The sequence below is a fragment of the Microbacterium sp. WHRI 7836 genome, from assembly GCF_040223885.2.
Taxonomy (GTDB): Bacteria; Actinomycetota; Actinomycetes; order Actinomycetales; family Microbacteriaceae; genus Microbacterium; species Microbacterium oxydans.
This window is the reverse complement of sequence record NZ_CP168171.1, coordinates 561609-676951: the sequence shown is the minus strand read 5'-3', so window position 1 is coordinate 676951 and position 115343 is coordinate 561609. Positions and strand designations below refer to the sequence as shown.

Below are 115343 nucleotides of genomic sequence, written 5' to 3'. Positions count from 1 at the left end.
GTGGTGTTCTGGATCGTCTGCGTGCTGCCGTTGTAGGTGCCGAACACCAGACGCCCGTTGTTCGTCATGTAGAGATGACGGTCGTAGCTCGTGGAGTCGCCCGAGGCCGCCGACCCGTAGCCGAGCAGCTTGCCACCGGTGGTGGTGTTGGTCTTGAACCACAGCTCCGTGGAGAACTCCGTCGATGCGGCGATCTTGTCGGTCGAAGAGGCTCGCCCCGACGAGGTTCCGCTGAACGTCGATGCGCCGGTCGCGGTGTTCTCCACGCCCGAAGCCGACGACGTCACGCCGGAGCCGAACACGGGAGGGTTCGCGCCCGCCCAGTCCTGCGCCGCGGTGCCCAGCGGGTAGTAGAGCTGCGGGTTGTCGGCCGAGATCGCGTTCGTGTAGCTCGAGACCGTTCCCGATGCGACCGTGACGCTCATGGCCTGGCTGCTGACGGTGTTTCCCGCGCTGTCCTTGGCGCTGACCGTGTACTCCTGCTGCGATCCCGGTGTCGCCGTCTTGTCCTCGAGGGTGACGGACGGCCGGTTCCACCACGTGCCGTTGGCTGTGGTCGTGGCGACCGGCGTGGCCGTGCCGGTGCGACGGAGCTCGTACGTGAGCGTCAGATCGTCGCGGTCCCAGTTGGCCGGGATCGACACCCGGACGCGACCGGGGATGAACGACTGCGCCGTGCCGGTCCAGTTCGCCGCCGCGAGACGGGGACCGTCCTTGGCTCCGCCAGGGGGGTTCGTCGAGAAGCGCACGAGTCCCTCGAAGCGGCCGTTGTTCACGGACCGGAACTCACCGCCGATCGAGATCATGTTGCCTGCGCCCGTGATCGACAGACCGGCCTGTCCCATGCCCGTCGTCACACCGACGGCCCAGTCGGGCGTCCAGGCGTAGGGCGACGGTGCAGGAGTGCCCGCCCAGTTCTTGTAGGTGCCGCCGGCTGCGGGCTGGTTGCCCAGCGAGCCGCGAGCATCCGCCGTGTACGCCTCCGAGTAGCGGTGCGTGCGCGGGTTCTGCTCCGGGTGCAGGCTCATCGTGCCGCACGCGTGCGTGTGGCTGGTCGTGTAGACGACCTTGCCGGTGGAGTACACGCCGTAGTGGTCCCCGAGGCAGTCGGCGATCCAGCGGACCTGGCCCGTCCCTGCTTCCGCCGCGAAGGTCCCCTCCAGGTTTCCCGTGGCGGCGTCGGCGTAGACCCAGCCGGTGCCGTACACGGCCTTGTCGTCGGCGGCGAGACCGAAGATGCCGGCCTTGCCGGAGTTCGAGCCCGTGTTCGAGCCGTTCTTGACCGTCTGCGGGAGTGCCCAGGACGTGTCGACCGCGCCGGTCGCCTTGTCCAGTGCCACGGTTCCGCGCATCGTCAGGTCGCCGTTGACCTGCGAGAAGCGCCCGGCGGCGATGACGTTCTGCCCCGCGGGGTCCATGACCATCGCGTCGACCTGGAGGTCGGTCTGCGGCGCCCAGCTCAACAGGGCTCCGTTGGCGGCGTTGAAGCCGGCGAGGTTCTTACGGGCGGTGCCGTTGCCCTGCGTGAACAGCCCGCCCACGTAGACGCTGGTGCCGGAGGTTGCGAGGGCGTAGACACCGCTGCCGCCGATCGACGGGTTGAAGCCGGCCACGAGCTGGCCGGTCACGGCATCGAGGGCCGCGAAGTTCCAGCGGGCCTGACCGTTGACGGAGTTGAACGATCCGCCGATGTAGATGCGGCTGCCGTCCGGCGACGCGGCGACGGCCTTGATCACACCGTTCACCTGCGGCGCGAACGAGAGCAGCTGACCCGTGTTGATGTCGTAGGCGAGCACGTTGGAGCGGGCCGTCAGGCTCGTTCCCGGCGTGGCGAGCGGGGCCCTGGCGTTGTCGAACTTGCCGACCGCATAGACGGTCGACCCGATCATCGTCTGCGCCCAGACGTAGCCGTTGTCGATCTGCACCGTCGGAATCGGATCCGAGGTGACGACGTTGTCGTCACGCTGCAGCAGAGGCGGTGGGGTCGAGGGGACGTCTGCTGACGCCGCCTGCGCTCCCAGTGTCGTCATGCCTGCGACGAGCAACGCCGCCGTCACGACAGACGCGAGTGCGCTCAGCGCTCGCCTCGTGGTCGATGTGTTCCCCATAGTGACTCCCCAGCCGCCAGTTTTCTTCTTCGAAAATGAGTTAGTGCAAATGAAAAACGAAAGTGATGCGAGTGATTACGTGCGCGTCAGGACAGCTGGCCGGCGAAGGTGGCCACCGGCTCGCCTGCGGCGTAGTTGACGCTGATCTTCACCGAGCGCCCCTGCGTCGGATCGAGCATGAAGACGTAGGTGCCGGTGGTCTTCGCGCCCGCGGCGACCTCACCCTGCAGGGGTTCGTTCGGGCCGGCAGTCGTGGAGACCCCGATGTCGCCGTCGTCCGTGACGAGACTGACGACCGCGGAGTCGACGCTCTGCGCACGCTTCGAGTCGTTGGCCACGGTCAGCGTGACGACCACGGCGGGTCCGGCGTACTCGCCGGGCGTCTCGGGCTTGATCGTCGTGGTCGAGATCTTGTCGATCGTGACGACCATGTCGGTGGAGAGGGAGATGGGCGCGTCGAGCGCTCCGTTCTCCTCTGTGAGCGCCGGGCCTTCCGTGGGCCCCTGGGCCTCGGTGTCGGCGGGCGGCGTCCAGTCGGTGGTGCTGGTGCCTGCCGGCGCCGGCGATTCCGAAGCGCTCGGCGCGGCAGCGGTGCAACCGGCCGTCACGAGTGCCAGCGCCACCAGAGGCGCGACGAAGATCGCGCGTCGTGAGCGCGAAGTGCCGTCCCCAGAACGGCATGATGAAACGTTGAACACTGCAGCTCCCCAGAACCCAGATTCCTCAATCCCGAAGCCCCCTCGGCTTCAGGTCCCCTTCAACCGCGCGGAACGCGGCGTCGGCTAATCCTAGTGTGAGGTCTGGAAAACCACAAGTGCCCGGTCAGGACGCGTGTCGACGATGGCCCGTGAGCTGTGCGAGGACCGTCGCGATGGCGGCATCGACCTCGTGGATCGTCTCCAGGTGACCGCGACTCCCGTGCCGATCGGCGATGCTCGTCGGATCGACGGTCCCCCGGGCCTGGAACAGCTGACGCAGGCGTGCCCCGGGGCCCCCAGGCGGTGTCAGCGGGACGGCGCGGGAACGTGCACGGTCGAGGTGCGCCACGTACTCCACCACGCGGTCGGAGGCGGAGGACGAGAAGCCCTCCCCCAGATGGGCGGCTTCCTTGATCGTGAACATCCAGTCACGCGAACGCGGTGCCATCCTCACCAGTTCGCCACGGATGTCGCGCGATGCGGTCAGCACGATGCTCGCCTGCTCGACCTGCTCGATCGTCACCGGCTGCGCCCGATGCTCCTGCGCCCAGGCCTGCCATTCCTCGTCCTCATGGACCGAGGCCACCGCCGCGCAGATCGGGTCGCCGGCGTTCGCCCGCACACCGGCACTGCTCACGGTGATGGGGGAATCCGCGCCGAGCCCGCGACGAAGAGCCAGCTCGGCCAACGGCGACCGGCACACGTTAGCCGCGCACACGACCAGGATCTTCTCGTGCGTCATGCGGAGGCACCGAGCCTTCCGATCTCGCGGAACCACTTCACCGCGGCGAGCGCGAGGAACAGGACAGCGGCCAGGCACAGAGCGCCGTAGCCGACGAGGAATGCCGGCGTCCACCCCCACAGCACGAACACGAGGCACACCAGCCCGAAGTCCGTCGGCAGCAGGATGAGCGAGCGCAGCAGGGTCCCGCCTCCTCGCTCGTGGGTCGACGCCACCGCGTGCTTGCCCTTGAGTAGATCGTTCAGGAGCATTCCCGAGAACGTGGTCGTGGCGACGATGCTGAACACGATCGGGATCAGCAGGAGAAGAGGCGTGTCGGGAAGCACCCGATAGAGCCCGATCAGCACGGCGAGGTGTAGGGAGGCGATCTTGAGCGTGTCGATGAAGTGATCGAGCCACTCGCCCTGGGGGCTTCCCCCGCCGCGCAGACGCGCCACCTGACCGTCGGCCGAGTCCCAGGCGTAGCCGAGCACCAGCAGCAGAGCGATCAGGAGGCCCATGGGCACGTTCACGGGGCCGAACGCGATGAGGCCGATCGCGATGAAGGAGTGCACCGCGCTGATGATCGACACCTGGTTCGGGGTGAGACCGATCCGATACGCGACGGCGGCGAGCACCCGACCGATGCGCCGATTGACGTACACCGAGTAGGCGGGCGCCCCACGAGCGTGCCCCTTCTGCGCGCGTGCGAGACGGTGATAGGCGTCTACGACCATTTCCTGCCCTTCTGGCCCGAGGTGTGCGTCCGCGCGATCCGTCGGGCTTCGCGCACACCGCGAAGATAGGCCCGGATCGGAGCGGGCGACTGGATCAGCTGTCGTCGGCCACCGCGGAGGATGACCTCCCTGGCGGTGCGCGGGATGGACCGGCGCCAGCGCTGCACGGCCTCGTCATCGAGATGGCGCACGGCGTAGAGCATCCGATTGCGGATGTTGTAGTAGTAGTAGCCCTCGGACTTGGCGCGTGAGGTCTCGGGCTCCGCGCGCTGCGTGCCTCCCTCGTCGTGCACGGCCCTGGCGTCCTCGACGAGGGCCAGCGATCCGCCGGCCGACACGACACGACGCGAGAAGTCGACGTCCTCCCAGTAGAGGAAGTATTCGTCGTCGAACCCGCCGGCGAGATCCCAGACCTCGCGCGTGATCCACAGGCAGGCCCCGCTCAACCATGGTTCGAACGGCTGGGTGTCCCCGGCGTCGCGCTTGCGGCGTGCGCGCATGGTGCCGTCGGCGAGCAGGAGATCGATCCCGGCGAACCAGGTCTTGCCGTCCGAGTCCGTGATGACCGGTGAGGCGAGAGTCGTGCGCTCGGCGTCGGTGGCTGCGGCCAGTCGGCGCAGCGACGCGCGATCGATGTGCGCGTCCGGATTGATCACGAGGACGTCGGTGGCACCCTCGGCGAGCGCGCGCGTCACCCCGATGTTGACCCCGCCGCCGAAGCCCGAGTTGGATCGCGGTTCGATCAGGAGCCAGCCCTGCGCGTCGGCGATCGTCGCGGCAGCGCGCCGTTCTTCGGCGTTCGACCAGTTGTCGACGACGATGACGAGCGCATGCTGATCGATCGCGCGCGCCTCGCGCTCCACCATCACCAGGTTGCGCTCGAGCAACCCCGCCGAGGCGTAGTTGACCACGACCACGGCAAGCCGTCCGTGCTCGATTGACACGCGATCCTCCCCCCGGATCCGGATCACGGATCGCCTCGGGTCGCCGGTCGAATTCCCCAGAGTCGCGACCGACGTCGACTCCCAGGTGAACGACTATACGCGAGAGCTTCCTCGACGAGCGGCTTCAGGGGTTCACGATACGATGAGCCGGCGTCGGAGTCGAGGCGCGATACTGCCATGGGGATGGGGCGGATGACCAGGGGACCGGAATCGAACGACATGATCAGAGTGACGATCGGCGTACCCACGTACCGGAGGCCGGAGCTGCTCCGAGCGCTGCTGCGCACGCTTCCCGAGCGGATCGCCGAGTGCGCAGACCTCGGGGTCACGGTGGACGTGCTGGTGGTGGACAACGATCCCTCCGGCTCCGCCAGGGAGGTGGCCGCCGGTGCGAGCGTCCCGGTCCGCTACGTCGTCGAACCCGAGCCGGGGATCGTCGCCGCTCGCAACCGCCTCCTGGACGAGTGCGCCGACCGCGACCTGCTGGCCTTCATCGACGACGACGAGGTCCCGCGAGAGCGGTGGCTCTCCGCGCTCATCGAGGTGTGGCGCGAACACGGCGCCGATGCCGTGATGGGGCGCGTGATCTCCGTCTTCGACGAGGACGTCGACCCGTGGCTCCTCGCATCCGGCACCTTCCGACGGCCGCCAAGGGAGACGGGCACCGTGCTCCAGGTGGCAGCGGCGGGCAACCTGCTGCTGGACCTCCGCTCCATCCGGCGGCTCGGTCTGCGGTTCGACCCTTCGCTCGGTCTCGGCGGCGGCGAGGACACACTCTTCTCCCGGCAGCTCGCCCGCCGAGGCGGCTTGATCGTGTGGTGCAACGAGTCCGAGACGGAAGACCTCGTCGTCGCCGCGCGCCTGAGCCGCGCCTGGGCGGCACAGCGTGCCTTCAGCTCGGCGAACGCGGGCACCCGCATCCAGCTCCAGCTCACCGACGGGAAGTTCCGCCGCGGGGTGCTGCGACTGCGGGCTCTGGTCGGAGGCGTGGCCCGTATCGTCGTCGGCGCCCTGCGGAGAGCCTTCGGCGCCCTGACCTCGAACATCACCCATCACGCCAGGGGAACCCGGCTCATGCACCGCGGACGGGGCACGATCGCCGCCGCCCTCGGTCGACGCTACGACGAGTACCGACGCCCATCGGAGGATGACGCCACCATGACCGTTCCCGGATCGACCATCCGCGTGATGCAGTCGTTGGGCGCTCCCCGTCCGACGACGAACCCGTACAACAAGATGCTCGACGAAGCACTGGGCTCGACCGAGGGCCTCACGCGTCTGCGGTTCTCGTGGGGCACTGCGCTGTTCGGGCGCTACGACGCCTTCCACTGGCACTGGCCGGAGGCGAAGCTGCACGGATCCACCTGGTGGAAGTCCACGGGCAAGTATCTGCTCACCGCCGCGCTCGTCTTCCGTCACCGCCTGTCGCGTCGGATCGCCGTGGTGCGCACGGTGCACAACATCGAGCTGCCGGACGACAACGCGCCGCGCCTGTGGCTGCTGCGTTTCATCGACCGCCACACCGACTACCGGATCGTCATCAACGAGACCACCCCGCTCGCGCCCGGCACGCCGCACAGCTTGATCCTGCACGGCGACTACCGCGGCTGGTACGCGAAGTTCCCCGCTGCGGAGAAGGTTCGGGGCCAGCTCGGCTCCTTCGGCGGGATCCGCCGCTATAAGGGCCTCGAGGGGTTCATCGACGCCTATGCGGAGGCTGTCGCGGTGGAACCGGCTTTGAGCCTGCGGATCGGCGGACGCCCGTCCACCCCCGAGCTCGGCGATGACCTCCGTGCACGGACGGCAGACCTCCCCGGAGTGAGCCTGCACCTCGACTTCCTGAGCGATGCCGAGCTCGTGCAGCTCGCGACGTCTTCCGACCTCATCGTGCTGGCCTACCGGTTCATGCACAACTCGGGCAGCGTGCTCGCCGCCCTGTCGATGGACCGACCCGTGCTCGTGCCCCGCAACGAGGCGAACGAAGCGCTCGGACGCGAAGTCGGTCAGGAGTGGGTGCTCATGTACGACGGAGACCTCGATGCTCCGACCGTGGTGGAGGCGTGGCGGGCGGCGACCACGCTGACGGGTTCGCCCGACCTCTCCCGACGGGACTGGGCCGATGCAGGCCGTGCCCACGCCGACGCGTTCCGCGCGGCCGTGCGAGTGAAGCGACGCGGCGCGAAGCGCTAGACGACGGTGGGCCGCGACGCGGTCACCTCGGGGTCAGCAGCCCCCGCACCAGGGCGGCGACCATCACTTGCGTGGTGAACTGCCGCTCGACCTCGATGCGCCCGTTCCGCCCGAGCTCGGCGGCGCGCTCGGGGTGATCGAGAAGACGGAGCAGCGCGAGGGCGAGCTCGGCGGGATCCTCAGCGGGAACGAGGTGACCGGTGCGCCCCTCACCGACGTACTGGCGCATCCCCGGGGTATCGGAGACCACGACCGGACGGGCCGTCGCGAGGGCTTCGAGCGCGACAGTCATCCCGGATGCGTGGAGGTTCTCCCTGGTCGGAACGACCACGACGCTCGCCGTGGCATAGAGGTCACGCAGCTCGGCGTGCGGCAGATGGCGGACGACCCGCACCCCCTCCGGCGGGTCGAGGTCCGAACGGGTCTGCACGACCACGTCCGTCTCCGGACGGATGGCGAGCACACGCGCGAGCGCCGCGAAGAGAGTCGCCGGGTCGCGGTCTCTGTCGTTGCCGGCGCTGACGATGCACGGCCGCGCCGGGTAGGGCCTCGCGACGAAGAAGGAGCTGTCGATGCCGAAGGGCACCGCGAACACCCGCGTCTGCGTTCCCCCCAGCATCGTGCGCAGCGGCTCGACCTGCGCCTCGCTGAGCACCCAGGCGGCCTCCGCCCTGCGCAGCATCGCCAGCATCCGCTCCGGTGCTCCGTCTGTCTCGGCCATGTCGGTGAGCCAGATCACGCCGGTGGCGAAGCGATCCCGCGGGTGCGTGGTCTGCATCCGATAGGCCGTGTTCTCATCCCAGGTGAGCGCAAGACCGCGGGCGGGACGCGGCCCCAGGGAGAGTCGCGAGCGAGCCCGTGCGATTCTGCTCGGCGGGGCGAGGTCGACCACCTCCACGGCCGCGTGGTCGCGTAGCGCATCGAAGCCGTACGGCCAGACACTGGGCACCTCTCCCCTGGCGTGGCTCTGCTCCCAGGCGCGCGCCGACTGTTCGGCTCGATGCGCCCAGGTGAGAGTCAGGGAGGGACTGCCCTCGGATTCCACGAGCCAACTATGGACCTCGCCACGGATCCTGGCAAGAGAGAAGTTCCGGAGACCGCTTCGCTCTGCCTTCGAGCCCCGCCTTCGCGCTCCGGCGCTAGAGCTCGCCGGGCTTCATCACCTCGGCGTCGATCGCCCTGATCACGCGTTGCGCCGCGGTGTCGGTGGGCGGCTCGACGCCGACCGCATGGTCCTTGCTCCGACGCTTCGGCGCGTACACGACGAGCGAGTGGAACAGGAACCGGGCGAAGAACGCCACGATGAGCGAGAGGCCTGTCGCGACGACGCTCGAGATGTGCCACGACTCGACCATCAGCGCCATCACCGGGATGCGCAGAGCCGCCTCGACGTTGTTGAAGGCGAAGGAGCTGGCGAAGCGGATGCCGAGACCACGGGCATCCGTGCGCATGTCGGCGAACACGAACCGCTCCTGCAGCAGGAAGTTGCCGATGATCGTGACCTCGGCTCCGATGATCGCCGCCCAGATGTACGGCACGCCCGCGGCCGTCAGCACCCACATGATGCCGAGGTTCGCTGCTGCTCCGATCACGCCGATCAGTGCGAACAGCGACATCTTGCCGAAGCGCAGTCGCGCGAGGTGCTCGAGGAACATCGCCCCCTGACGCAGGCTCGCCTTCGAGGTGCCATGGCGACGCTCGGCGAACTCCATCGGCACCTCGGTGATGCGCATGTCGTTGCGGGCCAGGACCTCCAGGAGGATCTTGAAACCGCGAGGCTGGAGCGTGGAGAGGTCGAGGCGCGCGCGGTCGACGAGGAAGAAACCGGTCATCGGGTCGGTGCTGTGGGCCAGGCGGATCGGGAACATGGCCCTGGTGAGCCAGGTCGCCACGCGGGAGACGCCGAAGCGCACCGCCGTGCCGAGACCGCTCGTATCCCCTCCGCCGACGTAGCGCGACGCGGCGACGACATCGGCGTCCCCCTGCGCATACCGGGCGAGGAGGGCGGGGAGGAGCTCGGGCGGATGCTGGAGATCGCCGTCCATCACGATGCAGACGTCGGCCGCGGCAGCCCCGAGCCCGACGACGACCGCGCCGCCCAGACCCCCGGTGTTCTCGGAGCGGTGGAGCACGCGCACGGGGATCGGCGCGTCCGCCGCGACCCTGGCGATCTCGACTGCCGTATCGTCCGTGCTGTCGTCGACGAACAGGATCTCCGCGTCCCACCCGTCGAGCGCTGCGGCCGTGCGCGCCACGAGCTCGGCGACGTTGTCGCGCTCGTTGAACGTCGGCACGATGACCGTGACCCGTGCCCCCACGTCCGCCCCCTGTCCCTCACGCGCATCGCGTGCGGCCTCCATCGTTCCACGGGTTCCTATGCGGAAGGAAACCCGAACCTGCTAGACTCTCGAACCGCGGCTGTGGGAGTCGCGGAGCGGATGGGGATCCGCTTACTGGGGAATTACTGATCTGGGGAGATCATGGGGACGCGTATCGGCTATGCCGTTGGTGCTTTCGACCTGTTTCACGTCGGGCATCTGAATCTACTTCGTCACGCCAAGCAGCACTGCGACATTCTGATCGCCGGTGTCGTCAGCGACGAGATGCTGCGTCAGGTGAAGGGCATCGAGCCCGTCATCCCGACCGCGGAGCGTGCGGAGATCGTGAAGCACATCTCGTTCGTCGACGACGTCTACGTCGAGACGACGCCTTCGAAGATGGACTCGTGGCGCGACGTGCAGTTCACGCACTTCTTCAAGGGCGACGACTGGCGCGGCACCGACAAGGGCCTGCGCTTGGAGCGCGAGTTCGCCGAGGTCGGGGTCGAGGTCGTGTACTTCCCGTACACGGCGCACACGTCGAGTTCGTCGCTGCGCCGCGCCCTCGACGCGATCACCGCCGGGGCGAACGCTCCCGCCGTCGCCTCGGTGCGCTGAGCGCCTGAGCGGTCACCGGGGTCACCCGGTCGATCCGCCCGGTCTGCCTTCGCGCAGCTCAATTGGCCCTCGCGCAGCTCAATTGGCGACGCCGAGGAGGCTCCGCGCCATGCGGGCCACGTGCGGTGGCGTGTGCGGCCCGAGCCAGACCGTCCACTGCGAAGGCGGCTCGCTGCAGGCCCATTCGACACACCAGGCATGCACCGCGTTCGCAAGCCTCTCTCCTCGCGTGTGGGCCCTGGTACCGTCTCCGCGAACCAGCCACCGCACCGACACCCCGTCGGGGACGTCGATGTGTCGGAACTGGATACGCGCCGCCGCCTCGAGGATGACGACCCCCTGGGCGTCCCACGGCAGCCGCGCGGCGATGCGTGCGATGAACCCGGCATCGGCCGCATCGCCGGCGATGAGCACGGCACCCTCGATGTCGTCCCAGTCGGGGTCTTCCAGGTGTTCGCATGCGCCCATGCCCCCAGTGTAAGTAAGGGCACCCTTACTTACAAGAGATGGATCCGATGCGGCGCTCCGTCTCGGCGCTAACGCGCTCTCCCTCACCTCGTCAACCACCTGTGCCGTGGCGCTCAGCGGGAGCATCCTGCTGGCGTGAACAGACCATCGTCACGCCGCGAACGCTTCCAGCCGCGGGCGGCCTCGATCCTCGGCGCCCTGCTCCTGGCGACCTCGCTCAGCGGCTGCGGCGTCACCGTGCCCGCCGACCCGGACGGAACGCTGAGCACCGTGTCGGGCGGCGAACTGCGCGTCGGAACCGCGCCGGACGGCGACCTCGTCCATGTCGACGGTGGTGCGCCGAGCGGGAGCATCGTCGACCTGGTGGATGAGTTCGCCTCGAGCATCGACGCAGAGACCGACTGGACGGTCGCCTCGGAGGAGACGCTGGTGTCGATGCTCGAGGACGGCGAGCTCGACCTCATCGCCGGAGGTATCACCTCAGACACCCCGTGGGTGGACAAGGCCGGCGTGAGCCGTGGATACACGCAGATCCAGGGGGCGAACGGTCGCGAGATCGTCATGCTCGTCCCGCTCGGCGAGAACGCGTTCCTGACGAAGCTCGAGACCTTCCTCGACGAGGAGGTCGGCGGATGACCGAGACCGGGCAGTTCGGGCGCACCACCCTGCCGCCGAAGCAGCAGCGCGCGATCCGCAGCGCGGTGAAGTGGGAGATCTTCACGATCGTCTACACGTCGATCACGATCGCCGTCATCGCTCTCGTGGTCGGGGGGTCGCAGGCGATGCGGACCGCGTGGATCGAGGACATGCTGTCGCTGATCCCGCAGATCGCGTTCCTCACGGCTCTGCTCCTCGTGCGGCGTCGACCGACAGGGAAACACCCGTACGGCCTGCATCGCGCCATGGGCGTCGGCCACCTCGTCGCGGGTGTCGCGCTCCTGGCCGTCGGTCTGAACCTCGCCGTCGAGGCCATCACCGGACTGGTCGCCGCCGAGCACCCGACGATCGGCACGGTGCAGTTGTTCGGGCAGACCGTCTGGCTGGGTTGGCTCATGGTCGCCGTGATGGTCGTCGTCATCATCGGCCCCGTGTTCATGTACGGCCCGGCCAAGTCGAAGCTCGCCCCCGTGCTGCACAACAAACTCCTCTTCGCCGACGCCGACATGGCGAAGGCCGACTGGCAGACCACGGTGGCATCGATCGTCGGGGTGCTCGGCGTGGGTGTCGGGCTCTGGTGGCTGGACGGCGTGGCGGCGCTCTTCATCTCGCTTGGGATCGTCTGGGACGGCTTCCGCAACACGAGGACGGCCGTGGTCGATCTGATGGATCAGCGCGCGCGCACCTACGACAGCAAGCACCCGCATCCCCTCGCCGCCGACATCGTGTCGTATCTGCGCAGTCGCCCGTGGATCGCCGAGGCAGGGGTGCGCATGCGCGATCAGGGTCAGGTCTTCCACATCGAGGCCTTCGTCGTGCCGCACCGACGCAAGGTCGCGCTGCATGATCTGACCGCGGTCGCCGAGGGGATCACCGACATCGACTGGAAGATGCAGGACGTCGTGGTGGTGCCGGTGGAGAGACTGCCCGACGAAGCGGACACCGGTCGATGAACGCCCAGCCGCCACTCAGCGCCAGCCCCTCCGGGCGGCCGTAGGCTGGGTGCATGACTTCTCCTGCCTCCGACACCATCACGATGTTCGGCGCCGACTGGTGCCGCGACTGCATCCGCACCAAGAAGCAGCTCGACGCGCTCGGGGTGGAGTACACGTATGTCGACCTCGTCGCCGAGCCCGCGGCCGCAGACGTCGCGAAGGAGATCTCGGGCCGTACCAACATCCCCGTCGTCGTGTACCCCGATGCCTCGCACCACGTGGAGCCGTCGAACGCCGACGTCGAGTCGAAGCTGCGCGAGCTCTCGCTGATCTGATCCGGCCGCATCGCGCCGCTACACTGGCGCGATGAGCACCGAGGCTCGGCCCGAACGAGCATCAGTCCGCCTGTCTCCCCGCACGATCGTGCTGTACGCGATCGGCTCGCTCGGCACCGGCGGCTATGCCACGTTGCCCGGGCTGGTGCTGACCTACTTCCTCACGGACAACCTCGGCGTCGCCGCGCTCGCTGCGGGGATGATCGTGACGGCCGCGAAGATCTGGGATGTGCTGATCGATCCGCTGATCGGTGCCGCATCCGATCGTCAGCTCGCCCGCACCGGATCGCGTCGCGGTTTCATGGTCACCGGCGCGCTCGCACTCCCCGTCTTCTTCGCCCTCACGTTCGCGGTACCGCCGTCGTGGGGTCCGACCGCCGGAGCAATCAGCGTACTGCTGGCCTTCCTCGCGACCGCGACGGCCTTCAGCCTCTTCCAGGTGCCGTACGTCGCTCTGCCGGCTGAACTGACCGGCGATTACGACGAGCGCACACGTCTGCTCGGGTGGCGCGTGGTCGTGCTCACGGCGGCCATCCTGCTGTTCGGCGCCGGCGGCCCGGCGTTGCGCAACGCCGGTGACGACCCCGTCATGGGCTACCTCCTGATGGGCATCGCCTCCGGGCTCGTGATCGGCATCGGGATGCTCATCGCCTCCCGCACAGCCGGCGTCGCCGCCGACCGCGGCACGGTCGCACCCGGCGCGGCCGTCGCCGCATCCACGTGGCGTGATCAGTACATGTCGGGCTTCCGGGCACTCGGACGCAGCCAGCCCTTCCGTGCGCTGCTGGGCACCTTCGTCCTGCAGGCCCTCGCGACCGGGACGATGCTCGCCGGCGCGCAGTACGTCGCCACGTGGGTGCTGCGCTCGGAGGATGCGGTGACGTTCGTGTTCGTCGCGCTCGTGGGCCCGGCGCTGCTCGCGACCCCGGGGTGGACGGTCATCGCCCGACGCGTGGGCAAGGAGCGGGCCTTCGCGATGGCCAGCGCGCTGTTCACGGCTGCTGCCGCATCGCTCGTCGTGGCCGTGTGGTCGCCCGGCCTCTGGATCTACGCCTCGGTCGCCGTCGCCGGCATCGCGTACGCGGGGCTGCAGTCGCTGCCGATGGCGATGCTTCCCGATGTGATCTCGCACGACGAGCGTACGAGCGGGGCAGGGCAGGCCGGCACGTTCACCGGCATCTGGACCGCCGGGGAGACGGTGGGGTTCGCCCTGGGCGCGACGGCGGTGTCCCTGACCCTTGCAGCGACCGGCTACGTCTCGACCGTCGCCGGCACCACCGTCGAGCAACCGGCGGCCGCGGTGACGGGCATCGTCCTCAGCTTCAGCATCCTGCCCGCCGTGTTGATGGCCGGCAGCCTGGTGACGCTCCGCCGCTACCGACTGCGCCGCGCGGACATCGATGCCCTCGAGACCTCCGACGCCTAAGCTGGGATCCCGTCCGAAGGAGACGTCGATGACTTCTGCGAGCACAACCGCCACCTCCCCAGCGGCCGCCGCTGCCACGTCGAAGGGTGCGCCGAAGGGTGCGCCGAAGAACGAAGCGCCGGGGCTGGGCGAAGGCGAACGGGAGCGGCTCGACACCGCTGTCGACGCCCTCCAGGTCGGAGCGCGCACGTGGTCGGCGCTCACGGTCGCCCAGCGGGTGACGCTGCTGCGGGCGGTTCGGACGAGCGTGGCCTCGACGGCGGAGGACTGGGCGAACACGGCCGCGTCCTCGAAGGGCCTGGACGCGCGCCATCCCCTCCGCGGCGAGGAGTGGCTGAGCGGTCCCTACAGTGTGCTCGGCGCTCTCGACGCCTACATCGAGACGCTCTCCCGCCTCGCGAACGGCGCCAACCCCCTCGACGGGATCTCCATCGATCGCGCACCGGGCGGACGCACCCGCGTACACGCCTTCCCCCTCACCGGCATCGACAGGTTCCTACTGTCCGGATTCACGGGCGAGGTCTGGCTGGAACCGGGGATCACCCCGGGAGCGGCACGCGCATCAGCCGGTCTCGCGCAGCGCACGCCCACCGAGTCGGGCGGCGTCGGCCTCGTGCTCGGCGCGGGGAACGTGACCTCGATCCCGGTGCTCGATGTGCTCTACGAACTGCTCGCCCACAACCGCACGGCACTGCTCAAGGTGAACCCCACGCAGGACGCGCTGGTGCCCGTGTACAAGCGCGCGCTCGCGCCCCTCATCGAGCCCGGCTTCCTGCGCATCGTCCGCGGCGGGCCCGCCACCGGCTCGTATCTCACCGGTCATCCAGGCCTCGTGCACGTGCACATCACCGGCTCGGCGGCGACGTTCGACACCATCGTCTGGGGCCCGTCGAAGGGTGACGGCGCATCCGCGACGAAGCGACGTCGACGCGAGAACCGTCCACTGCTGAAGAAGCCGATCACGGCAGAGCTGGGCGGCGTCTCGCCGATCATCGTGGTGCCTGGCGCGTGGACCGACGCCGACCTCACCTACCAGGCCGAGCACATCGTGACGATGCGCCTGCAGAACTGCGGTCACAACTGCATCGCGGGCCAGGTCGTGATCATGTCGTCCGACTGGGACCGGGCCGACGCCTTCCGCGCAGCCCTGCGACGTGCGTATGCGAACGCCCCCGAGCGCCCGATCTGGTACCCGGGATCACCCTCGCGGATGGAGCTCGCGACCGACGCCTACCCCGATGCCCTCGTGCTCGGCGACAGACTGCTCGTCGAGATCGATGCCGACGACGATCCGACCGCCCTGGAGAACACCGAGTACTTCGCACCGGTGCTGGGCGTCGTCACCGTGCCCGGCACGGGCCAGGAGTTCCTCGACGCCGCTGTCGCCCACGCGAACGACAGACTGCAGGGGACCCTCGGCGCGAACCTGCTGATCGACCCCGCGACCGAGAAGTCGCTCGGCACCGGCTTCGAACGGGCCATCGCCGCGCTCCACTACGGCTCCATCGCGATCAACGGCTGGACCGCATTCGGGTTCATCACCCCTACCCTCACCTGGGGCGCGTTCCCCGGCGGCACGATCGACGACGTCGGGAGCGGCATCGGCGTCGTGCACAACGCCCTCCTGCTCGACGGGGTCGAGCGCTCCGTGCTGCGTGGCCCCTTCCGCCCGTTCCCGCGGTCGCTCCCGATCGCGAACGGGGGCGGACGCCTCACCATCCTGCCGAAGCCGCCGTGGTTCGTCTCCTCGCGGACCGGCGCCGCAGTGAGCGAAGGGCTGACCCGCTATCGGGTGGACGGCCGCATCAGCGGACTCGTGAAGACCCTGACGAAGGCGCTGCGGGCCTGACGGTCAGCGCTCCGCGCGGGCGAATCGGTCCGTCGCCGCCCGGAGCGCCTTCTGCGTGCCGGGTTCCGTGGCCGCGTGGCCGGCGTCGTCGACCACGCGGAACTCCGCCTCCGGCCAGGCACGGTGCAGATCCCACGCGGTCATCATCGGCGTCGCGACATCGTGGCGCCCCTGCACGATCACCGTCGGGATGTGCCGGATGGCGTCGACTCCGGCGATCAACTGGCCCTCTTCCCACCAGCCCCGGTGGACGAAGAAGTGGTTCTCGATGCGGGCGAATGCCGTGGCCTTGTCGGGATCGGCCATCGCCTCGATCTGCGCCTCGTTCGGCGTCAGGGTGACGGTCGCCGCTTCCCAGGTGGACCAGGCGATCGCTGCCGGGACGTGCACAGCGGGGTCGGGATCGAACAGCCGGCGGTGATAGGCCTCGATCATGTGCGAGCGCTCCAGCACCGGGATGGGCTCGATGAACTGCTCCCAGAGATCGGGGAAGAGCGCCGCTGCTCCGCCCTCGTAGAACCACTCGAGCTCGACGCGACGCAGCGTGAAGATGCCCCGGAGCACCAGCTCGGTCACGGCTTCGGGGTGCGCCTGCGCGTAGGCGAGGGCCAGCGCACTTCCCCACGATCCTCCGAACACCTGCCACCTCTCGATGCCGAGGTTCTTACGCAGCAGCTCGATGTCGGCGATCAGGTGGGCCGTCGTGATGTAGCGGAGGTCGGCGTCGGGAGCACTCGCATGCGGGGTGCTGCGTCCGCAGCCGCGCTGGTCGAACAGCACGATCCGGTAGCGCTTCGGGTCGAAGAACCGCCGCTGCCAGGGGGACGTCCCGCTGCCGGGGCCGCCGTGGAGGAAGACCACGGGCCTGCCGTCAGGATTGCCGCTGACCTCCCAGTAGACGCGGTGGCCGTCGCCGACGAGCAGCTCCCCGGTCTCGTACGGCTCTATCGGTGGATACAGTGCATCCGTCTTCTTCATCATCGGTCCCCCGGCCGGTCGTGCTGACTACATCGTCAACGGTAGCGGACGTTCTCGCACCTGTCCGGTATCACGGATCCAGCTGATCGGCGGGCAGGGTCAGCACCTGCGCGCACACACCCAGACCGTTCTGGTAGCCCTCGGCGAACCATCGCTTCCTCTGTTCGCTGGAGCCGTGCGTCCAAGTCTCCGGATTCGAGAAGCCGGACTGCTCCTGGATGTGGTCGTCGCCCACGGCCTCTGCCGCGTTCAGCGCGTCCTCGATCTGCTGCTCCGTCGGCTTCTCCAGGTACGGATTGCCTTCGGCGTCCTCCTGCTCCGTCATCCGCCCGAGCCACCCGCCTGCGTAGCAGTCGGCCTGCAGCTCGATGCGCACTCCGTTGCTGCCGGGGCCCGTTCCGTTGTTCGGGTAACGGTCCATGTCGCCCGTGATGTTCTGGATGTGGTGCCCCCACTCGTGGCCCACGATGTATAGCTGGGCGAGATCACCGGCCGAGGCTCCGAACTGCTGCTGCATGAGCTGGAAGAACGTGGGGTCGACGTACACCTTCTCCTCCGGTGGGCAGTAGAACGGTCCGACGGCGTTGGAGGCGGTGCCGCACTGCGTCGAGGTCGCCCCGTCGACGACGATCATCTCCGGCGCGCGGTAGCCCTCGACGTTGTCGCTCCAGAAGGCATCGAGGGCGACCTGCGCACCCGCCATGCGGCAGTCGACGTTCGCGTTGGCATCGGCCCCCGTGTCGCAGTTCTCGATGGCCGATCCGCCGGCCGGCTCGGTGCCTCCGCTCGGAGCGCCGCCGCCGACCAACCCGCTGAGGTCGATGCCGAGCAGAGGACCGGCGATGAGCGCGATGAGCGCGAGCACTCCCACGCCGGAACCGCCGGCGATGGCCGCTGTGCGGCCGCGTCGACGCGTGGTGTTGCCCGAGATGTCGGCATCGGGATTGAAGGTCATGCGTCGAGATTACTCCGAGCAGAAGCATGTCGAACGGACGTAGGCTCGGGGCATGACGACCACGATCACCATCACCGGCGCGGGCGGACAGATCGGCTACGCACTCCTCTTCCGCATCGCGGCCGGAGACCTGCTCGGGCCGGACGAGAAGGTGCGGCTGCGACTGCTGGAGATCCCGCAGGGACTCGGTGCGGCGGAGGGCGCAGCACTGGAGTTGCAGGACGGTGCGTTCGGGTTGCTCGAGCACGTCGAGGTGACGGATGACGCGGCCGTGGGCTTCGATGGCGCCGACCTCGCGCTGCTCGTCGGCGCACGTCCGCGCGGGCCCGGCATGGAGCGCGCTGATCTGCTCGCGGCCAATGGCGGCATCTTCGGCCCCCAGGGTGCAGCCATCGCCGCGAACGCGGCCTCCGGTGTCCGGGTCACGGTCGTCGGCAACCCCGCCAACACCAACGCGCTGATCGCCGCAGCCTCCGCCGACGGCGTGCCCACCGAGCGGTTCACGGCTCTGACGCGCCTCGACGAGAACCGCGCGCGGGCCCAGCTCGCGCTGACCCTCGGCGTGCCGGTGCACACGGTTCGGCGGGTTCCCATCTGGGGCAACCACTCCGCGACGCAGTTCCCCGACATCTCGCATGCGACTGTCGGTGGCCGCCCCGTGCTCGAGCCACTCGAGCAGATCGTGGGCGACGTGACCACCTGGCTCGACGAGACGTTCATCCCTCGCGTCGCCAAGCGTGGAGCCGAGATCATCCAGGTGCGGGGGTCCTCGTCCGTGGCGTCTGCTGCCAGCGCGACGATCGACCACGTGCGCGACTGGGTACACGGCACCGACGACTGGACCTCGGCCGGCGTCGTCTCCCACGGTGAGTACGGGGTTCCCGAAGGCCTGATCTCGTCGTTCCCGGTGCGTTCGGTCGACGGCGAGTGGCAGATCGTCGAAGGGCTGGAACCGACGGACTGGGCACGTACCAGGATCGATGCCTCCGTCGCGGAGCTGGTCGAGGAGCGTGAGGCCGTTCAGGCGCTCGGTCTCTTGTGAATCCGGTCACCGCGACGCACGACGACAGGGCAGAATGGATGCCGGAGGTGCGCGATGAGCGAGACGATTGATCCCACGAAGACCACGGCATCGGTCGATGCGGCTCTCACGAGCCCCCTGCACCTGCCGCATGATGCCGCAGCGTGCCCGAAGTGCTTCACCGAGCTGCAGCAGAACCGCAACTTCTGGACGGCACGGCCCGACGGTTCGCGCCTGGTAGGCCTCGTCGTGTCGCGAGAGGGCATGCCGTCGGTCGTCCAGCAGCGCGAGGACCTCACTCGCTTCGGCGTGCCGATCGAGGGTTTCCGCCACCCGGCACCCGACATCCTGGAGAGCTGGAACGACCGCCTCGCCCGCCTCATCTCGACGCTGCGCACGGGCGACGTCGTCGTGGTCGTGAACATCAAGGCGCTCGGCCTCGACGCCGACGAGGGCGCACGCACCGTCGCCGAGCTGCGCAAGCACGGCATCATCGTCAAAGTGCTGAACCACGACGCCCGGCACCTGGCCGACGCGGCCGCCGCCCACTGACGGGCGACGATTCCTACGGCGTGGGCTTGGGCGTCGGGCCGAAGGCCGGCTCGCCGGGTGTCACACCGAAGAACAGCGGATCGCTCGGCGACTCCTCGCGCGGCAGGTACCCCTCGGAAAGGTTCGCATCACCGAAGAGCAGGTCCCCGAGCTCGTAACGGTCGCCGGGCCAGCACTTGGTCGTCGCCGTCACGAGCACGTTGCCGTTCGTGATGAACGTCACCGTCAACAACGAGAAGTCACCCTGCTCGCGCACGATCACATCACTCGACTGAGTCTCGCCCGACCCCAGATCCATGCCGTCGAGCTCGTAGCCCGCATCCGTGAGGTACTTCTGCACAGCGACGGATCGCTCGGCATGCTGCTCCGGGTCCACCTCCGTCGATCGGGCGAGAGAGAACTTGTAAGAACCGTCCGGGCATCCCGCCCCCGAAGGCTCCATGCCGAATGAGCCCCCTGGAGCCTCCCACGGGCCGTCGAAGATCAGCGCCTGGACGCCGTTCGTGACCTCCCGATAGTCGAGGTAGTGCTGCTTCGCCTGGGCGACGAGCTCGTCGCCGGTCGGGGTCGCCATGCCGTCTCCTTCATTCGTGCACCCGGTGAGGGCGAGCGCGAGCACCGCCACCGCCGCGGTGATCCGCCAGCGCTTCCCCATCCGCCCGCCCCTTGCTGCCGTTGCCACCACGGCTCAGTTCCACGCCTGGCCGTTAGCCACGATGTAGGCAATGTTACGGAAGGATTCCGAATCGCGAGCGAGGTACCCGTTGTCTTCTTCCCACCAGCCCCAGATACTGTTGCCGCCGTCGTGCGCCGCGTGGCCCGGGGTTCCGAGGCCGTCCTCGGTGCCGCCGCCCACTTTCGGCACGGTGCCGCCGTCGCTTTCGAAGCTGATCGCTCCCGGCAGCTCTTCGGGGTTGGTGCCGTGTCCGAAGGAGCTGTGCTCACCGTAGCGGGCGACCAGATCGCCGGGAGCCCGCGACGCGTAGATCTGCGTGCCGGAATAGTCCATCGGATCATCTCCGGTCCACGTCTGGTGGTAGCCGTCCGGCACTCCCGCCGAGCCGACCGCGATCAGATTGTCGACACCGAGGTTGTCTGGGGATCCACCAACCGCCAGGAAAGCGGTCGTGCTGCCGTACGAGTGCCCGATGACGGAGGTGGTGACGCTCGACGACACCTCGTTGTCGAGCCCTCGCAGCGTGGTGCTCAGAGTCGCGGCCCCCTCTGTGGCGCTGCCCATCGTGTGCTCGGTGAGAAGGTTGGGCGAGTCGTATCCGTACCAGGCGATCGTCGCCGACCTGGTCCCGTCGTTGTACCCGTCGGCGAAGAAGTTCAGGTCGCGTGCGCTCTGCCCCCATGCCTCGAGGTCTCCGAGGCCCGAGAACATCCCGCCGACGAGCACGTTCACGTTGGTGACACCTTTGAGCGGGTCGACGGGGTTCCCGTTCTCATCCTGAATGGTCACGCCGTACATGACGGCAGCGGTGGCTTGCGGCTGCTCGAACGGGTTGAACATCAGCAGCTGCCCCTGGAACCGGTTGATCTCGATACCGAGGTCCTTGAACTGCGTGTCCAACGGCTCGCCGTAGGGTCCGGCGTCGATCACTCGTTCATACGCCGTCCTGTTGGCGAGCATGCGGTCGAGGTAGGGCACGCCTTCGAGGTTTCCGATGAAGCCCGGATACGTGAGACGGAGCGCATCGCGCTGTGCATCGGTGAGACCGTCCCAGATCTCCGTGACCTCGGCAGGGGTGTCGGCGTTCGCCAGCGCGTCGATCGCCGAGAGGGTCGAGTCGCTGAGGGTCGAGCCATCCGAACGGACGAGTCCGGCGATCGCTGCACCATACGCCTCGTCCCAGAGCGCGTATGCGGCTTCCCAGCTCTCCCAGAGGCCTTCGAGGGCGCTACGGGTCGTGGCGAGCGAGCTCTGCGCGTCGGTGACGTCCTGTTCCGCGGTCGAGCGCGTGCTGGCGTCGTCGTCGGGGGTGCACATCTGCTGCTGGGACTGTGCGCTCTCGAGATCGGCGACCGCCGCCGCGTGCGCCGCATGCGCGGTCTCGATGTCGTCGATCAGGTCGTTCGCGGTTCTGGCGTGCGTCGCGACAGCCTCACCGTAGGCCCGCACGACGTCGGCGATGCGGCCGAGTGAGGCGATGGTGGGGTTCATCCGATTGGCGAGCAGCCCCGATTCACGCTGCACCAGAGTGATGCTCTGACCTCGCCCCTCGAGGCCGCCGTCGATGTTGCGCAGCACGATCTGCGCGTTCCCTCCGGCGTCCGTGAGCTTTCCGAGGTCGGCATGGATCCCTTCGAGCTGCCCGCTGTCATACTCGATCTCCTCGAGCGTCCACCCGCGGTTAGGAGAGGTCAGCGACATAGTCGGCATCCCATCCGCTGCCCAGCGAGACGTCGAGCTCTTCGAACGACTCGTTGATGCTCGTCAGCCGATCGGTGACGCCGATCCCCGCGAGATGCTGCGCCCGCGCCTCGAGCATCGCCTGCCCCAGCGCGTTCTCGAGCATGACCCGCAGGCCTGTGCGCCCCGCGGGATTGCCGACGCCCGTGTCGCGCGCGGCGATGTCATTGGCGTACATGACGTAGTCACCGATCGAGAAGCTGATCTGCAGGACGGCGCCTTCGAGTGCGCGCTTGTCGATCTCGACGTCTGACATGGCTTCCCCCCGGTTCCGCCGCGATCCACCATAGCCGGACGCTCGCCCTGCGCCGATGGGGAGAACTGCCCATCGGCCCGTGATCTCCGGACCACAAGGCGCGAAGAAGGGGCCGACGGCGAACCGTCGACCCCTTCCCGAAAGCGCGTGTCAGCTGCCGGCGAGCTGCTGATCCAGATCCTGGATCGCCCGCATCATCCCCAGCAGCGACTCCGACATGTCGTTGATGCCATCGACCGCCGTCTTCAGACCCGTCGTCAGCTCCGTGTACCCCTCACCGAACTTCCCCGACGCATGCTGCGTCTTGAAGTCATCACCCAGAAGAGTGTCGACCTGACCCTTCAGCGTGTCCAACTGCCCCTGAATGTCATCACGAGCCTGCGACAGCGAACCCGCCACCTGCTCCATCTCCGCATAAGACGCACCGAAATCGGCCATCGTCCACACCTCCGCAAATCGAGAGAACCGGACCCCTCCGGCCCGAATACCCCCACCCTACGCGGCACCCACGAACACCGTCGATGGGGACAACTCCCCATCCACCCAGCGCGTACGGGATCAGCGGCGGACGAACACGGATCGGATCCGCACCCACAACGGATCCGCCTCCGACAAACCGGAGACGAGATGCATGACTCCCCCGACCTGCCCGAGGCCCGCCGCCAGAGCGATCACTCCGACGGCAGCCGAGGCCGCCGTCATCGAGGTGACTCCGGCTCCCAGATCACGGACGAACAGGGCGATGCCGCCGACGGCAACCAGCAGGGCGAGTGTTGCGGAGACGAGTCGCACGAAGAGGCGCGGTTCGAAGTTCGCGGTGCGCGCCCGGAGCCAACCACCCGCGCGGCGCTGCCGCCCGCCTGTCGTGTACGGCAGACGAAGCCACCAGGAGGCAGCCGACAGGATCCGCCGACCGCTCCACCACAGCGCGACCAGGACGGCGAGTCCGGCCAGTGCGACGATCACCGCGGTCACGATCACCGCCAGGTCGACCGGGGCGAGCGACCCGCCCAGCATCCGCACGGCTTCGATCATCCCTGCCGTGACGAACGCGCCGCCGATCGCGAGCGCGAAACCCAGGAGGCCCAGACCCCAGCGCGACCAGCGCTCGAAGTCCGTCCGCAGCACGGCGGCTGCACGATCCGCATCCACCGGACGAGCGTCCTGCGTGCGCGCCGCATCGATGAGGGGTCGCGACTCGGGTCGGATCAGCGCAAAAGCCATCGGCCCAGGTTATTCGCCGTCCAGCGGCGCCTCGAACCGTGCCCCCTTCGGGGGGGCTGACGAGCTCGATCAGCCGCGGTCTGCCTGCTCCTCAGCGGTCGCCGGCACCGCGGGCTCCTCGGCCAGCTGCTCCCAGGCGAAGGTCGAGATCATGGCGTCGCTGAGCAGCTCGATGCCGTCGAGCACCTCTGCGGGGATCACATCGCCGTCGGGGATCACGATGGTCGACGTGAAGACGAGCGCCTTGCGACGCAGCGTTCCCGGCACCGGGATGATGTAGGTCAGGGTGCGTCCGCTCACGCCGTCGATCGCCTGTGCGCCGGCCGGACGCTTCGTCTCCGCCGACCACCTGACGATGTGCTTGAGGTTCTCGTCGAGGAACACCGCCCCGCGCGCGCGGAACGCCTCCGTCACCCAGGCGTCGAGGTTCTCGCCGTCGGGCGCGTCGAGAGCGGATGCCGTGATCGACAGCGGCAGCAGCTCCTCCATCGGCACGTCCTCCTGCCGATAGATGGCGAACACCTTGGTGCGCCGCATGCCCTGATTGGCCTGGGCCATCATCGTGCGGAACTCCGCATCCAGGTCGGGGCGTCCCGCCTGCATGAAGATCGCGCTCGCCTTGCGCACGTCCTCCTGCTGTCCCGCGTTCGTCGGGAGGTGCGCCTTCCACCCCGGGGGCAGCACGAGCCGGAAAGCCGGGATGCCGAAGCGGAACTCCACGCCGAGGTCATTCATCTCGTTCATCGGGTGGTACTCCTCGTGTCGATCGTGAGGTCGGCAGTCACGCAGGCCGGCCGCTCGGCAGGGTGATGCCGGCGATGATCTTCGGGATCTGCTCCTCCATGAGGGCGAAGGGCTCGAGCGTCGACCCCATCGCCTCGATCATGATCGCAGACTCGCCGTCGCTGAGCATCACCGTCCAGTTCGCGATGGGGCGCGCCTCCCCGTCGTCGAGGAGCACGGCGGACGTGCGTCGCAGAAGGAAGCCCTTGCCATGGGAGTCAGTCTCCAGTGCCGTGAGTTCGGATGCCGTCGAGTCAGGGAGGGTGGCGATCTCGGTCAGGATGGCAGGGATGTCCAGGTCGGCGGCGGCGGAGACCGTGATCTCGATCAGGACGTCGCTGTACGCCCCGCGGGGGACGAACCACAGTTGCACGGCGGCGTTGCCGGCGAGGCCCAATATGCCCTCTGCCGTGAAGGCGAGCGCCTCGCGGTCACCATCGGTGAGCGGGGAACGTTCGGCGTAATGCTCGACCGCGGCCGACACCCATTGCTCCCCGATGCCCGGCTCACGCCGCAGCAGATCGGCTGCAGGCAGCGGGATGTACCACTCCGCGTCGTAGGCGAAGTCCCATCGCGACGCGCCGTCGGAGACCGGCACCGAGGTCATCGGGTGAGACCGTTGAGCATGCTGGCCGGCGACAGGCCACCGGAAGGACTGCCGCCCGCGAGAGCCACACCCTTGTCCGCCCACTTGTACACGTTGTAAGCCTGCTCGAACAGGTCTGGCGCCGGAGCCTTCGCGAGGCTGGAGAGTGCATCCGGCAGCTGGTTGATCAACCGATTCCCGTATCCGGTGCCCGCCGCGACCGCCTCCTGGAACGAGACGGTGAACGACCGGTTGGCTCCGCCGAGGAAACGCTGACCGAGCCCCGCGAGGGTGAACGGGCCCGTCATGCGCGTCCGAGAGGCGTTCTGCACGAAGTTCGCGAAGTTCGCCTTGCTCATCACGCCCCAACTTCCCTTGGGAGCCGCGGTGATCCCACGAATGTTGCGGATCTGGCCGAGCGGCCCGGTGAGCTGCTTCGGAATCGCCTTGAAGAACTTCCCGAGCCCCTGCCCAAGCTTGCCGATCGGAAGCACCCCGATGATCGACATCGCGAGATCACCCCAGCCCTTCCGTCCGTCGAACATCAGGGCGACGGTCAGAGCGAGCGCGATGACGCCGACCACGAGTGCCGCGATCGCGAAGAAGGGCCCGCCGATGATGAGTCCGAGCACGGCGATCGCGAGCCCGATCCAACTCACCCATTCGGCCACGACCGCGAGGACACCCGCGATGTTCTCCCACGTGGAGTCCTCGCCGATCTTGTTGGCATCGGTGAGGCCCGACACAGCGGTCTCATAAGCGGTGTGCCAGGTGTCGTACTCGCCGTCGAACGCATCGAGGTTGTCGTTGTGCGTGGTCTCCGCGGTGCTCAGGGTCGATGCCGCACCGGAGGCGGCGTTCGCGAGATTCGTGCCGGCTGTCGTGTTCGCCGCCGCGTCCTCTTCCGCCGGCGGGTTCAGCCGCGTCGACGTGTTGTGCGCCTGAAGCGCGTCGGCGGCGTCGGCGGCGTTCGACTGCGCGGTCTGCAGCTCGGTGAGGCTGGTCTGGCAGTCGGCCACGATGGTGCGCATGCGGCTCTGCGCGGTCTCGAGCGCCGTGGCGTAGTTGCTCAGCGTCGTGCCTGCGGGCTTGTAGCGGCGACCCGCCTCGTCGAGATCCTTGTGGACGTCGTCGACGACGTCCTTGATCTTGTCCATCGCGTAGCCCTCGCCGTCGATGGAGCCGTCCTTGATCCCCTTGAGCGTCGCGGCGGCACTGACCATGCTGTCGCCCAGTTCGACGATCTTCGTTCCCCGGTCGGCGATCGCCACGGCATCCCCTGCCACGACCTCGACGTCACGCCCCTTGTTCGTCTGCATCTGCTTCTCTCCCCTAGACCGCTGCCGGCTGACGTCCGGCGCCCGGCGCGCTACCCGAACCCGACTGCTCCATCGACGTCGCCATCTCGGTGTCGAGGCTCATGACCTCGTCAACCGTTCCCTTGACGCGATCGGCGACCTCTTTGAGCTTGGTGAGCAGCTTGTCGCGACTGTCGTTCCAGCTGCCCTCGAAGTCGTGGCAGCGATCCTTGAGCCGTCCGTCGCCGTAGGGCCTGCCGACGGCGTTCTCGACGTCGTCCTGCTTCGCCGCGGCGGACTCCAGCTCGGCCACGATCGCCGTGAGCTTCTCGCTGGTCGTCTGCAGATCACTGATCGGCACGAGCATGCGTTCGCCTGCCATGGTCCCCCTCCTTCTTTCCCGGACGCTACGACGTTACTGGGAAGGGCGGCACGACGCGATGGGGAGTACTCCCCATCTGCCCGCGCCTCACACCCTCCAGCTGCTGTTCTTGCGCTTCTCCAGGATGCGCTCGGCGATCTTGATCGTGTCGGCGATCGACAGGAGGGAGAGTTCCGTGAGCGCCGCTGCACCGAGACCGCGCCTCTGCGCCTTGGCGGCGGTGGTCCGGACCGCAGGGCGCGCCTCCCGCGAAAGCATCTCGGCGAAGCTCGACCAACGGCGGAGGTCGAGCGTCGCCAGCTCGACGCGGTGGGCGCGGCGGAGACGCGCGAGTCGACGTCCGCCAGCTCTGCGCGTCGCGCTCGCCTCGTCGGCCGTGTAGTCGCCACGGCTCTGGGCCACTTTGGCCTGCTTCTGCGCAGTCGCCTCGATTACCTGCGTGACCTCCTCCGCGTACTCGGGCATCGACCGCAGCAGTCGCCGCTCCTCGGCCACCCAGCGCCGCAGGAGCACATCCCCGCACTCCGGACACAGCTTCTCCGGCATGACACCGTCGACCGCATAGCCGCATGCGCAGTCGATACCGCCGCGCTGCTGCGCCCGATGCGGACGTCCGCCAAGCCTCGCCCGCAGGAGTGAGGCTCCCACCGCGCTGCGCCCGAGCTCATCCGCCAGGAACCCCTCGCCGCTTCTGCGCTGCATGTCGGCGACCAGCAGCTCCCAGCGCTCCTGGTCAGCCGGCCGGATCAGCGGGCGGGCGGAGTTCGCGTACTCGTCCAGCACCGCGGTGATCTCCGCTTCCTGCGCGGCCCGCTTCAACGCGGTCGCGGAGGTGGCTCCCGGCCAGGACGGGAACGCGATGTGGGCCGCGAGTTCCCGCATCCGCGCATCACCCGAGACTCCCGCTGCCTCATGCAGCGCGGCCAGGGGCGCATTCGCCTCCAGCACACCACGTTCGAACTCCTCGACAGCCTCAGACGCACTCATGCTCCCAGGGTAGACGCCCCCATGCGACGAAGAGGGCCGACCGTTATGGTCGACCCTCTTCGTGAAACGCCTCTGTGCCAGCGGGTGGCGCTGTGTGTCAGCTGCCGGCGAGCTGCTGGTCCAGATCCTGGATCGCCCGCATCATCCCCAGCAGCGACTCCGACATGTCGTTGATGCCATCGACCGCCGTCTTCAGACCCGTCGTCAGCTCCGTGTACCCCTCACCGAACTTCCCCGACGCATGCTGCGTCTTGAAGTCATCACCCAGAAGAGTGTCCACCTGACCCTTCAGCGTGTCCAACTGACCCTGAATGTCATCACGAGCCTGCGACAGCGAACCCGCCACCTGCTCCATCTCCGCATAAGACGCACCGAAATCGGCCATCGTCCACACCTCCGCAAATCGAGAGAACCGGACCCCTCCGGCCCGAATACCCCCACCCTACGCGGCACCCACGAACACCGTCGATGGGGACAACTCCCCATCCACGATTGCGGCCGTCGTCTACCCCTCGACGAGCGGCAGCTGCACCGTGACCTGGCGTCCGGCCTGCACGAAGATGCCTCGCCCCTCGGGGAAGTCGGTGCGCTTGACCTTCGGGAACGGCACCTTGAACACCGCGTCGCCGTCGAAGGAATCGGGCTTGAGGATGATGCCCTTGCGCCCGGCCTTGAAGTCGCCGATGAACCCGAAGCCGCTCGTGACCTGCGTGACGTCGGCATCGCCGATGAGCAGGTGGTCGCTGCGGTTGATCGCCTGGAAGAGGGCCTTCATCTCGCGCTCGGCCGGGCTGTCGGCGAACTGGGGCACGTCTTCGACCACGATGAGCACTCTCGTCGGGAGCGAGTCGTCGGCGATCAGCTCGGTGATCTCCTTGGCGAGCTCCTTCGCGTCCTCCGGCGTCACGGCGCTGCGCGTCCAGCTCGTGTAGTCCTTGAGCTGGGCACGACGGCCTCCGAAGTGGAACAGCACGGTCGCCGGGTCGAGTCGCCGCATCGAGGTGATGAGCGACTTGAGGGCGTTGGTCTTGCCCGACGACGGCGGACCGGCCACGACGAACGTGCCGACCGGGTCGAAGTCGCGCGCCGCCAGGGTGTCCTCCGCGACACCGAGCACCGGGAACTCGCCCAGGCGATCGGGCAGGTCGCGCACCGACAGGCGGGTGGGCAGCGCACCGATCTCGGGCACCTCCCTCGCTCCCGCCGCACGCAGCCTCTCGGCGACGCCCTCGAGCAGCTTGGTCTGCTCCGCCACGTTCGGGGTCCCGCCCAGCGTCGCGATCTGCGTCTCGCGGCCGTCGACGATGGCGCGACCGGGTGCGGAACGCTCGTCCAGCACATCCTTGGGCGCGTTGAGCATCGCATACCCGGACTCATCCGAGAGGCGCAGCACCACGCGCCGCGAGACGTTCGCGCTGACCGCTGTGGGCACGGAGCCGGAACGGTCAGCGCTCGCGATCACGTGCACGCCCAGCGGGCGACCCTCGCCGAGGATGCGCATGAAAGTCTGGTAGAACGGCATCCGCGCGGTGGTCGACTCCCACTCGCTGCGGAACTGCGGGAAGCCGTCGATCAGCAGCAGGATGCGCGCCTCGTCCCGCCCGGTGAGCTCGCGGTACTCGGTGAGGCTCGAGGCGTTGGCGGCGCTGAAGCGCTTGCCGCGGTCATCCAGCACCGCGGCCAACGAGCGCAGCACGCGCTGCACGCGCTCGGAGTCGTCGCCCGAGATGATCGAGCCGACGTGCGGGAGCATCTCCAGGCTCTTGAGCGAGCCGGAACCGAAGTCGAGTCCGTACACCTCGACGTTCGAATGCGCGGGATCGAAGCCCGCCGCGATCGCGATGGTGCGCAGCACGGTCGATTTGCCCGACCCGCTCGTGCCGTAGACGAGGAGCGAGCCGTCCTTGTCGGGGTGGAAGTACGCCGGCTCCTGCAGCTGCCGCTCCGGCACGTCCATCTTGCCGAGCAGCACCTGTCCGTCGCCGAGCACCGGGAGGTCGCGCATGTCGACGGCCCCCTCGAGGTCGTCCAGCCACGGACGTCGAGGCGCGGGGATACGGGCCTCTCGTGCCGCGTTCACGAGCGTCGCCACGATGCGCTTCTGGTCGTTGGGTCCGAGATCCTCGTCGTGGGACTCGGACTCCGGAGCCTGCTCGGCCTCCCAGGTCTGGATGGAGCCGAACCGGAGTTCCGCCACCTTCACCTCGGCGACCTGCGCCTCGTCCGTCGTCCATCCGCCGGCGTAGGCCGACTGGAACGGCACGAGGCGTCCCGGACCGGTCTTCGCGATGCCGCGCCCCGGCAGCGAGGGCGGGAACGTCGCCGCCACCGGATCGTCGACGACATCCTTCGAATCGGATTCGTCCGCCATGCGCAGCGCGACGCGCAGGTTCGTGTTCGCCCGCAGATTGTCCTTGATGACACCGGCCGGTCGCTGCGTCGCCATGATCAGGTGGATGCCGAGGGAGCGACCGCGCTGGGCGATGTCGACGACGCCGTCGACGAACTCCGGCACCTCTCCGGCGAGCGCGGCGAACTCGTCGATCACGAGCACGAGCGCTGGCGGAGTCTCCGGGTCACGCCGCTTCTCGAGTTCGAGCAGGTCCTTGGCCTTCTTGCGGTTGAAGAGGTGCTCGCGGTGGTGCAGCTCGGCGCGCAGGCTGGTGAGGGCGCGACGCACCAGGTGCGGGCTCAGGTCGGTGACCAGGCCCACCGTGTGCGGCAGGTCGACGCAGTCCGCGAACGCGGAGCCGCCCTTGTAGTCGACGAAGAGGAAGGTGACGCGATCCGGGCTGTGGGCGGCTGCCATGCCGAGCACCCAGGCCTGCAGGAACTCGCTCTTACCGGCACCGGTCGTCCCGCCGACGAGGGCGTGCGGACCCTGGGTGCGCAGGTCGAGGGTCATCGCGTCGGTCTGCGACTGCCCGATGATGGCGCGCAGGTTCCCCGCCTTCTTCAGCCGGGCCTGCGGGGCGCCGGAGCGGTCGATGATCGTGTTGTTCTGGCGCCAGCGGTCGATCACCGCGTTCGCGTCCTCCGCGACCTCGGTGCCCACCAGGGAGAGGAAGCTGACCGAGTTCGGGATGTCGGAGGAGTCCTCGATCACGGTGCTGGAGTCGACGACGGGGGCCAGCCGCTTGGCGAACATGGTCATGTAGGCATGCGAGACGCCCTCGACCTGCACTCCGCGATAGTCCACGCCGCTGCGGACCGTGCCGACCACCGCATCGCCGAGCCCTGCGCTCACGTCGACGAACGTGCGGCACGCGGCGGGCAGCGCCTCGACCACGGGAGCGACGAACAGGGCGTACACGCCGACGTCGGCACCGCGTTCCAGGATCTGGGTCAGCCGGGCGCGATCGACAGGAGCATCGTTCGTGATGATCACGAGGATCGCCGTCTGGCCGGGGAATGTCGCGTCCTCGGCGGCGCGCTTGACGTCGGTGCCGTAGCGCATCGGGTCCCAGTCGGCGCCGTACGGGGGCCGGGCGGACTTCGACTCCCGCGAGCGACGCAGGACGATCTCCTCCAGGCCGCTGAGCAGTGCCGTGCCGGTCGAGGCGGAGTCTGCCAGAGGCATCTCCTTGAACGGGTTGCGCTCACTGGAGGTGTGGGGCAACCACTTGAGCCAGTCGAGCTCGTTGGCCCAGCCCGGCTCGGTCAGCGCGACCGTCACCAGCTCGTTCGGCGAATGCGTGCCGAACAGCTGCACGGCGATGCCGCGGAGCGCGTCGCTCGCCAGCGATGTGGGACCGGCGACACCGATCGACCCGACGCTCTGGAGCGACTCCAGGATCGGCACGTCGTCGATCATCCGGTACCGCTCCTCGAGGCGGTCGACGCGCTCGACGTACTCGACGAGCGCGTCAGGGCTCTCGGTGCGCTTGATGCGCGTGCGCGCCTCGCTCTCGCAGACGCCCAGGCGCATCGCGAGGAAGTTCCAGTGCTCGGGGCGTCGCGTCCACAGCAGGGGTCCGAGCCGCATCGCCTCGTCGAACACGACGGCGACGGCCGGTACCTCGTTCTGCCGCACCTCCCGCTCCCGCGGGTGGGAGTGGTAGAGCGTCTCCTCCAGGCGTTCGAACTGCTCCTCGAACGACTCCGCCTCCTTGCGCAGACGCTGACCGAGGTTGGTCTTCTGCGAGATGAAGTTCCCGAACATCATCATCGGCGACGCGGCCGCGATCAGGAGGGATGCCGGACGCTGCGTGATGCTGAACATCGTGACGGCCAGCAGGATCGGAGCGACGAGCATGGGCCAGGGGAACAGCCGGGACGGCTGGTCGCGGGGGTAGCGCGGTTCGTCCAGTTCCTGCCCGGTGAAGCGCTCCTCGACGCGCGGGCTGCGGTTGAACATCAGAGCGCCTCCGCGCTCGAGCACCGGGTCGCCGCTGGCGGAGCCGTCGAAATCGCTCACCATGTGCACGACGAACTCGCAGTCGCCCAGCACGAAGCTCTGTCCCGGGATGACCCGGAGCCGCTGCACGAGTCCGCCGTCGACGAGGATGCCGTTCGCGGAGTTCAGATCGACCAGTTCGACGAAGGTCGCCGCGACCTCGATGCGGGCGTGCCGCTTCGAGACCAGCGGGTCGGCGATGGTCACATCGTTCGCGGCGTCGCGTCCGATCAGGAAGTGACCGATCGGCAACGGGAACTCCTGGCCGGCGGCAGGACCGGCGACGACCGTGAGGACGGCGGCCGGGTGCGTGCCCGCCCCGCCCACCGACGCCCGATGGGATCCGACGTTGATCACCTCGGCGAGGAACCCGGAGCCGATCGGGGCATCGCCCACGAGCAGGTCGGGGTTGAGCATCGTGAGCTGCTCGCTGGTCGGCGGGGCGACAGACAGCGTGAGCACATCGCTGGGCGCCGCCATGATGCTGCGCGCGGGGTCTGTCGTGGCGATCTGCCGCGCCACGTCGGCGATCGTCGCCGTCGAGTCGGCCATCACGACCACGTCGGTCAGGGGTGCCGCGGGTCGACGCAGGGTCAGCTTGACTCTCATCGCTCGTCCTCACCGCGCCGAGGGCGCATCTCACTGCTCAGGGTCATACCCACTCCACCAGGAGGGACCGGTCGCCGAAGCGCACCGTGTCGCCGATCTGCAATTCCGCGGGGTGTCCCGCCGGCAGCGCTGTCTCAGAACCGCCTCGGACGATCGCGCTGCCATTCGTGGAGGCCCGGTCGACGACGAAGACGCCCCGTCGGGCCGGCATCACCGCGATGTGGGTCTTGGACACCGAGCGCGTGTCGTCGACGACCGGCACCAGGAGCGCCTCGCCCTCGCCAGCGGCGGCACTCGGGGACCGCCCGAACAGCGTCGTCCCCCGCACTTCGATGCGCTGCCCGGTGTCGAGCACCAGGAGCGCTCGTACTCCCATCGGCGCGGGGGAAGCGGCGGGTGCGGACGCGGGAGATGCGGCAGGTGCCGGTGCGTCCGGGGCTGCCGGCATTTCCACAGCGGGGGCCGCTGCGGCGGCGGCAGAGGCGGCGACAGGAGCGGATGTCGGGGGCCGAACGGGCGCCGGTTCCGGGACAGAAGAATCCGGAGCCGGTGCGGGAGCCGAAGCCGGAGCGGGAGCCGGAGCCGGAGCCGGAGCCGGAGCCGGAGCCGGAGAGAATGCTGCCGGGCCGGGAGCACCCGTCGCCAGGGACGGGGGCACGGCCGACACCATGGATCCGACGCCCGGGGCCTCCTGCGGCTCCGGCGCGGTGCCCCCGGCGGATCGATGCGCGCCGATCACGCCGCCGGAGAACCGTGCACTCGGAACATACTCCGCCGGGGCATCGCGATGTACCGGCGTGGCCAGGGACGGGAGCGGCGCCTTCTCCTCGTGCTCCGGCGTCTTCACCCGCTTGCGCGCGATGCGCATGCGCTTCTGGTCGTAGGGGTTCAAGCCGCCCCGCACGTCCACGAACCAGGTCGCGGCGGCCAGGTCGAGCCATCCACGGCCGCGCTTCTCGATGTCGAAGAGCGGCGAGAGCATGATCACCAGCACGGGGCCGACGATCGGCACGATGAACGAGGCGTACGCGACGAGGTACCGGACCACGGCACCGCGCCAGAATCCCGGGCGCTCGAGAGTGCGGACGTTCACCGAGCGGATGCCGCAGATCGCCTTGCCGAGAGTCACTCCCTTGCGTCCGTGCAGCACGAGCTGGACCACCACATACGCGATCATCAGCCCCTGCGAGACCGCGGCGGCGACGATGAGCCACACCAGGTCGCCCCGGGCGAAGAACGTCTCCGCGTCGAACTCCCCCGACACCGCCTGAGCGAGCACGGGAGTCAGCGCGATGATGGCCGGAAGCGCGATGAGCACGGCCACCGTCCACTCGATGAGAGCGGCGAGAACACGCGCTCCCCGTCCCGCCGGTCGCAGCCCCAGCGACGCCGCGTACGCGGGGTCGGGGCGTCCGTGCGCGTCGAGCCCTTCGACCTCGGGAGCGTGGTCGTCGATCTCCCAGATCACTCCTGCTCTCCCTCGGCCTCGTCGACGGCGTGCGCGGTGTCGAGCAGAGGCAGGTCGCACTTGCCGACCAGGCGCGAGGCGATCACGTGTTCGACCAGCCGCGCGCGACGGTTGGTCGCGAAGCTGCGCTGCCCACCGCGCATGCCGGGCACACCGATCCGGTCGAACTTGTCGCACACGTTGTCGAGTTTGCGGTTGAAGCGGGTGACCGTCCACCCGAGTCGCTCCGCGGCCTTCGCCGAGGTGGGGATCTCGCTCATGCCCGTGCCGTCCCTGCGCAGCTGCGGCTCGGCCAGCGCGAGGATGAGGAGCTTCTGGCTGAGGGTCAGCGGTACGTCTCCGATCGTCGATGCACCGCCGTCGTCGTGCTCGCGTCTGGTCGCACGGAACGTCGGCTCGGCCGCGTGCAGGGTGAGCTCGTACGTCGTCGGTCCTGCGCTGAACACGACCGTGGTGGTCTCGAAGACCAGCGGAAGACGCGCGCCGGGCGCGAGCCATGCCTGCACTCCGCCGGCCGAGTCGGTCACGGTCGCCGTGAGGCGCGTGCCGACGTTCGACAGCCACCACAGCCCGTCGGCGTCGGTGATCTCCAGGAAGTGCCGGTGCAGGAACAGATTGTCGTCGAGTTCGAGGTCGCCCTCGCGTCCGACGATGAACCGCCCGCCTCGACGGACCGGGAAGTACTCCCCCGCGAACTCGACGGTCACACCGCCTTCACCACTCACTCCACGCACCCCCGCACGGTCTCGGACGCGCGCCCGTCGTCGCGTCGCAGCATCACGTCGATGCACACGGTTCCCGCTGTGGCAGGAAGGGTAGCGGTCGGATCCGGCGTCTGCTGCGGATCGACCTCTCCCGACACGGCCACCGGGGTCCAGATGTACGAGTCGCCGTCGAGCGGGCTCGGGTTCGTCCAGGTGAAGACGACCTGTTCGCCCTGCCGCGTCCCGGCGAGCTCGGTCACCTTCGGCACCACATCCGTGCCGACATCCTTCGGGTCGACGGCCTCGGCCGTCTCCTGCGGTTCGGGTGTGATCCCGGCGACCAGCAGGTTCAGACCGACGATCCCGCCGATCACGATCACGACGCCGGCGGCGGCGAGCCCGATCCAGAGGCCCTTGCGGCTGCGCGGCGCTTCGGGTGCGGCCGGAGCTGCGAGGGGCGTGCCGGGCACCATCGCCGGCGGCACGGCAGCGTCGGGGGCGACCACCTGCGGGGCTCGGGCGATCGTCCGGTCATCGGCGCTCGGGGGCAGCGGCTGCGGCGGAGCAGGAGTCGGAGTCGGAGCACGCAGCTGCGTCTGCTCGACGGACGGCACGGACGATGTCTCGGCGAGTGGCGCGTCGAAGCGCGGGATGCCGGGCAGCGCGGCCGGAGGCTCTTTGCGCTGCGTCGTCGCCGACGGGCGGGTGAACGATGCCACGTCGGGGTCGATGCTGACGATCTCGCGCACCCGCGTGAGGCCGTCGCCGTCGTCGTCCAGATCCTCCGCCGGCGGGTGGTCGTCGACGATGTCGATCGGCGTCACCGAATGCGAGAGCTCGATCTGCACCTTCTGCAGTGCCCGCGCGAACGCCACGGCGCTCGGGAAACGATCGTCGGGGTTCTTCGCCATCGCGCGCTCGAGGAGGCGCTGCAGGCTCTCGGGCGAGTCCGGCCGCTTCAGCGAGGGGAGAGCTGCACGCTCGATGCGCTCGATGAGGTCGGCGCTCGAGTTGCGCTCCCCCGGACGCTCGAACGGCGAACGGCCGGCCAGAAGGGTGTACAGCGTCGCTCCGAGGGCCCACACATCCGTTCGGGGTCCGCTCTGCGGCGGCTCGGCGAACGATTCGGGGGGCGACCACGGGATCGACATCCCCGACGCCTCTCCCGTGGCTCCGGTGGTGGACGCGATGCCGAAGTCGGTGAGCGCCGGCCTGTTGTACTCGGTGACCAGGATGTTGGCGGGCTTGATGTCGCGGTGCAGCACACCGGCGCGGTGCGCTGTCTCGACGGCACCGGCCACCTGCACACCGACCCGCAGCGCCTCGGCCACCGAGAACGGGTCCTTCCGCGCGCGCAGCTGGAGGTTGGGCCGCGGGCAGTACTCCATCACCAGGTACGGGCGTCCGTCTCCGGCGACCCCTGCCTGGTAGATCGTCACGATCGCGGGGTGCGTGGAGAGCATCGCCATGACGTTCGCCTCATCCGCGAACTCCTGGGCGGCGCCGCTGGAGATGCGATCGGCGAGCAGCACCTTCACCGCGACCCGGCGGCGGGGCATCTCCTGCTCGTAGAGGAAGACGTCGGCGAAGCCGCCGGTGCCCAGCGGCTCGACGTAGGTGAAGCCGGGAAGGTCCGGCGGCGGGGAGGGGCGACGCGTCACGGCAGATCCTCGAAGGCGACCGTGACACCGTCGCCGAGGTCGACGACGTCGCCGGAGAGCACCAGCGTCTGCTCGCCGGGGTGCAGCCGCACGGGGTCGGCTCCCGGCCGCAGCAGGGTGGACCCGTTGGTGGTGTGCAGATCGATGACCACCACGGTGTCGCCCTCCGGCCGTACTTCGAGGTGGCTGCGCGAGATGTCCTGCTGAGGGCTCTCGACGGCGATGAGATGCGGAAGATTCGCGCCGCTCGCCCGCGTCGACCGCGGGCGGCGCCCGATGATCACGGTGCGATCCAGAGCCGTCTCCTGCCCTGTGGACAGGCGGATGCGGCCGACGGAGGCCGCGGCCGGTGCCGGGGCGACATCGAGCACCTCCGTCGGGGCGTCACTGGAGACCGGCGGCTGCTGGCGGAGCGCGCGGAGGTCTGCGGCCGAGATCGTCGCGCCGTCGTGGTCGCCCTCGATGGCGATCGGCGCGGCCGGTGTCGCCGCCCCGCCGACGGAGTGCACCGTGGCGCCCCACAGCTGGTCGAAGTCGTCGTCGACCGGCGGAGCGAGTGTCACCTCGGTGGGCGGCAGGAAGGCATCGTCGATGACGGGGAGCGGTTCCTCGGGCTCCGGCGCGGGCTCCGGCTCCGGCTCGGGAGCTGCCACCGGCTCCGTCGCAGGCTCGGGCTGCGGCGCGGGCTCGGGCTGCGGCGCGGGCTCTGCCACCGGCTCCGGCGCGGGTTCAGGAGCCGCGACCGGCTCCGGCGCCGCGACGTTCGCGGCCGGCGCGGACTCCCCGACGACCGGGGCAGGGCCGAGGATGGAGGGGAGCGGATCGGCATCGCTCGGTTCGAGCTCGGCGCTCACAGCCGCCGCCCGGACGATTCCGCTCTGCACGGGCAGACCGTCGGCGTCGGCATCGGCGCTCTCGACCGTGATCTCGACCTTCGTCGCACCGCCGAGGTAGCGCTCGTTCCAGGTGGTGACATCGGCGCCGGAGAGCTCGAACGACTCCGAGCCGGTCTCCACACTCGCGGTGACCGCCCCCCGCAGGGCGATCCGCATGTCCGACCCTTCGGCGACGGCCGCGACGAACGAGGGCAGCGAAGTGAACGAGACCCCCGACTGCGCGGTGAGCACATCGACAACGGTCGCGAGCGTCTTCTCCTCCGGCAGGCGCTCCCACAGCCGCGCGACGACATCGCCTGGCACCTCGGGCGGGAGGGCGACGAGCGCTCCCGGGATGACGATCAGGTACCACTGTCCCGGTCGGTAGCTGGTCTGCATCAGCGAACCCCTCCTGCTGCGGCTTCTCGTGGACGTGTGTCCTGGTCGATGTCCGTATCGGTGGCCATCAGCGTCCCCGGTCTCGAGGCGACGGAGACGGCATCGATGACGAGCACCGTGATGTTGTCCCTACCCCCGGCGCTGACAGCCTCGTCGATGAGCACGTCTGCCGCACGCTGCGGGTCCTTCTCGGCGATCAGGATCTCGCGGATGCGGGCGTCGGCGACCTCGGAGGTGAGGCCGTCCGAGCACACCAGCATCCGGTCGCCGAGCTCGGCGGGGAACATCCAGTAGTCCGCGTCGCCCGTGCTGCTCGCGCCGATCGCCCGCGTGATGATGTTGCGGCGGCGGTCGGAGACGGCATCCTCGACCGTGAGCTCACCCGATTCGATCAGCTCCTGCACCACGGAATGGTCCACCGTGATCTGCTCCAGCTCGCCGTCTGCGAAGCGATAGGTGCGCGAGTCGCCGATGTTGAGCGCGAGCCAGTAGCCCATGCCGTCGACCGAGGCGACGAACACACCGCTGAGTGTCGTACCTGCGCGGCCGTTGCCCGAGGTGGACAGCTCCTCGACACTCTCCCTCGCCAGGGAGAGTGCCAGACGCACGTCGTCGAGTTCGAGCGCGGACCGACCGATGTAGCGCGCGAACTCCGCGATCACGGCGGCGCTCGCGCGCTCCCCCGCTTCGTGCCCACCCATTCCGTCGGCGACCAGGAAGATCGGCGCCGATGCCAGATGCGCGTCCTCGTTCAGCGCACGCCGGAGTCCCGGATGCGTGGCCGACCCGGTCGAGACGACCAGTCCCGGCCTCATGCGTATCCGCCGATCGTGACGATGCGGTCGCCGATCTCGATGGCGTCGCCCAGTCGCACCGGGACGCGCTGCCCCGCGGGACAGGCGATCCGCTGGCCTGCGCGGACGATCGTCATGCCGTTCGTGGAGTGTCGGTCCATCACCCAGCCACCCGAGGTCTCGGCCGCCGCCTCGAAGTGCGTCTTCGAGAGCGAGAGCGTCTCGTCGCGCACGGGCACGAGCGTCGCTCCCTCTTCCGGTGCGGGGTTGCGCCCGAACACCGTGCGGCGGGAGACGGAGACACGCGTCCCGTCGTCCCACGTGAAGACGAGCCGGTGTCCCGGAACACTGATCCTGGTGTCCTCGAGGTCGTCCTCCTCGGTGGTGCGCGACGCGGCAGGCGCCGCGGGGGCGGCAGGCGCGGCGGGCGGACTCACCGGAGCCGCAGGCTGCTGCTGGATCGTCTCGTCGAGTGCAGGTGAGGGTGCGGTCTCGGGCTCGGGCGCTGGGCGTGCGGGAGCATCCTGCGTGATGCCGGGGACGAAGGCGATGAGGGATCCCGCGTCGGCGACCGGTGCCGCGGGAGCGGCCGGTCGCGGAGGGATCGAAGCGGAGGGCGGCGTGGCGGGAGCCGTCGCCGGAGCCGGAACAGGAAACGGCGCGGGACCCGGAATCGGGGCCGGAGCCGAGGCAGGAGCCGGCTGCGGGAGTCCGGGGATCGCCGGTGCGGGCGCCGGGGCCGCGGCCCCGGATCCGGTCGAGGCGGGGACCGCGGTCGTCGCGGTGGCGGGTGTCGCGGTGGCGGGTGCAGGCACGCGCGCGTCCACCATGAGGGAGCCGGCCACCTTGTCGTGCCACCCCTGGTACCGACCGGAGCCGTCGAACAGCGGCGTGAAGTAGCCCACGACGATGGCGGCGGCGAGGCCGAAGATGACGTTGCGCAGCAGCGTCCGTCCGAAGCCGAGGCCGCTCCCGTCCGTCGCCGAGACCAGCCGAAGGCCCTGGGCGCGCATGCCGATCGAGCCGGTGCCCGCCTGCATCACGGTGTAGACGACGAACCAGCCGAGAAGGATCAGGCTCACGACCGGACCCCCGATCAGCAGGACTCCGACACTGCCCTCGAGGCTGCCGGTGAGCGAGGCGCCGACCAGGAGTCCACCGCCGAGCACGATCGCGAGGCCCCCGGCGATCAGGGCGTCGATGAGGTAGGCGACGGCGCGACGGGAGACCGGCGCGATCTGGTCGGTCGCGGGCTGCGTCATGAGGTCTCGCTCTCGGAGGACGGGGGCGTCGTGCTGTTCTTGATGGTGCCAGGTTCACGGCGGACGCGCACGGCCGCCGCTTCCTTCAGATTCTGGAATCCGTTCGAGATGGCCGTGCCGCCGACCAGGGAGCGGATGCTCAGTCGCGCCTGAAGACGCTTCCAGAAGCCGGCTTCCTTGCCGAGGCCGCCCACGATGTCATCGACCTCGTGCCAGAAGGAATCGACGTCCTCCTGGCTCGGCTCGGCGGGACCGAACACATCGGCATCGGCCCGCTCGGCGAGGGCGGTGACCTGCGGAACCGTCAACGAAGACGCCACGACCACCGCCTCCTCGATCCGCGTGCCGCCGGGAGGGATGCGCGCGCCGTAGTCCACGGCACGGTCGGTGAGCTCGTCCCATCCCCCGCTGATGCGGTCGGCGTTGCGTGCGGCCGCGCGTCGGGAACGACGCTTCGCCGCCTTCCACGCACCGATCACGATGAACGGCGATGCCAGGAGTGCGATCACTCCGAGGGAGATGCCACCGATCACGAGGATCGCACCGATGATGCCCGCGATGTTGAGACTCTCGTCCTCGCCCTCGCGGTCGTCGGGCAGCGTGGGCGGCAGGTCGACGGGCTCCTGCGGCGGAGGCGGGGGCTGCAGCACCTGCGGCTTCGGGTCGACGCGCGGCTTGGTGTTCTGATCGTTCGGCACCTGGTCTTCGGGAGGGGTGGGGTTGAAGGCGATCCACCCGAGCCCCTCGAAGTTGACCTCGACCCAGGCATGCACGTCGTCGCCGGTGGCAGCGAACGTGGCTTCTCCCGCATTCTCCTCGTCGGGGTAGTAGCCCATGACCACACGAGCGGGGATGTCGACCTGTCCGGCGAGCAGGGCCATCGCCACGGCGTACTGCTCGTCGTCGCCGATCATCTGCTCGCCGCCGACGAGGGTCGAGATGCGCTCGGCGGTGTGTCCAGCCCGGGAGATGACCTCCCCCTCGAGCCCGTGGCTGAAGAAGCCCTCCTTCGCCAGGAAGTTCTCGAGGGCGCGCACCCGCTCGATGGGCGTCTCCGCGCCGACCACCGTCTCGGCGGCGAGGGCTGTGAGCTCCTCCGGCACGTTGCTCGGCTTGGGCATCGAGACCTTGCCGAACGGCACCTCGGCGAGCTGCTCGTCGTCGGGAATGTTCGGCATCACGGCGTCCACCGTGTACTCGTCGCCCTTCGTCAGCTTCGTGGTGGAGACGGCAGTGCCCGTCTCGGTGTTCACGTAGGTGCCGCGGCGCAGCTGCTCGGCGTCATCGCCGGAGAACCTGATCTCGGACAGCTCGCCCGCGGTCGGCATCCACACACCGCGATAGGCACCGATCTCGACGTTGAGCGTCACCGGGACGCCCTCGGCATCCGGTGACATGTTCGAGCGCAGCGGGCTGAAGGCGCTCGACGAGGTGGGTCCGCCGTCGGTGACGTTGTAGACCATGCCGTCGAACTGATCCATGACGGCCGTGCGGATCCGCGCGCCCTTGGGCAGTCCCTGCACCGTGAAGAGCGTCTCGTCCGCCTCATCGCGCACGTTCTTGCGGAACGCCTGCAGGGGGCTCGGGTAGTCCCGGATGTCGAACGGCGGGATGATCACGTCGCGGAACACGTGCCGCGGCTGCGCCGGGTTCGCGACCGCGCTCGTGGCCACCCCCGCACCACCGGCGATCGCCAGCACGGCCACGCCGGCGAGCAGACGACGGGTGCGCATGTGCGAGGCCCTGGAGGGGTCGACCTCGCTGACGGAGATCGCCGTGTTCTGCGGCGCCCACAGCTGGCGAAGCGCGAGCCAGGAAATGCTCACGACCGCGAACACGAGTCCCTGCACCAGCGGGAACGCGGGTTCAGGGGTGCCGAGGGCGATCACGAGCATGAGCAGCACGCCGGCCGGGATCAGCGCCCAGGCCACCTGCGACAGGCGCAGCGCGAGCGACGCGGTCACCGTCGTGAACACCAGCGCCAGGAGGAAGGGGACCACGAGGTGACCGTCCGCCGCGGCCACGGGCGCCACCGTGGTGAGCATCTGCTTCCACGCGGTGACCGTCCCGAGCGCGAGCTTCTGCAGCGTCTCCAGCGTCGGGATGAAGCCGAGGATCGAGGTCTGCGGCAGGGCGAACGCGCCGCCGAACACGAAGTAGGCGGCGACCGTGAGGCCCGCGATGATCAGGATGCCCCAACGGCGCCAGGTCGTGACCGCCGCGATCGCGAGGCCGAGCACGACGCCGCCGACCACGGCGGGGAGGAAGGACGGACCGGCGAACGTCGGCCAGAAGCCGACCAGCGCGGTGACCACCAGGAGAGCGGAGGCACCGAGATCGAGGATCCAGCGACGCACGGGAAGACCGGCGAACGCGGCGGAGGATGCGGTCATGCGAGCACCTTCTGCAGGGCGAGGGGGATCTGCTCCAGCGCACCGACCGTCACGACGTCGGCATCGCCGATGCGGCGCAGGGCCGGAGCGGAGGCGGTGGTGTCGGCGACGACCACGAGCACGCGGGCGCCGAATGGAAGACGCGCACAGGCGAGACGGAGGTCGTCGGGCTTGACCCGCGCCCCGCACACGAGCACCACGACGCTCGCGAGCGGCATCGTCGCCGACACCACTCCGGCGAGCTCGGCGATGCCGCCCTCCTTGGGCTTGCTGTTCTCGACGGCCGAGAGGGAATCGAGCAGCTGCTTGCCCGTGCCTGCCGGCAGCTCGCGCCCCTGCACCCGCATGTCGACGCGCTGCGAGTCGCGGAGAGCACGCAGGCCGATCGACCCTGCGGCCGAGACTCCCAGCTCGAAGTCGTCGGGGGTGGCGTAGTCGGCGAGGGAGCGCGACAGACCGATCACGAAGTGCGAGCGCCGGGTCTCCTCGTACTGCCGGACCATCATGGTGCCGGTGCGGGCCGTCGAGCGCCAGTGCACGTGGCGGAGGTCGTCGCCCGGCTGGTACTCGAGCAGGGCGTGGAACGACACGTCGTCGCGGGACAGGTCGGCGGCGGGAAGACCCTCGAGGTCACGCAGGTAGCCGAGGGACTGGCCGTCGAACAGCACCGTGCGCGGGTGCACGAAGAGGTCGACGGGGTCGTCGCGACGGTGCGCCCGCTCGAACAGGCCGAGGGGGTCGCCGCGCACGACGCTCACAGGGCCCACCTTGACCACACCGCGCTTCTGGGTCGGGATCGCGAAGAGCTCCTCCGCCTCCTCCCCCGGCGCGAGCCGCTGGATGCCGAACTCGCCGCGCCCCGAACCGACGGGGAGCACCACGCGCGACGGCAGGATGGCCCTGCTGCCGCGGTTCGCGAGGGTCAGGGCGCCGACCGCGCGCTCTCCCACGACGACGCGGGTGCGGGCGAGGTCGAGGGCGACGTCGTAGGCGGTGCGTCCGATCAGGAACAGCGCGCACAGGGCGACGGCGATCGCGATGACGACCGCGGCGATCGTGAACTCCGACCACCCGGCGATCTGCCCGAGCACCCAGAAGCCGACGGCGAGCGCCATCAGCACCCAGGCCAGCGGACGGATGGCGGAGGTTATCTTGCGGAGGCGCGTCAGGGCGCGCGCACCGAGGACGGCCGCGATGTCACGCCATCCGGCGTCGCGCTCCGTCTGCGGCGTCGACGCCGGAAGGGCCTCCGCGGTCATCAGGCCGCCGCTCGGGCCTGGGGGGCCGCAACGGCGTCGAGCACGCGGGCGATGACCGTGTCGCTGCTGGTGCCCGCGAACTCGGCCTCGGCGTCGAGCAGCAGACGGTGCTGCCACACCGGGCGGGCGAGCACCTTGATGTCGTCCGGGAGCACGAAGTGGCGCCCCTGAGCCGCGGCCCAGACCTTGGCGATGCGGATCATCGCGATCGCACCGCGCACCGAGACGCCGAGGCGGATGGCGCCGTCTTCGCGAGTCGCCTCGGCGAGCTCTGCCACGTAGCGGAGCACGGCGGGCTCGACGTGCACGGTGGCCGCGAGGTCGGCCATGTCGGCGACGGCGCTGGTCGTGATGATCGCGGACAGACCTGCAGACGGGTTGCGGTCGGAGGCGCCGGCGAGGATGCTCTCGGTCACCGCGAGGTCGGGGTATCCGATCGAGGTCTTGATCAGGAAGCGGTCGAGCTGCGCCTCGGGCAGCTTGTAGGTTCCCGCCTGCTCGATGGGGTTCTGCGTGGCGATCACGAGGAACGGGCGTCCGGTCTCGTGGGTGACGCCGTCGACCGTGACGCGCGACTCCTCCATGACCTCGAGCAGCGCCGACTGGGTCTTCGGCGACGCGCGGTTGATCTCGTCGGCGAGCACGATCGACGCGAAGATCGGGCCCTTGTGGAACTCGAAGCGGTGCGACTGCTGGTCGTAGATCGTCACACCCGTCACGTCGGACGGCAGCAGGTCGGGGGTGAACTGGATGCGCGTGCTGGTGCCCTGCACGGTCGCGGCCAGCGCCTTGGCGAGGCTGGTCTTGCCCGTGCCCGGTGCGTCTTCGAGGAGCACATGACCCTCGGCGAGCATCGAGGCCAGCACGAGACCGACGATCTCCTGCTTGCCCTGCACGGCCTTGTCGATGTTCTCGACGAGGCGCTGGAAGGTGCCCTGGAACCAGGCGGCCTGCTCGGGGGTCATTGTCATGAGTGTGTCGTTCCTTGTTGTTGTTCAGAACCGGTGTTCACAGCGCGGATGGGGAGACGGGTCATTGCCAGAGGCGGTGCTCGAAAGCGGTGCCGTTGACCATCACCCAGGCCTCGATCACGCCACGGCGGTTGCCGAGGTAGCAGCTGAGCCGGCCGCCGTAGCTGCCGTTGCCGTCCATGGTGATCGAGTACGGTCCGCCCCATACGCCGCCGTACGTCGCGTCGTTGTTGTTGCACCGCACGGAGATGGTCTGCCCCGGATCGAAGTCCTGAGCGTTCAGGTAGAAGTACGCGCAGGTGCCGTCGTTGCAGTTCGGCTGGCCGTTCGCGTTGCCGGTCGAGGTGACCCAGGCGCGCGGATTGGGCTTCGGACCCGACGTGCCGGCTTCGCTCCGCGTGATCTTCTGCCCCGCGTCGTCCGTCACCTCGACGTCGATCGTGTGGCGCTGGCTGTAGCCGTCGCCCACGGTGGTGCTTCCGTTCGCACCGACGTGCGTCCACCCGCCGCCGTCGATCCGGATGCGCACGACCTTGATCCCACGTCCGTTGGCCGAGACGTTCGCGTTCCATCCGAACGTCACGCTCTTCGGGTTCGAGTTCACCGTCACCGAGGGCTGCCTCAGCGGTCCATAGGGGTTGCCTGACATCTGGTTCGAGGCGTCGCTCGAGTAGGTCTGGCCGTCGACCGTCGAGACGGCCCGCACCCGCACGTTGTAGTTCGTGCCGTTCGAGAGTCCCGTGATGACGTTGTTTCCCGGCATCGCCGCCCAGTTGCCCCCGAGGGAGTACTGGTACTGCACCTCGTTCGACCTCGCACCGTTGAGCGCGCCGGGAGACCAGGTGAGCGTGAGCGACCGATCGCCTTCGGCGACGTTCGACAGCGAGGGCGCACCCGGCTTGTTCACACCGCGACGCGGTGCCGACATCGGGCTCCATTCACCCCAGTCCGCCTTGTTGTGCGCGCGGATGCGGTACGTATACGGCGTCTCCGAGGTCGGGACCTTCACCGCCTGCGACCTGGCGTCGGCTCCCGGCGTGATGGTGTTCCGCAGCGTGCCGCCCTCCCACACCTGCAGCTGGAACGAGTCGATCGGGTCGCCGTTGGCGTTCCCCGGCACCCAGTTCACCTGCATCTGCGCCTCGGTGCCCACGCCCTGCAGCTGTGTGACGGTGGGCGCGGCGGCGGGCATCGGCGGCCCCGCGGGCACCTCGGAGGCCGACCAGCCGCTCCAACTCGACGGCTCGGGCGCGCGGTTGTGGGCCTGTACGCGCACCTGGTAGATGCCGCCGTTCTCGAGACCCTCCCAGGTCATCGAGTTCCCGGTGGCCTGCTTCTGCGAGACCCCGGACGGCGGAGCCGGCGAGATCTCCAGCGTGTAGCTCTCCACCGGAGAGCCGGGAGTGGTCGGGGTGGCCCACGCGACCTTGAGCGACTTGTCGCCGAAGGTCAGCGTCGGCGGGGTCGGGGTGTCGGGACGAGCGTCCGGACGGGCGACCGCCGACGTGCCGGACGGCTTCGACTCGCCGACCCGGTTGGTCGCGGTCACCTGGAAGGTGTACTCCACGTTGTTGGTGAGGCCGTCGAGCGTGCACGTCGTCGAGCGGCATTCCTTCGAGTACGGGCTGCCGCCGACCGACTTCACCGTGTACTTCGTGATCTCGGCGCCGTTGTTCGACGGCGCACCGTAGGAGACCACGACGGTGCGGTCCTGCACGCTCGACACCAGCGGGGTGCCCGGTGCCTCCGGCACGCCCTGGACGGTCACGACGATCTGGCCGTTGGCCTCGCGGTCGGGGTCCTTCGTCGCATCCTGGATGCGGTAGCGCACGACCATGGTCCCGACGAAGCTGGGGTCGGGAGTGACGACGACCTGATCGCCCTTCACGGCCGCGCCGCCGGAGCCCGACTCCGTGGCAGCCGTCATCAGCTTGAGCGGCGTCTCCGGGAACGGGTTGTAGTCGTTCGCGAGCACGGGCACCGTGATGCTCTTGCCCTGATCCGCTTCCGAGATCGTGTCGGTGTTGGCTGCCGGCAGCGGGCGGGTCGAGGCGCCGACGCGCACGGTCACGGTGCCTTCGACGGCCTCCGTCGTCCCGTCGGTGATCTCCAGCTTCAGGGAGGACACCGTGCCCTTCTCGACGTCGGACGAGGCCTCGACGAGCAGCTTCGAGCCGTCGATCTTGGCGGTGATGCCCTTGCCCGCACCGCTGACGTACTTGTACCTGTGCTTGCCCTCGTCCTCCGGATCGGGGTCGGCCGTGAGGGCGGCCAGGTCGAGCGTCGATGCCTTCTCGCCCGGAGCGACGATGACCTCTGCGCCCGTGAACACCGGCTGCTGGTTCTCCGGCGGCAGCACGTTGATCGGGATGCTCAGCGTCGCCGTACGGCCCTCGGGGTCGTCCGGCCCCGTGCCGTCTGTGACCTCGAACGTGAGCGAGTCCTGTCCGAAGTAGCCCTCGGCCGAGGTGTACACCAGGGTGGTCTCGTCCTTCACGAGGTCGTCGCCGTTGGCGTACACGGCGTTCACCTTGGCATGCTCGGTGATCCGCGCGGTCCCCCCGCCTGCGACGGTGACGAACTTCGAGAGCGGGATCTCCCTGGTCTCGCCGCTCATGACCTCGAGCGGCTTGGTCGAATCCAGGATCGGCCGCAGGTCGGACTCGGCCGGCACGAAGATGAACGCGGATGCGGCCAGATCGTCCTGATCGGTGATCGTGTAGCGGATGAGCTGCAGCTGCTCGGTGACGGTGACCCGCACCTTGCCGTTCTCCAGCTGGGTCGCGCCTTCTCCGAGCACGAGCTTCAGGCGATCGGTGGTGCCGTCCGGGTCCTCGTCGTTCTTGAGAATGTCGAGGTCGGCACTCATCGTGCCGTCGGTGAGGTCGGTCGGCCGCACACGGTCGTCACGCGCGACGGGCGCCTGCAGCGGGACGTCCTCGTCGACGGTGATCTGCAGCGCCGCGGTCGCCTCGGCGCCCCTCGCGTCGCGGATCGTGTACTGCAGCGACGTCTCGAGCTCGCGGTTCGGCGCCTGCACCAGCACCCGATCACCCGAGACGCGGGCCGTGATGCCCGTCTCGGTCGGAACTTCGAGGCCGTCCTTCACGAGGATGATCTTGTCGCCCTCGGGGTCGGAGTCGTTCAGCATCACCGGCACCGAGATCTCGCGACCCGGCCGCACGACCACGGCGTCCTTCACCGCGAACGGTCTCTGATTGATCTGCTCGCCCGGTGCGATGCCCACCCGGATCGTGGCGATGCCCTCCTTGCCGAGGCGGTCGCGCACGCGATAGCGGAACACGTCGACACCGGCGGAGTCGTCGAACGCCTCGTACGTGAAGTAATTCTGCGCCGTCTCGGTGATGCGCCCCTTCTGCGGGCTGGAGGCGATGTCGATCAGCTCGACCGAGTCGCCGTCGGCGTCGATGCCGTCGAGAGGGACGGCGATGTTCGCGGTCGACCCGGCGAGCACGCGGGCCACCAGATCCTGCGGGCGTGGAGCGGCGTTCGTCTCCTCATCGACCGGAAGGATCTGGATCGTGACGTAGCCGGCGTCCTTCTGCTGGCGCGAATCGACCGCCTCGTAGGTGAGGTACACGGTCTTCGCGACGGGTCCGGCCTTGAACCGGATCGTGTCCTGCGAGACGAACGCCTCGCCGTCCTCCGGGTCGACCAGCGGCTCGACCAGCTCGGGAACGACGTGCATGACGTCGTCGTTCGGGTGCGTGTCGTTGTCGAGCACCGGGATGGTGACGACGTCGCCCGCGCGCACGATCGCCGTGTCGTCGTTCACGACGGGTTGCAGGAGCTTGTCCGGCGCGGGGATCGGGATGACCACCACCTCGCCCTCCGCCGACTTGGAGCCGTTGGAGATGCGGTACTTGATGCGCGCCTGGTCGGTGAGCGAGCCCTGATCGGTGATGCGAAGCGTCTCGTGGTTGATGACCGACACGGAGATGCCCGAGTCGTCGTCGATCGAGACGGACTGCACCACCAGGATGCCGCCGGCGGGGTCGACGTCGTTTGCGAGCACGCCGATGAGCACATCGCCGCCCGTCGGCAGCAGCGCCACGTCGCGCACGGCGACCGGAGGGAGATCCGTCTCGCTCGCCTCGAGCACGTCGACGCGCACGATCCCCTCGCCGTTCTCGGGGCCCGCGGTCGCCAGGTACAGCACGTAGTAGGTGCCGGGAGCATCAGCGGTGAAGGAGAAGGTCTTGTTCGGCCCGTCCGTGACGATGGTCGCGCCGGGAACCTCGTTCACGCGGCCGAGTCGCAGCAGCTCGCGCCCCGAACTGGTGTCGTTGGCCAGCGGTGCCACGGTGACCTGCTCGCCGACGCGGGTCACGACGTGATCGGCGTTGGTCTTGGGCTTGGTCGAGCCCTCCGGTCGGACATCGAGGGTCACCGTCGCGGTGGCGCTCTCCCCGTATCCGTCGGCGACGGTGACCTGCACGTCCTTGCGTCCCTGCTGGCTCGCGGTCGCCTTGTACGTGATCTGGCCGTCGGTGCTGAAGTCGACCTCGTCGCCCGGCGCGGGGACGACCTCCTTGAGGTAGACATCGTCGCCCTCGGGGTCGATCCAGTCCGGGAGGATGTTGTACGAGATCGTTCCGCCGGTCTCCACGGTGAGACTGGTGTGCCGTTTGGGCACCGGAGCGGTGTTCACGCTCTTGTCGTAGACGGTCAGCGTGACCGCTGCCGTGTCCTTCCCGCCGCGACCGTCATCGGCCTCGTAGGTGAAGGTGGTCGACCCTGTCGCGTCCTCGTCGACCGCGATCTGCAGGGATCCGCCGTTCTGCACCTGCTGGATCGTGCCGAGAGCGGGCTGGGCCTCGGCGAGGGTCGCGACCAGGACGTCGCCATCCGGATCGTTGTCGTTGTCGAGCACGGGGAGCATCGTCGTCACGCCGGGGCGCACACCGAACGTGTCGTCCTCGGCGATCGGAGGGGTGTTCTCCTCCTTGCGCTCGGGGAGCGTGGTCTCGACGGTCTCCTCGGTCGAGTCGTCCTCGTTCTCGGTCTCGCCCTCCGGCGGGGTGAGGTCGTTCCAGTTGTCGACGCGCTGCAGGCTCTCGTTCGCCAGCCAGGCCGCTCCGCCCACCGCGTCGTTGAGGATGATGACGTCGCGGTTGACGCGGAACACGAGGCTCTTCGAATCCTCGGCGCCGTCGACGTTCGCGTTGACGTCGTTCGCCGACCCGGGGCACTCCCGGATGAAGGTGGCCGTTCCGGCCCACGCGCCGTAGGTGCAACCGCGCAGCCACACCGGCGCCGCCGGCACGCCATCGCCACCCGCCTCGACCTCTGTGGGCTCACCGCCGTCGAGCGGAACGCTCACCAGCGCGTTCGTGGTCGAGACCGCCACCGCGTCGGTGTTCTCGGAGGCCTGCTGCAGAACGGCCTTGTCCGCGCCGGGGATCTCGGTGCGGACCCCGCCCGGGGAGGTCACGACGCCGGCAGCGCGATCCAGCACGACCGGGGTGCGACCCACGGCGGTGATCGCGGGCTTGGCGGACGCGTCGAGTTCGCCGACCGACGCGGCGGAGGCGTCGAGCGCCTCCCCCTCGTTGTCGACGGGGACGGTGACCACCTCGCCGCGCTCCGGGGCGAGTCCGAAGACGGTGCCGTCCTTGGCCACGGCGACATCGGCGCCAGCGCCCAACTCGGCCACCGGCTCGTTGACCTCGGCCTCGAAGGACGCGACGCCCTGCGCCGGCACGACCCAGAGCTCGCCGGTCTTCTGATCGAGGATCGCAGCCGTGCGGTTGCCCAGTGCGACCTTCGAGGAGGACGGGACCTTCGCCGAATCGCCGAGCGAGACGCGTGCAGGATCGACGGCTGTGAGTGTCGACGCGTTCTCGTCGACGACCAGGATGTTGTTCGTGTCCTGCAGGATGTCGTAGTTCTCACCCGTGGTGCGCAGTCCGCCGTCGAGCACCGTCGACTCGTGGTTGAAGTGCCCCACGAGAAGGCTCGACGTCTTGGTGATCCAGACGCCGCCGTCGTTCAGATCGACCTTGGTGGTCGGGAACCCCTCATAGGTGAAGGCCATCGTGGTGATGGCGATCACGCCCACGGTGACACCGGCCGCTGACGCCAGTGTCTTCGGTCGTGCGCGCATCCATGACAACGCCTTCATACCCGGTTCCCCCCCAGGGTGACACTCTCTGTTCTCCTCGATCGCGACCCGACGGGCCCACGAAGCACCCGTTCATCCTAACTGCGTCCTGGAATACCGCTCGATGGGGAGTTTTGCCCATCGAGCGGGGCGACGTCGAGAAGACCTCGAAGCCGCCCCGCCCATGGAGCATGAGAGCGTGCGGTCAGCTGCGACCCCGACGCCGTCGGAGGACGAGCGCGCCACCGAGGCTCAGAAGCAGCAGAGCGCCGCCGACGAGGTACCAACCGGGTGCACCGCCCGTCGTGGCGAGGTCACCGCCCGTGGACGACGCATCCGCTCCGCCACCGGATCCCGAACCGGGGGCTGTGCCCGTCCCCGTTCCCGGTGCGACGCCGCCGGAGCCGTGCCCCGCGCGGGTGACCGTGATCGGCGCGGTCGCCTCGGTCCCGTCGGGGAGGATCACCGCCAGTGTGTGCGCACCGGCCGGCGTCTTCGCGGGGATCGTGACAGCGGTGCGGAACGCCCCGTCGGCATCGGCGGTCGCGACGCCCACCCGCACCGGTGTGGAACGCAGCTCGATCGCGAGCTCCGCAGCCTCGGGGAATCCGGTTCCGGAGATCGTGACCCGGCCACCGGCCGCGACCGTCTGCGTGCTCAGCGCCACGGCCGGATCGACGGGATCGACCGGATCGACGGGATCGACCGGATCGACCGGGTCCACCGGATCCACGGGGGCGTCGGTGGGACGCGGGATGTCGACGTGCTTGATCTCCGTCGCTCCGGCCGTCGAGAAGGAGTACACCGTGACGCGCACGCGGTCGTCGTACAGCGCGGCGCGCAGCCCGACGGGGTCGGCACCGCCGACGGCTTTCTCCTCCCAGTCCCCGCTCGGCCCGTACATCGTGGTGACGGCTCCGGTGTTCACGACCGTGGGGCCGCTGGCGCGCGTCGGATCCGGCCGCAGCTCTGTACTCCAGTCGTTCAACGTCGGCGACCAGTGCGTGTGGCTGTTGAACATGATGACGTTCGGGTTCTGTGCGAGCAGGGCGGCGAACCGGGCCTCCTCCTGCCCGAAGTCGTTCTCGTAGAACCGCGCGTACGATCCGGAGACCGAGTACGGCAGCAGGTGGTGCGAGAAGAGCAGCACCGGCTGGTCCTGGGCGCGCCAGTGGGCGAGCCGATCACGCAGCCAGGTGAACTGCTCCTCGCTGAAGTCGACGAACGGGCCTGCGCCGGTCTTCGCCGTGTAGTCGTAGAACTCGCTGCCGATCCAGATCAGGGGAAGCTGACCGTCCACGAGCACCTCACCCCACAGCCCACCCTGGCCACCGATGTCGCGCATCCCCGTCGAATCGAGGAAGCGCTCCCGGTACACCGCCGATCCCTCGCTGCCGTAGTACTCGTGATTGCCGATCGTCGAGACGACCGTGCCGTACTCGCCGCCGCCACCCGCCGCGAGCGCCGACAGATAGGAGGTGTAGTTCGCGGTCGATCCGTTGCTGACCAGGTCGCCGTTGGACACGAGCACGTCCGCCGTCTGCGCCATCGCGCGGAACCCCGGCAGCACGTTCTGGCTCAGTCGCGTCGTCGCCCCCTGCACGTCGCTGAAGATGTCGACCACGGTGTTGGCCTCGACTCCTTCGGCGAGTGCCGCGAGCGGGCGCACCACCTGCACGTCGTCGAGCATCCACGATCCCGCGGCGCCGGGGGCGTCGAAGACGAACCGCAGGGTCATCGCGGATGCGCCCGCCGGCACCGTGACCGGCAGCCGGAGCTGCGCTGACTCCTCGTCGGCATCGGAGAGCTCGCGCAGCACGGTCTCCGTTCCCTCGTCGAACACCGCCGTCACGGTGCCATGCTGGGTTCCGCCCCTCTTGCGGTAGTGGCTGTCGAGGCGCACCTCCAGCGCATCCCCCGCCTTCACGGCGATCGGAGAGGAGGCGAGGCTGCCGGCGAATGCCCCGCTCGTCGCCTCCGCCACGGCGATCCGCCCCGAAGCGCGGGTGAACGCGTGTCGGCGATCGGTGCCGTACTGAGCGATCACGCTGTCGAGGTTCGACAGCGTCCACGCCCCCTCTCTCGTCCAGCTGTCCGTCTCGAAGCCGTCGAACCAGAGCAGCTGCTCGGTGGTCGAGGTGTCCGGGTCGTCGGCGGTGAGCACGGTGATCACGAGCGGGGTCGACACGATGCCGGCGCCACCGAGAGACAGCGTCACCGAGCCGGGCGCGAGGTCAGCGGGCAGCGCGACCGAGAACGACGTCTCCCCCGCGGCGTCAGCGACCGGGATACCGGGAACCGCCGCCCCGGCTTCGCCGAACGACGCCGTCAGCTGCTGGCCGGGGCGCAGTCCGCCGACCTTCACCGGAACCGTCGCACCTGCTCTGGCGACGGGCTTCGCGGCGGAGAGGATGCGCGGTGCTGCATCTGCCGGCGGGGCCTCGCTGATCTGCACGTCGTCGATCATCCAGAACCAGTTGTTGCTGCTCTCGGCGTACGACCAGCCCACCGTGACCGCATCGCTCCCCGCAGGCACCGGGATCGAGACGTCCACCTGCTCGTCGAGACGGTTCCGGGCGAACGACTCGACCACCACCGGCGCTGCGTCGTCGAAGCGAGCGACGAGCTGCGCGGTCTGCGGCGACTGCCCCTGCTTGTAGTGGCTGTCGAAGCGCACCCGCACCGCCCCGTCCTGACTCTGCAGGTCGACGGCTGGGGCCCACAGCACGGAGCTGAAGCGCCCGTCCGTCGGCCGGTTGGCGTCGGAGTGCACGACCGCGGTGACACCGTCCGCACGTGTGAAGGAGCCGCGATCGCCGCTGTTCCCCCAGGTCGACACGACCTCGGCCGAGGTGTGGAACGACCAGCCCTGCCAGTCCGCCCGCATACCGGTCACGTTGGTGTTGTCGATCGACCATCCGGCAGGGGGCTGCGAGGCCGTCGCGTCGGTGAAGCCTTCGGTCAGCGGCGGGGCTGCAGCGAAGGCGGGCGTCGCCGCCGCGCCGACGAGCAGCGTGAGGGCGCACGTCACGGCGATGGCGCCGATTCCGTGTCTGGTTCTCATGTCTCTTCCTAGGGGTTGGTCGACCGCTCATGTCGGCCGAGGCAGGGGGATTCCGTCTCTTCCGAGCATGAGGAGCAAAAGTAGTCATGACAACTTTTTCCACGGAAATTCCCCGATTGTTCACCGATGTGCGTCAGAGTGAACATGTCGCGGTCGCCGCGGGGATGAGAAGTCACGACAACAGGAGCACGAACGAGAATGCCCAGACCTCTGCACGAGCAGCTCTACGAGCGGATGCTCGATCGCATCAGAAGCGGCGAATGGCCGGAGGGCGAACGTGTGCCGAGTGAGCACTCCCTGATCGCCGAGTTCGGGACCTCTCGCGGACCGATCAGGCAGGCTCTCGCGACGCTGCGAGCCGAAGGTGCTGTCGACGGCGGGAGAGGCGCACCGCCTCGGGTGCGGCGAATCGTGCCGACGCAGTCGTTCCAGACCTTCGTCTCGTTCACCGACTGGGCACGTTCGATCGGACGACGCCCCGGCCAACGCGTGCTCGAGGCCGCACGCCGACCCGCCTCGGAAGCGATCGCCGATGACCTCGGAATCGAGACGGGCGCCGCGATCGTGGAGATCGTACGGCTGCGACTGCTCGACGACGAACCGGCGATGCTCGAACGCTCGGCGTTCCCGCTCCCCGTCGGCAGGCTGCTGCTCGCCGCCGACCTCGATGCGGGGAGCATCTACCAGGCGATGCAGGAGCATGGCCTGGCGCCCGTTCGCGCACGTCATGTCTTCGACGCGGTACCGGCGGACGAGATCGATGCGGCGGCACTGGCGGTGTCCGTGTCCACACCGCTGCTGCGCGTACGACGAACGGGATGGGCGGCCGACGGTTCCCTCGTCGAGGTGGCGGACGACCGCTACCTGCCGACGATGGCCACCTTCGCCGTCGAGAACACCTCCGACGCGCGCTCAGCGCTCACCCGGGAGACCGGCGAGCGCTGAGCGCCGACGGAGCCGACATCACGCTCTCCAGCACCCCGCGATGTGGTCGTCGACCATCCCACCCGACTGCATCAGGGCGTACATGGTGGTCGGCCCGACGAAACGGAACCCGCGACGGCGCAGTTCTTTGCTCAGAGCGGTCGATTCCGGTGTGACGGCCGGGACGTCGGCGAACGATGCCGGGCGCTCACCGGAGACCGCAGGAGCGAACGACCACATCAGCTCGTCGAACTCGCCATCGGCCATGCCACGGACGATGCGGGCGTTGCCGATCGTGGCCTCGATCTTCGCGCGGTTGCGGATGATGCCGGCATCCCCCATCAGACGTTCGACATCGGACTCGTCGAACTCCGAGACGATCTCGGGCACGAACCCCTCGAACACCTCCCGGAACCGCGGACGCTTGCGCAGGATCGTGATCCAGGAGAGCCCGGCCTGGAACCCCTCCAGCGCCATCTTCTCGAACAGCGCGCGGTCGCCGTGCAACGGCGTGCCCCACTCCTCGTCGTGGTAGCGGCGGTACTCGTCGTCGTCGCCCACCCAGGCGCAGCGGTCGCGGGCGTCGGGGCCCGTGAGAAGAGAGGTCATGCGCTCAGGCTATCCGCGGCGACCGACACCGGATGCCTTCGCGCCTCGCGGCTGCAATCGGCGAACGCTCAGGCGAAGGTGGCGGCGTCGATCACGAACCGGTACCGCACGTCGGAGGCCAGCACGCGCTCGTAGGCGGTGTTGATGTCGGAGGCGGGGATGACCTCGATCTCTGCCGCGATGCCGTGCTCGGCACAGAAGTCGAGCATCTCCTGCGTCTCGCCGATGCCGCCGATGTTGCTGCCGGCAAGCGAGCGCCGACCACCGATCAGCGACATCACGCCCACCTCCAGGGGTTCGCCGGGAGCGCCGACGCACACCATGGCTCCGCCGACGTCGAGCAGGCTCAGGTAGGAGCGCAGATCGATCACGGCGCTCACGGTGTTGAGGATCACATCGAACGATGAGCGCAACTCGCGGAAGGTCTCCCGGTCGCTGGTGGCGCGATAGTGGTCGGCGCCGAGCCGCAGACCGTCGTCCTTCTTGCTCAGGGTCTGCGAGAGCACGGTCACCTCCGCGCCGAGAGCATGGGCGATCTGCACTCCCATGTGCCCGAGGCCGCCGAGCCCGACGACCGCGACGCGTGTGCCGGGTCCGACGTTCCAGTGCCGCAGCGGCGAATAGGTCGTGATGCCCGCGCACAGCAGCGGTGCGGCGACGTCCAGCGGCAGAGCGTCGGGGATGCGCAGCACGAAGGCCTCGGTCACGACCACCTGCTCCGAGTAGCCGCCCTGGGTGACGGTGCCGTCGCGATCGATGCCGCCGTAGGTGAGCACGGCCCCCTGGGTGCAGAACTGCTCTTCGCCGCGCAGACAGTTGCGGCACTCCCCGCAGGAGTTCACCAGGCATCCGACGCCGACACGATCGCCGACCGCATACCGGGTGACGGCCTCGCCTACCGCAGCGACCGTGCCGGTGATCTCGTGCCCGGGAGCGAGCGGATACTGCTGCGGACCCCAATCGCCGCGGACGGTGTGGATGTCCGAGTGGCAGATCCCGGCGAAGGCGATGTCGATCAGCACGTCGAGCGGGCCGAGTTCGCGTCGCTGGATGACGGTCTTCTCCAGCGGGGCTGCTTCACGGGGTGCGGCATAGGCGTTCACGGCAGGCATCTCGGACTCCTCGGATCGGGTACCTGCCGAGACTACCCAGCGCGGGAGGTGAATCAGCCGTGCCGCGCGAGTCGACGGTCGTCGAGAGGAGAGCGAACCGCGGGCGGGTCAGCGCTGCTTCTTCTTGAGCGCCTTCTCCTGGATGGGGGCCTGTCCGCTCGCCTCGAGGTCGGCGTAGTACGCACGGGCCTCGTCCTGCCGCTGCTTCTCCAGGCCGCTCGCGATGGGAGCGCGCACGTGCTCGGGCTCGTAGCCGAACGCGTTCACGAGGTCGAGGGAGTACGGGCGCAGACGGGCGCACAGGCGGTCGATGTAGCTCGACACCGCCGCGCCGCGCTGCATCGACAGACGTCCGTGGATCAGATGCCAGGCGAGGTGCTTCTCGATGAGCTGCAGGCCGAACAGGTCGCGCAGCCAGGTGAGCACCTTCTTGGTGTCCTCGTCGTCGATCTGGTGCACGGCGTCGGTGAACGCCTCCCACTGCAGCAGCTCTCCGTGCGCACGGGCGGCCTCGATGAGCTCGGCCTGGTTCTCGTTGAACAGGCGAGCGCCGAGGGCCTTGTCCTTCGCACCGGGGCGGAGGCGCGAGGCGATGTCGGCCACCATCTGCTGCACACGTCCGGCGAGCAGATCGTGCTGCTGCTCCTCGCGCAGGCCCCGCTCGACCGATCGGCTCACCTGACCGAAGTCGGAGACGGCCTGACCGAGCTGACGCAGGCCCGCACCGTGGAACAGCTTGCCCGCGGTCATGCCCACGGCGAACTTGGCGAGGGCCGCCGCATCCTTGCCCTGGAACTGCTTCGCGTAGTCGGTCAGCAGACGCTTGCCCACCAGCTGCAGCAGCACGTTGTTGTCGCCCTCGAAGGTGACGTAGATGTCGAGGTCGGCACGAAGCCCGACCAGACGGTTCTCGAACATGAAGCCGGCACCGCCGGTGGCCTCTCGGGCCTCCTGGAGGGTGTCGAGCGCATGCCACGTCGACAGCGGCTTGAGGGCGGCGGCCAAGGTCTCCAGGTCTTCCCGGTCCGCCGGGGTGTCGGTCCGGCCGGAGAAGACACCGTCGAACTTCTGCAGGAACTCGTCGTGCGCGAAGATCTGCGCGTAGGTGGTCGCCAGGCGCGGCAGCAGACGGCGCTGGTGCTTGCCGTAGTCCATCAGCACCACCTCCTGCCCATCAGCACCGTCGAACTGACGGCGCTGGGTGGCGTAGGTGATCGCGATGTGCAGACCGAGGGCGGAGGCCCAGGAGGCCGCGCCGTCGAGGGACACCCGCCCCTGCACGAGGGTGCCGAGCATCGTGAAGAAGCGGCGGCCAGGGCTGTCGATCGCACTGGAGTAGGTGCCGTCGGCCGCGACGTCGCCGTAGCGGTTGAGCAGGTTGGTCCGCGGGATCCGCACGTGGTCGAACGAGAGGCGCCCGTTGTCGATGCCGTTGAGTCCGCCCTTGAGACCGTCGTCCTCGCGGCCGATGCCGGGGAGGTCCACCCCGTCCTCACCGCGCAGCGGCACATAGAAGCAGTGCACGCCGTGGTTCACGCCGTTCGTGATCAGCTGCGCGAAGACGGTCGCCGCTACGCCGTGCAGTGCGGCGTTTCCGAGGTACTCCTTCGTCGCCCCGCGGAACGGGGTGTTGATGACGAACTCCTCCGTCTCCGGGTCGTACGTGGCCGTGGTGCCGACCGCAGCGACGTCGGAGCCGTGGCCGATCTCGGTCATCGCGAAGGCACCAGGGATCGAGAGGTCCATCACTCCGGGGAGCCACTTCGCGTGGTGCTCCTCCGTACCCAGCTGCAGGATCGCCGATCCGAAGAGACCCCACTGCACACCCGACTTGATCTGCAGGCTGGGGTCGGCCACCACGAGCTCCTCGAAGCCCGCGATGTTCGCGCCGTTGTTCTCCTCGCCGCCGAGCGACTTCGGGAACGCGCGATGCACGGCCTTGTTCTCCACCAGCAGGTGCAGCTGGCTGAGCACGCGCTCGCGGTGCTCGTCCTTGCCGAGCTCGTCCTTGCGCCAGAACGCCGAGTCCTTGATCATCTCGCGGGCCTGACGACGCACGTCACCCCACGTGCCCATCAGGGCGTCGTTCACGCGGGCGACATCGAGACGCGGGGTGGCGTCAGCGTTGTCGGGGGAGGTGCGGGTCGTCTTCGGACGGACGGCGGCGTCGACCATGAGCGTTCCTCTCAGAGGGAAGTGGGAATACTGCCATGGTAGGTCTGCCACAACGGGAGTCCTACTGCCCTGTCCACTTCCTCCAATGCGCTGCGGGGGCATCTCCCCGTCGGCTTGTCGTCAGACCACAGTCCGGGCCGGCAGCGCATCTTCCGGCACGGTAGGCGGTGGCGCTCCTGCCTCCCGCCAACGCCGCTTCGTCCCCGCGCTCAGACGCGCCCACGTGCGATCGCGGATGAAGATCGCATCGATCGCGATCATCGTCAGCGAGAACCACGGCAGCCCCATGAGCACGGCGATGCCGATGTGGAACGACAGGATGCCCAGCAGTCCGATCAACCGCGTGGGACGGGTGAGCAGCATGAGCGGGAACGCCACCTGCAGGATGATCGAACCCCAGCTGGCGACGGTGACCATCGGTCCCCATGTCGTGACGAGGTCGCTCAGCACCGGCCAGGTGCCGAACCGGGCGGTCTGCAGCGGGTTGTAGACCGCATACCCCTCTTCCCACGGTGCGCCGCCCGCCTTGTAGAGAGCGCCGGAGGCGTAGACGAAGCAGACCTGTGCCGTGAGAGCCACGAGCGCCAGGTTGTGGAACATGGTTCCCAGCAGCGCCGGCTGGCTGTTCGGGGCGAACCACTCCCCCGACTTCGCCCGACGCCGGGCATCCAGCGACCAGCGCGCCGCCGGGTCGGCGAAGAACAGCAGCAGCAGGGCGATGCGGAACATGTTGTCGCCCTGATCGCCCACCATGTCGTTCGCCTCGATGAACCCCACCCAGAGGCAGAAGAAGATCGGCAGCACGATCCGGAAGCGCCACCCGAGCACGAACAGCACGGCGAGCACTCCGAGCAGAAGGTAGAGCGCCGTGTAGAGCGCATCGTTCCCCATCGCGGCATGGAACGCACTGAACACCCAGATCCTGGGGAACTCGCTCACCGGCTCCGCGAGCTCGCCGTTCCAGGCCGACCCCGATCCGAACGTGTAGAGCCGGGTGCTGAAGTTCGAGATCAGCAAGCCGATCGCGGTGAGTCCGAAGAGGATGCGCGTGACCGCGAGTCCGTAGAGCGCCTTCTTCCCGTGGAAGAGCCAGTCGCCGACGAACGCCGAGATGCGGTCGATCGCCGACAGCACCATCGACCAGAGACCACCGATCATCGACGACACGAAGGTCAGCAGCCGTGTGACGAACGACCGCGGCGGCACGGTGCTCGCCGGAGCCGGTGCCGGGGCGGGTTCGCGAGGAGGGGTGGGCGGCGCGGACGCCGGGGCCGGAGCGGTGATGGTGCTCCGTGGCGCGGAGTCCTTCTTCTTCGCGTCCTTCCGGCGGTCCGCGGTCTTGACCGGCGCGCTCACGGCTGGATCCTCTCGAACTGGCCGCGGAAGGTGTTCGCGAAGTTCTCGCGACTCTGCCCTTCCTCTTCTATGGGCAGACGCCATCCGGTCGTCGAGAACGTCGGGTCGGGGCGCTGCGCGCCGGGGTCGTTGCGATCCTTGTAGGGGACCACGTTCTGGCGGCTCACGCGGTACTGCACCGCGACCACCGCATCCGCTCCCCAGATCGCGTAGGCCACCTGGGTCGCGTACGCGGTCGAGAGGTGCTCCTCGGCCATGTAGGCCTCGGTCGATGGATTGTCTTCACCCTGCAGTTCGTCGAAGGAGCGCACCATCCACTCCTCCCAGTCGTCCTTCATGAAGTCCAGGCCGATGACGGCCTGCTGGTCGGCGTTCAGCTTGTTGTAGGCGTTCATCTGTCCGCTCGCCACCTCACTCGACTGGATACCGGCCCGAGGAGGGAAGAGGTTGTACCGGATCATCGAGAGCTCCACGTCGGTGGCGCTGACCCACCCGGTCTCGACCTGTTCGCCGTCCTTCTCGATGAGGGCGCGGACGTTGAAGTGGTAGTCGCCGTTGATGGGCTCCGGTGCGAACACGCTCCAGGACTGACCGAACATCGGCAGCATGTACCCGGCGAGGACCTGCTGAGTGGGGATCTCCCGCAGCGCGGAGTATGGCGCTATCCACAGGAATGAGGCGCCGATGTGCCACAGCGTCAGGAGGCAGGCCGCGAAGGCGATGAGCTTCACCCACCACGTCGGCCGTGGCCGCACGGCTGCCGAGGATTCCGGCTCGACCGCGTCGGAACCTGCCGCGTCGGAGTGCGGTGCGGACTCGAGTCTGGTGCTCATTCACTTCCCTCCATACCGCCGAGGGGTCGGGACCGCCGTGGGGAAACGGTCCCGACCACTCAGCGTTCCTGCATCGCGATCACTCCGTACGGATCAGTCGCCGTCGGGATGTCGCGAGTCTCATCGTCCCCAGGCCGAGGACGAGGAGCAGAGCGGCCAGGGCGATCCAGCCGCCCTGCACCTGTCCACCGGTCGTGGCCAGGCCCGAGGCCACCACCTGGAACGAGGCCGATACGCTGCCCGAGGTCGCCCCGGTCAGTGTCACGGTGTGCGGTCCGAGGTCGGTGGCGGTCGGCACGGTCCAGGTGAAGGTGACCGTGCCCTGCGCGTTCGCGACCTGGCTGCCCAGCGCGACCGGATCGGAGGCCATCACGCCGGTGACCTTCTCTCCGGGCTTGAAGCCGGTGCCGACGGCGGTCTGCTGCTGTCCGCGTTCCAGGACCGGCGACCGGAGGGCGATCGCGATGTTCCCGGTCGGGTCGGCTGCCGCGTCCGCCGAAGCGCTCGCGGTGGCGGATGCGGATGCCTCCGCGGTGGCTTCGGCCGAGGCGTCGGCCGCAGCCGATGCCGATGCCGTCGCCGACGAGGACGCGTTGGCCGCTGCGGCCGCAGAGGCGTTCGGGTCCGCATCGGCCGCAGCCGAGGCATCCGCCGCGCTCGTCGAGGTCGCATCGTTCTGCGCCGCCGCCTGAGCCGCCGCAGCCGCGGAGGCGTTCGCCGCCGTGGTGGCCGTGGTCGAGGCATCGGTGGAGGCATCGGTGGTCGCCGCCGCCTGAGCCGCTGCGTTGGCCGACACGTCGGCCGCCGCGGATGCCTGGCTGGTCGCGTCCGCGAGTGCCGCAGCCACTGCCGCGGCCTCAGCCGAGGCGTTGCTGTCGTCGTCAGCCTGGGCGGAGGCCGCTGCCGACGCAGACGCGTTGGTGTTGATCTCCGCCGACGCGTCAGCCGAGGCGACCGCGTCGGACGAGGCATCGGTCGAGGCGTTCGCGATCGCCGCCGCGCTCGCGTTCGCCGCAGCGCTCGTGCTGGCATCCGACGTCGCGGTGGCGTCAGCCGCCGTGTTCGTCGTGGCGTCGGCGAGGGCCGCGGCCTGGGCCGCGATGGCCGCGCCGGCGTTCGCCGCCGAGGTGGCATCAGCCGTCGCCGCCGTGGACGAGGTCGCCGTCGCCGCCGACTCCGATGCGGCGTCCGCTGCCGGGTCGGCCGCCGCCGAGCCCTGCGCTGTCGCATCCGCGAAGGCCGCTGCCTGCGCAGACGCTTCCGCGACGGCCGCGGTGGTGGCGTCGGCGTTCGCCGAAGCGGATGCCGAGGCAGCCGCGTTCGCGTTGGTCGAGGCTTCCGAGGATGCGTCGGTGGACGAGTCGGAGGTCGCTGCGGACTCCGACGAGGCCGCGGAGTTCGCTTCCGCTGCCGCGGAGGCTGCGGCGTTCGCGTTCGTCGAGGCATCAGCCAGCGCCGCGGCCTGGGCGGCGACGGCCGCGGAGGCGTTGGCGGTCGATGTCGAGTCGGTCGACGCTGTCGTCGATGCCGTCGTCGTCGCCGCAGCCTCGGCGGCCGCGGTCGCGTCAGCGGTGGCGGCTGCCGACGCGGACGAGGTGGCATCGGCCAGAGCAGCCGCCTCCGCAGCGGCCTGGGCCGACGGGTCGCCGTCCGCGGTCGCGTCCGCCGAGGCCGACGCTGACGCCGCTGCGTTGGTGTTGACATCACCCGGGTCGCCCGCCGTCACCTCTGTGGTGTCCGTCGCGGTGACGGCACCGGCGGTCGCAGTCAGCGTGTATCCGGTTCCGGGAGTGGTGCCCGCCGGTACGGGATAGTTCGCAGTGAAGGCTCCCGAAGCATCGGTCGTCGCCGTCACCGGGCCGCCGACGTTCGCGCCTCCGCCCGGAGCTGTCAGCTGCAGCGAGACCGAGGAGCTCACGGGCCAGCCCGAGCCGGTCACGCCGAGGTTGCTGCCCGCCGGAACCTGGGCGGCCGCGTCGACCACGACGGGAGCCGCGGTGACCTCCGTCGTGTCCGTCGCCGTCTGCGCACCGACCGAGGCCGTGACCGTGTAGCCGGTGCCTGCCGGGGTGCCGGCCGGGACCGGGTAGTCGAGCGCGAAGCCGCCGAGCGCGCCGGTCGTGGCCGTGCGCGGGGTACCGACGGCCGCGCCGCCGGGTGCGCTCAGCTGCACCGAGACCTGCGTGTTCGCCGGCCAGTTCGCTCCGGTGACGGGCAGATCGTCCCCTGCCTGCACCGTCGCCGCCGCGTCGACCGTGGCCGCCGCAGTCACGGTGGTCGTGTCGGTCGCGGTCTGGGTGCCGACGGTCGCCGTCACCGTGTAGCCTGCGCCGGGCGTCGCGGAAGCGGGAACCGGGTAGTCGAGCGTGAACCCGCCAGACGCGTCGGTCGTGGCCGTCACCGGACCGCCGACGTTCCCGCCACCCGGCGCCGTCAGCTGCACGGACACCTGCGTGCTCGCCGGCCAGTTCGTACCGGTCACCGGAAGGCTCGTGCCCGCCTGCACCGTGTCAGCGGCATCGACAGCCGCGGCGGCCGTGACCTCCGTGGTGTCGGTCGCGGTCTGGGTGCCGACGGTCGCCGTCACCGTGTAGCCCGCGCCGGGCGTGGCCGAAGCCGGAACCGGGTAGTCGAGCGTGAACCCGCCAGACGCGTCGGTCGTGGCCGTCACCGGACCGCCGACGTTCCCGCCACCCGGCGCCGTCAGCTGCACGGACACCTGCGTGCTCGCCGGCCAGTTCGTACCGGTCACCGGAAGGCTCGTGCCCGCCTGCACCGTGTCAGCGGCATCGACAGCCGCGGCGGCCGTGACCTCCGTGGTGTCGATCGCCGTGACGGCACCTGCGGTCGCCGTCACGGTGTATGCCGCACCCGGAGCCGCAGAAGCGGGAACCGGGTAGTCGAGCGTGAAGTCACCCGAGGCGTTCGTAGTCGCCGTGACAGGGCCGCCGACGTTCACGCCGCCGCCCGGAGCTGTCAGCTGCACGGACACCTGGGTGTTACCCGGCCAGTTCGATCCCGTGACCGGAAGGCTGGTGCCCGCCTGCACGGTGGCTGCGGCATCGACGGCGGCCACGGGGGCGTCCGTCACCTCGGTGGTGTCGGTCGCCGTCTGCGTGCCCACCGATGCCGTCACCGTGTAGCCGGTGGCCGCGGGTGTGCCGGCCGGAACAGGGTAGGCGACCGTGAAGGTGCCGGAACCGTCGGTGGTGACCAGTACGGGGCCGCCCACGTTCGGGCCGGAAGCCGGAGCCGACAGCTGCACCGAGACCTGGGTGTTCGCAGGCCAGTTGGCACCGGAGACCGCGAGATCCGTCCCCGCCTGCACGGCGGGGGCGGCATCGACCGTCGCCGCGGCCGTCACCTCGGTCGTATCCGTCGCCGAGACGGCGCCTGCCGTCGCGGTGACCGTGTACCCGGTGCCCACCGTCGTCGCCGTCGGGACGAAGTAATCGACCGTGAATGCACCGTTGCCGTCGGTCGTGACCGGAACAGGGTCGTTCACGATCCCCCCGCCGGGTGCGGTCACCTGCACGGAGACCTGCGTGTTCGCGGGCCAGCCGGAGCCGGTCACAGGCAGGTTCGTCCCCGCCTGGACGGTCGGGGCCGCGTCGATAGCCGCCACAGCTGCCGCGGCAGCCTTGACCGTCGAGGAACCGAGGTCGAGAGCGACCCCGCCTCCGACGGCCGGGAGCAGGTTCACTCCGAGCGCACGCACCGTGAAGCTGCCGCCCGGGATGTCTCCCGTCGCCGGCTGCTCGTTGATGGTGATGGTCGCGATGTCCGACAGCACGCCCTGGAGCACGGGATCGAGCGTCGTCAGCACGGGACCCGTGAGAGCGGCGAGTGCCGGCTGCACGAGCGGGATCACGCTGGTCAACGCGGTGTTCACGAGCGGACCCGTCGTCGTGGCGACCGCATTCGTCACCGTCGCGACCACCGGGTTCAGGAGCACGCCGATGTTGAGGCCGGCCAGGGTGATGTCGGTCGCGACCGTGGGAACGGGAGTGGCGGTGCCGGCGAACTGCGCCAGTGAACCCTTGACCGTGACGTCGCCCGACACGAGCGGCGTCCCGGTGAGCGGCACCGTGAGGTCGACGCCGACCGTGATCGTCACCTGGAGGGCGTCGAGCGTCGACTTCAGGATCGTGGAGACCTTGCCGTTCAGGCTGTTCGGGTGCGTGCCCGTGAGTGCGGAGGTGATCCCCTGCTGGATGGCGGAGATCGTCGTGGCGGAGAGCACCGGGGTGTTCGCCGGCAGTGTGTTGAGGTTCGCGCCCGCGCCGGTCTCGACGAGGATCTTGGCGAGATCGACCGAGACCGTGCCGGTGCTCAGGTCGACGAGAACCGAACCGGTCGTGTTCTCGACCGGGGTCTGCAGCACCTGCGTCGTCACGGTCTGCCCGACCGTGTCGAGCCCCGCGATCGAGACGGTGCCCCCTGTCGCGGTGAAGGCGGCGACGAGCGGCACATCGGGGATCGCGTTGATCGTGTTGACGATCGTGGTGGTGAGGCCGGTCAGCGCGCCGCCGGGACCGGCGAGGTTGCTCACGGGAGTGACGGTGCCCTGGATCGCGGAGGCGAGGGTGCCGGAGAGCCCGGCGACCAGGTTGCTGTGCAGATCGAGGTTCAGGTCGGCGATGCGGTACTCGGACGTCACCGTTCCCGCGTTCGACTCGGCACGCGACGCGAGGGCGCCGATGCCGATGGAGGCCTGGTCGAGGACCGCATCGGTCAGACCCGCCACGGCGAGCTGGTCGAAGAGGTCTGTGAGCTCGAGGGTGCCGGGGTTCACGCTGCCGTCGATGGCGCCGGTGTCGACAGCCCCACCCGAGGTGATCGTGCCCGAAGAGGCGATCGACTGGGTCTGCGTCGGCGAGGAGCTGAAGCTCTGCGCAGCGCCCAGGTCGCCGAGCCGCAGCAGACCCGGCGTGGTGCCGTCGGTCAGCAGCGGCACGTTGAGGGTGCCCACGTCGATGTTGAGCGCCTCGAGCAGTCCGACGTTCAGTCCGCCGAGCTCCGAGCCAGGGGCGGCCGGGTTGCTCGTCAGCGTGTGACCGAGCGCGGCGATGTCGAGTCCGCCGAGCAGTGCGGCCGGCAGCTGGATGATCTGCCCCTGCGCGACCGACGGATCGTTCGGATTCGCCGCGTCCAGCGCATTCGCCGCTGTCGGCACCAGTGCACTTGCGAGGATCACCGCGCCGACGGTGACGCCGGCGATGCTTCCTCCTGCTGCTCTGCGTCGCCGCAGAGTCCTCTCCTGCAATTCCATTCGCTACTCCCGTGTGATGCGATCTTCCGCGTCACATGGCCCCCCCACGGGTCGACGTCAGTCGGCCGAGCGATGTTGAGGACAGTTCTACGGGATACGGGACGCGTTGTCCAGCATTCGTCCAGAGAACTTTTCAGCCATCGTCATCGTCCGAGACACTTCGCCATCGGCCGACATCGAACCCGCGATCGAGGGTTCGCCGACACGACGAAACGCCCCGCGGCCGAAGCCGTCGAGGCGTTTCGCGAATGCCCTCGGGTGTTACAGCGAGAGCCCGTGACCGAAGCGGAACAGCGGGTCGGTCGTATCGAACGGGACGTCGGGGCGCGAGGTCTCGACAGCCGCCATCGATCGCGGCAGGTCGAAGGGCAGTCGACCCTGCGCGGGGAACGCACCGCTGAGCACGTCCAGCAGCGCCGTCCCGGAAGCACCCCAGTTCACCGTGATCGCAGCCGCCACCTCGGCGAGCGGCGTCAGGATCGGCGGGCGATCGGCGAGCACGTCGACCACTGTGGGCACGACGGCCGCGACCTCGCCGACATGGGCGATCACGTCATCCGGGAAGTCGAGGGAACCGGCGTGGAAGAAGTTCTCGAACATGGTCGCGCGCTCCTCGAACGGAGCCTGCAGCCGGATGATCGCCAGATCGGCTTCCGACGGCGTCTCGACGACGTCGGCGAACTTTTCAGCCACGGCGACGTCGATGCCCTCGACGTAGAGCTTCGCCCCTCGGGCGAAGGGCAGCGCGCCGTCGTTCGCGAGCACCGTGATCGACGCACGCTGGGCATCCTCCCCCGCGGCACGGAAGTCGGCACGACCCACGATCTCGTCGGCGGCGTCCTCGTCGACGTAAGGGTTCTCGAACAGTCCGAGCTCGAACTTCTCGCGCAGGATGCGTCGTGCGGAGATGTCCAGCCGGGCCTCGGTGATCTCACCGTCGGCGACGAGCTCGAGCAGCAGCTCCGGGTTCGCCTCACCGCCGAACTGATCGGCGCCCGCATCGAGCACCTTCTTCATCCGCTCGCGAGGGGTGAGATCTTCCACACCCCAGGCACGCGCAGGGAACGGCTGCCCGAAGATCTCGGAATCGCTGATCAGACCCCAGTCCGTGCACACCAGACCGTCGAAGCCGTAGCGCTCGCGGAGCAGACCCGTGATCACCGACTTGTTGAAGCCGAAACCCACCTCCTCGTACTCCGTGCCGACGGGCATCCCGTAATACGGCATCATCTGCCGGGTACCCGCGGCGAGCGCGTCTTCGAACGGCTTCAGGTGAAGCTCGAACTCGCCGCCAGGATAGACCTGCTCGCGGCCGTACGGGAAGTGCGGATCCTCGCCGTCCTTCTGGGGGCCGCCGCCGGGGAAGTGCTTCGTCATGGTCGATACCGAGCCAGGCCCGAACGACTTCCCCTGGAAGCCGCGGATGTAGGCCGCGCCGAGCTTTCCCGACAGCTCGGCGTCTTCGCCGAACGTCGCCGTCTGGCGCGCCCAGCGCGGCTCGGTCGCGAGGTCGACCTGCGGGTGCAGTGCCACGCGCAGACCGACGGCCGTGTACTCCTGGCGGGCGATGTCGGCGAAGCGCTCGACGAGCTCCTCGTCGCGGGTGGCCGCGAGGCCGAGCGTCTCCGGCCACTGCGAGAAGGGCCCTGCCAGGATCGACGCTCCCGGATTCTCGCTGAACGAGTGCCGGGGGTCGGTGGAGAGCGTGACCGGGATGCCGAGGCGCGTGGACGCCGCGAGCCGCTGCAGGGCGTTCTGCCACGCGGCGATCTCCCGGCCGGTGGGCGCGGCACCCAGCAGGTTGAAGTGCGTCATCTGCTTGGACTCGAGGAACTCGCGGGCCGACGGCGTCGCGAACACCGGGTTGGGCTCCTCGAGGTCGCCGATCGCGATCATGGTGTGGAAGAAGAGCCCTGCCTTCTCCTCGATGGTCATGGCATCGAGCAGCAGCTGCACCCGCTCGTCGACCGAGAGATCGGTGTCGAGCCAGGGGCGCGCGATGGTGGTCTCTGTCATGGTCACTTGACTCCCTTGATGCGGTAGACGAGCACGGCACCGGCCAGCGCGACGACCGCACCGAACAGGTACCACGTGGTGTAGCCGCCCAGCGGCGTGGCCGCTCCGATGGCGATGATGCCCGGCGCGATCGCGGGGGCGATCGACTGCGGCAGCGCGTTGGCGATGTTCAGCACCCCGAGGTCCTTCGCCACGTCGTCCGGGTTGGGCAGCACCTCGGTGGCGAGGGCGAGGTCGACCGAGAGGAACGATCCGGCCCCGAGCCCGATGATGGCCTGGGCGATGATGACGGTCGTGATATCGGGGGCGATGGCGAGGATGACCAGACCGACCACCATGATCACACCGGCGACGGCGACGAAGGGACGGCGCTTGCCGATCTTGTCGGAGAGGAAGCCGCCGAGCGGGGAGGAGATCGCCATCGCCGCCATCGAGGCGAGGTTGGCCGCGAGGATGACGCCCACCGCACCCTGCTCGTCGAGGCCGAACTTGGTGACGAGGTACAGCGGCAGGAAGGTGGCGATGCCGGCATAGCCGAACATCACGAAGAACTTGGTGAGCCAGGTCCAGCCGAAGTCGGGGTGCTTGCGCGGGTTGAACACGAACGAGCCGAAGAACATCCCGATCGTGAACTTCTCGGCGGGCTTCTCGGTGAGGCGGCGGTCCTTCAGGATCAGGACGAAGATGATCACCAGGATCAGTGCGATCACGCCCGGCACGACGAAGCGCTCGAAGTCGCCGGGCAGGAAGTTCACCAGGAAGCTGCCGGCGAGGATGCCGATCGGGGTGGTGATGCCGATGATGCCCGACACCTTGCCGCGGCTCGTGACCGGCACCTGGTCGGGCAGGGTCGCGTTCGCCGCCGCGAGCACGGCGTTCATCGCGGTCTGCACGAGGCACCAGGCGAGCAGGACCATCCAGACGGAGTTCGCGGACCCGATGAGGAAGAACCCGCCGAGGCCGACGACGGCACCACCCAGGATCCACGGACGACGCATGCCCCAGCGCGAGGTCGTGCGGTCGGAGAGCCTGCCGACGAGGGGGTTCGCCACGAGCGCGAAGATCGCACCGACGCCCATCACGAGTCCGAGGCTTCCCTCGGTGTTGACGGGGTCGATGTGCTGGATCTTGAACGCCATGGACACCATCACCGGGGTGAGAAGCGCCAGGAAGACACCGAAGTTCACCGCGGCGAGGCCGGGGGTGTAGCCGCGCGGAGTCTTGGGCGGCGTGGTCCCTGGGGCCTTGAATCCCGTGGTGCCCACCGCGGCCGCGTTGGCGGCGGATGACAGCTCTGTCATGACAGTCCTTTCGATTCACCGCACATCTTCGGGCGATGCGGTTCTGGCATGACAGTACACCAATCTCGACCGATTGGTAAGTCAAACCAGACCGATTGGTAATGAACGAGGATAGAGTGATGACGGAGGATGCGATGACGATGACGGCGACCGGCACCCGTCACTCGCGCGCCGTCGCGACGAGGCAGCGCATCCTCACCGCCGCGCACGATCTGTTCGTGACCCGCGGTTACCGATCCACGTCGCTGCGCGACATCGCCGCAGCCGCCTCCGTCAGCCACCCGGGCCTGCTCGGGCACTTCGCCTCGAAGGACGATCTGCTCGGAGAGGTGGTCGCCGGGCTCGAAGCCGAGAACGAGTCCGTGTTCAGCGCGATCTCGGCCGCATCCGAACCGGGCGAGCTGGTCTTCGCCGGCATCGCCGAGCGCAATGCGCGCACCGCCGGCTACCTCGAGCTGTTCGCGGCCCTCACCGGGGAGGCCTCGGCGCCGGACCACCCCGCGCACGAGCGGATGCGCGAGCGCTACTGCCGGATCCGCGCACTCAGCAACGACGTGCTCGAGGATGCCCAGTACCACGGGGTGGTCGCCGCCGACCGCGATGTCGACGGCGAGGCCGTCCGGCACACGGCGGGGTGGGACGGGCTGCAGCTGCTCTCGCAGTACCTGCCCGATCGGGTGGACGTCGTCGAGATGCTCGAGGAGCGCGAGAACCTGTGGGCGCTGCCGCACGCGTGGCGGGACCCCGACGACGAGCCCTCATCCGGGTCCGCGACGGCCGCCGGTCCCCTCCCGCGACTGCGCGCCACCAGTGTCGCCGACACCGACCCCGGCTACGCGGTCGGCCGCCGCAGGCGCGCACAGATCGTCTCCGATGCGATGCGCCTGTTCGCCCGCGACGGCTACGGCGACACCAGCCTGCAGGACATCGCCACCGCGGTCGGAGTGTCGAAGTCGACGCTGCTGCACCACTACGCGTCGAAGGAGCTGCTGCTGAGCGCCGTGCTCACGGAACGCGACAGCGCCATCAACGAGAACCAGATGTTCACGAGCACCGCGTCGGCTGCCACGGTGCTCCGCAGCATTCCCGAGGGCGCGGCGCTCAGCGCACGGGACGAACCGGGACTGATCGAGGTCTACGCGGTGCTGTCGTGCGAGGCCGTCCCCGTCGCACACCCCGCACACGACTACTTCACGATGCGGTTCGCGAACGCCCTCGACTACTTCGCTGAGCTCTTCCGCCTCGCCCAGGTCGACGGCGACCTGCCAGCGCACCGCGATCCCGTGCACGAGGCCACCTGGCTCATCGCGATGTGGGACGGGCTGCAGTACCAGTGGCTGTATGACCGCGACAGGGTCGACATCGCCACGCACCTGCGGGCTCATCTCGACGACGTGCTGCCTCCGCGCTGAGACGGCGCTGCGCTGAGACGACGCCGCGCGGAGACGACGCCGCGCGGATCAGCGCAGACGGACGGCGTAGCGCAGATGCGTCGTCTGCGGGGAATCCTCCGCGCCCACCAGGTCGAGCGAGAGGCGTTCCCCGTCCACACCGTCGAACAGGCGCACTCCTGCCCCGAACAGCACAGGCGAGAGAGCGATGTGGAACTCGTCGACCAGACCGGCATTGAGGAACTGGACGATCGTCTCACCGCCGCCCGAGATGCGGACGTCGAGGTCGCCGGCAGCAGCGCGCGCCTGGTCGAGCGCCGACTCGATGCCGTCGGTCACGAAGTGGAACGTGGTGCCGCCGCGGCGCTCCCACGGCTCGCGCTCCTCATGGGTGACGACGAAGACCGGCGTATGGAACGGCGGGTCCTCCGGCCACGCGTGCTCGCCGGCGTCGAACATCCGCTTCCCCATCACACTCGCCCCGGTGCGCTCGAACGTCTCGCGCACGATGTCGTTGTCGCGTCCCTCGTCCCCACCTTCGCCCAGGTGCAGATTCTCGCGGAAGGACCGCAGCCGGAACACCCACTTCTGCAGCTCCATCCACTGCCGACCCATCAACTCGTCCGGCGACTCGGGGGCGATGAACCCGTCGAGAGACATCGAGACGCTGAAGAACACCGCTCCGGCCATCAGCGCTCCCCTCGCGCGATCGCCATCTCCGCGACGTGGACGGCGAGGTTGTCCAGTGTCTGCCGGCCACCCTCGAGTGCGCCATGCCGCTCGATCGCCCGGTCGCGCAGCTCCGGTGTCGGGAACACCGTGCGCATCTCGATGCGGGTCCGATCGCCGTCCAGCACGAACGTGAGGTGTGATTCGAATGCCTCAGGATCGTCGCGGTGCTCACCATGGAGCATCACGATCCGCTCCGGCGCGACGATGTCGGTCCACACGATCCACTCCGGGTAGTCGGTGCCGTCCGGTCCGTGCATCACGAACTCCCATTCGCCCCCGACACGGAACTCGAACGATCGCGTCGTCGTGGTGAAACCCTCGGGGCCCCACCACCTCGAGAGGTGCTGCACCGTGGTGAACGCCTCGAACACCAGCGCCGGCGCGGCGTCGATCACGCGCGAGATCACGATCTCGCGATCAATCGTCGTATCCATCCACTACTCCTGCCTTCTTTCCGCTTTCAGGTCCTGCACGTAGGCGTCGAGCCGGTCGAAGCTCTCGTTCCAGAACTGCTCGAAGCCGCCCGTCCACTCATGGACGGCCCGGAGCCCCGTGGCGTCGAGCCCGTAGACCCGCTGCTTGCCCTCCCGGCGGTCGCGCACGAGACCGACCTCGCGCAGCACACGCAGGTGCTTGGAGGCACCCGGCTGAGTCATCCCCAGCACCTCGGACACCTCGGTCACGGGGCGGTCGCCACTGCGCAGCAGCGTCAGGATGTCCCGGCGTCGCGGTTCGGCGATCGCGTTGAAGACATCGGATGTGGTTGCCGCTCGCGCCATGTGATCAACATATACCCATATGGGCAAGTGTTCAAGACGCCACGATCCGGAGTACGCCCGAAGGCGAGGCGTCGGGCGTCGGCGTCAGGCGCCGGCGATCACCGCGAGCACGCCCTCGCCGTACGCCTCGCGCTTCTTCGCACCGATGCCGGTGATGCCGTCGAGGTCGGCGAGAGCAGCAGGGCGGCGCTCCGCGAGCGCGCGCAGCGTCGCGTCACCGAACACGATGTACGCGGGCACGCCCTGCTCGCGAGCGGTCTCGGCACGCCATGCACGCAGTGCCTCGAACAGTGGCCGATCCCCCGCGTCCAGGGCATCGGCGGCGCTGGCCTTGCGGGCCCGGCCCGAGGACGTCGGACGCCCGATCGTGTCCTTGCGCAGGGGTACAGCGGTCTCACCACGCAGTACTCCTGCCGCCTGCTCACCGGGCGCGAGGGTGCCGTAGTCACCCTGCGCGACGAGAATGCCGCGGGCCAGGAGCTGACGGACGACGCTGCGCCAATCCTGATCCGAGAGATCGCTGCCGATGCCGTAGGTCGCGAGCTTGTCGTGACCCTGCTGCCTGATGCGCTCTGTCGAGGCCCCGCGGAGGATGTCGATCAGGTGCCCGGCGCCGAACGCCTGATTGCGCTCGCGCTTCAACCGCACGATCGTCGAGAGCAGCTTCTGTGCTGGGACGAGCCCGTCGAACGTCTCGGTGTCGTCGAGACAGGTGTCGCAGTTGCCGCACGGCTGCGACTCCTGACCGAAGTAGCCGAGCAGGTTCTGCCGACGACACTCCACGGTCTCGCACAGCGCGAGCATGGCGTCGAGGTGCTGCCCCATGCGCATCTTGAAGGTGCGATCACCGGGACTCTGGTCGATGAGCCTGCGCTGCTGCACGACGTCGCCGAGCCCGTAAGCCATCCAGGCCACCGAGGGCTCGCCGTCTCGACCGGCGCGCCCGGTCTCCTGGTAATAGCCCTCCACGGACTTCGGCAGATCGATGTGCGCGACGAAGCGCACATCCGGCTTGTCGATGCCCATCCCGAATGCGATGGTGGCGACCATGACGACGCCGTCCTCGCGGAGGAAGCGCGCCTGGTTGGCCGCGCGCACCTCGCCGGGCAGACCCGCGTGGTACGGCAGCGCATCGAGACCCTGGGCGGCGAGGTACGTCGCCGTCTGCTCGACCGACTTGCGACTGAGCGCGTACACGATGCCCGCGGGCTGCGCGGCGTCGTCGGTCACCGGGGTCTGCGACTTGATGAACGCGACCAGCTGCTTGCGCGGGTCGACCTTGGGCACGATCCGGTACTGGATGTTCGGGCGATCGAAGCTCGCCACGAAGTGCTTCGCCGGCGCCCGCCCCTCTGCGCCGTCGAGGTGCAGACGTTCGGTGATCTCCTTGTGCGTCGCTGCGGTCGCAGTAGCCGTGAGCGCCATGCGTGGAACACCGGGGAACCGCTCGCCCAGATCGCCGAGAGCCAGGTAGTCGGGCCGGAAGTCGTGACCCCACTGCGACACGCAGTGGGCCTCGTCGATCGCGATCACGCTGAGGGTGCCGCGTTGCAGGAGCGCCGTGGTCTGCGCGTTCGACAACCGCTCCGGGGCGACGTAGATGAGGTCGAGTTCACCGGCGACGTACGCCCGCTCGACCTCGCGGCGCTCGTCGATCGCCTGCGTGGAGTTGAGATAGGCGGCGTTGACGCCGTTGGCCCGCAGAGCGTCGACCTGGTCGTGCATGAGCGCGATGAGCGGGCTTATCACGAGCCCCGTGCCCTCGCGCACGAGCGCGGGCACCTGGTACGTGATGCTCTTGCCGCCACCGGTGGGCATCAGCACGACGGCGTCTCCGCCCCCGATGACCTGATCGACGATGCCTGCCTGGTCGCCGCGGAACTCGTCGTAGCCGAAGACCGTGTGCAGGGCCTCGCGTGCGGTGGAGTAGCGGCTCGGCGTCGCTCGGCGCACGGCCGGCGCGGAGGCCGCGGGGGCCACCGGGGTGACCGGACCCTGACCCCAGTCCAGCGGCGGTTCGAACCCGGCGCCCTGAGGCTCCCAGTCCATCGGCTCGGGCGGGATGGACGACTCCCACCCGTCGTCATAGGGCTCGTCGGCGTACGGCAGGTCCGCGTACGGGTCACGGGGAGTCTGCGGCATCCCTCCAGCGTAACGACCCCCGCCGACGTGGGCCGCGCCTCATCCACAGGCGCAGTCTCGATCAGCTCGCGGTCGACCGGTCGTAGGCGCGGATGAGGTCGTCGAGGAACTTCGCCACCGTCGCCCGCTCGCCCTCGCTCATCGCGGCGATCTGCGCCTCGACCTCGACGATGAGCGGCTCCACCAGGCGCTCGGCATCGGCGGCGGCATCCTCTGACGCGGTCACGATGAGTTTTCGCCCGTCGGACGGATGCCGATCTCGGCGCACATGGCCGCGATCTTCGAGGCGATTGAGGACGAGAGTCATGGCTGCGGTCGAGATCTCGACGCGGTGGGCCAGCTCGGTCGGAGTCGTGGGGCCGCGGGAGATGAGGTGGTCGAGCACCTCGAGGCCCGGGGCGTCGAGTTCGAGCTGCTTGGCGATCGAGCGCTCGAAGCGCTGCTGACGCATCGTGAGCTGCTGCACGCGGGTGCGGATGTCAATCTCGTCGATCTCGCCGGCGTCGTGCCGACGTGACGGGTCATACGTCGAGGCCGATTCCGTCGCCCGCTCGGACCGTTTGACATCCATGCGCACCATGGTAATACTTCATATTGCTAATTTGATTGATAATCAAGGATTGAGACGATATGACAGACGCGACAGAAGCGCCCTACCGCTGGCGCTGGGCGATCCTCGGAGTGATGCTCGCGGCCGAGATCATGGACATGCTCGACGCGACGATCGTCAACGTCGCCGGCCCCTCGTTGGAGTCCTCCCTGGGGACGAACGCCCTGGGCCTGCAGTGGGTGATCGGCGGCTACGCCCTCGCGTTGGGGGCGGGACTGATCCTGGGCGGTCGCCTGGGTGACCGCTTCGGGCGGCGCCGGATGTTCCTCCTCGGCCTGTCGGCGTTCACGATCGCATCGCTGTTGTGCTCCCTCGCGCCGACCGCTGAGCTACTGATCGCCTTCCGTCTGCTCCAGGGCGCGGCCGGCGCGCTGCTGCTCCCCCAGGGCCTCGGTCTGCTGCGTGAGAACCTCTCCGGCGCCGAGCTCGCCGTCGCATTCGGCATCTTCGGTCCGGCGCTGGGCCTCGGCGGCATCCTGGGCCCCATCATCGGCGGCGGACTGATCGAGGCCGACATCCTCGGGCTCGGATGGCGCTCGGTCTTCCTCGTGAACATCCCCATCGGGATCGTCGCCCTGGTCATCGCCTGGCGCATCCTGCCGCGACGCTCGGGGGATCGGGCGGTCCGCATCGACATGCTCGGCGCAGCCGTCATCGTCGCGGCATCCGGCATCCTCGTGCTCGGCCTCACCTTCGGACCCGAGCTGGACTGGCCGCTGTGGGCCTGGGCGTGCGTGGCCGCCGGCCTTGCCGGCTTCATCCTCTTCGGGGTGCAGCAGCGCGCACTCCTCGCCCGCGGCGGAGTGCCGCTGGTCACGGCGACCATGTTCACGCGTCGGGCCTACACCTTCGGGCTCGTGGGCATCGCCCTGTTCTTCAGCAGCCTGACCGGCACACAGCTGGTGCTGACGCTGTTCCTGCAGGTCGGCAACGGCTTCAGCGCCGGCGAGGCGGGGTTGAGCAACCTGCCACTCGCGATCGGCTCCGCGGTCGGCGGTGCGATCAGCGGCGCATGGCTCGCCGAGAAGATCGGGCGGTCCGTGCTGCAGCTCGGAGCAGTCACGCAGCTGCTCGGCGCGGGACTGCTGTGGTTCGAGCTGCAGCAGCCGGGCGACTTCAGCATCTGGACCATCGCCCCGGGCATCGCCCTGTTCGGGGTCGGCGGCGGCGCGATCATCGCCGCACTGTTCAGCACGATCCTCGCCGCGGTGAAGGACGACGAGATCGGTTCGGCTTCGGGCGTTCTCACCGCGGTCCAGGCGATCGCGAGCGCAGTGGGTGTCGCGATCTTCGCCTCGGTGTTCTTCGATGCGATCGACTCCGGTACCCCGGCGGAGGCGTATCAGCAGACCCTGATCGTGCCCGCGATCATGCTCGTCGCCTTCCTCGCACTCACCTTCCTCTTCCCGAAGAAGAGTCGGGAGGATGCGCACGGGGTAGCCGTGATGGAAACAGCGGGCTGACCGGATCGGTGGGCGAGAACCCGGACCGTCTGCGTCGGCGCCAGACGGACCGGGTTCTCGCCCGCCCCAGCGATCTCACGCGGGCGTAGGTTGGAGTCAACCCGTTCGAAGGAGCCTCCGATGACCGACATCACCGTGACCCGCAACGACGACGAGTCGCGCTACGAGATCCGCTCCGACGACGTGCTCGCAGGTTTCGCGGAGTTCGACCTGCGCCCCGGATCGATCCGCTTCATCCACACCGAGGTCGACCCGGCGTTCCAGGGCCAGGGGCTGGCGGGAAAGCTGGCATCGGCAGCGCTGACGGATGCCGCAGGACGCGGTGAGGCGATCGTCCCGCTGTGCCCGTACATCGCGAAGTACCTCGAAACGCACGAGATCGCCGGAGCCGAGATCCGCTGGCCGCGGGCGTCGCCGAGCCATGGCGCATCGACGGGCGAAGAGCCGACGGGCCGAGCCGAATGATCGGGCAGCACCGCCTCATCCTCGAGCCCCGCGAGGTGCCGCTGGGCGGAGTGCGCGGCATGAACGTGCTGCGGGCGCTGCCTCACCGCAACCTGCCGACGATCGGCGCCTGGTGCTTCCTGGACCGGTTCGGTCCCGCCGACACAAAGATGCGGGTCGAGCCGCATCCGCACATCGGACTGCAGACCGTGACCTGGCCGCTCGTCGGAGAGATCCGCCACCGCGACTCGCTCGGCAGCGACGCCGACCTGCGCCGCGGGCAGCTGAACCTGATGACAGCGGGCGACGGCATCTCGCACTCGGAGTACTCGATCGGTGAAGAACCGGTGCCGCTCGACGCCCTGCAGTTCTGGGTGGTGCTGCCCGACTCGGCCCGCCGCGGTGCCCCCGGCTTCGAACGGCACACCGCGCTGCCGACACTCGCACTCCCGGCCGAAGAGGGAGCAGATGCCGAGGCCACGGTCGTGCTCGGCGAACTCGCCGGGGTGCGTTCGCCCGCCACCGTGCACACCCCGATCGTCGGCGCCGAGGTCGTCATCTCCCCCGGCTCGCGCGTGCGCCTGCCACTGCGTTCCGACTGGGAGCACGCGCTGATGCTCGTCGAAGGCGATGCCGTGGTGGCCGGGCATCCACTCGACCGCAACGGACTGCTCTACCTCGGCGACTCCCGCGATGCGGTCGAGGTGTCGAGCACCGAGGGCGCCCTGCTCTTCCTGCTGGGCGGTGAGCCGTTCGAGGACGACATCGTGATGTGGTGGAATTTCGCCGGACGCACACACGAAGAGATCGTCGAGGCCCGCGAGGAGTGGGAGGCGGCGTCCGACCGTTTCGGAGTCGTGGCCGGGCACGATGTGCGCATACCCGCGCCGCCCCTCCCCCCTGTTCGGCTCATGCCGCGCAGCCGCAAGCTCTGACTCAGCCGCGCTCGGGGGTGTGCACGCGGGCGAGGAAGCGCTCGGTGCGCGGCGACGGACCCCGCGGATCCAGCAGCGAGACGACGACCGTGACCGCTGTGGCGAGCGGGATCGTCCATGCGGCGGGCTGCGCGAGATAGGGCGCCGCTGCTCCGATGCCGCCGACCGCCGCGTGCACCAGCAGGGCGAGTCCCGCAGCGCACCCACCCGACACCATTCCGGCCACCGCACCTCGTGCGGTGAGCCCCCGCCACCACACGCCGAGCAGCACGACCGGCGAGAGGGTCGACGCCGCCACCACGAACACGACACCCACGCTCGACCCGAGGCCCGCCGGGGCCGTGAGCAGCGCCACGGCGAGCGGCACCAGGGCACAGAGCACCGCCGACAGCCGGAACGACCGTACGGATCCGGAGAACACGTCCTGGCTGATCACGCCGGCGAGCGACACGACGAGGCCGGCCGATGTCGCCAGGAACGCTGCGAACGCTCCGGCGACGATCAGCGCGGTCAACAGTTCACCGAACGCCCCGGGGAAGACGCGCGAGGGGAGCAGCAGCACCGCCGTGTCCGCGACTCCAGGCACCGCCAGGTCCGGAGCGGCGATGCGAGCGAGCAGCCCCATCGTGCTCGACACCGCGTAGAAGGCGCTCACCATGCCGATCACGATCACGGTCGTGCGCCGTGCGGACACCCCGGTCGGACTCGTGTAGAAGCGCACCAGCACGTGCGGTAGACCCATCGTGCCCAGCAGCAGCGCGAGCAGGAGCGAGGCGGTCTCGTAGGCGTCGAACCCCGAGGGCCCGGCCTCGACGGGGAACACCAGCGCCGGATCGAAGTCGTGCGGCCCGCCGCTGAGCGCGAACGCGATGAAGACCACGGGAACGAGGAGCGCGGTGAGCTTGAGCCAGTACTGGAAAGCCTGCACGTAGGTGATGGCGCGCATGCCCCCGGCCGCGACCGCTGCGGCGACGAGCACCGCGACGGTGACGGCGCCCACCCACTCCGGCAGCCCGGCGACGACCAGCAGCGTCAATCCCGCGCCGTGCAGCTGCGGCACGATGTAGAGCCAGCCGATGACCAGCACCGCGACGCTCGTGACCCGGCGCGCCGACGGCGACTCCAACCGCGCCTCGATGAAGTCCGGGATCGTGTAGGCCCCGCTGCGCCGAAGGGGTGCCGCGACGAATGCCAGGACCAGGAGATAGCCGGCCGCGTAGCCGATGGGGAACCAGAAGCCACGGGCGCCGTCGAGCAGCACGAGGCCGGACAGCCCGAGGAACGTGCCGGCCGAGAGGTATTCGCCGCTGATCGCCGAGGCGTTCCATACCGGCCGCACGGTGCGGGACGCGACGAAGAAGTCGCCGGTCGTGCGCGAGATGCGCAGACCGTAGATGCCGATCAGCAGCGTCGCGACGATCACGAGCGCGACGCCGATGAGGTCGAGCACCGCATTCATTCGCGATCCCGGAGGGCACGATATCGACGTTCGTTGCGCGCTGCGGTGCGCACGTAGAGCACCGCGAACACCACGATGATCGGATAGAACGCGTACGCCTGCAGCAGCCATGACAACGGCAGGCCCCAGACCATGACCTGCCCGATCTCCGGGATGAGCGCGATCGCCAGAGTCAGCGCGATGACGACGATCACGAACCCGGCGACCGTTCCGAGTGCGAGTCGCAGCTGACTGCGCATGAGAGCCCTGGCGTAGACGGCATCCGCCTCGTCGACGGGTGCGCCCGGCAGCGCGATTCCCCGGGTGAAGGCCGCCGGCCGACGATCAGGCAGATCAGCGGTCACCCGCACCCGCACGCGCTTCGGCTTCTCCGTCATCCCCCGACCTCCCCGCGCAACAGGGCATCGCGCACCGCTGGCACCAGGCGTCTGCTCACCGGCAGCGAGACGGAGCCGATCGAGACCGAGGGTTCAGCGCCGGAGAGCCGGGCCTCGGACACGACGGCGATGCGCACGAGCGAGGAGCGATGGATGCGCAGGAACCCGGCGTCCGCCCACCGCGTCTCGAGTTCCGAGATGGGCGTGCGCACCAGGTGCCCCGCACCGTCGCCGGTGTGCAACCGGGAATAGTCCCCCTGGGCCTGCACCCAGCGCACCTCGCTGCGACGCACGAACCGCACCACGGATCCGATCGTGACCGGCAGCATCTCGTCGTCACCGGGCGTCGGAGCCTCCGCGACCTCGACCACCCGTCCGACCGCCTGGCGGAGCCGCTCGATGCGCACGGGCTTGAGGAGGTAGTCGGCGGCACGCAGCTCGAACGCCTCCACCGCCCTGGCATCATCGGCGGTCACGAACACGACGGCCGGTGGTTCCGCGAGGGCGAGCAGCGCACGCGCGAGCTCCATCCCGCCGAGCCCCGGCATGTGGATGTCGAGGAATGCGATCCGTACGGCCCGCTCCGACAGCAGCCGCAGGGCTTCCGCGCCCGATGATGCGGTGACGATCGCGCCGATGCGCGCGTCCGTGCGCAGCAGATGGACCAGCTCATCCAGGGCGGGTCTCTCGTCGTCCGCGACGAGCACATCGATCCGCTGCACGCTTCTGGTCATGCTCGGCCGTCGCCGTCCGGGTCGTGCTGCGGCTGGGACTTCGGGACCCGCATGCGCACCAGGGTACCGGCGCCCGTGTTCGTCTCGACCACCAGAGCGCCGTCCGCCCCGTAGAGCTGGCGGAGCCGGGTGTCGACGTTGCGGAGTCCCACGTGGACCCCGTCGTCGCCGGCGGTGAGCGTCGCATGAAGAGCCTCGGGGTCCATGCCCACCCCGTCGTCCTCGACCGTGATCTCGGTGTGGGTGCCGTCGTCGCGTGAGGCGATGCGGATCTCCCCTCCCCCTTCGCCGGGCTCGAGCCCGTGACGGACGGCGTTCTCGACCAGCGGCTGCACCGAGAGGAACGGGATGACGGTGGCCAGCGTCTCCGGTGCGATCTGCAGCGTCACGCGCAGACGGTCCCCGAACCGCGCTCGTTCGAGCTCGAGATACGAGTGGATGCTGCCGAGCTCGTCGGCCACCGTCGTGAACTCCCCCTGGCGCCGGAAGGAGTAGCGGGTGAAGTCGGCGAACTCCAGCACCAGCTCGCGCGCGCGTGCCGGGTCGGTGAGCACGAAGGAGGCGATCGCCGTGAGGGCGTTGTAGATGAAATGCGGCGAGATCTGCGCACGCAGCGAGCGCAGCTCCGCCTCGGCCAGCTGCGTCCTGGACGCGTCGAGTCCGCCGAGCTCGACCTGCGCGGCACACCAGTCGGCCACCTCCTCCGAGGCACGCACCAGCGCGGCACGGACGGGCGCCGCGAAGGCGACCACGACGCCGATCACGCGTCCATCGACCAGGATGGGCGCCCCGACGGCCTCGAGGTCGTCGTCGGCACCGGGCGCGGGGAAGACCTGCCTGCGTCCCGACTCCCCGACCCTGGCGGCGATGCGGCGGGCAGCGGATTCCAGTCCGTCGGACGGCCCGTCGAACGACACCGTGCCCTCGGCGCTGACGATCGCGACCGCCGCGCTGCCGAGGAGCACCCGCAGGTGACGCGCGGCCTTGACGACGTCGGGGGCGGACAGTCCAGCGCGCAGATGCGGTGCCGCCAGACTCGCCTGATGCAGCACGGTGAGGGCGGCCTGTTCGGCGTCGCTCCCCAGCTCGGCGGCGCCGCGGGCGAGTCGACGTGCGAGCAGGAGGAGCACCGAGAGGACGATGCCGCCGAGCACGCCGAGGATCGCTGCGAGAACGACGTCGGTCATGGGTTCAGCCTACGGAGCCGCGCACGCCTCAGCAGCAGCGGGCACCGGGGTTGCGATCCTGGTCGTCCATCCGCTGCCGCCAGAACTGCCGCTCGGTCAGCGGCTCCTCGCCGGGATGCACGCGACCGTGATGGGCGACGTACGTCGCGTAGGCGCTGTCGCCCATCAGGGTCGTGATGTACCAGCGGATGCCGCGGCCGGCCCGCACCGCGGCGCTGAGCAGCGTCCGCAGGAGGGTGGTCGCGGCATCCGTCCGACTCGTGGTGTCAGCCATCTCAGTGTCTCGACATCAGTGGGTCGACGCCTTGCGCTCGTCGGCGAGGATCGGCTCCCACTGCTTCTCGAGCTCGCGTTCTTCGGCGCTGGGCAGGAACCCGGCCGGGGCGAAGCGGCGCGAGGCCACGGGTGCGTCCTCGGTGTTCTCGCCACCACCGTTGCGGATCGCCCTGATCGTGACGATCACGGCCGCCACCATCACGATGATCGCCAGGGTCACGAAGATGATCGACAGCGTGCCCTGCACGGCGGTGTTGCGGATGACCGCATCGAGCACCGCCGGCTCGCCGAGCGAGGTGTCTCCGCTGTCGCGGGCGGCGACGTAGCGGAAGTGATTCGCCCAATAGCCGATGGCCGGCACGGGAGAGGCGATCTTGTACAGCGACGCCGTGATCGTGACCACCGCGGTGAAGGCCAGAGGCAGCCCGATGATCCACAGCCACTTGATGTAGCTCTTGCCGCGCTTGGCGACGATGGCCATCACCACGGCGAGCGCGATCGCGGCGAGCAGCTGGTTGGCGATGCCGAACAGCGGGAAGAAGGTGTTGATGCCGCCGAGCGGGTCGGTGACGCCGAGGATGAGGATCGCTCCCCAGCCGGCCACCATGATCGCGGTGCAGATCCACACCCCGGGGCGCCAGGAGACGTCGCGGAACTTGGGGAACCAGGCGCCGATCGAGTCCTGCAGCATGAACCGGGCGACGCGGGTTCCTGCATCGACGGCCGTGAGGATGAACAGCGCCTCGAACATGATCGCGAAGTGGTACCAGAACGCCATGAGGGCCTGGCCACCGAGAGCCTGTTGCATGATGTGCGCGAGGCCGAGCGCCAGGGTGGGGGCACCACCGGTGCGCGAGACGATCGACTCCTCCCCGACAGCCGCTGCCGTGCCTGTGAGCATGTCGGGCGTCAGGTTCACCCCCGTCAGGCCGAGCGAGTTCACGAAGGCCACGGCCCCCTCGACCGTGCCCCCTGTGGCGGCGGTCGGTGCGTTCATCGCGAAGTAGATGCCCTGGTCGATGGAGATCGCGGCGACGAGTGCCATGATCGCGACGAACGACTCCATGAGCATGCCGCCGTAGCCGATGAAGCGCGTCTGACGCTCCTTCTCGATGAGCTTCGGGGTGGTGCCGGAGGCGATCAGGGCGTGGAAGCCCGACAGCGCTCCGCAGGCGATCGTGACGAACAGGAAGGGGAACAGCGGACCGGCGAACACCGGCCCCATGCCGTTCTCACCGAAGATGCTGATGGCGGGGACGGTGATCTCGGGACGGACCAGCACGATGGCCCCGGCGAGCATCACGATCACGCCGATCTTCATGAAGGTCGACAGGTAGTCGCGGGGGGCGAGCAGCAGCCACACCGGGAGCACCGCGGCGATGAAGCCGTAGATGATGATGCCCCAGGCGATCGTGGTGCGGTCGAGGTGGAAGATCGCCTGGCCCCACTCGGTGCCGGCGACCCAGCCCCCGCCGATGATCGCGGCCATGAGCAGCACGAAGCCGATGATCGAGACCTCGGTCACCTTGCCCGGGCGCAGGTAGCGCAGGTACACGCCCATGAACAACGCGATCGGGATGGTCATCGCGACCGAGAAGACGCCCCACGGGCTCTCCCCGAGCGCGTTGACGACGACGAGGGCGAGGATCGCGACGATGATCAGCATGATCAGCAGCGAGGCGATGATCGCGGCGGTTCCACCGATCTTGCCGAGTTCCTGACGGGCCATCTGCCCGATCGTGCGACCACCGCGTCGCATCGAGAAGAAGAGCACCGTGTAGTCCTGCACGGCGCCTGCGAGCACGACGCCGACGATGATCCAGATCGTGCCGGGGAGGTACCCCATCTGCGCCGCGAGCACGGGGCCGACGAGCGGGCCGGCACCGGCGATCGCGGCGAAGTGGTGACCGTAGAGCACCCGGCGGTCGGTGGGGACGTAGTCCTTGCCGTCCTGCTTCACCTCGGCGGGGGTGGCCCGGCGGTCATCGGGTCGGGTGATGTACTTCTCGATCACCTTGGAGTAGAACCGGTAGCCGATCAGGTACGTGCAGACCGCGGCGAACACGAACCAGATCGCGTTGACCGTCTCGCCGCGGACGATCGCGAGCATGGTCCAGGCGACGGCACCCAGCAGGGCGATCGCGGCCCACAGGATGATCTTCGGCAGGGTCCAGCGGTTCGCCTTCTCGTGGTGCTCTTCGGTGAGGGCCACGGGAGGGAGGTTCGGGTCGGTGACGATGATGGGCTCGTCGTCGACGAGTCCGGCGCCGTCGCGGCGGCGCGACGAAGGTGCGGTCATGGGGGTCTCCTCGGGATACGCGACGTTGCGTTCCCCCACGTTAGGAAGATCCCGCTCCCGACATGACCGCTCGCCGCGGTTGCTGCGACGAGCGGCGCGGATGGCGCGATGAACGGATACCGGGGATGTCCGTTCGCCCCGCCGCATCAGGCCCTCCCGCCACATCAGGCGGCTGCCTCGCGAATCGGCCTGTCTCCGCGGGATCGCCTGTTTCCGAGCGCCACGCACACGACGCCCCGCGGAAGGGAGACCGCGGGGCGTCGTGTGTGTGTGGAGGGGCTACTCCGGCTTCGCCGTCTCCGGCGCACTCGTCGGAGGCGCGCCCGTCCGTGATGCCTCGGGTGCCGGGGTCTCCGGTGCCGGGGTCTCCGGTGCCTTCGTCTCCGGTGCCGGGGCCTCCGGTGCCTTCGTCTCGGGCGCCGGAGTCTCCGGAGCCTTCGCCGCCGGCACGTCGACCGTCAGGACGGTGCGCACGTCGGATTCGCCGTACTGCACGACCCCGAGGTAGCGGGTGCCGGCGGTCAGGCCGGTCCAGCCGAGGTTGTACGACGTCTTCTTGCCGCGCACCGCGGCGAGCGGGTTCGGCGTTGCCGTGAGGTCACCCTCGCCGTCGGCCAGCACGTTGGCGTAGGTCATGTCCCACGTCATCGGGCCCGTCGTCGAGTAGATGTTCGCCACCACCAGGTAGGTTCCGGCCTTCGGCGACGGGATCGTGACCTGTTCGTCCGCCGAGCCGGTGGCCGAACGCCAGCGCTCGTAGTACTGCAGGTCGTCCGGGCTCACCACCCGGTACACGGTGAGGTCGAGGTCGCTGCCCTTGTCGTCCGACGAATCGAGGTCGAAACGCGAGAGGGTCGTGCCCTCGGGTACGTTCACGATCCACGAGACGTCCTTGTTGGCGTCGCCCGACTTCTCGTCACCCGAGTGCCCCTCGACGGGGTTGTCCGCGTCGGCGAGCAGTTCGAACGGCGTCAGACCCGAGAGTCCGAGCGCGAGGTCACCGGTGAGACCGGGGGTGATCTCGACAGCGGTGCTGCCGTCGACGCCACTGCCCGTGACCTCGGCCGGCGCATCGGCCGTGACCGGGAACAGCGCGATCGGCGAGCGCACCGAGTTCTTCGCACTCGTCCAGGTGAGCGAACCGGTGGCCCACTGCTCCACCGGAGCCGTGGCGTTGTCGAAGGTCACCGTGAACGTCTTGGTCTGGCCCGGACGGTCGAACTTCAACTGCTGCGGCGTGACCTTGACGTTCACTCCGGGCACCGAGGCCTTGGCCGTGAAGGTGCCCTTCTCGGTCGAGGTCACCGTGCGGGTGACGGTCTGTGCGCTGGTCAGGGAGCCGATCGAGATCGACGCCTGGTTCAGATCGCTGCCGTCGATGGGGTCGATGCCGGGGAAGTCCGACAGTCCCTTCCCGTCGAGGAACGCCGCCCAGTCCTTCACACCGTTGAGGTAGAGCAGACCCGGGTTCAGGTAGCGCTTCGGGTCGACCTGGCCTGCACCCTGCTCGAACGGATTCGTGTTCTTCGATCCGTCGGGCAGCACGGTGTCGTAGGCGGTGGTCATCATCGCCGACTTGATCTCCGCTGGCGTCGCCTTGGGGTGCTCGCCGAGGTAGAGCGCGGCGAGGCCGGCCACGTGCGGGGAAGCCATCGACGTGCCGGAGAGGATGCCGAACGTCGGCTTCTCCCCCGGAGCGTTCTCGGTCGCCGCGAGGATCGCGACACCGGGAGCCGCGACATCCGGCTTCATCACGTCGCTGCCGTCGGCCAGCATGGGCCCGCGGCTCGAGAAGCCCGCGATCTGCGGGGTCGGGGTGACGACGCCGGTGGTGTTCTCACCCACGAGGGTGATGGGACGATCCACGCCGCCCTGCACATACGCGAGCACGGCCGCGCGGTGCACGGCGTTCAGGTGCACGGTCGGCACCGCGTGGAAGTCGTTGTCGAGCGAGTCGGCGCCGCCGGGCACGTTCACGAGCACCATGCCCATGCCGCCGGCGTCCTTCACGACCTGCGACTTCTCGGCGCGGGCGTTGCCGCCACGGTCGCAGACCACGATGTGTCCGGCGACCTTGGCAGGATCGAGGGTGCCGGGCAGGCAGAGCTGCGGGGTGACGGCGCCCGCCGCCGCGGCGTCGACTGCGGCGATCGACGGGCCGGTGACCTTCTGACCGAACGGCACGCTCACCGAGGCTCCGGCCTGCGCGAACCCGTCGAACTGCACGGTGCCCTCCCAGGTCGGGATGGTCGATGCGGCCACCGTGGTGTACCAGGGCGAGGCGTGGTCGGCCGTGACCGGGTCAGGTCCGTCGTTGCCGGCGCTCGTCGCCACGAAGACGCCTGCTGCTGCGGCGTTGAAGAACGCGAGGTCCTCCGGGGCCATCACGGTGCTCGCAGCTCCGCCGCCGATGGAGTAGTTGATCACGTCGACACCGTCGGCGACGGCCTGGTCGATCGCGGCGATCAGGTCGCTCTGCGCGCAGATGTCGTCGGTGGTGACCGTCGTGTCGGGGCCGACGTAGCAGGCCTTGTACGCCGAGATCTTCGCGGCCGGGGCGACACCCGAGATCGTGCCGAAATCGACGTTCTCGATGCTGGCCTTGACCTTGAAGTTGCCCGCCGCCGTGCTCGCGGTGTGCGAGCCGTGGCCGTCGCCGTCACGCGGCGAGAGGTAGTCGTACTGGAAGTCGAAGCCGGCGGCCTCGGCCCCGGCGTAGAAGTACTGTCCGCCGATGAGCTTCGAGGAGTAGTCGCTGGTGTCCCAGTCCTGACCCTCGACCATCGCGGCCTGGAACTGCCCGCCGTCGGACTTGTCGAAGTAGACGTAGGTGCCGTCGGTGTAGGGCTGCCCGCCCTTGTTGCGGTTGTGCTGCTTCTTCTGCTTCTTGATCTTCTTCCCCTCGAAGGAGGGGTGCTCGGGGGCGATGCCGGTGTCGATCACACCGACGACGACGCCCTCTCCGGCGGTCGCGACCCCTCCGGTCTGCTGCCACACTCCGCCCTTGCCCTTGCGGTCGTCGCCGAGGCCGAGGTAGTCGGTCGAGCTCTGCGCGTCGGGGTGACGGATCTCATCCGGGTAGACGCCGAGGACGTCCTTCGAGGCGCGGAGCGCATCGACCTGCTCGCCGCTGAGGTCGGCGCTGAAGCCGTTGAGGACGACCTGATAGGTGGTGTCCGGCGTGACCCCGATGTCGCTGACGAGGTCTTCCTGCTCGGTCTGGAGATGTTCGACGTAGCGCTGCGAATCCTGCGACTGCGTCTCGAGCTGGTCGCCTTCGGCGGGCTTGGTGGCCTTCAGACCCTTGACGTCGCCCTCGTAGGTGGCGAGCGGATCCGACTTCATCACCACGATGTAGTGCCCTGGTGTGCCTGCGACGGGGACGGGGTGCGTCACCTCCTCCGTCGCGTAGCCCGCGGTTGCCGTCGATGCGATGAACAGCGTGGCCAGGGTGGTGGCTGCCGCCATCCGGAGGGGTGTTCGACCCATGTGGTGCTCCCGATGATCACGGTGCGGCCCTCTTGCTGCACCGCGGCCAACATATGCCCGACCCTGGCGATTCTCAGGAAGTCTGGCCGATCGGTCACCCGGCATTCGCCGATCGGCCAGGGTTATCCACGGCCGCCCTCGCGATACGTCGACAGTAAGCTGGAGAGGTGGCCCGCACCTCTGTCCTGACGACCCGCGTCCTGCTCGTATGCGCGGCCATCGGGGTCGCCACGGGCATCCTCGCCGGTATAGCCGGGTGGGTGACTCCGGTGCTGCTGGCGAGCCCCCTGCTGTTCCTCTACGGCCTGGTCCTCGGCTCGCACGTGCTGCCGGGCATCATCGCGCAGGAGGTGCTGCGCCTCCCGCTCGTCGCGCTGATCACCCATGTGTTCGCCGCTCTGATCGCGAGCGCCTTCAACCCGGCCTGGGCGCTGCGGTTCATCGGCACCGCTCTGCTGTTCGGCCTGATCCAGGAGGGGGTGGCCGCCCTCACCCGCTACCGCTCCTGGGGCCCGTGGCGCTTCTTCCTCTCGGCGGCGATCATCGGCGTCTTCGTGGCGGTCGTGGTGTTCTTCGCCGCCCACCTCTCGGTGATGCCGCTGTGGGCGCAGATCCTCTACCTCGCGATCTCGGTGCTCGGGCCGATCGCGTGGACAGCCATCGGCCTCGCGATCGGCTCGGCACTCAGCCGCGCCGGCGTCGCCCGCCGCTAGGCACTCCGCCCAGCCGCCGCGCGACGGCGCCCGAGACCGAGCTCACGAGCGCCTCGAGTGGACCGCGACGCTTCAGCGCCGCCAGGATCGCGCCGATGACGATCGCGCCAAGGATGTGGACACCGAGGATCGCCGGCCCCAGGTACCACCACGGGAGAGCCGTCGACGCGTCGACCGCACCGGAGAGCAGCACGAACGAGGTGGCCGCCGCGGCGAGCACGTGCACCGTGTAGACCGTGAGCGGAGCGGCCCCCGCCGCCCTGACGGGCTCGAGCACGCGAAGCGCGGACTCGGGGAGGACTCGGGCGAGGAACAGCATGCTCGCGATGACGAAGAGTGCGATGCCGACCCCGCGCAGGATGTCGAGGGTCGTCCCCGTATGCGGCGTCTGCAGCAGGAGCGCCCACCACTGCGGAGAGAGCGGAGCGCCGAAGCCCGGCGTGCCGATGATGCTCTCGGTGGCGGCAGCCGCCTCGGGCGGCAGGGTCGCGACGAGGACCGCGCGCCCGAAGAACTCGTAGACGAGGGCGCTGGTCGACACGGCGAACACGGCGAGGACGGCGCCGATGCCGGCCGTCCACGCGACGAATCTCTTCTCCGTCCCGTTGCGCCGAGCGGCGATCAGCAGTGTGGCGACGGCCATCCCGACGAGAACGTAGACGATCCAGGTCACGACGGGATAGGTGCCGGTGACGAAGATCGCGCGCAGCGCCACCGCCGGCTCCCCCCACTGCGGCCAGGACACTCCGCCGCCCTCCCCGATGACCCCCAGGGCCTGTCGCAGGAAGGCGTTGAGGATCGGCCCCGCGATCGCGAGGATCGCCGCGGAGACGAGCAACCAGCGCGGACTCACCCTGAGGAACGGGATGCTGCACAGCATGGCGACACCGAAGTAGACGAGGACGACCACGATGCTTCCCGGCGCCAGGGCGAGCGTCGCCCCGATGAGGATGACGAGCACACCCCGTACAGCCATCGCCCACCGTGCGGCGGCGACGTGGCCGCGTTCCAGGTAGGAGCGGGTGGCGAGCACGACGCTGATCCCGCCGACGACGGCGAACAGGGTCGAGGCGTTCCCGTCGACGATGGTCGACACGCCTTCGACGTGGCCTGGCAGGCCGGCCGGCGGGAGCAGGTGGGCGCAGAACATGCCGATGATCGCCAGGAAGCGCGCGAAGTCGATGCCGACCATCCGGCCGAGCTCGCCGCGACGACGTGCCGCATCCGACTCGGGTGGAGGCGTCGGCTGCTCCCTCCGCGCCGTACGGTGCGGTCGGGCGATCGTGTGCGTGTTCGTGTCTTGTGGCACGGTGCTCCCTCGTTCCTGCGGCGCCCGGTCGGCGCCTCTACGACGATGCCGGTTCTTCGGCCGCTCCACGTCCGTCCACCGGATGATCGATGTCATCCGCCGGAGGGCTTCTGTGCGCGTGGATAATCAGGTAAGGCTCAGCTAAGTTAGAAGGGTACGATCCGCCGACCCGGGACTCCGCCGTGCGCCCATCCGCGCCCCTGCTGAGCGTGCGTGACCTCTCCCTCACCCACGCCGATGCGGCGCACCCCTCTCCGCGTGATGTGACCTTCGACATCGATGCAGGAGAGGTCGTGCTCCTGCTCGGGCCCTCCGGTTCGGGCAAGTCGACGCTCACCCTCGCCCTCAACGGGCTCATCCCGCACGCCCTCCCCACAGCCATGATCGGCACGGTAGAGGCCGGCGGCATCGACACGGCGAGTGCTCCGACCGCGACGCTGAGCACCCGCGTGGCGATGGTGTTCCAAGACCCCGATGCGCAGATCGTCACCGGCAGTGTGTACGACGAGGTCGCGTTCGGCCCCGAGAACCTGCGACTGCCGCTCGACGTGGTGGAGAGTCGCGTCGAGGAGGCACTGCGCCGCGTCGGGCTCTGGGAACGGCGCACGGTGAACCCCGACCACCTCTCCGGCGGCGGACGGCAGCGACTCGCGATCGCCGGTGCCCTCGCGATGGGCTCACCCCTCATCGTGCTCGACGAACCGACCGCGAACCTCGATGCCCAGGGCATCGACGACGTGTACGCCGCGCTCGCTGAGGTGGTCGCTGCGGGTGACCGCGCCATCCTGCTCGTGGAGCACAACCTCGATGCGGCTATGTCGTTCGTCACGCGGACGATCGTGCTCGACCGCGAGGGTCGGGTGGCTTTCGACGGACCGGCGGCCGAGATCATCCGCGAGAACGCCGACGAGCTGGTCCGGATGGGCGTGTGGCTTCCGGCCGCCACCCTGACGGCGCTCCGACTCCGGGGTCAGGGGTTCACGCTCGATCCGCTGCCGCTGTCTCCCCAGGAACTCGCCGTCGCACTCGAAGGTCAGCCGGTCTCGTCCCTGCCATCGAGCCAGACGACGTCGTCGAGCCGCACGACGTCGTCCGCCTCGACGACGAAGAGCGACGCCACGACACGGGTCGAGCCGATCATCCGCGCGCGAGGGCTGACGGTGCGCCGGCGTCGTGCCGAGATCCTCCACAGTGTCGACCTCGACCTTGCCCCCGGCAGTCTCACGGCAATCGTGGGTGCGAACGGGGCGGGCAAGACCACGCTGATCCAGGCACTCGCGGGCGTCGTACCGCCACCGCGTGGACAGGTGTCGGTCGACGGCATCGACCCGGGGACCGCGTCTCCCCGCGACCTCGCCGCACGGATCGGGTTCGTGTTCCAGAATCCCGAGCACCAGTTCATCGCCCCGACGGTGTTCGACGAGCTCGCCCATGGGCTGCGGCTGCGCCATGTGCCCGACGCCGAGATCACGGCGAGAGTCGACGAGATGCTCACGCGCTTCGGACTCGAGCACAAGACGGACGTGCATCCGTTCCTGCTCTCGGGCGGTGAGAAGCGGCGCCTGTCGGTGGGCACGGCGCTGATCACCCGGCCCCGTGTGCTGGCGCTCGATGAGCCGACCTTCGGACAGGACCGTGCGAGAGCCGCTGAGCTGCTCGATCTGCTGCAGGAGCTGCGCGCGGACGGGACGACCATCCTGATCGTCACGCACGACCTGCAGTTGGTGGCCGAGCACGCCAGCCACGTCGTGCTCCTCGCCGAGGGTCGGGTGCGGGCGACCGGGCCCACCGCCGCGCTCCTGCAGGACGAACTGCTGTTCACGGATGCAGGGCTGCAGCTGCCGGCCCTGCAACGCGTGCTGGCGTCCGCCGGCCTCGGGGTGAGCTCATGACCGCGACGACGTTCGACCCCTATGCACGCATGACGGCGACGTCGCGCCGGCAGTTCCTCTACACACTGAATCCGCTCGCGAAAGTCGCCGGCTTCGCACCAGCGATGGTGCTGCTCGTCTTCGTACGGGATCTGGCGACCCCCGCCGCGTTCCTGGTGCTCGCCTATGCGCTGATCCTGGTCGGCGCGCGTCTCACCGTGCGGCTCCTCGCCCTGCTGCTGCTCGCTCTCCCCGCCGGGATGCTCCTGATCGGCATCGGCTTCTCCCTGTGGGTCGACACCGGACTGGTCCACGACTCCACTCCGGTCGTGCGCATCGGGGACTGGACGCTCTACAGCGGGGCCCTGCTCCTCGGCTTCGCGACAGCGCTGCGGCTCGGCTCGATCGTCGCTCTCGCGCTCGTCGGCGGGCTCACCACCAGCGGGCCCGACCTGGTGCGGGCCAGTGTGCAGCAGCTGCGGGTACCGTATCGGATCGGCTACACGGCCTTGGCGGCCTTCCGTTTCGTGCCGCGGTTCGGGCATGAGCTCTCCGTGATCAGGGCGGCCCATCGGGTGCGCGGGTATCACGGCGGTCGCGGTCCGTTCGCGCGCATCGCCCGGGGGTGGGGGTACATCGTGCCGCTGCTCGCCGGCGCGATCCGCCACGCCGAGCGCGTCGCGTTGGCGATGGACTCGCGGGCGTTCGGTGCACATCCGACGCGCACCGAGCGGCACCTGGTCCCGTTCCGGACGCGAGACACCGTCTTCACGGTCGCGACCCTGCTGGCCTCTGCAGCCATCTTCGTCGTCTTCTTCCCCTGGCAGCTTCCCTGAAAGGCGTCCTGATGGCGTTCAGCAAGATGGTCAAGCCCGAGTCGTCCGAACTCCTCCACCTGACGGTGCTGCGCACGGAGCAGCTCTCGGCGCACTGGATCCGGGTGACGCTCGGCGGTGGCGAGATCGAGAAGTTCCGGCCGATGGGGTTCGACCAGTGGTTCCGATTGTTCCTGCCGATCGGAGGGGATGCCGGGCTCGACCGGGTGCCGGCGAAGGCGAACAAGGTGTTCGGGTACCTGAAGTTCCTGCGCATCCCCGACGGTGAGCGTCCGGTGACGCGCAACTACAGCGTGCGCGCGTACCGTCCGGCGACCGCGGAGGCCGGCGCCGAGATCGACGTCGACTTCGTGCTGCACGGCTCGGCCACGGACGGCACCGCCGGCCCCGCGTCGCGATGGGCGGAGACCTGCGAGCCTGGCGAGCACGTGCTGATCATCGACGAAGGCCTCACGTTCAACCCGCAGCGCGGGGTGGAGCGGGTCGTGCTGGTCGGCGACGAGACCGCCCTGCCCGCGATCTCCTCCATCTGCGCCTCGCTGCCTGCCACTGCGACGGGCACCGCGATCGTGGAGGTGCCGAGCGACGACGACGCTCTCGCGTTCACGCATCCCTCGGGCGTCGAGGTCGTGTGGATCGTGCGGCCGCATGGCATCGCTCCCGGGGCGCTCGCCCTGGAGACGCTGGCACGCGCTGCCCTGCCGGATGCGCCGTTCCACGCGTATGCGGCGGGCGAGCAGGCACTCGCCTCAGGGGCGCGCAAGCATCTCGTTGGCACACGCGGGGTCGACAAGAATGCCGTGAGCTTCTGCGGCTACTGGAAGATCGGCGCCTCATCCCCCGCCTCGAAGGCCGCGCGCGACGCTGCAGCGGAGCCCCTCGCGTGAGCGGAACGGATGCAGCCGATGGCCTCGCCTCCAGGGGATCAGTGGGAGATGCTCCCGCAGCAGCAGCAGCCGGACATCGCGCGTCAGTCGCCGGTGGACGATTCCGCTTCCCCACCGCCATCCTGCTGACCTGTGCCGCGCTCGGCGTCGCCGGGGCGGTGCTGCTCGCGCCGATGAACTGGTTCTCGACGCTGCTGACCGGGCCGCTGCCCTTCGTCGGCATGGCCCTCGCCGGCCTGTGGCTGTTGCCGTCCGTGATCGCGCTGAGGCTGCTGCGGAAGCCGCTGGTCGGACTCCTCGTCGCGCTGATCGCCGGCCTCGTGATGGTCCCGTTCTCCGGGTACGGTTTCAGCAGCGTGCTGACGAATCTCTGGTGGGCGGCGTTCACGGAGCTGCCGTTCCTGTTCGTGCTCTGGCGCTACTGGGGAACGTGGATGCACTACGTCGGCGCCGTCGTCGTGGGCGTCGTCTACCCGATCTCGGCGTGGGCCTGGTTCGATCTCGGATCCATGTCTCTCTTCGCCCAGGTCGCCTTCTTCGCCGTGACGATCGCCAGCTGCGTCGGCGGCACCGCCCTCGGCATCCTGATCGCCGACCGCCTGCGCAGGGCAGGAGTGGGTAGGGCAGGAGTAGGCAGCGCCGGAGTGGGCAGGCCAGCTGTCAACGGGCGCCGCTGAGCCTCAAGAGCACAGCCGCCCTCATCACACTCCTCAGGCGGGGTCGACCGGTGCCGTAAGACGGAGCACATCGCACCGTCGGGCGGCGTCCTCACCCGAGACCCCCCCCACCGGACGACCGTCACCAGAGACCAGCCTCACCAGAGACCAGCCTCACCAGAGACCAGCCTCACCAGAGACCAGCCCACCAGAGACCGACATCCTCACGCAGCGACGTCGAGGCGTGCGCGACCGCCGAGCCTCGGGGTCTGCGCAGGATCGACGTATCGCGGCGGAATGAACCACACCCGCGCGCCGCTCCCAGTCCCCCTCCTACTCCCGCCCCCACTCCTACTCATACTCCCGGCATCGTCGATACGGATCTCCCACCCGTTGTCGTGGATGCGGTGGTGACACGTTTCGCACAGCAGTACCCCGTTGGAGAGGTCGGTCGGCCCGTGATCTCGTTTCCACCAGCGGATGTGATGGGCCTTCGTCATCTCGGGCGGCAATCCGCACATCGCGCATCCCCCGTCGCGCTCCACCAGCGCCAGCCGTTGTGCGCGGGTGAACAGCCGCTTCTCCCGACCCCATTCGAGGATCTCGCTGTCGCCACCGAGAACGCACGGGATCACACCGCCACCGGCCGCCATCCTGCGCGCAGCTCCGACGCTGACCGGGTGATCGACACCATCCAGGGTCGCCGACCCCGTGCCGGCTTCCAGATCGTCGAGGTTCATCCGCACGATCACCGTCGCACCCGCTACCGGCACCCGCTGCTCGCACCCGAGCACGTGCGCACAGAACACCGCCAGAGCATCAGCTTGGATCATCGGCACCGTCCGGCGGTCCGCATCGGGCGCACCCTCGTCGGGCGCATCTTTTCGCGCGGCGAACGCGGCGGTCACGTACCCCCGGATCGCGGTGACCACCGGAGCCGCGGTCTCGACGTCGAGCACCGCGTTCAGATGCACCATGCCGTCACGCTCGAACAGCGATAGCGCACGTCTGTTGCGCCGTTCGTCCTCCCTGGGCTCCAGACCGTCCGGGTCGAGCCATGCTTCCGCGCGGACCACGAGCTTGCGCACATCGTCGAGCGCCAAACCCGCCGCTTTCTCCGCCAGCACCCGCTCGCCTTCGGCGATACGCTCCGCTCCCGCGGCGATCCGACAGCGATCGAGGAGCGCGATGATCATCGCGGCGGCCGGGGCGCCGAGCGCACCCGAGTCGAGTGCCGTACTCACCGACGGGTACTTCGCCGGCAGAGGGGCGCCCAGGAGGTCGCTGCGGGGTGCAGTCGCTTCGCCCACCTTGACGAGGCGCGAGGCATCGCCCGTCGACACTCCCGTCGCAGCCGCGATCAGCGTCGCCGGATTGCGGTAGCCCTGCTGCTTCGCCAGGCTCTCCGCGCCGAGCTCTGGACGCGACTCACGCGATATGCACGCCGCCACCGAGACATGCACGGCATCCAACCGACGCCGCAGCACCCCGATCGACTCGCTCACCGCCATCAGCTGCTCGCGCGACAGGTCTCCGGAGTCGTCGGCATCCGACCACGCCTCATCGAGGCGGGACATCGCCTCGTGCAACGCGGTCAATCTGGACATGCTTCATTTTATCGCGGATCGTGCCGAGATTCGAAGATTTGTTCGATCGCATGCCGGTGAGACCGGTATCCCGAAAGCCACCCTCGCCGGACCGACCCACCAGGCCCACCAGGCCCACCAGGCCCGCCAGGCCCGCCCGACCCGCCCGACCCGCCCGGCCTGCCCGGGCCACCCGGACACAGGAGCCGCCGGAGTGCCTCACTGCACGTCGGTGAACAATCCCATGACCTCCGGTCCCATCTCGACCTGGCTCAGGACGACTCGGAACGAGCCGTCCTGGTCGATCCAGAAGTCCGTCCCATGCCCACCCGACCAGCCGAACCGGCCGACGTGCTCACCCTCGGTCTGCACCGCGACGCCGAATCCCCACCCCGTGCCCTCCCAGAATCCCGGGAAGAAGCTGTCCGCGGTCTTCGCTGCGGCCGGCACCTGGTCCGAACGCATCAGCGCGAGCAGCTCCGGGTCGAGGACGACACTCCCGCGATGGCGCCCGCCGGCGGCCAGCATCCCCGCGAACACGGCATAGTCGGCGGCCGTCGACACGAGTTCCGAGTGATTGAGATCGAACGGCGCAGGCGCGACGGAGAACCCTGCGGCCGCCGGCTCGATCTCGACCAGCTGGCCCTCCTGGTGCCGGTATGCCGCGGGCAGCCGATGCGCCTGGTCGACGGGAACCGTGAAACCCGTGTCGACCATTCCCAGCGGTCCGAAGAGGTCACGCCGAAGGTGCTCCTCCAGCGACCCGTCGACCACTCGTGAGAGCAGGATCCCGAGGATGCCGAAGGAGTGGTGGTAGCGCCATCCGGTGCCGGGCTCGAACGCGAGCGGGAGCGCGGTCAGCGCGTCCAGCCACTCCTGTGCGCCCATCGCGACCGGCTTCTGCCCCGCGACCGTCCGATTCCTGATCATCGCCTCGGCGAGCGGCGACGACACGACCTGCACGCCGTAGCCCGAGGTGTTGGTGAGCAGATGACGCAGAGTGATGGGCGTCGTCGCAGGCGCGACGTCGTCGAGGGGAGCATCCGGCACGCGCAGCACCTGACGATCGGCGAGCTCAGGCACCCACTTCTCGACGGGATCGTCGAGAAGGAGGCGCCCCGCCTGCACGAGGCGCAGTGCGGCGACCGCGAGGATCGGTTTGGTCATCGACTGGATGCGCACGATCGCATCCGCCGGCAGGTCTCCGGACGCGACGATCTCGAACGACCCACCGGGTTCACCGTGCACGCCGATGATCCCCGGCGCCGTGCCTCGCGCGACGTGTTCATCCAGGATCCGTGCGAGCGACGTCGTCATGCAGTCGATTCAACCGGGCCGCAGCACCCCTGTCCACGCCTCGACGGCGATAGGGCAACGACGAGAAGAGGCCCCGGATGCGAAATCCGGGGCCTCTTCAGGGGAGGCGCGTCAGCGCTTGCCGGCGATCTGACGCCCGACGAGGTCGCGCATGATCTCGTTCGTGCCGCCGTAGATGCGGTGCACTCGGGCATCGGTGAACGCGCGGGCGATCGGGTACTCCATGATGTAGCCGTAGCCCCCGTGCAGCTGCACTCCCGTGTCGAGCACCTCCCACTCGCGTTCGGTCGCCCAGAACTTCACCTTCGCGGCATCCTCGGCGGACAGCTTCCCCTCCGAGTAGGCCCGGAGCGCGCGGTCGATGTAGGCCCACATCGCATCGGTGGTCGCGGACATGTCGGCGAGGCGGAAGCGGGTGTTCTGGAAGTCGGCGATGCGCTCACCGAACGCCTCGCGGTCCTTCGTGTAGGCGATGGTCCAGTCGAGGGCGGCCTGTGCGGCTGCAGCTGCGGCGACGCCGATCGAGAGGCGCTCGAGTGGCAGGTTCAGCATCAGCTGGATGAAGCCCTGACCCTCTTTGCCACTGATGAGGTTCTCGTCGGGGACGAACACGTCCGTGAAGCTGAGCTCGGCCGTGTCCCAGCCGTGGAAGCCCATCTTGCTGAGCTTCTTCCCCTGGTCGAAGCCCTCCATGCCCTTCTCGACGAGCAGGAGGCTGAACGCGTCCGGACGGTTGCCCTCACCGGTCTTGACGAAGGTCACCACGACGTCGGCGGTCGTGCCGGAGGAGATGAACGTCTTCGCACCGTTGAGGATGTAGCCGCCGTCGACCTTCTTGGCGTTGGTCTTGATCCCGCGCAGGTCGGAGCCCGCGCCGGGGTCGGTCATCGCGAGGGCGCCGAGCACCTCGCCGGTGGCCATGCGGGGCAGCCACTTCTCCTTCTGCTCCTGCGTGCCCATGTGCACGAGGTAGGGGACGGCCAGGTCGTCCTGGATGCCGAACGCACCGGCCAGCGAGCCCGCACCGGAGGCGATGACCTCCTCCATGACGATCGTGCGGAAGCGGTAGTCCTGCAGCATCCCCGCGCCGCCGAATTCCTCGGGGACGGAGAGCCCGATCAGACCGGCCTCGCCGGCCGCCAGCATGGTCGCGCGGTCGATCTCGCCCGCGGCATCCCACCGCTCGATCGCTTCGCCTGTCACGTGGCGCTTGACGAAGTCCTTGACCAGGTCCCGGAAAGCCTCGTGATCCTCGTCATAGATGTCGCGTTCCATGCCGTCCTCCTGAACGTGTCGTGCATCATTGCTCCGGAGATTCTACGACGCCGCGGAGGCCGGGGACAGGACGTTGTGAGAATGCATCCCATAAAACGTGAGACTGGGTTCCGCGGTTGTCGGATGCCGCAACCACGGCCTTCCCACCCGGTTCAGTGCGAGTAATCGGGCGCAGCGGGGAGCCCGAAGAACTCCTCCAGCGTATGGAATCCGCCCTCGTGGTATGCCGCCGCGAGGTCGACCCCGACGTAGCGGAGGTGCCACGGCTCCGGGGCGTATCCGGTGACCGGGGTGCCGACCTGCTCGTAGCGCACGATGAATCCGTACTCCCAGGCGTGAGCGGCGACCCAGTCGCTCTGGGCGGTGCCGCCGAAGCCGTCGAGTCCGCCGCAGCCCGCACCGCACGCCACCACATCGAGGGCGAGACCCGTCTGGTGCTCGCTGTGACCGGGGCGAGCCGAGCCGGCATCCGCCTCCGCCTGCCCCTGCGAACGCACGTGCGAGCCGTAGGTCGTCACCTGAAGACCATAGGAGCGGTAGCCGTTGTTCGCCCCGATGCGTCCCACGCCGGCCGCGGCTGCCGCATCCGCCATCCGGCCGACGGCGGCGGCCACGTCGGAGCGCACACGTCCGGACGGCGTCGTCATCTGCAGCGGCACCTGAGCGAGGTCCGCCGGCTCGTAGGCGGGGGGATTCAGCGGCAGCGACTTGTTCACCACCACCCAGAGGCGTGCGGGGTCACTGAGCGAGACGCAGGGGGCATTGCCCGCCACCACCGCCTCGCGGAAGGCCGCCCCTCCCCCGAAGCCCGCGATCGCGCCCGCATCGTCGCCGTTCGCGATGGCCTGCTGCACCGACGGCTCGGCACAGGGGTCGGCCGCCGTGGTCGCAGCGACCTTGACCGGCGGGACCTGCATGACCGCGACCGGCACGGGCATGACCTCGGCGTCGGACGACGGCACCGGACCGGACCCGATCGAGCAGAGGATGCCGATCGCCGTCAGGGCGACGCCGATCGGGAGAGCGGGTCCGCGGATCGGGGACCGCGGCGCCGCATGCTGAGCGTGCGGCAGAAAGGGCATTGGTCCATCATCTCATTCGAAGATAGTTATGAGAGCGGCTTGCATCAGGATCGATCATCTGTTCGAATGGTCGAATGCGGTGGCAAGGACAGAAACTCGGCGAGACGGATGCGTCCGCGCTCCCCGGCCTCGAAGACCGATCCAGCGTTCTGCGCTCGGTGACCACGCCCGAGTTCGCGGGCATGACGTTCCACGAGGTGCTGTCGAAGTCGGCACTGAACCATGTCCCCGGCGCCTCGCGTATGCCGTTCGCATGGACTATCAACCCGTACCGCGGATGCTCTCATGCCTGCGTCTACTGCTTCGCCCGCGGCACGCACGAGTACCTCGACCTCGACGGCGGCTCCGATTTCGACTCGCAGATCGTCGTGAAGGTGAATGTCGTCGAGGTGCTCGAACGCGAGCTGCGCAAGGGCAGCTGGGAGCACGAGACCGTCGCCCTCGGGACCAACACCGATCCGTACCAGCGCGCCGAGGGCCGCTACAAGCTCATGCCGGGGATCATCCAGGCCCTCGCCGCATCGGGAACCCCGATCTCCATCCTCACGAAGGGAACGCTGATCCGTCGAGACATCCCGCTGCTCGTGAAGGCCGCGCAGCGTGTGCCGATCGATGTGCAGATGTCGATCGCGATGTACGACGACGACTTGCAGAAGGCCATCGAGCCGGGGGCACCGACGACGCAGGCCCGCCTCGACACCGTGCGAGCACTGGCGGATGCGGGTTTCCCCGTGACCGTCTTCCTCATGCCGATCATGCCCCATATGACCGACTCCCTCGCCGCGATCGACAGCGCCCTCGTGCGCATCAGAGAGGCCGGTGCACGCTCGGTCATCTATGGAGCCCTGCACCTGCGACCCGGCGTGAAGCCGTGGTTCTTCCAGTGGCTCGACGCGAATCGCCCCGACCTCGTCTCGTCGTACCGCGGCCTGTACCCGGGAGCCTCCGCCGAGGCGCCGAAGGGGTACAGACAGTGGCTCGCGAAACGCACTCGTCCACTCATCCGCATGCATGGACTCGACGGCCGCCACGAGGACGACTACCCCCGGCGAGGCCTTCGACCGGGGCAGGGTCACGTGCAGTCGGGCCCTCGAGTGGCATTCGCACCCAGCGCGCGATCCGAGGCATCACCCGCACAGCCGATGCTCTTCTGAGAGCGCTGGTCCGGCGCTCCTTCGCCGGCCGCGTAGGCTCGGGGATCATGGCGATCGGTTCCACAGTCCACACATTCGAGGTGCAGCTCGCTGACACCGATCGCGGCGTCTACGAGGACTACTCGCTGCGCGCGGCCCGGCATCCGTCCGAGACCGATGCGTACATGCTCACCCGGGTGCTCGCCTACGGGTTGGAGTTCGCCGAGGGCATCGCGTTCGGTGGCAGCATCTCCTCGACGGAGGAACCTGCAGTGCTCGTACGCGACCTCACCGGGCTCATCACGGCCTGGGTCGAGATCGGCGCGCCCGATGCCGAGCGCCTGCACTACGGCAGCCGTCTCGCCGAGCGCACCGTCGTGTACACGCACCGCGACCCCGCCAAGGTGATGGCACCGTGGACGGACAAACGCATCCACCGCCGCGAGGACATCCGCGTCTACAGCTTCGATCCCGGGTTCATCGAGACCGCTTCGGCCCTCATCGAGCGCCGGAACACCATGACCCTCACCGTGACCGAGGGCGTGATCTACCTCGACCTCAACGGCACGAACCTGACTTCCGCCGTGCACGTGCACGAGCTGGCCTGACCCCGCGCCCACTCTCCCCGCACGACGAAGGCCCCGCCTGCGAGCGCAGGACGGGGCCTTCGTGAAGGAGACTCAGGCGGTCAGGTCGGCCGCGGTCGGCACGCGACCGGCGATCTCCTCGATCACGTCGTCGTCCAGACGGGCGTTCTCGAACGGGGCGTCGATCTCGGCGCGATCGAGCAGCTCGGTCATGCGGCGCTGACGCTGACGCGTGATCAGCGTGACGACGCGACCCGAGCGACCGGCACGACCGGTGCGACCCGAGCGGTGCAGGTACGTCTTGTACTCGTCGGGCGCATCGGCCTGGACGACCAGGTCGATGTCGTCGACGTGGATGCCGCGGGCGGCGACGTCCGTGGCGACGAGCACGTTCACGCGACCCGAGGTCAGCCGCTCCAGGTTGCGCGTGCGTTTGGCCTGGTTCAGGTCTCCGTGCAGCGAGACGGCGGGGATCCCGGCGTCGTCGAACTGCTCGGCGAGCATGTCGGCGTAGGCGCGGGTGCGGGCGAACACGAGCGTCTTGCCGTCGCGGTCGACGAGCGACGTGAGGATGTCGGCCTTGTCGCGGTGCTCGATCACGAGAACGCGGTGCTCGATCGTCGAGGAGTCCTGGTCCTCACCGGCGACCTCGTAGACGGCCGGGTCGACGAGGAACTCGTCGACGAGCGCGGCGACCTCGCGGTCCAGCGTCGCCGAGAACAGCAGCTTCTGGCTGCCTTCCGCGGTGTGACGGAGGATGCGCTGCACGGGCTCGACGAACCCGAGCTCGCACATGTGGTCGGCCTCGTCGAGCACCGCGATGCGGCAGTCGGAGAGGTCGAGCTTGCCCTGGTTGATGAGGTCCTCGATGCGACCGGGGGTGCCGATCACGATGTCGACGCCCTTCTTGAGCGCACCCACCTGACGGCCCTGCGGCACACCACCGTAGATCTGCGTGGTGAACAGGCCGACGCTGCGCGCGATCGGCTGGATGGTGCGGTCGATCTGCAGCGCGAGCTCGCGGGTCGGAGCGAGGATGATCGCGCGCGGCGAACGTCCGAACTCACGGCGCTTGCCGGCCTGCGACTGCAGCACACGCTCGACGAGCGGTGCGCCGAAGGCGATGGTCTTGCCGGAGCCGGTGCGGCCACGGGCGAGCACATCGCGACCGGCGAGCACGGCAGGGATGCTGGCGGCCTGGATCGGGAACGGCGTCGCAGCGCCCATTCCGACGAGTGTCTCGACGATGTTCGAGCCGAGACCCAGATCGCCGAACGTCACACCATCGACCTCGACGGCCGCGACGGACTTCGCTTCGAGGCGCTCGTGGACGACATCGTCACCGGGCGCGAACTTCGCTCCGGTCGAGGCCGGACGGCTGGTGGCATTCCAGTCGTTGCGGCTCGGGCGCTCATTGCGTGCCGGGCGGCCACGGGTGTCCGAGGTCAGCGGACGGGGACGCTCGGTGCGGTAGGCGCCGCCGGTCGACGGACGCTCGCGCCCACCCTCGAAGGAACGCTGGGTGCGGTCGCGGTCGAAAGCACGACGTGCGCGGTCGGCGTCGAAGGAACGCTCGGGGCGCTCGGCGCCACGGTCGTTCGAGCGGGTGCGGTCGAAGCTGCGGTCGTCGCGCCGCGGACGCTCGTCGCGCTCGAACCGGGGACGGTCGTTGCCGCGGTCGTTGAAGCGGGGACGCTCGCCGCCACGGCGATCGTCCCGAACCGGACGTCCGCCATCGCGGTGGTCGTTGTCGCGGAAGCCCTGACGCTGGGTGCCGGCACCGCGGTCGTCGCGACGCGCACGGTCGTCACGGTCATACCGGGGGCGGTCTCCGCCACGGTCGTCACGGTAGGTGCCGGGGCCGGTCGGACGCTGTCCGCCACGGTCATCGCGACGCGGACGGTCGTCGAAACGGCCGCCGGCGCTGGGACGGTCGTTGTAGCGAGGGCGCTCGGAGCGGTCGTCGTTGCGGTGGTGCGGAGCCTCACGGCGCCCGGACTCGGCACGGTTGCGAATCGCGCGGGCCTCATCGCGGCCTGCGCGCTCGGACGCACCCCACCGCTGCTTGGGAGCACCGCCCTCGGCCTCGGCCGGGCGGTAGCCCCGGTGACCGGCGCTGCGGCTGCCCGGACGACGGTCGTATCCGCCTGCGGCGGGAGCGGAGCGGCGGTCACCGGCATCCGCGCGTCCACCGCGCTCATCGCGCGCACCGTCGCGGGCGGGCCCGCCGTTGTGGCGATCGTGGAAGGAGGTCTTCTTGGCGCCGTAGCGCGGCTCGAAGTTGGCGGCGGGACGCCCGCCGCGGGGCTTCTTGTTCTTCGGCATTGCGGTGTTCTTTCTGTGTTCTCGCACGAGAACAGCGCCGCGCACACGCGCGAGCACCCAGCGCGTGGTCGGATGCGACCAGCGGGGTTCCGGACTGTCAGCGGCCGGGGCCATTCATGTGATGGTTGATTTGCGTCGATCGACGCTCACCATCGGCCCCTGGACTCACACTTCACACACATAAAACGTCCGCGCCAACGCGCGGGTGTCCGAAGCCGACCGTTCAAGTGTAGCCGACGCTCCTGAGAGACCGCACAGACCCCCGGTGCCGACCGGGTGCCTCTACGCTGAGGGAGTGATTTCCGTCTCCCCCACCGGCACCCAGATCGCCCTGCAGCTCGGCGACGTCACGGCCCAGATCGCTCAGGTCGGCGCCTCCCTCCGTTCGCTGCGCATCGGGGGCGTCGACCTCGTGCCGCCGTATCCTGAGGACTCTCCGACCCCATCGTGCTCCGGAGTGGTCCTCGCCCCGTGGCCGAACAGGGTGCGTGATGGCCGATGGGACGATGCGGGTACGGTCAGACAGCTCGCCATCACGGAGCCCAAACTCGGCAATGCGAGCCACGGCCTGCTGCGTTTCACCGCCTACGAGGTCGCCCAGACCGAGACGGCAGCGGTGCTCCGCGCGACGATCGTGCCCCAGACCGGATACCCGTACCTGATCGAGACCGCCGTCACATACACCCTCACCGCCGACGGCATCGATGTCGTGCACACCCTGACCAACCGTTCGACCGGCCCAGCCCCGGTCGCTCTCGGAACCCACCCCTTCGTCACGATCGGCGACGTCGATCCGCGCGACCTCGTCCTGCGGATCCCCGCGGAGACCGCCATCGAAACGGACGAGCGGATGCTGCCGACCGGCACCCGACCGGCCGACGCCACCCTGCGAGAAGGGGCACGCCTCGGCGATGTCTCCCTCGACACCGGCTTCGCAGACCTGACCCGCGACGCTGACGGAATCGTCCGTCACTCCCTCACCGCACCGGACGGCCGACAGGTCACGCTCTGGCAGGGAGAAGGCTTCGACTACGTGCAGGTGTACACCACGCCCGCCTATCCCGGACAGAGCCTGGCCGTCGCGATCGAACCCATGACCGCGCCCGCCGATGCGCTGAACAGCGGCCTCGGCATCCGGCGCCTCGACCCCGACGAGACCTGGACCCTGCACTGGGGCATCACCCTGAGCTGACAGCCCCACACTCTCTCCGCGACAGCCCCACACTCCCTTCGCGAGCATCCTCCGCGAAAACGGAGACCGAATGACGCCCGGCCGGCGAGTCGGATGGGGACTCGCCGGGCGCGGCACACATGGTCTCCGTTTCGGCCGGACGGAGCCGGGAGCGTGCTCTACTCCCCGCGCTCCCGCAGCTCACGCCGTGTGAGCTGCGGCGCGTGCGGCAGGCCGGACGCGTCGATCAGCACCGGGGAACCGGGGCCCGTCGCGGCGGCAGGTGCGGCGGGATCGGTCGGGGCGTCCGGAGCGGGCGCTGCACCGGCATCCGAGCCCCCGGCCTTGCGGGCAGCGCGGCGCTCCTTGGCACCCTCGACGAGGTTGTACAGCGTCGGCAGCACGATCAGCGTCAACACGGTCGACGAGATCAGGCCGCCGATCACGACGATCGCGAGGGGCTGCGAGATGAAGCCGCCGTGGCCCGTGATGCCGAGCGCCATCGGAGTCAGAGCCAGGATCGTCGCGAGCGCGGTCATGAGGATCGGCCGCAGACGCTTCTCCCCACCGGCCTTGACCGCCTCGATCGTCGACAGACCCTTCTCCCGGTACTGGTTCACGAGGTCGACGAGCACGATCGCGTTCGTCACCACGATGCCGATGAGCATCAGCACGCCGATCAACGACGCGACGCCGAGCGGCACGCCCGTGATGATCTGCAGCAGGATCGCCCCGGTCGCCGCGAACGGCACCGAGATGAGCAGTAGCAGCGGCTGGCGCAGCGACTTGAAGGTCGCGACCATGACCACGTAGACGATCAGGATCGCCGCGAGCATCGCCAGCCCCAGCTGCGAGAACGAGTCGGCCTGCTGGGACGCGACACCGCCCACCTCGGCGGATGCACCGTCGGGCAGGTCGACCGCCGCGAGCGCGGTGTTCACCGACTGCGTGGCCGTGGCGAGGTTGTCGGACGCCGGCGGCACGGTGATCGTCGCAGTACGACGGCCCTGCTCCGTGGTGATCGAGGTGGGTCCGTTCTGCTGCTCGACGGTCGCGATGTCCTGCAGCTGCACGATGCCGGCGGGCGTCGGGATGGTGAGCTGCTTGAGCGCATCGACCGTGGTCGGTGGGTTCGGAGTCACGATGTAGACCGTCAGCGCGGTGTCGTCGATCTCGACGGATCCGGCCTGCTGCGGGCGCATGGTGCCCGAGACGATGGCACCGACCGCGACCTCCGAGAGTCCTCGTTGCGCGGCGGCTTCCCGGTCGACCACGACGGCGATGTACGGCAGCGACGCGGCGAGGTTGTCGCTCACCTGGCCGACGCCGTCCTTCCCGTCGAGTTCCTTGACCAGCGCGGTGGTCGCCGTCTGGAGGTCGTCCGAGTCCGAGGCGCTGACCGTGATCTCGATGTCGCTCGATCCGAAGCCGGCCGAGGCCGAGACCGCGACATCCCCGACCTCGTCACCGAGGCCGTCGATCGCATCCTGCACATCCGCGCGGAGCTTCTCCTGATCGGCGTTCGAATCGGTGAGCACCGAGTACGTGACGCCCGCACCGCCCGAGAAGGCGTCGCTGAGCGCCGAACCGCTGGTGCCGATCGAGGCCTGCACGTGCTCGATGCCGTCGATGTCGAGCAGGGCGTCTTCGACCGCCACCGCCGCATCCGACTTGGCCTGCAGACTCGCCGTCGGGCCGAGGTCCTGCGTGATCGTCATGGTGTTCTGGCCGGAGTCGCCGAGGAAGTTGACCTTCATCAGCGGCGCTGCGGCGAGCGTGGCGCCGAGCACGACGACCGCCAGGATCACCGTGACACCGGAGTGCTTGAGCGTCCAGCCCAGGATCGGCCGGTACTGCCGCTGCAGCCACGTCGGCGGAGCGTCGGGGTGCTCTGGGTCGATCGCGTCGCCGTGCTCGTCGAGCAACGGCTTGCCCGGCTTGAGGAACCAGTAGGCGAGCACCGGCACGATCGTCAGGGCTACCAGGAGCGAGGCGACCATCGCGATCGTCACGGTCATCGCGAACGGCCGGAAGAGCTCGCCGACCATGTCGCCGACGAAGACGATCGGCAGGAAGACCGCCACGGTCGTGATGGTGGACGCCGTGATCGCCATCGCGACCTCGCGCACCGCGAGGCGGATCGCATCGCCCTTGTCGGCATCGCCCACGTAGTGACGTTTGATGTTCTCGATCACGACGATGGAGTCGTCGACCACTCGACCGATCGCGATCGTGAGCGCACCGAGGGTGAGCACGTTCAGCGAGTAGCCGAACGCCTGCAGCCCGATGAAGGTGATGAGCACGCTGGTGGGGATCGAGATCGCGGTGACGAGGGTGGAGCGCACCGACATCAGGAAGACGAGGATCACGAGCACCGCGAACACCAGGCCGAGCATTCCCTCGGTGGCGAGCGTCTCGATCGACTGCACGATGAACGGCGCCTGGTCGAAGATCACCGTGAAGGTCGCGTCCGGGAAGGCGTCGCCGATCGTGTCGAGCGCGGCGATCACGCCGTTGGACACCTCCACGGTGTTCGCGGCCGGGAGCTTCGTGATCGAGATCGACAGCGCATCCTTGCCGTCGACACGGGAGATGGAGGTGACGGGATCGGACTCCTGCACGACCGTCGCGACATCGCCGATCGTGACGTCGCTGCCCACCAGCGGAAGGGCGGCGATCTCCTCGACCGAGGTGATCTTCGCGCCCGTCTGCACCGTCAGCGTCTGACCGTTCTCGGTGATGTCGCCACCGGGGAACAGCGTGCCGTTCTGGTCGAGTGCGTCGTTGATCGCCGAGGTGCTCTGGCCGGCAGCAGCGAGCTTCGCCACGTCGGGCGTGATGCTGATGCGCTGACCGACCCCGCCCACGATCTCGGCCGCGTTGACGCCGTCGACGTCTTCGAGTTCGGGGATCGCGACGGATTCGAGCTGGGCCTGGGCGTTGTCCGCGTCCTCGAACCCGGTGACGGCCACCTGGATCACGGGGAAGTCGTCGATGGAGACCGACAGCACCTGCGGCGTCACATCCTCCGGCAGCTGGGACGAGATGCGGTTGATCGCCTGCTGGATCTTCTGCTCTGCCGTGGCGAGGTTCGTGCCGTAGGCGAACATCGCCTGCACGATCGACGCGTTCGTGGTGCTCGTCGCCGTCGTCGACTCCAGGCCGGGGACGCCCTGGATCGCCGCTTCCACCGGGGTGGACACGTCGTTCTCGACGACCTCGGGCGATGCGCCGGGGTAGGTCGTCATGACGACGAGCGCCGGCAGCTCGAGCGAGGGGATGAGCTCCTGCTTGAGGTTCGTGAGCGCGAGGCCGCCGAACACCGCCGCGACGATGGTGATCAGCGCGATGAGCGCGCGGTTCTTGAGGCTCAGGATGGCGAGTTTCGACAAGGCGGTTTCCTCGGTGTCAGGGTGTGGCTGTCGCTGCGGAGGGGGTGGAGACGGAATCTCCGAGGATCCGCGCCAGTGCGGACTCGATGAAGGACTGGGCAAGGCGGTCGTCGCGGATCTGCGTGCTCCACATGACGCCGTCGATGAAGATCATCGCCGCTCTGGCACGGTCTTCGCCATAGGTGGGCGTGAGCAGATCGACCAGGCGGTCCGACAGATGACGAGCGAGATCGCGCAGGCGGGGGTCGTGCACGGCGGCGGTGACCACCGCACGGTCGGCCTGCACGGCGTGATGGTCGTCCATGCTCTCGAACACCAGCGCGGCGATGACGTCGGGGCTGTCGCCGCGTTCGGCGATGGTCTGACGCACTCCGTCGAGGCGGGCATCGACCTCTTCCGCGAGGGCGCGGAACGCGGCAGCCCTGAGGTCGTCGAGGGTGTCGAAGTACTGGGTGGTGGCCCCGAGAGGCACCCCGGCACGCGCGGCCACCATACGGTGTGTGACCGCTTCGGCACCCACCTCGACGATGAGCTCGGCGGTCGCGGTCACGATGTCCCGACGGCGCGCCTCAGGGTCACGTCGCCGACGCTCCCCGTGCCTCATCCCGCCCCCTTGGACATCCGTACATGTACGTTTGTACATTTTCCGGATGTGAGGGCGCTGGGAGGGGCGTCGCCCCAGCGTTTCGAATCGCGCACATGGTTCGATCTGGGCCGCCGATGCCCCCCGTTGCGCGATTCGAAGACGGGTGGGTTCAGACCAGCGCGGCCTCGACCTGCCCGCGCTCGAAGTAGGCGACGAGCTCGGGATCCAACGGCGGAATCTCGATCGCCGATCCGTCGCCACGCAGCGACGCGGTGGCGAGGATGCCGGCGGCGACGGCCTCGCGGGCCGCGACGGGCGACGTCTCGGTGAGTCCGCCGTGCCGCACGAAGCGCAGGAACTCCGCGACGAGCAGGGCGTCCGCACCGTCGTGCCCGGCGTCTGGCACCTCCGGGACGATGAAGGTCTCGTCGGCCGCCGCCGCTCCGGCATGACGCCGATTCCACAGCTTGACCTCACTGCCGGCCACGTCGCCGAAGTTCTCGATGCGACCCTCGGTGCCGATCACGGTGTAGTTGCGCCAGTAGTCGGGCGTGAAGTGGCACTGCTGGTATGACGCGAAGATCCCGCCCTCCAGCTGCATGTTCACCATCGAGATGTCCTCGACGTCGACCACCGGGTGCAGGCCGGTGAGCGCGGTCGGCGGCCAGTTGTCCATGCTGAACCAGTCGGGCATCCGCTCCCCCGTCCTGTCGCGCCGGTCGGTGATGTCGCCGTACACGCTGAGCGCTCCCATCGCGGAGACCCGCTCGCTGTAGGCACCCGCGAGCCAGTGGATGATGTCGATGTCGTGGGCGCCCTTCTGCAGCAGCAGCCCGGTGGTGCGGCGACGGTCGGCGTGCCAGTCCTTGAAGTAGAAGTCGCCGCCGTGCCCGACGAAGTGGCGCACCCAGACGGCCTTGACCTGACCGATGCGGCCGCTCTGGATCAGCCCGCGCATCAGTGTGATGACGGGCATGTGCCGCATGTTGTGGCCGATGTAGAGCCCGGTGCCGGTACGGCGTGCGGTCTCGAGCATGCGGTCGGCGTCGGCGAGGTCGATCGCGAGGGGTTTCTCGCAGAACACGGGCACGCCGGCTTCGAGCGCGCGGATGCTGAGCGCGGCGTGCGTGTCGTCGGGGGTGAGCACCATGACGGCGTCGACGCCCGAGGAGAGCAGCTCGTCGAGCGAGTCGGTGATGAGCGCGTCCGGCACGAGCAGGCGGGCGTCCTCCCGGGCACGCGGGGCGAGGTCGCACACGGCGGAGATGCGCGAGCCGTGCCCCGGTCGATGCACCTCTTCCTGCAGGGTGGAGCGCGCGCCGAAGCCGATAATGCCGATCTGGAGATCCACGATGGTCCTTCTTGTGTGATGAGTCTGTGCGGGATGCCGAGGTCAACGGGCCCGCGGGGCGGGGGCGTCGAGGTCGGTCGATCCGCCGGGGAAGAGCGTCCATGCGAACTCGTGCAGACGCCCCGGTGTGGGGTCGGTCTCGAGAGCGCGGTCGACGATGATGCGCGCCTGCCGCTCGTAGAAGTCGGTCGGACCGACGGTCGTGAGGGTCGGCGCGATCAGGCGGGCGTCCGGGGTGTTGCCGACCCCCACCACCGCGACATCGTGCGGCACGCGGAGGCCGAGCATGTGCGCGGCATTGATCGTGGCGATTGCGGCGAAGTCGGTCGTGGCGTACACGGCATGCGGCCGGTTCTCGCCGGACAGCAGCTCGACCGCAGCGGTGAAGGCGCTCGCCTGGGTGTCGGCGTAGGTCACCGTCCACGCAGGATCGGGAACGATGCCGGCGGCAGCGAGCTTCTCGACATACGGCGTGTAGCGGGTGATCTGCTCGTCGGCGAGGCGCACCGCCCCCTCCGCGGCGATGCACCCGATCGCGGTGTGCGTCTCCAGCAGATGATCCATCGCGATCTCGCAACCGGGGATCGCGTCGGAGCGGATGACGTCGAAGCCGTCCGGGTCGAGATGCTCGGAGAACACCACGAGGCGCTGTCCGCGGCGCACGAGGTCGGCGAGGTTCTTCCGCGCCGCATCGTCGAGACCCACGCCGTCGAGGTAGGCTACGTCGCTCTCGACCCGGTCGAGGGCCGCGTGCCAGTCGCCGTCGGCGAGGATCAGCGTGGTGAGCCCGTGCCTGTTCGCCTCGGCGTTCACGGCATCGGCCACCGCCAGGGACCACGGGTCGCTCAGCATGTGCAGCGAGAGCTGCACCATGCCGCTGCGTCCGGTGCGGATCGCCCGGGCCGCGCTGTTCGGTCGGTAGTTCAGCTCGTCGGCGGCCGCCAGCACCCGCGCCGCCGTGGCTTCGGCGACACCGGCCCCGTTCGTCCCCGACCGACCGGAGAACACGTAAGACACCGTCGCCGTCGACACTCCCGCCCGTTCGGCGACCATCCGCAGCGTCGGCCTTCGGGGCGCCTGGTGCTCGCTCTTCGCCATGTCTCAGCCCTTCGATCCGCTGAACGCGATGCCCTGGATGAACTGTCGCTGCAGCACCATGAAGGTCACCAGCATCGGCAGCGTCGCCAGCAGCGCGCCCGCCATCAGCACCGGATAGTCCGTGCCGTGGATGCCGACCAGCTGCGACAGGCCCACCGACAGCGGCATCTTGGCGGGATCGGTCGTCACGATCAACGGCCAGAGCAGATCGTTCCAGGACCACAGCACAGTGAACACCACAAGTGCGATGATGCCAGGCTTCGCGAGCGGAACCATGATGCGCCAGAAGGTCTGCCACGGATTCGCGCCGTCGATGCGTGCGGCTTCCTCGAGCTCGGCGGGCATCGACATGAAGAACTGTCGCATCAGGAAGGTCCCGAAGGCGCTGAAGATGCCGGGCACGATGAGCGCCTGCAGCGTGTTGAGCCAGCCGAGCGACTGGATGATCTCGTACTGCGGCAGCAGGTACAGCTGTGACGGCACCATCAGCACCGAGAGGAACACCACGAACAGGGCGTTGCGACCGGGGAACGGGATGCGCGCGAACGCATAGCCCGCCATGGTGCAGAGCACCACCTGACCCACCGTGCGCCCGACCGTAAGCCAGACGGAGTTCAGGAACATCTGCGCGAACGGCATCGAGTCGAACACCTCGGCGAAGTTGGTGAACACCCACTCGCGCGGCAGGAACGACGGCGGCACCTGCACCGAGTCGGACAGCGTCTTGAACGAGGTGAGCAGCTGCCAGACGAACGGGAAGACCATCAGCACTGCGCCGACGAGGAGCACGAGGTGCACGATCCAGAGACCGCGGTTCTTGGGCTTCCCCGCCCCGGAGCGCGCGGGCTTCGCGCCCACGATGGCGCGTGTGTCGAGGGAAACGTCACTCATAGTGCACCCACTTCTTCTGCAGACGGAACTGCACGATCGTGAGGATCAGGATGATCACCAGCAGCAGGAAGGCCACGGCGGCCGCATAGCCGCGGTCGTTGTCGAGGAACCCCGCTTCGTAGAAGAGGTAGACGACGGTGCGGGTGTTCGGCATCGCGGGATTGCTGCGTCCGAGCATCATGTAGATCAGGTCGAACACCTGCAGCGCCCCGATCACGCTGATGACGCTGACGAAGAAGATCGACGGCGACAGCAGTGGGATCGTGATGGAGAAGAACTTGCGCACGGGACCGGCGCCATCCAGGTCGGCCGCCTCCATGATCGTGTCGGGGATGCCCTGGAGCCCGGCGAGGAAGATGACGATGTTCGTGCCGAGTCCCGCCCAGATGCCGACGACGGCGATCGCGATCAGGGCCGTGTTCGGATCGGTGAGCCAGCTGCGCCCCTCGATGCCGACGGCGGCGAGCGCGGCGTTCAGCACGCCGTAATCGCCGTTGTAGATCATTCGCCAGACCAGCGCGATCGCCGCGGGCATGGTGACCACGGGGATGAAGTACAGCGTGCGATAGGCGCTGCGGCCCTTGAGCCCCGTGGTGTTCAGCAGGGCGGCGATGCCCACGGCGAGCGGGATGCCGATGAGCGCGATGACCGTGTAGATCGCGGTGTTGCGCAGGGCTCCGATCAGCTCGGGGTCCTGGAACAGGCGCGTGTAGTTGTCGAGGCCCACCCACTCGGCCCCTCCGAACGGGCCGGACTTCGTGAACGAGATGATGAGCGTGCGGACGGTCGGCCAGAGGTAGAAGACGGCGATGCCCAGGGCGGTGGGGCCGAGGAACACCAGCGCCCACCAGGCCGAGGCCGCTGGGCTCCGTCGACGGCGGCGGGGGGCGGATGCCGGGGTCGCCGGCATCCGCCCCGCCGTCTCGACCGCGCGTGGCGCGATGACGGTCATGCGATCACTCCTGCTCGGCGTCCAGTGCCGCCTGCATCTGCTCGGCGAGGTCCTGGAGACCCTCCTCCGGGGCGACCGCCCCCGACCAGACCTGCGAGAGCACCTCGCTCTCGATGCTCGTCCAGGCCGACGTGTTCTTCGATGCCGGGTAGGGGACGGCGTCGTCGAGCGCGTCGATGTAGACCTGCAGGTCGTACTGCGGCAACGCATCGACCCGCGCCTGCTGGGTGCCGTCGAAGGCGGGGATCACGGTGCCGGTCTCGGCCTGGATCTTCGCCGCCTGCTCGCCGGAGGCGAACTCGGCGAACTGCTTGGCCTCGGCGAGGTGCGCGCTCTTGGCATTGGCGACGTTGCCGACGCCGTGGATCACGCTCTGGTTGCCTTCTGCTCCGGCGGGAAGCGGGGCCACGTCGACGCTGCCGCCGATGTCGGCGTTGTCCGCGTAGGCGATGGCCGCCCACGATCCGTTCTGGAACATGGCGACCTTGCCGGAGAGGAAGAAGTCCTCGGGGTTGGTGTCGGTCATCTGCTGCGCCGTGGGCGACGATCCTGCGGCGATCAGGTCGGTCCACAGCTCGATACCGGCGAGTGCCTCGGGCGACCCGTAGCCGCTCTTCGTGCCGTCGGCGGAGATCACCTCACCACCGGCCTGCGCGATCGAGTTGTAGAAGTTCTCCTGCCCGTACTGGCTTGCCGCGACTCCGAACTGCCCCGTGGCAGGATCGGTGAGCTTCGCGGCCGCGGCGGAGAAGTCGTCCCACGTCCAGCCCGCCGACGGATATCCCACCCCGGCCGCGTCGAACAGCGCCTTGTTGTACCAGAGGGCGACGGTGTCGAAGTCCTTCGGTGCCCCGTAGAGCTTCCCGTCGTAGGTGTAGAGGTCGATCAGGCCCTGCGGGTAGTCGGCCGCGTCGATCCCGCCGTCGTCGAGGGGAGCGAGCTGACCGTTCGAGGCGTACAGCTGGAAGTTCGGGCCGTTCATCCAGAACACGTCGGCCGCCGAACCACCGGTCGCGGCAGTCTGCAGCTTGGTGAAGTACTCCTTGTACGGCGTGACCTGGATGTCGATCGTGACGTTCGGGTGCTCCTTCGTGAACGCCGCGGCGATGTCCTCCATCGCAGGCTTCTGGTTCTCGTCCCAGATGGCGTAGCTCAGGGTGACCTCGCCGTCCGAGCTCCCTCCCCCGGTTCCGGACGAGCAGGCGCTGAGGGCGAGAACGGCTGCGGCTGACGCGGCGATGGCGCCGAGAGCGCGGCGGGTCGTACGGGGCATCGGTGTCTCCTTCGACAGTGCACGGTGCGCGGATTCACGGTTGTTAATCGTTTAGCGCTAATCGATTAACAAGGAGAGTACCCCGAGGCTGACACCCCCGCAACCATCGAGTCGTTCGAATCGCGCGAATGGCCCGATCGCGGGGGCGGATGCGCGATGCGGGAAGGCCCGACGACTACAGAACGGAACCGAGAGCCAGACCGAGAGCCGCGGCGAGCAGACCGAGCAACAGCATCCCGACCGCGTTGAAGGCCGACGCCGGGCGCTCTCCGTCACGCCACAGGGCGACCGTGTCGAGCATCGCCGTGCTGAAGGTCGTGTACCCACCGAGCAGCCCCGCCCCGAGGAGGAAGGCCGCGTCGGGCAGCGCAGTGGCGACGACTCCGAGCGCGAACGAGCCGCTGAGGTTGACGAGGAGGATGCCCCAGGGGAAACGGCGGCCCGTGAAGCGGGCGACCCCGAGATCGACGAGGTAGCGCAGCACCGCGCCCACCCCTCCGGCGAGCGCTGCACCGATGAAGAGGAGCGGACTCACGATGCCCCTCCTGCGCGCGGCCGACCGAGACGCAGTCCCAGAGCCGCCGCGGCGAGCCCGAGCGTGAGACTGCCGACCGCATAGGCGACGGCGATGACAGGCGCGTCCGCCCACAGGGAGAGGGTGCCCGTCATGAAGGCGCTGTAGGTGGTGAAGCCGCCGAGCACGCCGGTGCCGAGCGCGAGTCGGAGCTCGGCTGTGGCGGGCAGGCGCGCGGCCAGCAGTCCGATCAGGAGGGCCCCGACGACGTTGGCGACCAGCACGGCCACGGGGAAGCCCCCGACATCCGGCAGCATGAGCCCCAGCCCGAGCCGTGCCGCAGTTCCCGCCGTGCCGCCGGCGGCGACCAGGAGGATGCGGCGAAGGTTCACGTCCGCCACTGTAGTCGCCGCCTGACAGCGGACCGTCCGGATGTCAAGGCGGTGGATACCGGGATGCGCGCCGCGTTGACTGAGCGCATGAATCCCCTGTGGAAGTTCGACCGGACCCTGCCGACCGGAACACCTCTCGAGTCCGGCGCGCGCCATGACGTCGTGATCGTGGGCGCGGGGCTCACCGGGCTCTCGACGGCGGTCATGCTCACCAGAGCGGGCCTCGACGTGGCGGTGATCGACGCCGGCGGGATCGCCGAGCTCGCCAGCGGTGCGAACACCGGAAAGCTGTCCCTGCTGCAGGGCGCGCAGCTCGCGACGATCCGTCGACACCATCCGGCAGAGCTCGTGCGCGCCTACGTGGATGCCAACCGCTCGGGAATGGAATGGCTGCTCGCATTCGCCGAGCTCTCGGGTGTTCCGTTCACCCGCCACACGGACCATTCCTACGCCCAGGGCCCTGACGGCATCGACACGGTGGACGAGCAGCATGCCGCCGCTCGTGAGGCGGGTCTGCCGGCCAGGGTGCTGTCGCCCACCGAGCTCCCGCCCACCCCGTTCCCCGTGGCGGCCGCAGTGGCGCTGGACGATCAGGTCGCCATCGATCCCGTCGCCGTCGCGGTGGCGCTGGCCGCGGAGCTGCTCGCCTCGGGCGGGACTCTGCACACAGGCGTCAGGGCGACGGGGACCAAGGCGTTCGCCGGGCGCGTCGACACCGCACAGGGACCGCTCTTCGCCGAACACATCGTGCTCGCGACCGGCACGCCCATCACGGACCGCGGGCTCTACTTCGCCAAGGTGCGGGGGCTG

91 protein-coding genes (2 of these 91 cut by a window edge) are annotated in these 115343 nt (G+C 69.1%); 23 read left to right on the top strand and 68 right to left on the bottom strand.

All coding sequences use genetic code 11. The features are described 5' to 3' along the window. From ABRP18_RS03135 to ABRP18_RS03115, 5 genes are all read right to left on the bottom strand, one after another. Positions 1-2108: the 5' portion of a PKD domain-containing protein gene (locus ABRP18_RS03135; RefSeq protein WP_227751424.1), read on the bottom strand. Its footprint begins 2602 nt before the window's first position; 2108 of the gene's 4710 nt are visible here — the first part of the coding sequence; its start codon is at positions 2106-2108; its stop codon lies off the left edge, out of view. A gap of 86 nt (positions 2109-2194) precedes the next feature. Then, a complete protein-coding gene (locus ABRP18_RS03130) occupies positions 2195-2731 on the bottom strand; it encodes a DUF4352 domain-containing protein (protein ID WP_113681754.1) in 537 nt (178 codons plus the stop codon). A gap of 199 nt (positions 2732-2930) precedes the next feature. Continuing rightward, positions 2931-3548, bottom strand: coding sequence for a protein tyrosine phosphatase (locus ABRP18_RS03125; protein WP_193762707.1), 618 nt, complete (start codon positions 3546-3548; stop codon positions 2931-2933). Further along, complete coding sequence (locus tag ABRP18_RS03120; protein WP_046746653.1) at positions 3545-4264, bottom strand: CDP-alcohol phosphatidyltransferase family protein; 720 nt, start codon at positions 4262-4264, stop codon at positions 3545-3547. The genes ABRP18_RS03125 and ABRP18_RS03120 overlap by 4 nt, the downstream gene beginning before the upstream one ends. After that, on the bottom strand, positions 4255-5208 hold the full coding sequence (locus ABRP18_RS03115) for a glycosyltransferase family 2 protein (RefSeq protein ID WP_242868636.1): 954 nt from the start codon (positions 5206-5208) through the stop codon (positions 4255-4257). The genes ABRP18_RS03120 and ABRP18_RS03115 overlap by 10 nt, the downstream gene beginning before the upstream one ends. A gap of 192 nt (positions 5209-5400) precedes the next feature. Between ABRP18_RS03115 and ABRP18_RS03110 the strand changes: the two genes are divergently transcribed. Continuing rightward, positions 5401-7398 carry a glycosyltransferase gene (locus ABRP18_RS03110; protein ID WP_349885519.1) on the top strand — a complete coding sequence of 666 codons (1998 nt, stop codon included), beginning with the start codon at positions 5401-5403 and terminating at the stop codon, positions 7396-7398. A 22-nt stretch (positions 7399-7420) separates the two neighbouring features. Here ABRP18_RS03110 and ABRP18_RS03105 read toward each other — a convergent pair whose 3' ends face one another. Both ABRP18_RS03105 and ABRP18_RS03100 read right to left on the bottom strand, forming a co-directional pair. Further along, a complete protein-coding gene (locus ABRP18_RS03105) occupies positions 7421-8443 on the bottom strand; it encodes a glycosyltransferase family 4 protein (protein ID WP_349885518.1) in 1023 nt (340 codons plus the stop codon). Between the two features lie 94 nt (positions 8444-8537). Further along, the gene (locus ABRP18_RS03100) at positions 8538-9758 is read right to left on the bottom strand and encodes a glycosyltransferase (RefSeq protein ID WP_349885517.1); all 1221 of its coding nucleotides are present in this window, start codon (positions 9756-9758) and stop codon (positions 8538-8540) included. Positions 9759-9878: 120 nt separating this feature from the next. Between ABRP18_RS03100 and ABRP18_RS03095 the strand changes: the two genes are divergently transcribed. Continuing rightward, positions 9879-10334, top strand: a complete 456-nt coding sequence (locus tag ABRP18_RS03095) for an adenylyltransferase/cytidyltransferase family protein (RefSeq protein ID WP_046746655.1) — start codon at positions 9879-9881, stop codon at positions 10332-10334. 78 nt (positions 10335-10412) lie between these two features. Here the strand turns inward: ABRP18_RS03095 and ABRP18_RS03090 are convergent, their stop codons facing one another. Further along, positions 10413-10802 carry an SIP domain-containing protein gene (locus ABRP18_RS03090; protein ID WP_046746656.1) on the bottom strand — a complete coding sequence of 130 codons (390 nt, stop codon included), beginning with the start codon at positions 10800-10802 and terminating at the stop codon, positions 10413-10415. 135 nt (positions 10803-10937) lie between these two features. On the opposite strand from ABRP18_RS03090, the gene ABRP18_RS03085 reads away from it, so the two are divergent. From ABRP18_RS03085 to ABRP18_RS03065, 5 genes are read left to right on the top strand one after another with little or no spacing between them, the layout of a single operon-like run. Continuing rightward, entirely contained in the window at positions 10938-11438 is a 501-nt protein-coding gene (locus ABRP18_RS03085) for a hypothetical protein (protein ID WP_231589635.1), read from the top strand. Beyond that, a complete protein-coding gene (locus tag ABRP18_RS03080; protein WP_349885516.1) occupies positions 11435-12412 on the top strand; it encodes a cation transporter in 978 nt (325 codons plus the stop codon). Before ABRP18_RS03085 ends, ABRP18_RS03080 begins: the two co-directional genes overlap by 4 nt. Positions 12413-12465: 53 nt before the next feature. After that, positions 12466-12729 (top strand): glutaredoxin domain-containing protein, encoded by a 264-nt coding sequence (locus tag ABRP18_RS03075; protein ID WP_017831447.1) that lies wholly within the window; start codon positions 12466-12468, stop codon positions 12727-12729. Positions 12730-12760: 31 nt separating this feature from the next. Further along, positions 12761-14155: an MFS transporter gene (locus ABRP18_RS03070; RefSeq protein ID WP_349885515.1), complete on the top strand. Its 1395-nt coding sequence runs from the start codon at positions 12761-12763 to the stop codon at positions 14153-14155. A 28-nt stretch (positions 14156-14183) separates the two neighbouring features. Continuing rightward, on the top strand, positions 14184-16004 hold the full coding sequence (locus tag ABRP18_RS03065) for an aldehyde dehydrogenase family protein (protein ID WP_179516339.1): 1821 nt from the start codon (positions 14184-14186) through the stop codon (positions 16002-16004). Between the two features lie 3 nt (positions 16005-16007). Here the strand turns inward: ABRP18_RS03065 and pip are convergent, their stop codons facing one another. Then, positions 16008-16985, bottom strand: a complete 978-nt coding sequence (gene pip, locus ABRP18_RS03060) for a prolyl aminopeptidase (protein ID WP_179516338.1) — start codon at positions 16983-16985, stop codon at positions 16008-16010. 67 nt (positions 16986-17052) lie between these two features. Then, positions 17053-17937 (bottom strand): neutral zinc metallopeptidase, encoded by an 885-nt coding sequence (locus ABRP18_RS03055; protein WP_113681748.1) that lies wholly within the window; start codon positions 17935-17937, stop codon positions 17053-17055. A gap of 52 nt (positions 17938-17989) precedes the next feature. Here ABRP18_RS03055 and ABRP18_RS03050 point away from each other — a divergent pair, with 52 nt between their 5' ends. Together ABRP18_RS03050 and ABRP18_RS03045 are read left to right on the top strand one after the other, a co-directional pair. Beyond that, complete coding sequence (locus tag ABRP18_RS03050; RefSeq protein WP_349885514.1) at positions 17990-18979, top strand: malate dehydrogenase; 990 nt, start codon at positions 17990-17992, stop codon at positions 18977-18979. Between the two features lie 54 nt (positions 18980-19033). Next, the gene (locus ABRP18_RS03045; protein ID WP_058631563.1) at positions 19034-19510 is read left to right on the top strand and encodes a dehydrogenase; all 477 of its coding nucleotides are present in this window, start codon (positions 19034-19036) and stop codon (positions 19508-19510) included. Positions 19511-19523: 13 nt separating this feature from the next. Here ABRP18_RS03045 and ABRP18_RS03040 read toward each other — a convergent pair whose 3' ends face one another. The 23 genes from ABRP18_RS03040 to ABRP18_RS02930 form a co-directional block, all read right to left on the bottom strand. Continuing rightward, on the bottom strand, positions 19524-20165 hold the full coding sequence (locus ABRP18_RS03040; RefSeq protein ID WP_058631564.1) for a hypothetical protein: 642 nt from the start codon (positions 20163-20165) through the stop codon (positions 19524-19526). 33 nt (positions 20166-20198) lie between these two features. Further along, a complete protein-coding gene (locus ABRP18_RS03035) occupies positions 20199-21887 on the bottom strand; it encodes an alpha/beta hydrolase (protein WP_061015507.1) in 1689 nt (562 codons plus the stop codon). Further along, positions 21868-22182, bottom strand: coding sequence for a hypothetical protein (locus ABRP18_RS03030; RefSeq protein WP_113681302.1), 315 nt, complete (start codon positions 22180-22182; stop codon positions 21868-21870). The genes ABRP18_RS03035 and ABRP18_RS03030 overlap by 20 nt, the downstream gene beginning before the upstream one ends. A gap of 150 nt (positions 22183-22332) precedes the next feature. After that, positions 22333-22620, bottom strand: coding sequence for a WXG100 family type VII secretion target (locus ABRP18_RS03025; protein WP_052748607.1), 288 nt, complete (start codon positions 22618-22620; stop codon positions 22333-22335). A 120-nt stretch (positions 22621-22740) separates the two neighbouring features. After that, a complete protein-coding gene (locus ABRP18_RS03020; protein ID WP_113681303.1) occupies positions 22741-23406 on the bottom strand; it encodes a hypothetical protein in 666 nt (221 codons plus the stop codon). A gap of 69 nt (positions 23407-23475) precedes the next feature. Beyond that, on the bottom strand, positions 23476-24150 hold the full coding sequence (locus ABRP18_RS03015; protein WP_046746665.1) for a hypothetical protein: 675 nt from the start codon (positions 24148-24150) through the stop codon (positions 23476-23478). 37 nt (positions 24151-24187) lie between these two features. After that, the gene (locus ABRP18_RS03010) at positions 24188-24796 is read right to left on the bottom strand and encodes a hypothetical protein (protein WP_349885513.1); all 609 of its coding nucleotides are present in this window, start codon (positions 24794-24796) and stop codon (positions 24188-24190) included. Further along, positions 24793-26094, bottom strand: a complete 1302-nt coding sequence (locus tag ABRP18_RS03005; protein WP_058631569.1) for a hypothetical protein — start codon at positions 26092-26094, stop codon at positions 24793-24795. The genes ABRP18_RS03010 and ABRP18_RS03005 overlap by 4 nt, the downstream gene beginning before the upstream one ends. Positions 26095-26107: 13 nt before the next feature. Beyond that, positions 26108-26455, bottom strand: a complete 348-nt coding sequence (locus ABRP18_RS03000; protein ID WP_046746669.1) for a hypothetical protein — start codon at positions 26453-26455, stop codon at positions 26108-26110. An 87-nt stretch (positions 26456-26542) separates the two neighbouring features. Continuing rightward, on the bottom strand, positions 26543-27442 hold the full coding sequence (locus ABRP18_RS02995; protein ID WP_113681305.1) for a hypothetical protein: 900 nt from the start codon (positions 27440-27442) through the stop codon (positions 26543-26545). 97 nt (positions 27443-27539) lie between these two features. Further along, positions 27540-27827, bottom strand: a complete 288-nt coding sequence (locus ABRP18_RS02990; protein ID WP_052748607.1) for a WXG100 family type VII secretion target — start codon at positions 27825-27827, stop codon at positions 27540-27542. Between the two features lie 120 nt (positions 27828-27947). Beyond that, positions 27948-32447, bottom strand: coding sequence for an FtsK/SpoIIIE domain-containing protein (locus ABRP18_RS02985; RefSeq protein ID WP_349885512.1), 4500 nt, complete (start codon positions 32445-32447; stop codon positions 27948-27950). A 43-nt stretch (positions 32448-32490) separates the two neighbouring features. Then, entirely contained in the window at positions 32491-33915 is a 1425-nt protein-coding gene (locus tag ABRP18_RS02980) for an RDD family protein (protein ID WP_349885511.1), read from the bottom strand. Next, on the bottom strand, positions 33912-34622 hold the full coding sequence (locus ABRP18_RS02975; protein ID WP_349885510.1) for a hypothetical protein: 711 nt from the start codon (positions 34620-34622) through the stop codon (positions 33912-33914). The genes ABRP18_RS02980 and ABRP18_RS02975 overlap by 4 nt, the downstream gene beginning before the upstream one ends. Positions 34623-34636: 14 nt before the next feature. Beyond that, a complete protein-coding gene (locus ABRP18_RS02970; RefSeq protein WP_349885509.1) occupies positions 34637-36280 on the bottom strand; it encodes a serine/threonine-protein kinase in 1644 nt (547 codons plus the stop codon). Further along, the gene (locus tag ABRP18_RS02965; protein WP_349885508.1) at positions 36277-37554 is read right to left on the bottom strand and encodes an FHA domain-containing protein; all 1278 of its coding nucleotides are present in this window, start codon (positions 37552-37554) and stop codon (positions 36277-36279) included. Before ABRP18_RS02965 ends, ABRP18_RS02970 begins: the two co-directional genes overlap by 4 nt. Then, complete coding sequence (locus ABRP18_RS02960; protein WP_046746681.1) at positions 37554-38369, bottom strand: PP2C family serine/threonine-protein phosphatase; 816 nt, start codon at positions 38367-38369, stop codon at positions 37554-37556. Before ABRP18_RS02960 ends, ABRP18_RS02965 begins: the two co-directional genes overlap by 1 nt. After that, positions 38366-39610, bottom strand: coding sequence for an RDD family protein (locus ABRP18_RS02955; RefSeq protein ID WP_349885507.1), 1245 nt, complete (start codon positions 39608-39610; stop codon positions 38366-38368). Before ABRP18_RS02955 ends, ABRP18_RS02960 begins: the two co-directional genes overlap by 4 nt. After that, on the bottom strand, positions 39607-42003 hold the full coding sequence (locus ABRP18_RS02950) for a transglutaminaseTgpA domain-containing protein (protein WP_349885506.1): 2397 nt from the start codon (positions 42001-42003) through the stop codon (positions 39607-39609). Before ABRP18_RS02950 ends, ABRP18_RS02955 begins: the two co-directional genes overlap by 4 nt. Next, positions 42000-43262 (bottom strand): DUF58 domain-containing protein, encoded by a 1263-nt coding sequence (locus ABRP18_RS02945; RefSeq protein WP_046746638.1) that lies wholly within the window; start codon positions 43260-43262, stop codon positions 42000-42002. The genes ABRP18_RS02950 and ABRP18_RS02945 overlap by 4 nt, the downstream gene beginning before the upstream one ends. Next, entirely contained in the window at positions 43262-44233 is a 972-nt protein-coding gene (locus ABRP18_RS02940; RefSeq protein WP_046746637.1) for a MoxR family ATPase, read from the bottom strand. The genes ABRP18_RS02945 and ABRP18_RS02940 overlap by 1 nt, the downstream gene beginning before the upstream one ends. A 61-nt stretch (positions 44234-44294) precedes the next feature. Next, complete coding sequence (locus ABRP18_RS02935; RefSeq protein ID WP_349885505.1) at positions 44295-50360, bottom strand: Ig-like domain-containing protein; 6066 nt, start codon at positions 50358-50360, stop codon at positions 44295-44297. Between the two features lie 202 nt (positions 50361-50562). Continuing rightward, positions 50563-53421 (bottom strand): metallophosphoesterase, encoded by a 2859-nt coding sequence (locus tag ABRP18_RS02930; RefSeq protein ID WP_349885504.1) that lies wholly within the window; start codon positions 53419-53421, stop codon positions 50563-50565. Positions 53422-53619: 198 nt separating this feature from the next. Between ABRP18_RS02930 and ABRP18_RS02925 the strand changes: the two genes are divergently transcribed. Further along, a complete protein-coding gene (locus tag ABRP18_RS02925) occupies positions 53620-54366 on the top strand; it encodes a GntR family transcriptional regulator (protein WP_113680839.1) in 747 nt (248 codons plus the stop codon). Positions 54367-54384: 18 nt separating this feature from the next. On the opposite strand, the gene ABRP18_RS02920 is transcribed toward ABRP18_RS02925, so the two are convergent. The 8 genes from ABRP18_RS02920 to ABRP18_RS02885 form a co-directional block, all read right to left on the bottom strand. Further along, on the bottom strand, positions 54385-54954 hold the full coding sequence (locus ABRP18_RS02920; protein ID WP_046746634.1) for a DNA-3-methyladenine glycosylase I: 570 nt from the start codon (positions 54952-54954) through the stop codon (positions 54385-54387). Between the two features lie 68 nt (positions 54955-55022). Beyond that, a complete protein-coding gene (locus ABRP18_RS02915; RefSeq protein ID WP_113680840.1) occupies positions 55023-56066 on the bottom strand; it encodes an NAD(P)-dependent alcohol dehydrogenase in 1044 nt (347 codons plus the stop codon). 108 nt (positions 56067-56174) lie between these two features. Then, positions 56175-58241, bottom strand: coding sequence for an acyl-CoA dehydrogenase (locus tag ABRP18_RS02910; RefSeq protein WP_058631584.1), 2067 nt, complete (start codon positions 58239-58241; stop codon positions 56175-56177). Positions 58242-58361: 120 nt separating this feature from the next. Beyond that, the gene (locus tag ABRP18_RS02905; RefSeq protein WP_113680841.1) at positions 58362-59597 is read right to left on the bottom strand and encodes an HTTM domain-containing protein; all 1236 of its coding nucleotides are present in this window, start codon (positions 59595-59597) and stop codon (positions 58362-58364) included. Beyond that, positions 59594-60430: a DUF5819 family protein gene (locus tag ABRP18_RS02900; protein WP_349885503.1), complete on the bottom strand. Its 837-nt coding sequence runs from the start codon at positions 60428-60430 to the stop codon at positions 59594-59596. Before ABRP18_RS02900 ends, ABRP18_RS02905 begins: the two co-directional genes overlap by 4 nt. Before the next feature lie 79 nt (positions 60431-60509). Continuing rightward, on the bottom strand, positions 60510-65702 hold the full coding sequence (locus tag ABRP18_RS02895; RefSeq protein ID WP_374168963.1) for a choice-of-anchor G family protein: 5193 nt from the start codon (positions 65700-65702) through the stop codon (positions 60510-60512). A gap of 261 nt (positions 65703-65963) precedes the next feature. Next, positions 65964-67718 carry a glycoside hydrolase family 3 N-terminal domain-containing protein gene (locus tag ABRP18_RS02890; protein WP_349885500.1) on the bottom strand — a complete coding sequence of 585 codons (1755 nt, stop codon included), beginning with the start codon at positions 67716-67718 and terminating at the stop codon, positions 65964-65966. A gap of 2 nt (positions 67719-67720) precedes the next feature. Continuing rightward, positions 67721-69019: an MFS transporter gene (locus ABRP18_RS02885; RefSeq protein WP_058632158.1), complete on the bottom strand. Its 1299-nt coding sequence runs from the start codon at positions 69017-69019 to the stop codon at positions 67721-67723. A 119-nt stretch (positions 69020-69138) separates the two neighbouring features. Here ABRP18_RS02885 and ABRP18_RS02880 point away from each other — a divergent pair, with 119 nt between their 5' ends. Next, positions 69139-70431, top strand: a complete 1293-nt coding sequence (locus ABRP18_RS02880; protein WP_230977971.1) for a TetR/AcrR family transcriptional regulator — start codon at positions 69139-69141, stop codon at positions 70429-70431. A 48-nt stretch (positions 70432-70479) separates the two neighbouring features. On the opposite strand, the gene ABRP18_RS02875 is transcribed toward ABRP18_RS02880, so the two are convergent. The 5 genes from ABRP18_RS02875 to ABRP18_RS02855 form a co-directional block, all read right to left on the bottom strand. Further along, on the bottom strand, positions 70480-71100 hold the full coding sequence (locus tag ABRP18_RS02875; protein ID WP_046746626.1) for a dihydrofolate reductase family protein: 621 nt from the start codon (positions 71098-71100) through the stop codon (positions 70480-70482). Continuing rightward, a complete protein-coding gene (locus ABRP18_RS02870; RefSeq protein ID WP_349885499.1) occupies positions 71100-71576 on the bottom strand; it encodes an SRPBCC family protein in 477 nt (158 codons plus the stop codon). Before ABRP18_RS02870 ends, ABRP18_RS02875 begins: the two co-directional genes overlap by 1 nt. Positions 71577-71579: 3 nt before the next feature. Then, positions 71580-71921, bottom strand: coding sequence for a helix-turn-helix transcriptional regulator (locus tag ABRP18_RS02865; protein WP_046746624.1), 342 nt, complete (start codon positions 71919-71921; stop codon positions 71580-71582). An 84-nt stretch (positions 71922-72005) separates the two neighbouring features. Next, on the bottom strand, positions 72006-74063 hold the full coding sequence (recQ, locus tag ABRP18_RS02860) for a DNA helicase RecQ (protein ID WP_179516328.1): 2058 nt from the start codon (positions 74061-74063) through the stop codon (positions 72006-72008). 61 nt (positions 74064-74124) lie between these two features. After that, positions 74125-74634 carry a MarR family winged helix-turn-helix transcriptional regulator gene (locus tag ABRP18_RS02855; protein ID WP_058632155.1) on the bottom strand — a complete coding sequence of 170 codons (510 nt, stop codon included), beginning with the start codon at positions 74632-74634 and terminating at the stop codon, positions 74125-74127. A gap of 59 nt (positions 74635-74693) precedes the next feature. On the opposite strand from ABRP18_RS02855, the gene ABRP18_RS02850 reads away from it, so the two are divergent. The 3 genes from ABRP18_RS02850 to ABRP18_RS02840 all read left to right on the top strand — a co-directional run bounded on the left by ABRP18_RS02850 (position 74694) and on the right by ABRP18_RS02840 (position 77515). Then, positions 74694-76136, top strand: a complete 1443-nt coding sequence (locus ABRP18_RS02850) for an MFS transporter (protein ID WP_113681846.1) — start codon at positions 74694-74696, stop codon at positions 76134-76136. A gap of 120 nt (positions 76137-76256) precedes the next feature. Then, on the top strand, positions 76257-76601 hold the full coding sequence (locus ABRP18_RS02845) for a GNAT family N-acetyltransferase (protein WP_058632153.1): 345 nt from the start codon (positions 76257-76259) through the stop codon (positions 76599-76601). After that, positions 76598-77515, top strand: a complete 918-nt coding sequence (locus ABRP18_RS02840) for a pirin family protein (protein WP_058632152.1) — start codon at positions 76598-76600, stop codon at positions 77513-77515. The genes ABRP18_RS02845 and ABRP18_RS02840 overlap by 4 nt, the downstream gene beginning before the upstream one ends. A 1-nt stretch (position 77516) precedes the next feature. On the opposite strand, the gene ABRP18_RS02835 is transcribed toward ABRP18_RS02840, so the two are convergent. From ABRP18_RS02835 to ABRP18_RS02805, 7 genes are all read right to left on the bottom strand, one after another. Continuing rightward, positions 77517-78974, bottom strand: a complete 1458-nt coding sequence (locus tag ABRP18_RS02835) for a cation acetate symporter (RefSeq protein ID WP_046746620.1) — start codon at positions 78972-78974, stop codon at positions 77517-77519. Continuing rightward, a complete protein-coding gene (locus ABRP18_RS02830) occupies positions 78971-79351 on the bottom strand; it encodes a hypothetical protein (protein ID WP_046746619.1) in 381 nt (126 codons plus the stop codon). The genes ABRP18_RS02835 and ABRP18_RS02830 overlap by 4 nt, the downstream gene beginning before the upstream one ends. Continuing rightward, positions 79348-80085 (bottom strand): LytTR family DNA-binding domain-containing protein, encoded by a 738-nt coding sequence (locus ABRP18_RS02825; protein ID WP_349885498.1) that lies wholly within the window; start codon positions 80083-80085, stop codon positions 79348-79350. Before ABRP18_RS02825 ends, ABRP18_RS02830 begins: the two co-directional genes overlap by 4 nt. Then, positions 80082-81272 carry a sensor histidine kinase gene (locus ABRP18_RS02820; protein ID WP_046746617.1) on the bottom strand — a complete coding sequence of 397 codons (1191 nt, stop codon included), beginning with the start codon at positions 81270-81272 and terminating at the stop codon, positions 80082-80084. The genes ABRP18_RS02825 and ABRP18_RS02820 overlap by 4 nt, the downstream gene beginning before the upstream one ends. Positions 81273-81300: 28 nt before the next feature. Continuing rightward, positions 81301-81546: a YbdD/YjiX family protein gene (locus tag ABRP18_RS02815; RefSeq protein WP_046746616.1), complete on the bottom strand. Its 246-nt coding sequence runs from the start codon at positions 81544-81546 to the stop codon at positions 81301-81303. A gap of 15 nt (positions 81547-81561) precedes the next feature. After that, positions 81562-83847: a carbon starvation CstA family protein gene (locus ABRP18_RS02810; protein WP_058632149.1), complete on the bottom strand. Its 2286-nt coding sequence runs from the start codon at positions 83845-83847 to the stop codon at positions 81562-81564. A gap of 279 nt (positions 83848-84126) precedes the next feature. Further along, a complete protein-coding gene (locus tag ABRP18_RS02805; RefSeq protein ID WP_349885497.1) occupies positions 84127-87336 on the bottom strand; it encodes a S8 family serine peptidase in 3210 nt (1069 codons plus the stop codon). A 167-nt stretch (positions 87337-87503) separates the two neighbouring features. On the opposite strand from ABRP18_RS02805, the gene ABRP18_RS02800 reads away from it, so the two are divergent. Beyond that, entirely contained in the window at positions 87504-88049 is a 546-nt protein-coding gene (locus ABRP18_RS02800; protein WP_045264328.1) for an ECF transporter S component, read from the top strand. Here the strand turns inward: ABRP18_RS02800 and ABRP18_RS02795 are convergent. Continuing rightward, on the bottom strand, positions 88021-89358 hold the full coding sequence (locus ABRP18_RS02795) for a heparan-alpha-glucosaminide N-acetyltransferase domain-containing protein (RefSeq protein WP_349885496.1): 1338 nt from the start codon (positions 89356-89358) through the stop codon (positions 88021-88023). The two genes, ABRP18_RS02800 and ABRP18_RS02795, sit on opposite strands and share 29 nt — an antisense overlap. Positions 89359-89540: 182 nt before the next feature. On the opposite strand from ABRP18_RS02795, the gene ABRP18_RS02790 reads away from it, so the two are divergent. From ABRP18_RS02790 to ABRP18_RS02775, 4 genes are read left to right on the top strand one after another with little or no spacing between them, the layout of a single operon-like run. Further along, positions 89541-91250: an energy-coupling factor transporter ATPase gene (locus ABRP18_RS02790; RefSeq protein WP_349885495.1), complete on the top strand. Its 1710-nt coding sequence runs from the start codon at positions 89541-89543 to the stop codon at positions 91248-91250. After that, on the top strand, positions 91247-92065 hold the full coding sequence (locus tag ABRP18_RS02785) for an energy-coupling factor transporter transmembrane component T (RefSeq protein WP_058632145.1): 819 nt from the start codon (positions 91247-91249) through the stop codon (positions 92063-92065). Before ABRP18_RS02790 ends, ABRP18_RS02785 begins: the two co-directional genes overlap by 4 nt. An 11-nt stretch (positions 92066-92076) precedes the next feature. Further along, positions 92077-92952: a siderophore-interacting protein gene (locus tag ABRP18_RS02780; RefSeq protein WP_349885494.1), complete on the top strand. Its 876-nt coding sequence runs from the start codon at positions 92077-92079 to the stop codon at positions 92950-92952. After that, positions 92949-93629 (top strand): ECF transporter S component, encoded by a 681-nt coding sequence (locus tag ABRP18_RS02775; RefSeq protein ID WP_349885493.1) that lies wholly within the window; start codon positions 92949-92951, stop codon positions 93627-93629. Before ABRP18_RS02780 ends, ABRP18_RS02775 begins: the two co-directional genes overlap by 4 nt. Positions 93630-93832: 203 nt before the next feature. Here the strand turns inward: ABRP18_RS02775 and ABRP18_RS02770 are convergent, their stop codons facing one another. The 4 genes from ABRP18_RS02770 to ABRP18_RS02755 form a co-directional block, all read right to left on the bottom strand. Continuing rightward, positions 93833-95215, bottom strand: a complete 1383-nt coding sequence (locus ABRP18_RS02770) for an HNH endonuclease signature motif containing protein (RefSeq protein WP_227751333.1) — start codon at positions 95213-95215, stop codon at positions 93833-93835. 198 nt (positions 95216-95413) lie between these two features. Beyond that, entirely contained in the window at positions 95414-96511 is a 1098-nt protein-coding gene (locus tag ABRP18_RS02765; RefSeq protein ID WP_349885492.1) for a serine hydrolase domain-containing protein, read from the bottom strand. A gap of 111 nt (positions 96512-96622) precedes the next feature. After that, positions 96623-97786, bottom strand: coding sequence for an acyl-CoA dehydrogenase family protein (locus ABRP18_RS02760; protein ID WP_046746493.1), 1164 nt, complete (start codon positions 97784-97786; stop codon positions 96623-96625). 152 nt (positions 97787-97938) lie between these two features. After that, a complete protein-coding gene (locus ABRP18_RS02755) occupies positions 97939-98868 on the bottom strand; it encodes a M15 family metallopeptidase (protein WP_058631662.1) in 930 nt (309 codons plus the stop codon). 74 nt (positions 98869-98942) lie between these two features. On the opposite strand from ABRP18_RS02755, the gene ABRP18_RS02750 reads away from it, so the two are divergent. Both ABRP18_RS02750 and ABRP18_RS02745 read left to right on the top strand, forming a co-directional pair. Continuing rightward, entirely contained in the window at positions 98943-100022 is a 1080-nt protein-coding gene (locus ABRP18_RS02750) for an Rv2578c family radical SAM protein (protein WP_193762480.1), read from the top strand. A gap of 47 nt (positions 100023-100069) precedes the next feature. After that, complete coding sequence (locus tag ABRP18_RS02745) at positions 100070-100609, top strand: YaeQ family protein (RefSeq protein WP_046746496.1); 540 nt, start codon at positions 100070-100072, stop codon at positions 100607-100609. Positions 100610-100681: 72 nt separating this feature from the next. On the opposite strand, the gene ABRP18_RS02740 is transcribed toward ABRP18_RS02745, so the two are convergent. Beyond that, complete coding sequence (locus ABRP18_RS02740; protein WP_179516325.1) at positions 100682-102913, bottom strand: DEAD/DEAH box helicase; 2232 nt, start codon at positions 102911-102913, stop codon at positions 100682-100684. Positions 102914-103208: 295 nt separating this feature from the next. Between ABRP18_RS02740 and ABRP18_RS02735 the strand changes: the two genes are divergently transcribed. Continuing rightward, on the top strand, positions 103209-104105 hold the full coding sequence (locus tag ABRP18_RS02735; protein WP_349885491.1) for an aldose 1-epimerase family protein: 897 nt from the start codon (positions 103209-103211) through the stop codon (positions 104103-104105). Positions 104106-104263: 158 nt separating this feature from the next. Here ABRP18_RS02735 and ABRP18_RS02730 read toward each other — a convergent pair whose 3' ends face one another. From ABRP18_RS02730 to ABRP18_RS02690, 9 genes are all read right to left on the bottom strand, one after another. Continuing rightward, complete coding sequence (locus ABRP18_RS02730; RefSeq protein WP_179516323.1) at positions 104264-107476, bottom strand: efflux RND transporter permease subunit; 3213 nt, start codon at positions 107474-107476, stop codon at positions 104264-104266. Between the two features lie 16 nt (positions 107477-107492). Then, on the bottom strand, positions 107493-108080 hold the full coding sequence (locus tag ABRP18_RS02725; protein ID WP_349885490.1) for a TetR family transcriptional regulator: 588 nt from the start codon (positions 108078-108080) through the stop codon (positions 107493-107495). 151 nt (positions 108081-108231) lie between these two features. Next, positions 108232-109413, bottom strand: coding sequence for a Gfo/Idh/MocA family oxidoreductase (locus tag ABRP18_RS02720; protein WP_308431965.1), 1182 nt, complete (start codon positions 109411-109413; stop codon positions 108232-108234). Positions 109414-109455: 42 nt separating this feature from the next. Beyond that, complete coding sequence (locus ABRP18_RS02715) at positions 109456-110511, bottom strand: LacI family DNA-binding transcriptional regulator (RefSeq protein WP_349885489.1); 1056 nt, start codon at positions 110509-110511, stop codon at positions 109456-109458. Positions 110512-110514: 3 nt separating this feature from the next. Further along, a complete protein-coding gene (locus ABRP18_RS02710) occupies positions 110515-111402 on the bottom strand; it encodes a carbohydrate ABC transporter permease (RefSeq protein WP_017204308.1) in 888 nt (295 codons plus the stop codon). Next, the gene (locus ABRP18_RS02705) at positions 111395-112354 is read right to left on the bottom strand and encodes a carbohydrate ABC transporter permease (RefSeq protein WP_179516322.1); all 960 of its coding nucleotides are present in this window, start codon (positions 112352-112354) and stop codon (positions 111395-111397) included. Before ABRP18_RS02705 ends, ABRP18_RS02710 begins: the two co-directional genes overlap by 8 nt. A gap of 4 nt (positions 112355-112358) precedes the next feature. After that, complete coding sequence (locus ABRP18_RS02700; RefSeq protein WP_349885487.1) at positions 112359-113627, bottom strand: sugar ABC transporter substrate-binding protein; 1269 nt, start codon at positions 113625-113627, stop codon at positions 112359-112361. A 175-nt stretch (positions 113628-113802) separates the two neighbouring features. Then, complete coding sequence (locus tag ABRP18_RS02695) at positions 113803-114162, bottom strand: CrcB family protein (RefSeq protein WP_113681462.1); 360 nt, start codon at positions 114160-114162, stop codon at positions 113803-113805. Then, entirely contained in the window at positions 114159-114533 is a 375-nt protein-coding gene (locus ABRP18_RS02690; protein WP_141370632.1) for a CrcB family protein, read from the bottom strand. Before ABRP18_RS02690 ends, ABRP18_RS02695 begins: the two co-directional genes overlap by 4 nt. A gap of 87 nt (positions 114534-114620) precedes the next feature. Here ABRP18_RS02690 and ABRP18_RS02685 point away from each other — a divergent pair, with 87 nt between their 5' ends. Continuing rightward, positions 114621-115343 carry the beginning of an FAD-dependent oxidoreductase gene (locus ABRP18_RS02685; protein ID WP_193762475.1) on the top strand. 804 nt of this gene lie beyond the right edge of the window, so only the first 723 of its 1527 coding nucleotides appear in the window; it begins with the start codon at positions 114621-114623; its stop codon lies off the right edge, out of view.

Bases quoted from the DNA above. Each gene is read 5' to 3' on its own strand.
- ABRP18_RS03125 (WP_193762707.1), bottom strand. From the start codon at position 3,548: ATGACGCACGAGAAGATCCTGGTCGTGTGCGCGGCTAACGTGTGCCGG.
- ABRP18_RS03120 (WP_046746653.1), bottom strand. From the start codon at position 4,264: ATGGTCGTAGACGCCTATCACCGTCTCGCACGCGCGCAGAAGGGGCAC.
- ABRP18_RS03110 (WP_349885519.1), top strand. From the start codon at position 5,401: ATGACCAGGGGACCGGAATCGAACGACATGATCAGAGTGACGATCGGC.
- ABRP18_RS03100 (WP_349885517.1), bottom strand. From the start codon at position 9,758: ATGGAGGCCGCACGCGATGCGCGTGAGGGACAGGGGGCGGACGTGGGG.
- ABRP18_RS03095 (WP_046746655.1), top strand. From the start codon at position 9,879: ATGGGGACGCGTATCGGCTATGCCGTTGGTGCTTTCGACCTGTTTCAC.
- ABRP18_RS03090 (WP_046746656.1), bottom strand. From the start codon at position 10,802: ATGGGCGCATGCGAACACCTGGAAGACCCCGACTGGGACGACATCGAG.
- ABRP18_RS03080 (WP_349885516.1), top strand. From the start codon at position 11,435: ATGACCGAGACCGGGCAGTTCGGGCGCACCACCCTGCCGCCGAAGCAG.
- ABRP18_RS03075 (WP_017831447.1), top strand. From the start codon at position 12,466: ATGACTTCTCCTGCCTCCGACACCATCACGATGTTCGGCGCCGACTGG.
- ABRP18_RS03070 (WP_349885515.1), top strand. From the start codon at position 12,761: ATGAGCACCGAGGCTCGGCCCGAACGAGCATCAGTCCGCCTGTCTCCC.
- ABRP18_RS03065 (WP_179516339.1), top strand. From the start codon at position 14,184: ATGACTTCTGCGAGCACAACCGCCACCTCCCCAGCGGCCGCCGCTGCC.
- pip (WP_179516338.1), bottom strand. From the start codon at position 16,985: ATGATGAAGAAGACGGATGCACTGTATCCACCGATAGAGCCGTACGAG.
- ABRP18_RS03055 (WP_113681748.1), bottom strand. From the start codon at position 17,937: ATGACCTTCAATCCCGATGCCGACATCTCGGGCAACACCACGCGTCGA.
- ABRP18_RS03050 (WP_349885514.1), top strand. From the start codon at position 17,990: ATGACGACCACGATCACCATCACCGGCGCGGGCGGACAGATCGGCTAC.
- ABRP18_RS03045 (WP_058631563.1), top strand. From the start codon at position 19,034: ATGAGCGAGACGATTGATCCCACGAAGACCACGGCATCGGTCGATGCG.
- ABRP18_RS03040 (WP_058631564.1), bottom strand. From the start codon at position 20,165: ATGGGGAAGCGCTGGCGGATCACCGCGGCGGTGGCGGTGCTCGCGCTC.
- ABRP18_RS03035 (WP_061015507.1), bottom strand. From the start codon at position 21,887: ATGTCGCTGACCTCTCCTAACCGCGGGTGGACGCTCGAGGAGATCGAG.
- ABRP18_RS03030 (WP_113681302.1), bottom strand. From the start codon at position 22,182: ATGTCAGACGTCGAGATCGACAAGCGCGCACTCGAAGGCGCCGTCCTG.
- ABRP18_RS03025 (WP_052748607.1), bottom strand. From the start codon at position 22,620: ATGGCCGATTTCGGTGCGTCTTATGCGGAGATGGAGCAGGTGGCGGGT.
- ABRP18_RS03020 (WP_113681303.1), bottom strand. From the start codon at position 23,406: ATGGCTTTTGCGCTGATCCGACCCGAGTCGCGACCCCTCATCGATGCG.
- ABRP18_RS03015 (WP_046746665.1), bottom strand. From the start codon at position 24,150: ATGAACGAGATGAATGACCTCGGCGTGGAGTTCCGCTTCGGCATCCCG.
- ABRP18_RS03010 (WP_349885513.1), bottom strand. From the start codon at position 24,796: ATGACCTCGGTGCCGGTCTCCGACGGCGCGTCGCGATGGGACTTCGCC.
- ABRP18_RS03005 (WP_058631569.1), bottom strand. From the start codon at position 26,094: ATGCAGACGAACAAGGGGCGTGACGTCGAGGTCGTGGCAGGGGATGCC.
- ABRP18_RS03000 (WP_046746669.1), bottom strand. From the start codon at position 26,455: ATGGCAGGCGAACGCATGCTCGTGCCGATCAGTGATCTGCAGACGACC.
- ABRP18_RS02995 (WP_113681305.1), bottom strand. From the start codon at position 27,442: ATGAGTGCGTCTGAGGCTGTCGAGGAGTTCGAACGTGGTGTGCTGGAG.
- ABRP18_RS02990 (WP_052748607.1), bottom strand. From the start codon at position 27,827: ATGGCCGATTTCGGTGCGTCTTATGCGGAGATGGAGCAGGTGGCGGGT.
- ABRP18_RS02985 (WP_349885512.1), bottom strand. From the start codon at position 32,447: ATGAGAGTCAAGCTGACCCTGCGTCGACCCGCGGCACCCCTGACCGAC.
- ABRP18_RS02965 (WP_349885508.1), bottom strand. From the start codon at position 37,554: ATGCAGACCAGCTACCGACCGGGACAGTGGTACCTGATCGTCATCCCG.
- ABRP18_RS02960 (WP_046746681.1), bottom strand. From the start codon at position 38,369: ATGAGGCCGGGACTGGTCGTCTCGACCGGGTCGGCCACGCATCCGGGA.
- ABRP18_RS02955 (WP_349885507.1), bottom strand. From the start codon at position 39,610: ATGACGCAGCCCGCGACCGACCAGATCGCGCCGGTCTCCCGTCGCGCC.
- ABRP18_RS02950 (WP_349885506.1), bottom strand. From the start codon at position 42,003: ATGACCGCATCCTCCGCCGCGTTCGCCGGTCTTCCCGTGCGTCGCTGG.
- ABRP18_RS02945 (WP_046746638.1), bottom strand. From the start codon at position 43,262: ATGACCGCGGAGGCCCTTCCGGCGTCGACGCCGCAGACGGAGCGCGAC.
- ABRP18_RS02940 (WP_046746637.1), bottom strand. From the start codon at position 44,233: ATGACAATGACCCCCGAGCAGGCCGCCTGGTTCCAGGGCACCTTCCAG.
- ABRP18_RS02935 (WP_349885505.1), bottom strand. From the start codon at position 50,360: ATGCGCGCACGACCGAAGACACTGGCGTCAGCGGCCGGTGTCACCGTG.
- ABRP18_RS02930 (WP_349885504.1), bottom strand. From the start codon at position 53,421: ATGAGAACCAGACACGGAATCGGCGCCATCGCCGTGACGTGCGCCCTC.
- ABRP18_RS02925 (WP_113680839.1), top strand. From the start codon at position 53,620: ATGCCCAGACCTCTGCACGAGCAGCTCTACGAGCGGATGCTCGATCGC.
- ABRP18_RS02920 (WP_046746634.1), bottom strand. From the start codon at position 54,954: ATGACCTCTCTTCTCACGGGCCCCGACGCCCGCGACCGCTGCGCCTGG.
- ABRP18_RS02915 (WP_113680840.1), bottom strand. From the start codon at position 56,066: ATGCCTGCCGTGAACGCCTATGCCGCACCCCGTGAAGCAGCCCCGCTG.
- ABRP18_RS02910 (WP_058631584.1), bottom strand. From the start codon at position 58,241: ATGGTCGACGCCGCCGTCCGTCCGAAGACGACCCGCACCTCCCCCGAC.
- ABRP18_RS02900 (WP_349885503.1), bottom strand. From the start codon at position 60,430: ATGAGCACCAGACTCGAGTCCGCACCGCACTCCGACGCGGCAGGTTCC.
- ABRP18_RS02895 (WP_374168963.1), bottom strand. From the start codon at position 65,702: ATGGAATTGCAGGAGAGGACTCTGCGGCGACGCAGAGCAGCAGGAGGA.
- ABRP18_RS02890 (WP_349885500.1), bottom strand. From the start codon at position 67,718: ATGACAGAGACCACCATCGCGCGCCCCTGGCTCGACACCGATCTCTCG.
- ABRP18_RS02885 (WP_058632158.1), bottom strand. From the start codon at position 69,019: ATGACAGAGCTGTCATCCGCCGCCAACGCGGCCGCGGTGGGCACCACG.
- ABRP18_RS02880 (WP_230977971.1), top strand. From the start codon at position 69,139: ATGACGGAGGATGCGATGACGATGACGGCGACCGGCACCCGTCACTCG.
- ABRP18_RS02875 (WP_046746626.1), bottom strand. From the start codon at position 71,100: ATGGCCGGAGCGGTGTTCTTCAGCGTCTCGATGTCTCTCGACGGGTTC.
- ABRP18_RS02870 (WP_349885499.1), bottom strand. From the start codon at position 71,576: ATGGATACGACGATTGATCGCGAGATCGTGATCTCGCGCGTGATCGAC.
- ABRP18_RS02865 (WP_046746624.1), bottom strand. From the start codon at position 71,921: ATGGCGCGAGCGGCAACCACATCCGATGTCTTCAACGCGATCGCCGAA.
- recQ (WP_179516328.1), bottom strand. From the start codon at position 74,063: ATGCCGCAGACTCCCCGTGACCCGTACGCGGACCTGCCGTACGCCGAC.
- ABRP18_RS02855 (WP_058632155.1), bottom strand. From the start codon at position 74,634: ATGGATGTCAAACGGTCCGAGCGGGCGACGGAATCGGCCTCGACGTAT.
- ABRP18_RS02850 (WP_113681846.1), top strand. From the start codon at position 74,694: ATGACAGACGCGACAGAAGCGCCCTACCGCTGGCGCTGGGCGATCCTC.
- ABRP18_RS02845 (WP_058632153.1), top strand. From the start codon at position 76,257: ATGACCGACATCACCGTGACCCGCAACGACGACGAGTCGCGCTACGAG.
- ABRP18_RS02840 (WP_058632152.1), top strand. From the start codon at position 76,598: ATGATCGGGCAGCACCGCCTCATCCTCGAGCCCCGCGAGGTGCCGCTG.
- ABRP18_RS02835 (WP_046746620.1), bottom strand. From the start codon at position 78,974: ATGAATGCGGTGCTCGACCTCATCGGCGTCGCGCTCGTGATCGTCGCG.
- ABRP18_RS02830 (WP_046746619.1), bottom strand. From the start codon at position 79,351: ATGACGGAGAAGCCGAAGCGCGTGCGGGTGCGGGTGACCGCTGATCTG.
- ABRP18_RS02825 (WP_349885498.1), bottom strand. From the start codon at position 80,085: ATGACCAGAAGCGTGCAGCGGATCGATGTGCTCGTCGCGGACGACGAG.
- ABRP18_RS02820 (WP_046746617.1), bottom strand. From the start codon at position 81,272: ATGACCGACGTCGTTCTCGCAGCGATCCTCGGCGTGCTCGGCGGCATC.
- ABRP18_RS02815 (WP_046746616.1), bottom strand. From the start codon at position 81,546: ATGGCTGACACCACGAGTCGGACGGATGCCGCGACCACCCTCCTGCGG.
- ABRP18_RS02810 (WP_058632149.1), bottom strand. From the start codon at position 83,847: ATGACCGCACCTTCGTCGCGCCGCCGCGACGGCGCCGGACTCGTCGAC.
- ABRP18_RS02805 (WP_349885497.1), bottom strand. From the start codon at position 87,336: ATGGGTCGAACACCCCTCCGGATGGCGGCAGCCACCACCCTGGCCACG.
- ABRP18_RS02785 (WP_058632145.1), top strand. From the start codon at position 91,247: ATGACCGCGACGACGTTCGACCCCTATGCACGCATGACGGCGACGTCG.
- ABRP18_RS02780 (WP_349885494.1), top strand. From the start codon at position 92,077: ATGGCGTTCAGCAAGATGGTCAAGCCCGAGTCGTCCGAACTCCTCCAC.
- ABRP18_RS02770 (WP_227751333.1), bottom strand. From the start codon at position 95,215: ATGTCCAGATTGACCGCGTTGCACGAGGCGATGTCCCGCCTCGATGAG.
- ABRP18_RS02765 (WP_349885492.1), bottom strand. From the start codon at position 96,511: ATGACGACGTCGCTCGCACGGATCCTGGATGAACACGTCGCGCGAGGC.
- ABRP18_RS02760 (WP_046746493.1), bottom strand. From the start codon at position 97,786: ATGGAACGCGACATCTATGACGAGGATCACGAGGCTTTCCGGGACCTG.
- ABRP18_RS02755 (WP_058631662.1), bottom strand. From the start codon at position 98,868: ATGCCCTTTCTGCCGCACGCTCAGCATGCGGCGCCGCGGTCCCCGATC.
- ABRP18_RS02750 (WP_193762480.1), top strand. From the start codon at position 98,943: ATGCGGTGGCAAGGACAGAAACTCGGCGAGACGGATGCGTCCGCGCTC.
- ABRP18_RS02745 (WP_046746496.1), top strand. From the start codon at position 100,070: ATGGCGATCGGTTCCACAGTCCACACATTCGAGGTGCAGCTCGCTGAC.
- ABRP18_RS02740 (WP_179516325.1), bottom strand. From the start codon at position 102,913: ATGCCGAAGAACAAGAAGCCCCGCGGCGGGCGTCCCGCCGCCAACTTC.
- ABRP18_RS02725 (WP_349885490.1), bottom strand. From the start codon at position 108,080: ATGAGGCACGGGGAGCGTCGGCGACGTGACCCTGAGGCGCGCCGTCGG.
- ABRP18_RS02715 (WP_349885489.1), bottom strand. From the start codon at position 110,511: ATGGCGAAGAGCGAGCACCAGGCGCCCCGAAGGCCGACGCTGCGGATG.
- ABRP18_RS02710 (WP_017204308.1), bottom strand. From the start codon at position 111,402: ATGAGTGACGTTTCCCTCGACACACGCGCCATCGTGGGCGCGAAGCCC.
- ABRP18_RS02705 (WP_179516322.1), bottom strand. From the start codon at position 112,354: ATGACCGTCATCGCGCCACGCGCGGTCGAGACGGCGGGGCGGATGCCG.
- ABRP18_RS02700 (WP_349885487.1), bottom strand. From the start codon at position 113,627: ATGCCCCGTACGACCCGCCGCGCTCTCGGCGCCATCGCCGCGTCAGCC.